The following is a 110,856-nucleotide window of genomic DNA, read 5'->3' as shown; positions in this document are numbered from 1 at the left end:
CCACACCTGGAAGAGTCGTACCGAGTCGCCGAACTGCTGTTCCCGCACCTCGATGTCGAGCGTCCTGAACTGCCGAAAAGTGCGGGCTACGTGAGTCCGTTCGGCGAGATGGTCGCCAACGACATTCTGCCCAAAGCCGCGTCCCAGAGCTGAGGCGCGGTCATGAAGAAAATCATCCACAGTCTCGCGCCCTGGGCGTTGCCGGTGTTGTTGCTGGCGGTGTGGCAGTTGAGTGTGTCGGCGGGCTGGTTGTCGACACGGATTCTGCCGGCGCCGGTTGCCGTGATCGAAGCTGGCGTGAGCCTGGTGCGTAGCGGCGAAATCTGGACGCACCTGGCGATCAGTGGCTGGCGTGCCGCGCTGGGCTTCACTATCGGCGGCGGCATCGGCCTGACGCTCGGCTTCATCACCGGCCTGTCGAAGTGGGGCGAACGCCTGCTCGACAGTTCGGTGCAGATGATCCGCAACGTGCCGCATCTGGCGCTGATTCCGCTGGTGATCCTGTGGTTCGGCATCGACGAGTCGGCGAAAATTTTCCTGGTGGCGCTGGGCACGTTGTTCCCGATTTACCTCAACACCTATCACGGCATCCGCAACGTCGACCCGGCATTGGTGGAGATGGCGCGCAGCTATGGCCTGACGGGTTTCAGCCTGTTCTGGCAGGTGATCCTGCCGGGGGCGCTGCCTTCGATTCTGGTTGGCGTGCGCTTCGCCCTGGGCTTCATGTGGTTGACGTTGATCGTCGCGGAAACCATCTCCGCCAGTTCCGGTATCGGTTATCTGGCGATGAATGCCCGGGAGTTCTTGCAGACCGACGTGGTGGTGCTGGCGATTTTGCTCTACGCGGTGCTCGGCAAACTGGCCGATCTCGCGGCCCGTGGACTTGAGCGTGTGTGGCTGCGCTGGCACCCGGCGTATCAGGTTGCCAAGGGAGGTGCGGCATGATCGCGGAACAACCTCCACGCCTGCTGCGCGGCATTCCGCTGGCGGTGCGCAAGCTGCAAAAAACCTTTGGCTCGCGGCAGGTGCTGCGCGAAATCGACCTGCACATTCCGGCGGGCCAGTTTGTCGCCGTGGTCGGTCGTAGTGGCTGCGGCAAAAGTACCTTGCTGCGTTTGCTCGCCGGCCTCGATCAACCAACCGGCGGCGAGTTACTCGCCGGTGCCGCAGCCTTGAGCGACGCTCGGGAGGACACACGGCTGATGTTCCAGGAAGCGCGTTTGCTGCCCTGGAAAAAGATCATCGACAACGTCGGTCTGGGCCTCAAGGGCAACTGGCGGCCGAAAGCGCTGGAAGCACTGGACGCACTGGACGCGGTGGGCCTGGCCGACCGCGCCAACGAATGGCCGGCAGCGTTGTCCGGTGGACAGAAGCAACGCGTGGCGTTGGCCCGTGCGTTGATTCATCAGCCGCGCCTGCTGTTGCTCGACGAACCCTTGGGTGCGCTGGATGCCCTGACCCGAATTGAAATGCAGCAACTGATCGAACGGCTCTGGCAGCAGCACGGCTTCACGGTGTTGCTGGTGACCCATGACGTCAGTGAAGCGGTGGCGATTGCCGATCGGGTGATCCTGATCGAAGACGGTGAAGTCGGCCTCGACCTGCACGTGGAACTGCCACGCCCTCGAGTGCGCGGCTCCCACCGGCTGGCGGCGCTGGAAACCGAAGTCCTCAATCGCGTGCTGGCGCTGCCCGGCCAACCACCGGAGCCGGAACCTGTTTCACCCTTGCCTACGCAATTGCGCTGGGCTCAATAACTCAAGTCTTACCCAACGACAGGAATCAACATCATGACTATCAAGGCCATCAACGTTCGCAACCAGTTCAAAGGCTCCATCAAGGAAATCGTCCTCGGCGACGTGCTGTCGGAAATCGACGTGCAGACCGCCTCAGGCATCGTCACTTCGGTGATCACCACGCGCTCGGTGAAAGAGCTGGAACTGGCGGTGGGCAGTGAAGTGATCGCGTTTGTGAAATCCACTGAGGTGTCGATCGCCAAGTTGTAAGTCACATGTGTAAACAACAACCCCGAAGGGATTGAGCCCTTCGGGGTTTTTGTGCATGTGTATCAGCGGTATTCGCGGCGCGGCCTTCGCGAGCAAGCCCGCTCCCACATCTGGAATGCATTCCCCTGTGGGAGCGGGCTTGCTCGCGAAGAGGCCGGCGTGACCAAGAAATATCTCAGGCTGGAATGCCGCGCTTGGGCAAATACGGCGGCAGATAAAGCCCCACATAAGCATCAAACACCCGCATCCCTTCCTCGGCCATGCGCGGCGTAATCTGCCCGTGCTGCTGCACCGAGCGTGCATACACCCGGTCGCCAAGCTCCATGGCCAGGGCGAACACATCGACATCATCCGGTAGCGTCGGCAGCTCGAAGTGGTGATCGAACAGCTTGTGCATCAGCTCGCCCAGTTCGAGGTCGTGCTGGCGGTCAGCTTGAGTGACTTCGGTCAGGCCGTGCTGGGCGAGGATCAGTTGGCGCGCGGCGGCGTCCTCTGCGTAGATGTCCAGCATGCGTTGTTCCACCAGGCGCGACAGGTCGCGCCAGCTGCCGAGGGCGTGATGATTGATGGGTGCTTGCAGGCACGCGCGGAAGGCCGCATGGACGTCGGCGGTCAAGGCTTCGAGCAACGCCGGGACGCTGGCGAAAAAGTGGTAGACCGAGGAAGGCGGGATCTCCGCACGCTCGGCGACGCTGTAGATCGACAGACTGGCCACGCCCTCGGCCGCCAGCAATGTGCGGGCCGCATCGAGTATCGAATCGATCCGCGCCTGGCTGCGTGCGCGGGGTTTGCGGGGGGTGGCTACGCGTGTCATTGAAGTCTCCTGCGGGGCAGCGGGCATTGTACGAGGCGGGTGGCACCTTGTCTGTATGGGCACCGCTGCCCAAATCCGGCGATCAGGATCGCTTAACCACCGACGTGCACACTCCGGCCGTTCAAGGGTTGAACCGGGCGTGCATTCATTGGATACAGCGCCTGGAACGCCTCCAGTTGCGCTCGGGATAATTGCACTGGCGTGGTCAGTACATTCCAGCGCACGCCTTCGGTACAAGGAGGTGTTGTCAGAGACCCCATGTAGAAATAGGCATTGAGGCTCGCAGGTAGTAGCTGTGCAACGTTTACCGTGTCCAGATGCGCAATACCGCCCGTGTGCTATGGCATGGCTGCCAGGATGGGTTCCAGGGCCGGGTTGTGTGCGCCTTCTTCAAACAGCAGGGCCACCACGGCCAGTTCGCCTGCGGCGTTGCGGTGAACCAGATGCGCGTCCAGTGGAAAGGCACGGCCCTGGATCATTTCTTCGCTTGGCGTATGGAAGTGCATTTGTACGAACGAGTAGCGGCCGGAGTCCAGGGTGATCCCTCCAGCGTCGACCGGTGTTACCTGAATCGTATGACCGTTATTCGACACCGTGGCTTTGCTTGGCTGATAAGCAACGTTCAGAGGTTCAATGTCAGTCTTGATCGCGTCACGGATATCGATAGGCGATTGTGTTTTGCCAGATGAGCAGAGGCTGTACTCGCTTTTCAGTTCGCCCCAGTTTTGCGGACCGTTGGGGGCCGAATAGCTCCATGCGGCCGTATCGTCGGCACCCGCCCAGGCGGTTGTGCACAAACCGGCGGCGATCAGAGTGATGGTTGCGCCCAATAGCTGTTTTTTCATGGTCGTTCTCACACGTAGGCAGGAAAACGGGAAGGCTCCCGGTGGCCGGAGTGTGAGGTTGTGGTGAGGATGTGGCTGTAGTCAGTATCTGGTTGGTGCGTAGGAATTTTCATTGGTTCCGACAGTGAGCGTTCCACAACAAATCGCGAGTAAAAAAAACGCCGCAGGCTGTGGGGCCGGCGGCGTTGTGTTTACTGCAGTCGCTTACACGGTATGCAGGTACCAGTTGTACTCGAGGTCGGAGATGGAGTGTTCGAACTCCTCCAGCTCGCTCTCTTTACAGGCCACGAAGATATCGATGTATTTCGGATCGATGTACTTGGCCATGACTTCGCTGTCGTCCAGCTCGCGCAGCGCATCACGCAGGTTGTTCGGCAGGCTTTGCTCGTTTTGCTCGTAGCTGTTGCCTTCGACCGGAGCGCCAGGCTCGATCTTGTTGACCAGACCATGGTGCACGCCTGCCAGGACCGAAGCCATCAGCAGGTACGGGTTGGCATCGGCGCCGGCCACACGGTGTTCGATGCGCACGGCATCGGCAGAACCGGTCGGCACGCGAATCGCTACGGTACGGTTGTCCAGGCCCCAGCACGGCGAGTTCGGCACGTAGAACTGTGCGCCGAAACGACGGTAGGAGTTGACGTTCGGGCAGAGGAAAGCCATCTGCGCCGGTAGGGTCTCGAGCACACCGCCGATCGCGTGACGCAGTGCGGCGTTCTGCTCGGGATCCTCACTGGCAAAAATGTTCTTGCCGTCTTTGTCGAGAATCGAGATGTGGACGTGCAGACCATTACCCGCCTGGCCTGGGTAAGGCTTGGCCATGAAGGTGGTGTCCATTTCATGGTCGTAGGCGATGTTCTTGATCAGGCGCTTGAGCAGGACCGCGTAGTCGCAGGCCTTGATCGGATCGGCCACGTGGTGCAGGTTCACTTCGAACTGCGCCGGGGCACTTTCCTTGACGATGGCGTCGGCTGGAATGCCTTGCTCTTTGGCACCTTCCAGAATGTCCTGGAGGCAGTCGACGTATTCGTCGAGGTCGTCGATCAGGTAGACCTGGGTCGAGTGCGGACGTTTGCCGGAAACCGGCGAACGAGGTGGTTGCGGACGACCGTTCACGTTCTCCTGGTCGATCAGGTAAAACTCCAGTTCGAACGCGGCGCAGATAGTCAGGCCCATTTCGTCGAACTTGCGCACCACATTGGCCAGCACTTCACGCGGGTCGGCGAAGAAGGGCTCGCCTTCGAGTTCGTGCATGGTCATCAGCAGTTGCGCGGTCGGGCGCTTCTGCCATGGCTCGTTGCACAGGGTATCGGGGATTGGATAGCAGATTCGGTCAGCATCACCGATGTCCAGGCCCAGGCCGGTGCTTTCCACCGTCGAGCCGTTGATATCCAGAGCAAATAGAGAGGCCGGCAGGTTGATGCCTTTCTCGTAAACCTTGTGGAGGCTGGTGCGTTCGATGCGCTTGCCGCGCACCACACCATTCATATCCGCAATCAGAAGGTCAACGTACAGAACCTCAGGATGTTCCTTAAGGAACGCGTTCGCTTCGTTAAGCTGAACGGCACGCGGGGGTACCGACATGATGCAACACCTTTGTTGTTAAAAATATCAATCATTGATCTTTTCTGGTTTCAGTCAACCCGAACGGCATGCCGAAGTCAAGCGAGGCCTTTTTTGCCCTAAAAAAGCGCTCGTGTGGCTTTTTTGAGGCACTTTGGGGCGATTTTACTCCGCAGGACGTAGCGGCGGCCGCGAGCTTGAGCGGGCCGTGTTGTATTTTTTACGGGGGTGTTGTGTAAAAAAATGAACAAGGCTAAGCTCGAATCAAACCCATAACAGCAATAATACCGGGGTGCTTCATGTCTCGCCTGCCGATAATCGGCGTCACCGACTGCTCAAGACAGCTCGGTCGGCATGTTTATCACATCAGTGATGACACGACCGTCCGTTCCGTGGTCTCGGCGCTTGCGGTGATCCTCCCATCCGCGACGGTTCAACCGTCCCCGTCCGATATTCTGGACGGTCGCGATGGCACCCCCATTACGGTTACTCCATTCAATATAGAACCGATTCACAATAGCGGCCTGACCATCGTTCGGGGCATCGCTCGTGATTCTGCACGCCCGGCCTCTGCGGCAGTGTTGGCAAACACCATAATCTGCCGCAGAAACGCTCTACAACGCGACGCCGATGCGTCAAACAACGCCTGACCTTGAAAGGGTCAGACAACTCAAGCCTAGAGGCATTTATGAGTAACAACCTCGACCAGCTCACCGATTGGTTGAAAAACCACAAGATCACAGAAGTCGAATGCATGATCGCCGACTTGACCGGGATTACCCGGGGCAAGATTTCGCCGACCAACAAATTCATCGCCGAAAAAGGCATGCGCCTGCCAGAAAGCGTTCTTCTGCAGACCGTGACCGGCGATTACGTCGAAGACGACATCTATTACGAACTGCTCGATCCGGCTGACATCGACATGGTCTGCAAGCCGGACGCCGACGCCGTCTACGTGGTGCCGTGGGCCATCGAGCCGACCGCCATCGTTATCCACGATACCTACGACAAGCAAGGCAACCCGATCGAGCTGTCGCCGCGCAACGTACTCAAGAAAGTCCTGAAGCTCTATTCCGACAAAGGCTGGCAGCCCATCGTGGCGCCGGAAATGGAGTTTTACCTGACCAAGCGCAGTGACGACCCGGATTACCCGCTGCAGCCGCCGATCGGCCGCTCCGGTCGCCCGGAAACCGGTCGCCAGTCGTTCTCCATTGAAGCTGCGAACGAATTCGATCCGCTGTTCGAAGACGTCTACGACTGGTGCGAACTGCAGGACCTGGACCTCGACACGCTGATCCACGAGGACGGCACGGCGCAGATGGAAATCAACTTCCGTCACGGCGATGCCCTGTCCCTGGCCGACCAGATCCTGGTGTTCAAGCGCACCATGCGCGAAGCCGCGCTCAAGCACGACGTGGCCGCGACCTTCATGGCCAAGCCGATGACCGGCGAGCCGGGCAGTGCCATGCACTTGCACCAGAGCATCATCGACATCGAGACCGGCAAGAACATCTTCTCCAATGAAGACGGGACCATGAGCCAGTTGTTCCTGCACCACATCGGTGGCTTGCAGAAACTCATTCCCGAACTGTTGCCGCTGTTCGCTCCGAACGTCAACTCGTTCCGCCGCTTCCTGCCCGATACCTCGGCGCCGGTGAACGTGGAGTGGGGCGAAGAGAACCGCACCGTGGGCCTGCGGGTTCCGGATGCGGGGCCGCAGAACCGTCGGGTGGAAAACCGCCTGCCGGGCGCCGATGCCAACCCGTACCTGGCGATTGCCGCGAGCCTGCTCTGCGGGTACATCGGCATGGTCGAAGGCCTGAATCCGAGTGCGCCGGTGGTAGGGCGTGGCTATGAACGCCGCAACCTGCGCCTGCCCCTGACCATCGAAGACGCGCTGGAACGCATGGAAAACAGCGCGACCATCGAGCGTTACCTTGGTAAAAATTTCATCACTGGCTACGTCGCGGTCAAGCGGGCCGAGCATGAAAACTTCAAGCGCGTGATCAGTTCGTGGGAAAGGGAATTCCTGCTCTTTGCCGTCTGATGCGCCGGGCGCCGCCGCAGTCGAGCGGCGCCTTCACCTGATTTTTTTTAGGAGATTCACATGACCAGCAACAACCCGCAAACCCGTGAATGGCAAACCCTGAGCAACGATCACCACCTGGCTCCGTTCAGCGACTTCAAGCAGCTGAAAGAGAAAGGCCCGCGGATCATCACCAACGCCAAGGGCGTTTACCTCTGGGACAGCGAAGGCAACAAGATCCTCGACGGCATGGCCGGCCTGTGGTGTGTCGCGATTGGTTATGGTCGCGATGAACTGGCCGATGCCGCCAGCAAACAGATGCGCGAGCTGCCTTACTACAACCTGTTCTTCCAGACGGCGCACCCGCCGGTACTGGAGCTGGCCAAGGCCATCGCCGACATCGCGCCGCAAGGCATGAACCATGTTTTCTTCACCGGTTCCGGCTCTGAAGGCAACGACACCATGCTGCGCATGGTTCGTCACTATTGGGCGATCAAGGGCCAGCCGAACAAGAAAGTCATCATCAGCCGCAAGAACGGCTATCACGGTTCCACCGTGGCCGGCGCGAGCCTGGGTGGCATGACGTACATGCATGAACAGGGCGACTTGCCGATCCCGGGCATCGTCCACATTGCCCAGCCGTACTGGTTCGCCGAAGGCGGCGACATGACCCCGGAAGAATTCGGTGTGTGGGCGGCCAATCAGCTGGAAGAAAAGATTCTGGAAGTCGGCGTCGACAACGTCGGTGCCTTTATTGCCGAGCCGATCCAGGGCGCCGGTGGCGTGATCATTCCGCCAGACACCTACTGGCCGCGCATCAAGGAAATCCTCGCCAAGTACGACATCCTGTTCGTGGCTGATGAAGTGATTTGCGGTTTCGGTCGTACCGGCGAGTGGTTCGGCAGCGATTTCTACGGCCTCAAGCCGGACATGATGACCATCGCCAAGGGCCTGACCTCGGGCTACATCCCGATGGGCGGCCTGATCGTGCGTGACGAAGTGGTGGAAGTCCTGAACGAAGGCGGTGATTTCAACCACGGCTTCACTTACTCCGGTCACCCGGTGGCGGCTGCGGTGGCGCTGGAAAACATCCGCATCATGCGCGACGAGAAAATTATCGAGCGCGTCCATGCAGAAACGGCACCGTATTTGCAAAAGCGTCTGCGGGAACTGAACGATCACCCGCTGGTGGGTGAAGTTCGCGGGGTCGGTTTGTTGGGGGCCATCGAACTGGTCCAGGACAAGGCCACGCGCAAGCGTTATGAGGGCAAGGGCGTCGGCATGATCTGCCGCCAGTTCTGCTTCGACAACGGCCTGATCATGCGCGCCGTCGGCGACACCATGATCATCGCTCCGCCACTGGTGATTACACCGGCGGAAATCGATGAACTGGTGACCAAGGCTCGCAAGTGTCTTGACCTGACCCTGAGTGCATTGCAGGGCTAAGTGCTAGGCTCTGAGCGGAAGTCCGAAGTTCTGCATATGAAGTTGGAACTTTCGCTCAGAACTGTCAGAAAGCGTGACCGTTTCCTTGAAAGACCGATGTGGATCTTGCCAGACTAGCCGCGGTTCCAGTTGCCCGGGTTCGGCCGCTGAACAAGTGGTTCAAAAAAGAAAAATTTGGAGCATTACGCATGAAGGCACTAGGTAAAAAGCTCGCTGGCAAGACTCTGCTTGCCATGTCCGTGATGGGTTTGATGGCGGGCGCGGTTCAGGCCGATGACAAAGTACTGCACGTGTACAACTGGTCCGACTACATCGCACCGGACACCGTCAAGAAGTTTGAAGACGAGTCGGGGATCAAGGTTGTCTATGACGTCTTCGACAGCAACGAAACCCTGGAAGCCAAGTTGCTGGCAGGCAAGTCCGGTTACGACATCGTTGTACCGTCGAACAACTTCCTGGCCAAGCAGATCAAGGCTGGCGTCTACCAGAAGCTGGACAAGTCCAAGCTGCCTAACTGGAAGAACCTGAACACCGACCTGCTCAAGGCCGTTTCCGTGAGCGACCCGGGCAACGAGCACGCCTTCCCGTACATGTGGGGTTCGATCGGTATCGGCTTCAACGCCGAGAAGGTCAAGGCAGCACTGGGTGCCGACGCACCGACCAACTCCTGGGACCTGCTGTTCAAACCTGAAAACGCCGCGAAGTTGAAAGCCTGCGGTATCAGTTTCCTCGATTCGCCAACCGAGATGATCCCGGTGGCGTTGCACTATCTGGGCTATCCAACCGACAGCCAGGACAAGAAACAACTGGCCGAAGCCGAAGCGCTGTTCCTGAAAATCCGTCCTTCGGTAGGTTACTTCCACTCGTCCAAGTACATCTCGGACCTGGCCAACGGCAACATCTGTGTGGCCGTGGGTTACTCGGGTGACATCTACCAGGCCAAGGCACGCGCTGCCGAAGCCGGTGACAAGGTGAAAGTCAGCTACAACATTCCGAAAGAAGGTGCCGGCAGCTTCTACGACATGGTCGCCATCCCTAAAGATGCCGAAAACGTCGAAGGCGCCTACAAGTTCATGACCTTCCTGCAGAAGCCGGAAATCATGGCTGAAATCACCAACGCCGTACGCTTCCCGAACGGTAACGCGGCCGCCACGCCGTTGGTCGATAAAGAAATCACTGCCGACCCAGGCATCTACCCGCCGGCGGACGTGCTGGCCAAGCTGTACGCGATTGCCGACTTGCCGGCCGCGACCCAGCGGATCATGACCCGCAGCTGGACCAAGATCAAATCGGGCAAGTGAGTAAAACCCTGTAGGAGCGAGCCCGCTCGCGATGGTCGTCAACGATGACACTGGGTGCCTGACACCCCGCGGTGCTCACAGCTTCATCGCGAGCAAGCTCGCTCCTACAGGTATCTGCATAAAAGTTTTGCTGGAACGGTTTTTCGAGGGTAAGTTGCGCGCCGGTTTTGTTGCCGGGCAACCACGGTTGTCATGTAACGCGGGGCAACTTGGGCCCAACTAATTTCAGAGGACCTCCACGTGCCTGTTTTTTCTTTGTTGCGCAATGCCATGCTGGTGGGCGCCGGGCTGACGATGGCCGTCAGTGTCCAGGCCGCCGGTACCGTGCATATTTATAACTGGTCGGACTACATCGGCGAGACCACCCTGGCCGACTTCCAGAAAGAGACCGGGATCAAACCGGTTTATGACGTTTTCGATTCCAACGAAACCCTGGAAGGCAAGTTGCTGGCCGGGCGTACCGGCTACGACGTGGTCGTGCCGTCGAACCACTTCCTCGGCAAACAGATCAAGGCCGGGGCATTCCAGAAGCTCGACAAGTCGCAGCTGCCGAATTATTCGAACCTCGACCCGGTGCTGCTCAAGCGCCTGGAGCAGAACGATCCGGGCAACCTGTACGCCGTGCCGTACCTGTGGGGCACCAACGGCATCGGTTACAACGTCGACAAGGTCAAGGCTGTGCTGGGCGTCGATACGATTGATTCGTGGGGCGTGCTGTTCGAGCCGGAGAACATCAAGAAGCTGCAAAGCTGTGGCGTCGCGTTCCTCGATTCCGCCGATGAAATGATGCCGACAGTGCTCAACTACATGGGCCTGAACGCTAACAGCACTGATCCCAAGGATTACGAAAAGGCCACCGCCAAGTTGCTTGCCGTGCGCCCTTACGTGACCTACTTCCACTCCTCCAAGTACATCGCGGACCTGGCCAACGGCGATATCTGCGTGGCGATCGGTTTCTCCGGCGACATCTTCCAGGCCAAGAACCGCGCCGAAGAAGCCAAGAAAGGCGTGAACATCGCCTACTCGATCCCGAAAGAAGGCGGCGCGCTCTGGTTCGACATGCTGGCGATTCCGAAGGACTCGGCCAACGTCAAGCAGGCTCACGCCTTCATCAACTATTTGCTCAAGCCTGAGGTCATCGCTCAGGTCAGTGATTACGTCGGCTACGCCAACCCGAACCCCGGGTCGGACAAACTGATGGAACAGTCCATTCGCACCGATGAAGCGGTTTATCCACCGCAAGCGGTACTCGACAAGACCTACGTGTCGGTCGAGTTACCGCCGAACATTCAACGTTTGATGACCCGCAGCTGGACCAAGGTCAAGTCGGGTAAATAGCTTCAAGGCTCAAACTATCCAAGGTTGGCTCACCTTGAGCGAACTGCACTCTTTTTTTTGGGAGTTTCGTAAATGGCAGTTGCCTCCGGCGCCTATAAGAAAGCCCTCGAGGGCGACCAGCAACCTAAACAGGTGCTGGTCAAAATCGACCGGGTCACGAAGAAGTTCGACGAGACGATTGCCGTGGACGACGTGTCCCTGGAAATCAAGAAGGGTGAGATCTTCGCCCTGCTCGGCGGCTCGGGATCGGGCAAGTCCACGTTGCTGCGCATGCTCGCAGGTTTCGAACGGCCCACGGAGGGGCGCATTTTCCTCGATGGCGTAGACATCACTGACATGCCGCCCTACGAGCGGCCGATCAACATGATGTTCCAGTCCTACGCGCTGTTCCCGCACATGACCGTGGCGCAGAACATCGCGTTCGGCCTCAAGCAGGACAAACTGCCTGCCGCCGAAGTCGATGCGCGGGTGGCCGACATGCTCAAGCTGGTACAGATGAGCCAGTACGCCAAGCGCAAGCCGCATCAGTTGTCCGGTGGTCAGCGTCAGCGTGTGGCCCTGGCCCGTTCCCTGGCCAAGCGACCGAAGCTGCTGCTGCTCGACGAACCGATGGGCGCACTGGACAAGAAACTGCGCTCGCAAATGCAGCTGGAGCTGGTGGAGATCATCGAGCGTGTCGGCGTAACCTGCGTCATGGTGACCCACGACCAGGAAGAGGCCATGACCATGGCCGAGCGTATCGCAATCATGCACCTGGGCTGGATCGCCCAGATCGGCAGCCCGATCGACATCTACGAAACCCCGACCAGCCGCCTGGTCTGTGAATTCATCGGTAACGTGAACATCTTCGAAGGCGAAGTGATCGACGATGCCGAAGGCCACGCGATCATTACCTGCAAAGACCTGGATCGTCAGATCTACGTCGGCCACGGCATCAGCACTTCGGTGCAGGACAAGTCGGTCACCTACGCGATCCGCCCGGAAAAACTGCTGGTCACCGCCGACATGCCGACCTGCCAGTACAACTGGTCCAGCGGCAAGGTGCACGACATCGCCTACCTGGGCGGGCACTCGGTGTTCTACGTCGAACTGCCAAGCGGCAAGCTGGTGCAGTCGTTCGTGGCCAACGCCGAACGTCGCGGGCAGCGTCCGACCTGGGGTGATCAGGTCTACGTGTACTGGGAAGACGACAGCGGCGTGGTGCTCCGCTCATGAACATGCGCAAATTCAAGCGTCGACTCAATCGAATAATTCCCGGTGGCCGTCAGATGGTCATCGGGGTTCCCTTCATCTGGCTGTTCCTGTTCTTCATGCTGCCGTTCTTCATCGTTTTGAAGATCAGCTTCGCCGAAGCGGACGTGGCCATTCCGCCCTACACCGAAATCTACAGCTACGCCGAGCAGAAGCTGCAGTTGCTGCTTAACCTGGGCAACTACGCCATGCTGGCCGGTGACGAACTGTACATCGCCGCTTATCTGGGCTCGTTGAAGATGGCGCTGTTCAGCACCATCCTCTGCCTGCTGATCGGCTACCCGATGGCCTACGGCATCTCCATTGCCCGCAAGGAAGTGCAGACGGTGCTGGTGCTGCTGATCATGATGCCGACCTGGACCGCGATCCTGATCCGCGTGTATGCGTGGATGGGCATCCTCAGCAACAACGGCCTGCTCAACGGTTTCCTGATGAGCATGGGCTGGATCAGCGAGCCACTGCAGATCCTCAACACCAACCTGGCGGTCTACATCGGTGTGGTTTATTCCTACCTGCCGTTCATGATCCTGCCGCTGTACGCCAACCTGGTGAAGCATGACCAGAGCCTGCTGGAAGCTGCGTCCGACCTGGGCTCGAGCACCTTCAACAGCTTCTGGAAAATCACCGTGCCGCTGTCGAAAAACGGCATCATCGCCGGCTGCATGCTGGTGTTCATCCCGGTGGTGGGTGAGTTCGTGATTCCGGAACTGCTTGGCGGCCCGGAAACCCTGATGATCGGTAAAGTGCTCTGGCAAGAGTTCTTCAACAACCGTGACTGGCCGGTGGCGTCTGCCCTGGCGGTGGTGATGCTGGCGATCCTGATTGTGCCGATCATCCTGTTCAACCGCAGTCAGGCCAAGGAAATGGAGGGTAAAGAATGAAGCGCTTCCGTTTCTCCAGCCTGATGCTGGTAGTGGGTCTGTTGTTCATCTACCTGCCGATGCTGATCCTGGTGATCTACTCGTTCAACGCCTCGAAACTGGTGACGGTGTGGGGTGGTTGGTCGATCAAGTGGTACGTCGGCCTGCTCGACAACTCGCAACTGATGGGCTCGGTGGTGCGCTCGCTGGAAATCGCCTGCTACACGGCGGTGGCGGCGGTGGCGCTGGGTACCCTGGCGGCGTTCGTCCTGACGCGTATTACGCGCTTCAAGGGCCGCACCCTGTTCGGTGGCCTGGTGACCGCGCCGCTGGTGATGCCTGAGGTGATCACCGGTCTGTCGCTGTTGCTGCTGTTCGTGGCCATGGCGCAGATGATCGGCTGGCCGCAGGAACGCGGCATCGTCACCATCTGGATCGCCCACACCACCTTCTGTGCGGCCTATGTGGCGGTGGTGGTCTCGGCACGCTTGCGCGAGCTGGACCTGTCCATCGAAGAAGCGGCCATGGACCTGGGCGCGAAGCCGTGGAAGGTGTTCTTCCTGATCACCATCCCGATGATCGCGCCGTCGCTGGCAGCGGGCGGCATGATGTCGTTCGCCCTGTCGCTGGATGACCTGGTGCTGGCGAGCTTCGTGTCGGGCCCGGGGTCCACGACCCTGCCGATGGAAGTGTTCTCGGCGGTACGTCTGGGCGTGAAGCCCGAGATCAACGCCGTGGCCAGCCTGATCCTGCTGGCGGTGTCCATTGTGACCTTCCTGGTCTGGTTCTTCAGCCGTCGCGCCGAAGAAAGCCGCAAGCGTGCGATCCAGCAAGCGATCGAAGAAGCGGCAGCCGATTCGTGGAAGCAACCGGACGTGCGTCGCGCGCAGGCACCGGAAGCGGCCTGAGCCTGATGCCGGGTTGACCACAACCTTGTGGCCAACCCGGTCCATATGTGGGAGCGGGCTTGCTCGCGAAGAGGGAGTGTCAGCCGACATCATAGTCGCCTGACACACTGCATTCGCGAGCAAGCCCGCTCCCACATTTGTTTATGCGATCCATGGGGATTGGCGAATGACCTCGACGAAGTTCATCGGCTTGAATCCCGGTTCCTGATCCACCAGCACATCCGTCTTCACATTCCCGAACGTAGTCTGCGGACGATGACGCAAGCCATCGGCAAACGCGCAGATGATGCACTCCTTGAACCCCTCGCCCCGTGGATGCGCATGCACCACCGCTTCACGCTGCACGGTGGAGAACGCCGCGTAGTCCATGCCCAGCACGTCCATCTCGACTCCAGCCGTTACCAGCGCCACGGTGGGCCGCAAATGCTGAGGAACGCCCGGTGTGGTGTGCAGGGCAATCGATAGCCAGACCTGCTCGATATCGTCGTCGCTCAGCCCGTAAGGCTTGAGAAATGCGGCTGCCGCATTGGCGCCATCGACTTCGAAGCGCTCGTTGTCGCTGCGGTGACCCACCACCAGGCCCAGGTCATGGAACATCGCGCCGACGTACAGCAATTCCGGGTTGTAGGCCAATTGCTTGCGCTCACCGCTCAGGGCGCCGAACAGGAATACCCGACGCGAGTGGTGGTAGAGCAGGTCCGATTCGATGTCACGGATGTATTCGGTGGTGGCCTTGGCCAGCGCGCTGTCGGGGATCCTGATGCCGGCGATGGTGGTGCTCATGGAGTTTTCCTCGTCGTGAACGCCTGGGTGGCGCTGAGGGTTTCAGTCTGTTCCGGCCCCCGAAACCGGACAATCGCGCCATGGCTGCGATCCCGGCCAATGAGCATGCATATCGCGCCAACCTCGCTTGTTGCGCCTGGTTTGGCTAGGGTGCATGCAAACCCTGTAGGAGCGAGCTTGCTCGCGATGGTCGTCAACGATAACGCGGGGAGCCTGATACCCCGCGGCGTCTTTGATTTCATCGCGAGCAGGCTCGCTCCTACAAAGGGAAGGTGCAATCAGATCCAAAGGAGGCGATTCACGTCATGAGTAAAACCATCGCCATCGTGGTCTTCGCCGGCGTCCAGTCGCTGGATGTCACCGGCCCCATGGATGTGTTTTCCGAGGCCAATCGATTCCTTGCTCCGCAGGATCACTATCGGCTGGAGGTAATCGGTGTCGAGCACGGGATGATGGCGTGCTCCAACGGTTTGGCACTCAATGCCCATCGGCATTTCAGCGAAGCACTCGAGGCGTACGACTTGTTATTGGTGGCTGGCGGGCCGCAATTGCCGTTCATGAGTTTCGGCGTGGCGTTCGACACCTGGCTGCGCGGGGCCTGCGGGCGGGCGCAACGGTTCGGCTCGATCTGCAACGGCGCCTTCATGCTCGCCCGCGCCGGGTTGCTGGAGGGGCGCACGATCACCACGCATTGGCAGGACGCATCGGATCTGGCGGCGCTGTGTCCCTCGTCCCGGGTGGAAGCGGATCGACTGTACGTTGAGGACGGCGACCTGTTCACCTCGGCCGGGGTCACAGCGGGGATCGATCTGTCGTTGTATCTATTGGGCCGGGATCACGGACCGGAAGTGGCACTGAATGTCGCCAAGCGGCTGGTGGTGTTCACCCAGCGTTCAGGAGGGCAGTCGCAGTTCAGCCCGTTCCTCACGCCCCACGCCGAACCGGACTCGGCGGTGGCGATGGTCCAGCATTACGTGCTGGCCAACCTGACGGGCGATTTAGCCATCGCCGACCTGGCCAATGCCGCCAACATGAGTGCGCGTAATTTTTCCCGGGTGTTTGCCAGGGAGGCGAAAATCACCCCGGCCGAGTTCGTCGAACGCGCGCGGGTCGATGCGGCGCGGGTGATGCTCGAAAGCACGCGTGCGCCGCTCAAGACCGTGGCCTATCAATGTGGATTTCGCGATGCCCAGCACATGCGCAGTGTGTTCAATCGCAGACTGGGGGTGACGCCGCAGCAGTTCAGGTTGAATTTTGCGGCGATGGTTTGAGCTGACATCTTTGTTGCCTGTGAGGGCCTCTTCGCGAGCAAGCCCGCTCCCACAGGGGGAACGCATTTCAACTGTGGGAGCGGGCTTGCTCGCGAAGGGGCCAGTCCAGTCAGCAAAAGTCTATGGCGTCGCCCGCGCCGGCAACAGCTTCAACGTACTGCGCGTATTGGCCGTGACTTCTTCATCATTCAGATGCGCCTGGAAATACATCCCTTCGATGTAGGCCTCGGCTTGATCATCATAGTGACTGTCGAACACTACACCGCTCTGGCCAACCGGGTTGACGGTCAGGCTGTGGGCCGGGTCGGCGAAGTCGATCAGGCGGCGGGTCGAGGGGCCGTAGGTGACAGGCCAGGGTGCCGGGCCGATTTTCGCCGAGAGATTGTTCGGCACTTCATGGCTGCCGGGGGCGGCGAAGGGGCCGACGTTGAAGACCAGGTCCAGCGGCTTTTGTTGCCCCAGCGGATGACCATGGGTCAAGGTGTGCGCGCGACCCCACTGCCATTGCGAGGCGTCTGCGCCGAGGGTGCTCCTGAGATGTGCGAGGCTGGCTTGCCAGGCGGCCTTCACCGTGTCGGCACGGGTTTCCTTGCCGAGGGTGCTGCGGTTGTCCCACCACGGTGAATCGGCGCTGGCAGCCAGGCGGGGGAGCGCGGCGTCGATCACCCGGGTCGAGAGCAGTGTTTCGAAAAAGTCGTTACCCAGTTCGTCATGCATCGTCGCGTCAGCCAGGTTGAACAGCAACTGGTTGAACAGCGTGGCGCTGGTGGAATCGAGCGGGTAGTCGCCTTTCCACTGGGCCAGTTGCTCCACCAGTTTGAGTTCGGCGGGGTCGCTCAGCACTTCGCGCAACACCGGCAGCAGCGGCGCCAACAAGCGCGGGCCGTAGGCGGTGGTAGTGCCCAACTGCAGTTTCTGGCTGTTTTCCAGGTCCCATTTCACGGCTTTGTCGCTGAGCTGGCGATTGAGCTGCTGGCCGCGATCGGCAAGGTTGTAATAGCCGGGAATCTCCATGCCGGTCGGTGACACTGGCTGGAAGTTGGCCGAGACGATGTAGCCCCGCGCCGGGTTTTCTTCCTGAGGGTTGGCGCTGAACGGGTAGAAGCCATCCTTGTCGGCCTCGGCGGTGCTGCCGTCGAGGATGAACCATGGGCGTACACCCGCCGGACGTTTCGGCAGTTGCGCCGCCGCCCACCAGCCGATGTCACCCTTGGCATTGGCCCATACGACGTTCAGGCCCGGTGCCTGGATTTTTGCTGCGGCACTGCGGGCCTTGGCCAGGGTGTCGGCGCGGTTGAGCTGGTAGAAACCGTCCAGGATCGGGTTCTGACTTTCGAGAAATGCCCACCACATGGCAATCGGTGTCTTGCCGACGCCGCTGCCCAAGGCATCGTTGACGATTGGGCCGTGGGGCGATTGACGCAGTAGCAGCGTCACCGGTTCCTGGCCCTTGACCGCAATCTTCTGTTCGCTGGTGACCATGTCCACCCACGTGCCGCGATACCAGACCTGATTGGGATTGTCCGGGTTGACCTTCTCGGCGATCAGGTCGAGGTCGTCGTTCTGGAACATGGTGATGCTCCAGCCGAAGTCGTTGTTCATGCCCAGGGAGGCGAATGGCATCAAGGCCTGGTAATGCCCGTAGAGTTCAAAGCCCGGCGCGGAGAGTTGGGCTTCGTACCACACCGACGGCGCGGAGAAACGGATATGCGGATCACCCGCCAGCAGAGGCTTGCCGCTTTGGGTCCGGCTGCCCGCGACGACCCAGGCGTTACTGCCCTCGAACTGGGGCAGGCCGTTGTCAGCCAAGGCCTGTTCGCTCAGGCGGGCGAGGGCGTTGAGGTCTTTCCAGTCGGCGCTGGCCAGGGAGGGTGCGGTCCCGTCGAGCACGCCTTTGGACTGCCAGTCGAGATCGAAAACGCTCAGGTAGTCAGGGCCCAGTTGATCGCGCACGAATGTCAGCAAGGGTTCTGTACGAAATGCTGCCGCAAAACTGTAGGCCATGTAACCGGCGATGCTGATGGTGTCCTGGGCGGTGAACGGGCGTTTTGGAATGCCCAGCACATCGAACTCCACGGGTTTGGCGTGGCTGTCCTGATACTGGTTGATGCCGTCCAGATAGGCCTGCATGGCGATGAAAGAGGGTGACTGTTTGTCGAGATTGGCGAAGTAGGTTTCGGCGCGTTCGCGAATGCGCAGGCTGCGCATCAGTTTGTCGGTGTCGAGCAGCTTCGGTCCGAGCACCTCGGCCAGTTCGCCACGGGCCAGACGACGCAGGACTTCCATCTGGAACAAGCGGTCCTGGGCATGTACGTAGCCGAGTGCGCGATACAGGTCGGTTTCGTTGTCGGCGCGGATGTGCGGAACGCCGCGCTCGTCGTAGCGCACGGTGACTGAGCCTTGCAGGTGTTGCAGTTCCACCATGCCCTGGCGTGACGGCTGCTTACTGTAGAGGTACCAGCCGGCTCCGGCGGCCAGCACGACGATCAACAGCGCGAGAGCGGTCAAGCTGCGTTTCATGGGGACTCCTTGTTGTTATTGTGATTCCAGGTGGCACTGTTTAACACGACGCGCCGGTTTGGCGCATCGCCCGTAGGAGGGATTCGTATTGGTGTGTCTTTGCCTACTTCGCCGGATCGGCAGGCCACGGGCAGTAACACCCCACGGCCAGTGTGTGCGTGGCACTCACCGCACGGCCCTCATCCAGCGCCTGCAGGATTGGTTCGATAAAACTGTTGCTCGAGTTGCAGGTCAGGCCTTCGCTGTAGGGGCCGAAGTAGGCCAGTTTGCCGCTGCGGTCCCAGATCGCCACGGCCGGGCTGGCGGGGATCTGTTCGGAACCGGGCAGGACGTCGATGGTTTTCAGGCGGCTCAAGGTGCCCGGTAACTGGCCATGGCTACCGGGTTTTTGCACGGCATAGAATTCCACGCCATGGGGGACATAGCGCTCGACCAGTTCGGTCAGGTGTTGTTGATTGCCGACGTTGCACGGGCAGGCCGGGTCCCAGAAATGCACCAGGCGGATGGCGCCTGGGCCTGCGAGGTCATCGGGAAGGCGCAGCGGATCCCCCGAAAACATCGCCGTGTGCTCGCTGAACGCCCGCAGGTAACGCCCCTGGAACCAGTCGTAGGCCGCCCACAATACGCCGGCACACACCACGGCGAGCAGGCTGGCAAACAGGGTGGCGCGAAAGGGCGGGCGCATCGGTTCAGTCCTCGAAGGTCGGCTAGCTTGCCATGCTTGCCGCGACAGATGAATATCGCAGGCCTATAAAGTCCGTTTCACGCTCTGGAATCGTCCATGCCGGCCACTTTCGACCCCGATCTTCTACGTGCAAGCTTGCTGCCACTGGCGGCCGGACAGCCGTTGTCGGCGCAGGCGAAGGCCTACCAGCAGTTCTACGGGCTGGATTTTGCGCCGCGTCAGTTGCGCAGCGGTCTTGGGCGCTTCGAGGTCGATGGATATGAGCTGGTCAGCCAGTTCTGGTGGCCCGAGCGGGCGAAGGGGACGCTGTTTGTCATCCATGGTTTCTACGACCACACCGGGCTCTACCGGCATGTGATCGAATGGGCGTTGGACCAAGGCTTTGCGGTGATTGCCTGCGACTTGCCGGGCCATGGCTTGTCCAGTGGCGAGCGGGCGAGCATCAAGGATTTCGCCGAATACCAGGACACGCTGCAAGGGTTGTTCAGCGAGGCGCAATCCCTCGAATTGCCGCAACCGTGGCACCTGTGCGGGCAAAGTACCGGTGGGGCGATCGTGATCGACCATGTACTGAATGCGGGGGCGAGCAGCCCGGCCCAGGGTCAGGTGATCCTGTTGGCACCGTTGGTGCGGCCGCGAGCGTGGGGTTGGTCGCATCTGAGCTATTACTTGCTCAGGCCGTTCGTCAAAGCCATCGCCCGGCGCTTCAGCGAGAACTCCAACGACCCGGCCTTTCTGCCGTTCCTGCAGGCCGATCCATTGCAGCCGCTGCGTCTGCCGACAGCCTGGGTGGGTGCGCTGGCACGCTGGATCAAACGCGTTGAAGCGGCGCCGGTCAGCACCAGGCGGCCGCTGATCGTGCAGGGGCAGGCGGACATGACCGTGGATTGGGAACATAACCTTGAAGTGTTGCGGGGCAAGTTTGATCGGCCGCAGGTGCTGATGTTGCCTGAGGCGCGGCATCATCTGGCGAATGAGACGTTGGTGATGCGGCAGGAGTATTTAGGGTTTTTGACCAAGCGGATCAAGGGTCGGAATCCTTAGCGACAGTGATGGCCCCATCGCGGGCAAGCCCGCTCCCACAGGTTTCGCAGTGATCACAAAATAGTGGATTGACTCAAAACACTGTGGGAGCGGGCTTGCCCGCGATAGCGATCTGTCAGGCCCCGAAAATCACTGGCTCAGGTTCGAATTGCTCTGCCCCACCGCCAACCCCGCGCGAATCGCCGCCAGTGCCGCCCGATAGTAAGCCTGGCCTTGCGTCGATTCGGCAAAGGTCGCGAACTCTTCCAGCTCGTCGTCCGACAGGTCGCGATAGACATACAGCAGCGTGTTGTTCAGGTCGCTGCCAATTTGGTCCATCAGGCGCTGGCGCTGGCCGTTGAGCATGCCCTGGGCCTGACCGGCACCGAGCAATCCCGGGATCATCGAACTCAGGCTGTCGGCGGCCACACCGGCAATCGCCAGGCTGACTTCCGCGCCGGCCTCGCGAGCAGGCAGCGCTTGTGCCAGATGGCCGATGATCAGCAGGCGGCTGTCGCTGACCTGCATCTTTGGCAAGCCCTTGGCATTTTTTGCCAGTTGGTCGCGCCGGGTCGCCAGCAACTCGGCAGCGACGATCTTCTTGCCCAGAGGCGACTGGAAAAACGTCAGTGCAGGTTTTGGATCGGCGAGGTTCTTGCGCAATTGCGCTTCGGCGCGCTGGTCCACGGCCTGGGCGGAAAATCGCTGATTGCTGTTATTGACCAGAGCCTGATACACCGCCGGAGGCAGGCTGCCCTGGTAGCGTTGCTGGGCAGTCGAGAGGGCGTCGTTGAAATGCGCGCGTTGTTCCGGCCAGCCGGCGACCTTGTACAACTGGTCGTGGCCGTCTGCCCAGGCGGGCAAAACGCAGAACATCAGCAGTGATAAAAGCAAACGGCGCATAGGGACTCCAGTCAGCAGGCGACTATTCTCCGTGTGGCATCCGTACTTGTCGAGAATTCGTATCAACCCGCTGCGCGGCTCTGTCGGATTTTCGGGCACAGGAATACTATGCGCGGCATGCAAATATCCTCTGATCACCCGCTGCTGTTACGAATCGTCGACGACCTGGCCGAGCACGGCTGGTCGCAGCAGAATATTTTCCTGCCTCAGGACCTGACCCGAGCGCTGGCGGCCGAGTGTCGCAAACGTGCTGCCGAGGGTGAACTGGCTCCGGCCGCCGTGGGCCGTGGACCGTTTTCGGAAATCCGCGAAGGGATTCGTGGTGACCATATTCAGTGGATCGACCCCGGCCAGGCCGAGGCTTGCGACAACTATCTGAGTTTGATGGATAGCCTGCGCGAGGCGATCAATCGTGGTTTGTTTCTCGGCCTTGAGGATTTCGAAAGCCATTTTGCGATGTACCCACCCGGGGCGTTCTACCTCAAGCATGTCGATCGCTTTCGCGATGACGACCGGCGCATGGTTTCAGCGGTGGTTTACCTCAATGATGGCTGGCTTCCCGAGCACGGCGGCTCGTTGCGCATGTACCTCGACAACGATCGCGTCCACGACGTGCAGCCTACCGGCGGTTGCCTGGTGGTGTTTCTTTCCGGAGAGGTTCCCCACGAAGTCCTGCCCGCGACCCGCGATCGCCTGTCGCTGACGGGCTGGTTCCGGCGGCGCGGCAACGAGCCGTTCTGATCATGCAGAAAATTCTCGTCAGCCGCTGCCTGTTGGGCCACCGCGTTCGTTACGACGGCGGGGCCAGCGGGCCGTTCGATCAGCTTCAGCAATGGCTCGACGAAGGTCGGATCGTACCGTTGTGCCCGGAGGTCGCCGGTGGCTTGCCAACGCCTCGGGCGGCAGCGGAAATTCCAGGCGGGCAAGGCGCGCAAGTCCTCGATCGCCAGGCTGCGGTGATCACCACCGAGGGCGAGGATGTCAGTGCGCAGTTTTTGTCGGGGGCGTATCAGGCACTGGAACTGGTGCAAAATCACGGCATCCGCATTGCCGTCCTCAAGGCCAACAGCCCGTCCTGCGGCAATCTGCTGACCTATGACGGGACGTTCAGCGGGGTGAAGGTCGATGGTGAGGGTGTAACGGCGGCGCTGCTCAAGCGTCACGGCGTGCAGGTGTTCAGTGAGTTGGAGCTGGCTGAAGCGGCTCAGGCATTGGCTGCGCAGGACTGACCAACACAAACCTCCGGTGGGAGCGGGCTTGCTCGCGAATGCGCCGGGTCAGTCGATATTAATCTTGTCTGACACACCGCCTTCGCGAGCAAGCCCGCTCCCACAAAGGATCTCACCCCTCATCAAGGTTTCGGCACTTCGCCCGCATCCGCCCCCAACCACTTCTGCTCCAGCGCTCGCAGTCGCCCATCATCCTTGATTCGCTGCAGGGCGCTTTCCAGGCTGGCATGGAACGCCGGATTTCCCTTCTGAAAAGGAATCGCCAGGCTCACGACCGGGTCGGTTTTGGGCTTCTCTTCGGTCAACGACTGCACCAGCAGAATGGAACGCGGTTCTTCTTTTTGCGCGATCAATTGCGCACGGGCTTGAACGTAAGGTTCGCTGAAATCGAAACGATCCCTGAGATCCGGGGTCACTGCTATGTGGTTGATAGCGATGTCGTATTTGCCGCTTTCGACGCCGGTCAGCAGATCGCTGCCGTCGGTGACGACAAAGTCGGCCCGGACATCGAGTTCACTTGCCAGCAGTTGGCCCAGTTCGACTTCGAATCCGGCGAGCTTGTCGCCATCCTTGAAGTTGAATGGGGGAGTGTTGGCTTCAACGGCTATGCGCAACTCGCCCCGGTCGTTGACGTCATCAATCAGTTCGGCATGAGCCAAAGGGCTCAGAAGGGGTAGCAGGCAGATCAGGCCAGGCAGAAAGCGCATGGTCACTCCTTTGAATTTTTTATCGCGACCCTCTGATTCAGGCTCGCTTTGCTATGGTTGTCGAGTGCCTTCGACAACAAATGGCCATGAAGTTGTCATGGCCACGCGGATTTTACGAAAAAACTGGAGAAGAGAATGAAAACCTTTATGTCACGTGCTGCTTTGGCGGGCCTGTTGATGGGTGTTTCGGTGCTGGCCAGTGCTGCAACGCCGGCTCCGAAAGGCGCCAAAGTGTCCATCGTGTCTCCCAAGGATGGCGCGAATGTTCCACAGACGGTCGTCGTCAAGTTCGCTGTCGAGAATATTGCCTTGGCACCGGCGGGCGATCTCACCAAGAACACCGGACATCACCATTTGCTGATCGATGTCGATGAGTTGCCAGCCGCCGGAGTACCGATCCCCAAAGACGCCAATCACCAGCATTTCGGCGCCGCGCAGACCCAGGCTGAAGTCACGCTCACGCCGGGCAAACACACCCTGCAGTTGGAGCTGGGCGATAGCAACCACATGCCGTTCGATCCGCCGATCGTTTCCGAGAAGATCACGGTCAATGTGAAATAAAAAAGGGAGCCCGCTTCGCTGGGGCTCCCTTTTTTACAGTTGCAAGCTTCAAGCTGTAAGCCTCAAGTCAAAGCAAAAGCGAACTCAACTTGCCGCTTGAAGCTTGAAGCTTGCCGCTTGTAGCTGCTTTTAGAACAACACCCGACTACGGATGGTGCCTTTGACGTGTTGCAGCTTCTCTTGCGCCAGGTCCGAGTACTCGGCGTCGACGTCGATCACTACGTAGCCGACCTTCTCGTTGGTCTGCAGGAACTGACCGGAGATGTTGATGCCGTTTTCGGCGAAGACTTTGTTGATCTCGCTGAGTACACCCGGAATGTTTTCGTGGATGTGCAGCAGGCGGTGCTTGCCAGGGTGAGCCGGCAGGGCCACTTCCGGGAAGTTCACGGACGATACCGAAGTACCGTTGTCGCTGTACTTGACCAGTTTTTCCGCGACTTCCAGACCGATGTTGGCCTGGGCTTCAGCGGTAGAGCCACCGATGTGCGGGGTCAGGATCACGTTGTCCAGGCCACGCAGCGGGCTTTCGAACTCTTCGTCGTTGGAGCGTGGCTCCACCGGGAATACGTCGATGGCCGCGCCGATCAGGTGCTTGTCCTTGATGGCAGCCGCCAGGTGGTCCAGTTCGACCACGGTGCCGCGGGCGGCGTTGATCAGGATGCCGCCTTTCTTGATGGCGCGGATTTCTTTCTCGCCCATCATCCACTGGGTGGCGGCGGTTTCCGGTACGTGCAGCGAAACGATGTCGGACATCGCCAGCAGCTCGTGCAGGTTGCCTACCTGAGTAGCGTTACCCAATGGCAGCTTGGTGATGGTGTCGTAGAAGTACACCTGCATGCCCAGGCCTTCCGCCAGGACCGACAGTTGAGTACCGATCGAGCCGTAACCGACGATGCCCAGCTTCTTGCCACGGATCTCGAAGGAGTTGGCCGCGCTCTTGATCCAGCCGCCACGGTGGCAGGAAGCGTTCTTCTCAGGGATACCGCGCAGCAGCAGGATCGCTTCGGCCAGCACCAGCTCCGCTACGGAGCGGGTGTTGGAGTAGGGCGCGTTGAACACCGCGATACCGCGTTCGCGGGCAGCGTCCAGGTCAACCTGGTTGGTGCCGATGCAGAAACAGCCGACCGCAACCAGCTTCTTCGCGTGATCGAAGATCTCTTCGGTCAGTTGAGTGCGCGAGCGAATGCCGATGAAGTGAGCGTCAGCGATCTTTTCCTTGAGCTGGGCTTCCGGCAGAGAACCTGTGAGGTACTCGATGCTGGTGTAGCCCGCCGCCTTGAGGACGTCGACAGCCGATTGGTGGACGCCTTCGAGAAGAAGGAACTTGATCTTGCTCTTATCGAGAGAAGTCTTGCTCATCTGCGTAAACCTGTATCCCGGAGAAAAATGGCAGGGAAGGGAGCAGCCCGGAGCTGACCCGAACGGCAGGAATGCCGTCACCGCAGAACAGCCTTTGGGCACTACCCTGCGGGGTCGGTATGCTAGCATATGCACCCCGCTAAACACTCATTCCTGCGACGTGAAGCGTTCTCAGGATGACCATGAATTGTTCGAGAGTTCTGTCGATGACCAATCCTGCCCTGATTGAAGAGCTGAAGACCCTGGTTGAGCCTGGCAAGGTGCTGACCGATGCCGACTCCCTGAATGCTTACGGTAAGGATTGGACCAAGCATTTCGCCCCCGCTCCGACCGCCATCGTGTTCCCCAAGACCACCGAGCAAGTCCAGGCCATTGTCCTGTGGGCCAATAAACACAAGGTCGCGCTGGTGCCTTCCGGCGGTCGCACCGGCCTTTCCGCCGCTGCGGTAGCGGCCAATGGCGAAGTGGTCGTGTCGTTCGACTACATGAACCAGATCCTCGACGTGAACCTCACTGACCGCACTGCCGTGTGTCAGCCGGGCGTGGTCACCGAGCACCTGCAGAACGTGGCCGAAGAAAACGGTCTGTACTACCCGGTGGACTTCGCTTCGGCAGGATCGAGCCAGATTGGCGGCAATATCGGCACCAATGCCGGCGGGATCAAGGTGATTCGCTACGGCATGACCCGTAACTGGGTCGCTGGCATGAAAGTCGTGACCGGCAAGGGCGACGTGCTGGAGCTGAACCGCGACCTGATCAAGAACGCCACCGGCTACGACATGCGCCAGCTGTTCATCGGGGCTGAAGGCACACTCGGGTTCGTGGTCGAAGCGACCATGCGCCTCGATCGCGCGCCGAAAAACCTGACCGCGATGGTCCTCGGCACCGCCGATTTCGACTCGATCATGCCAGTGCTGCACGCGTTCCAGAGCAAGCTCGACCTGACCGCCTTCGAATTCTTCTCCGACAAGGCCCTGGCCAAAGTCATGGCCCGTGGCGACGTGCCGGCGCCGTTCGAGTCCGACTGCCCGTTCTACGCGCTGCTGGAATTCGAAGCGACCACCGAAGAAGTGGCCAACCACGCCCTGGAAACCTTCGAGCACTGCGTCGAGCAGGGCTGGGTGCTGGACGGCGTGATGAGCCAGAGCGAAACCCAGCTGCAGAATCTGTGGAAGCTGCGCGAATACATTTCCGAGACTATCTCCCACTGGACGCCGTACAAGAACGACATCTCGGTCACTGTATCGAAAGTCCCGGCGTTCCTGAAGGAAATCGACGCGATCGTCGGCGAACACTACCCAGATTTCGAAATCGTCTGGTTCGGCCACATCGGCGACGGCAACCTGCACTTGAACATCCTCAAGCCGGATAACCTGAGCAAGGACGAGTTTTTCGCCAAGTGCGCAACCGTGAACAAGTGGGTGTTCGAAACCGTCGAGAAGTACAACGGTTCGATCTCCGCCGAGCACGGCGTGGGCATGACCAAGCGGGATTACCTGACCTACAGCCGTTCGCCGGTCGAGATCGAGTACATGAAAGCGGTCAAGGCAGTGTTTGACCCGAACGGCATCATGAACCCGGGCAAAATCTTCGCGGTTTGAACTGCAAACCTTAAGCACCCTTGAAGGCAGGAGACGGTAAATGAGCTATCAGCACCAGTATGTCGACGGTACGCGCATTCATTTCCCGTTGGGGAAAGTGGTGTGCATTGGCCGCAACTACGCCGAACACGCCAAGGAACTGGATAACCCGGTGCCAACCGAGCCACTGCTGTTCATCAAGCCGGGCAGTTGCGTGGTGCCGCTGGAAGGTGGTTTCAGCATTCCCACCGAGCGCGGCTCGGTGCACTACGAAGCGGAAATCGCGGTGTTGATCGGCAAGCCGTTGTCGACCAGACCGAGCCGTGAAGAAGTGCTCGACGCCATCTCCGGCTTCGCCCCGGCCCTGGACCTGACCCTGCGCGACAAGCAGGCCGAGCTGAAATCCAAGGGCCTGCCGTGGGAAATCGCCAAGTCCTTCGACGGTGCGGCGGTGATTGCTCCGTTCGTGTCCGGCAGCACCTTTGCCGACCTGACCGACATTGGCATCCGCCTGACCATCAACGGCGAAGTGCGCCAGGACGGCAACAGCAGCGCAATGCTCAACCCGATCGTGCCGATGATCCAGCACATGGCCGGTTGCTTCTCGTTGCAGGCCGGGGATGTGATCCTCACCGGCACACCTGTGGGCGTCGGTCCGCTGAATGTCGGTGACGAGATCGTCCTGGAACTGCCGGGCGCCAGTCGCTTCACCAGCAGCGTTCGTTAGTTCGCCGCTGTACCCTGTTGTGGGAGCGGGCTTGCTCGCGAAAGCGGTGTGTCAGACAACACTTTTGTCGACTGTCACGCCCTCTTCGCGAGCAAGCCCGCTCCCACATTGGTTTTGTTGTGGTCTGTAGATGGCTCACCCTGTCATTTCCCGTTTTTTTCACATCCTGTCTGGATAATTTCAGGGCTTTCGGCCTCTGAGCCGGCCCCAAACTGTGCTATTACCCCTAGCCTGAATTTCTGGAACGCATTCCCCAATGGCCACTTCTCCGCTATCCACGCTTAATCCTGCCCGCCGCTCACGCTTCGCCCTGCGTTGGCACACCTGGCTCTTGTTGGTGGCCGTTGTCGCCTACGGCGTTGCATTTGCCATGCACTGGGATTCGCGGGGCGTGCTCTGGGTGAAAGAGCAATTCAAAAGCCCGGCCGAGCGTCAGGCCAGCATCTGGCTGCCGGACTATCGCGCGGTGATCGATGCCAAGCCGTTGCCGGGCATGGAGAAGGACGAAGCATCGGACGTGGCCTATGACCCTCAGACCAAGACCCTGTTTTCGGTCATGGGCAAGAACCCCTTCCTGGTCGAGTTGAACCTGCAGGGTGATGTGCTGCGCAAAATGCCATTGGTTGGCTGGAGCAACCCTGAGGGCGTCACCGTGCTGGGCGACGGCCGATTGGCCATTGTCGATGAGCGCGAGCATCTGATCGCTATCGTCAAGGTCGATGCCGACACCCGCGAACTGAACATCGCCGACTTCCCGAAATACGACCTCGGCCCTTCCAAAGACCAGAACAAAGCCTTTGAGGCTGTTATCTGGGATCCGCGCAATCAGCAACTGGTGCTGGGTGAAGAGCGTCCGCCGGCATTATTTGCCTGGAAGGGTGACGGTAAGGTCCTGACCGGCGACAAGCTGAAGCTGGCCAGCCATGCACTGGACATGCGCAACCTGTCGGCGCTGGCCATCGATCCGCGGACCGGCCACATGCTGGCGCTGTCCGCCGACTCGCACCTGTTGCTGGAGCTGGACAAGAAGGGCGAGCAGGTCAGTTTCATCACCCTGTTGCGTGGCTTCAACGGCCTGAAAAACACCATTGCGCGCGCCGAAGGCGTAACCATGGATGAAGCGGGCACGCTGTACATGGTGAGTGAGCCGAACCTGTTTTATCGCTTCGAAAAACAGAGGTAATGCCTCTGTGTGTGCGTAAAAGGCCCGCGGCCATTAAGCTTCAGTTCAGACGGGCGTGATATTTCATCCGCCTGTTTTGACCCAGAGCCCACCCGAATGCGTCGATTTGCCCGCCCCAAATCCCTGATTCTGATCCTGTCGGTGATCTTGCTGATCACCGTGGTTGCGCTCGGCCAATACCTGCGTCTGTTCGAGCGTGCCTGGTTCAATCTGCATACGCTGTGGCAGCCGGTGAGTTCCCAGACCATGGGCCTTGATCAATACCGGGTCGTGACCGAAGCGCAGGTGATCGATGGCCTGGCGGACAACGTTTCAGCGTTGACCTACGACCCGGTGCGCAAAAGCCTGTTCACCGTCACCAACAAACACAGCGAGCTGATCGAGTTGTCCCTCGACGGCAGGATTTTGCGCCGTGTGGCGCTGGTCGGTTTCGGTGATCCGGAGGCGGTGGAGTTCATCAGTGAGGACATCTATGTGGTCACTGATGAAAGCCAGCAGCGGCTGATCAAGATCCGTCTGGAGCAGGACACCACTTTTGTCGATGCGGCAGACGCCGAGCAGATGACCATTGGCGTCCACATGGGCGGCAACAAGGGTTTCGAGGGCCTGGCTTACGATTCTGTGGGCAAGCGCCTGTTTGTCGCCAAGGAGCGCAACCCGATGTTGATCTACGAGGTGCACGGATTCCCGCGTTTCAATCCTGAAGAATCTTACTCGATACACGTGATCAACGACCCCAAGCGTGATGCCGGGATGTTCGTGCGGGATCTGTCGAGCCTGCAATACGACGAGCGCAGCGGGCATTTGCTGGCGCTGTCGGATGAGTCGCGGTTGATTCTGGAGCTGGATGTGAGCGGGCGTCCGCTGAGCACAATGTCATTGGGCAAGGGGCGCCAGGGCCTGCAGAAAACCGTGCCGCAAGCGGAGGGGATCGCCGTGGACGATGACGGTACGCTGTACCTCGTCAGCGAGCCGAACCTGTTCTACGTGTTCAAGAAGCCACAGCCCTGACAAACAACGCATAACCCTGTGGGAGCGGGCTTGCTCGCGAAGGCAATCTGTCAGTTGACATCTCTATTGACTGACACGGCCCCTTCGCGAGCAAGCCCGCTCCCACAGGTCATTCATCTGCCCAGAGAATTTGGGCAGTCTGGCTTATTCCGCGCGCAGGGTCTTCACACCTTCGCTGGTACCCAGCAACAACAGATCCGCCGGACGTGCCGCGAACAAACCATTGGTGACCACGCCGACGATCGCGTTGATCTGTGTCTCCAGTTCCACCGGGTTGGTGATCTGCATGTTGAACACATCGAGGATGATGTTGCCGTTGTCGGTCAGCACGCCTTCGCGGTAGACCGGGTCGCCACCGAGCTTCACCAGTTCGCGGGCCACATGGCTGCGGGCCATCGGGATGACTTCCACCGGCAGCGGGAAAGTACCGAGGACCGGCACCAGTTTGCTGGCATCGGCGATGCAGATGAACGTCTTGGCCACGGCCGCCACGATCTTCTCGCGGGTCAGGGCGGCGCCGCCACCCTTGATCAGGTTCAGGTGCTCGTCGCTTTCATCGGCGCCGTCGACATAGAACTCCAGGTCGCTGACGGTATTCAGCTCGTACACCGGAATCCCGTGGCCCTTGAGGCGCGCGGCGGTGGCTTCGGAACTGGCGACGGCGCCATCGAATGCGCCCTTGTGCTGGGCCAGGGCATCGATGAAGCAGTTGGCGGTGGAGCCGGTGCCGACCCCGACGATGCTCTTGTCGTCGAGTTTCGGGAGGATGAAGTCGACGGCGGCCTGGGCCACTGCCTGTTTGAGTTGATCCTGGTTCATGCGGGCTCCGGAGTGCCGAGGAGGGAACGAAAGGCCGGCATTATAGGCTTCGGGGCGGGGAAGGTCATTGCCCGATTGGCAGGTCAATCGTTCCTTGTAGGAGCGAGCTTGTTCGCGATGGTCGTGAACGATAACGCGTGAAAATAGATGTGCAGCGGTGCCATTGCGTTTTTCGCGAGCAAGCTCGCTCCTACAACAGGTGGTCGTGTAACTGAAAGCCGGGTTAGACTCCTTGGTCCCGCCCAACCCGCTCAGTGATGCTTTCCGATGCTTGAACAGTACGTCAAAAAGATCCTCACCTCGCGCGTTTATGACGTTGCCGTAGAAACCCCGCTGCAGTCTGCCCGCCAGCTTTCCGAGCGGCTGGGCAACAGCATTTGGCTCAAGCGCGAAGACTTGCAGCCGGTGTTCTCCTTCAAGATTCGCGGCGCCTACAACAAGTTGACCCAGTTGAGCGACGAGGAGCGCGCCCGCGGCGTAGTGACGGCTTCGGCGGGCAACCATGCGCAAGGCCTGGCCCTGGCGGCGAAGGTGCTGGGTGTGAAAGCGACCATCGTCATGCCAAAGACCACCCCGGAGATCAAGGTCGAAGGCGTGCGCTCGCGCGGCGGTAAAGTGGTGCTGCACGGCGATTCGTTCCCGGAAGCCCTGGCTTATTCGCTGAAACTGGTCGATGAAAAAGGCTACGTCTACATTCACCCGTACGACGATCCCCACACCATCGCCGGGCAGGGCACCGTGGCGATGGAGATTCTGCGCCAGCACCCGCAGCCACTGGATGCGATTTTCGTCCCGGTGGGCGGTGGCGGCCTGATTGCCGGCATTGCGGCGTACGTGAAGTACCTGCGCCCGGACATCAAGATCATCGGCGTCGAGCCGGATGACTCCAATTGCCTGCAAGCCGCCATGGCGGCGGGCGAGCGTGTGGTGTTGCCGACCGTGGGCATCTTCGCCGACGGGGTTGCGGTGGCTCAGATCGGTCAGCACACCTTTGACATCTGCAAGGACCATGTCGATGAAGTGATTACCGTGAGCACCGACGAAATCTGTGCCGCCATCAAGGATATCTACGACGATACCCGCTCGATCACCGAACCTGCCGGCGCTTTGGGCGTGGCCGGGATCAAGAAGTATGTCGAGCAGCGCGGTGTCAGCGGCCAGACTTTCGTCGCCATCGACTCCGGGGCCAACGTCAACTTCGACCGCCTGCGCCACGTCGCCGAGCGTGCGGAACTGGGCGAGGGCCGCGAAGCGATCATCGCCGTGACCATTCCCGAGAAGCCGGGCAGCTTCAAGGCGTTCTGCGAAGCCATCGGCAAGCGCCAGATCACCGAATTCAACTACCGCTACAACACTGGCAGTGAAGCGCACATCTTTGTCGGCGTGCAGACCCACCCGGAAAACGACCCGCGCAGCGCCCTGATCGCCAGCCTGAGCGAGCAAGGTTTCCCGGTGCTGGACTTGACCGACAATGAACTGGCCAAGTTGCACATCCGCCACATGGTCGGCGGGCGTGCGGCGCATGTGGTCGACGAAGTGATCCTGCGTTTCGAATTCCCGGAGCGTCCGGGGGCGCTTTTCAACTTCCTCAACAAGCTCGGTGGGCGCTGGAACATCTCGATGTTCCATTACCGCAACCATGGCGCGGCGGATGGCCGTGTCGTCGCGGGCCTGCAAGTGCCGCACGACGAGCGCCACCTGGTGCCGGCGGCGCTGGAAGAAATCGGTTACCCGTACTGGGACGAAAGCGACAACCCGGCCTATCAGCTGTTTCTTGGCTGAGGGACTACGCTGATGGGCAGGTCATAAGGAAATCGAACAATGGAAACGTTAACTGCCCTGAAAGCGGCGCACATGGTGGCAACCGTTGTACTGCTGGCCTGTGCGCTGGGTCTGGGCGTCTGGGTTTTGCTTGCGCGGCGCAAGGGTGATGCAACGGCGGGAAGCCGCACCCTGCAACGGCCACGTGTATTTGTCTGGCTGTTGATGGGGCTGGCGCTGCTGAGCATGCCGTTTACCGGCTGGTGGATGGTGCACCTGGTGGGCTGGCCGTTGGGACATACCTGGTTGCTAGTCTCCAGTGTGCTGTACACCGTGGCGGCACTGGCGTGGTTCTGGCTGCTGGTGCGGCTGAACAAGCTGCGCAAGGCGCCGGGTGGCGTGGGGAAGTTCACCTTTGCCCTGGCGTTGTTCAGTTTTGTCTGTTTTGTCGCCATTGCCGGGTTGATGGGTGCCAAGCCCGTGTAGGAGCGAGCCTGCTCGCGATGGGCGTTAACGAAAACGCGGGGCGCCTGAAGCCCCGCAGCGACCTTGAGTTTTTCGCGAGCAAGCTCGCTCCTACAGTAAAGCGATATCAGTCGCGCAACGAAATCACCGGCCAGCCACGCTTCTCGGCCTCGGCCCGCAGGTTCGAATCAGGATCGACAGCGACAGGATTCGTCACCTGCTCCAGCAGCGGCAGATCATTCATCGAGTCGCTATAGAAGTAGCTGTCTTGCAGCGTAAACCCGGTTTCTTCCAGCCAGCGATTCAGCCGCGTCACCTTGCCTTCGCGGAAGCATGGAACATCGGTGCTGCGCCCGGTGTAGCGGCCGTCGAGCATTTCGCATTCGGTGGCGATCAGGGTTTCGACCCCCAGGCGCTCGGCAATCGGCCCGGTGACGAAGCGGTTGGTGGCGGTAATGATCACCAGTTTGTCGCCGGCGTCGCGGTGCTTGGCCAGCAGCTCAATGGCCTTGGGCAGTACGATCGGTTCGATGCAGTCGCGCATGTAGTCGCTGTGCCACTGATCCAGCGTAGCCATTTCGGTGCGCCCGAGGACTTCCAGGCAGAAGTTCAGGTAAGCAGCGTTATCCAGTTTGCCGGCCAGGTAATCCTGGTAGAACTCATCGTTGCGTGCCTTGTAGGCGACGGCGTCGAGAAAGCCGCGCTCGCACAGGTAATCGCCCCAAGCGTGATCGCTGTCACCGCCCAGGAGGGTGTTGTCCAAATCGAATAAAGCCAGGCGCATTGCAGTTACCCGCTGAAAAGTCAGTAAAAAGGCGACAAGAATACGGTCTTTTCACAAGAGTGCACATAAGGTAGGAACCTTCGTTGCCGCCTTAACAACCTTTGTGGAACAATGCGGCGACATGCGTTTGCGAGGTTGTTGCCGTGATCGACCCCGATGGTTTTCGCCCCAATGTCGGGATCATTCTGACGAATGACGCCGGCCAGGTGCTATGGGCTCGCCGAATCAATCAAGATGCCTGGCAGTTTCCGCAGGGGGGGATCAACCCCGAAGAGACGCCGGAAGACGCCTTGTACCGCGAGCTGAACGAAGAAGTAGGCCTGGAGCGCGAAGATGTTGAAATTCTCGCCTGCACCCGGGGCTGGTTGCGCTATCGTTTGCCGCAACGTCTGGTACGTACCCACAGCCAACCGCTGTGCATCGGCCAGAAACAGAAATGGTTTCTCCTGCGCCTGATCTCCAACGAGCAACGGGTGCGGATGGATTTGACCGGTAAACCGGAATTCGATGGTTGGCGCTGGGTCAGCTATTGGTATCCGTTGGGCCAGGTGGTGACATTCAAGCGCGAGGTGTATCGACGCGCTCTCAAAGAGCTTGCCCCGCGCCTTTTAGCGCGCGACTGACGACGGAGTTCGACCCCGAGCCATGCTCAATACGCTGCGCAAGATCGTCCAGGAAGTTAACTCCGCCAAGGATCTCAAGGCGGCGTTGGGGATTATTGTGTTGCGCGTCAAAGAGGCCATGGGCAGCCAGGTCTGCTCGGTCTACCTGCTTGACCCCGAGACCAACCGCTTCGTGCTGATGGCCACCGAGGGCTTGAACAAGCGCTCGATCGGCAAAGTCAGCATGGCACCCAACGAAGGTCTGGTTGGCCTGGTCGGTACGCGCGAAGAACCCCTGAACCTCGAAAACGCTGCGGACCACCCGCGCTACCGCTACTTCGCCGAGACCGGTGAAGAGCGCTTCGCCTCATTCCTCGGGGCGCCGATCATTCACCACCGCCGCGTCGTCGGCGTGTTGGTCATTCAGCAAAAAGAACGTCGCCAGTTCGATGAAGGTGAAGAAGCCTTCCTCGTGACCATGAGCGCACAGCTCGCCGGCGTTATCGCCCACGCCGAAGCCACCGGCTCGATCCGTGGCCTCGGTCGTCAGGGTAAAGGCATCCAGGAGGCCAAGTTCGTCGGCGTACCGGGTTCGCCGGGTGCGGCTGTGGGTACGGCGGTGGTCATGCTGCCACCGGCCGACCTGGACGTGGTGCCGGACAAGACCATCACCGACATCGACGCCGAACTCGGGCTGTTCAAGACCGCCATCGAAGGCGTGCGCGCCGACATGCGCGCGTTGTCGGCCAAGCTCGCCACGCAGTTGCGCCCGGAAGAACGGGCCCTGTTCGACGTCTACCTGATGATGCTCGACGATGCCGCGCTGGGCAGCGAAGTCACCACCGTGATCAAGACCGGTCAGTGGGCCCAGGGCGCGTTGCGCCAGGTGGTCACCGATCACGTCAACCGTTTCGAATTGATGGACGACGCCTACCTGCGTGAGCGCGCCTCGGACGTCAAGGACCTCGGCCGGCGCCTGCTGGCTTATTTGCAGGAAGAGCGCCAGCAAACCCTGGTCTACCCCGACAACACCATTCTGGTCAGCGAAGAGCTGACGCCGGCAATGCTCGGCGAGGTGCCGGAAGGCAAGCTGGCCGGCCTGGTGTCGGTGCTCGGTTCCGGTAACTCCCACGTCGCGATTCTCGCCCGCGCCATGGGCATCCCGACCGTGATGGGCCTGGTCGACCTGCCGTACTCCAAGGTCGACGGCATCCAGATGATTGTCGACGGCTACCACGGCGAGGTCTACACCAACCCGAGTGACGTGCTGCGCAAGCAGTTCGCCGAAGTGGTCGAGGAAGAGAAGCAACTGGCCCTCGGGCTGGATGCACTGCGTGATCTGCCGTGTATCACGGTCGATGGCCACCGCATGCCGCTGTGGGTCAACACCGGCCTGCTGGCGGACGTGGCGCGGGCGCAGAAGCGCGGTGCCGAAGGCGTGGGCCTGTACCGCACCGAAGTGCCGTTCATGATCAACCAGCGTTTCCCGAGCGAAAAGGAACAACTGGCGATCTACCGCGAACAACTGGCCGCGTTCCACCCGCAACCGGTGACCATGCGCACCCTGGACATCGGTGGCGACAAGTCGCTGTCGTACTTCCCGATCAAGGAAGACAACCCGTTCCTCGGCTGGCGCGGCATTCGCGTTACCCTCGACCACCCGGAAATCTTCCTGGTGCAGACCCGTGCCATGCTCAAGGCCAGCGAAGGCTTGAACAACCTGCGCATTCTGCTGCCGATGATCTCCGGCATTCATGAATTGGAAGAAGCGCTGCACCTGATCCACCGCGCCTGGGGCGAAGTGCGCGACGAAGGCTGTGACGTGCCGATGCCGCCGATTGGCGTGATGATCGAGATCCCCGCGGCGGTGTACCAGACCAAGGAGCTGGCGCGGCAGGTGGACTTCCTGTCGGTCGGCTCCAACGACCTGACCCAATACCTGTTGGCCGTGGACCGCAACAACCCGCGGGTTGCCGATCTTTACGACTACCTGCACCCGGCGGTGCTTCAGGCATTGCAGAACGTCGTGCGTGACGCCCATGCCGAAGGCAAACCGGTGAGCATCTGCGGTGAAATGGCCGGTGACCCGGCGGCGGCCGTGCTGTTGATGGCGATGGGTTTCGACAGCCTGTCGATGAACGCCACCAACTTGCCGAAGGTGAAGTGGATGCTGCGCCAGATCAACCTGAGCAAGGCCAGGGAATTACTGGCCGAGCTGATGACCATCGACAACCCGCAGGTTATCCACAGCTCGCTGCAACTGGCGCTGAAGAACCTCGGGTTGGCGCGGATGATCAATCCGGCGGCGATCAAGCCCCTCTGAGCTTGTAGCGGCCTCTTCGCGAGCAAGCCCGCTCCCACACTGGATTTGTGAACGACGCAAATCCCCTGTGGGAGCGGGCTTGCTCGCGAAAGGGCCCGAACGAACAGCGCAAAACTAAATTCTGATCTCCACTTCCCCAAGATGCCCGCCATACGGCCCGAAACTGCGTTCCACGATATGCCGCGTGCCATCCGCCTGCACAATCAACGCCGTACTCGCCCGCGTCCCATAACTCTGGCTGGCAATGAACACACTCGACAGCAACGTCTCGGTCGCCAACCCCACTCCCGTGTCCGGCAACTCGGCAAATGGCGCGGTCTGCGCATCGCTCAATAGCGCCAGCAGTGCCTGAGGCTGCGGATCATTCAGCACCTCGCTCAACGCCGCTTTGGCCTTGAGCAGTTTCGGCCAGGGTGTATCCAGCCCGGCATTGGATAGCCCGTAGACCCCCGGGGCCAGCATGACGGCTTCCGATTCCCGTTGATTGAAGTGCCAGAGCTCATGGGGATTGCCGACCAGCAGGTTAAAGCCACCATATTCCAGCGAACGGTCGACAACGTCGGCTAAATAGTCGTCAATTGGCATTTCCCCGGTGAGAAATCGCGCGACCAGCTCCCCACGAGACTTGCGCCCTGGCGGTCGATGGGGGTCGCGAATGTTGGTCAGCGCGGCAAAGCGTCCGTTGGCACCGACACCGAGCCAGGTACCTCCGGCCTCCAGGTCGCGTCCGGCGTACACCTGGGGTGCTTCGGGCCATGGCGCCAGTGGGAGGCTGGGGCGGGCGTAGAATTCATCGCGATTGGCCGCCACGACCAGCGGCTGGGCATGGCCCGGGCGCCAGGCAAAAACAATCAGGCACATAAGGGAGTCCTTGTGTGTTTTTTGCCCACTCTACGCAGACATCGCTCATCGATCCATCGCCTTGCATAGTGGAGCTTGAGGCTATGCATCCGTTACCATGCCGCTCCGGTTTTGGGGATGCGGGCGGGACAACCATGGAATTTCTGCTCTATCTGGCGCTCGGCGCCTGTGCAGGTGTGCTCGCCGGGCTGTTTGGCGTGGGTGGCGGGATCATCATCGTCCCGGTGCTGGTGTTCAGCTTCAAGGCCCAAGGCTTCGATCCATCGATCCTCACGCACCTGGCGGTGGGGACGTCCCTGGCGACGATCATCTTTACCTCGGTCAACGCGGTACGCGAGCATCACCGCCGTGGCGCCGTACTTTGGCCGATCTTCATGTGGATGACCGTCGGCATACTGATCGGTGCCGGGTTCGGCGCCCTGACGGCGGAAGCGATTTCCGGCCCCAACCTGCAGAAACTCATTGGTGTATTTGCCCTGGTGATCGCCGCTCAATTGGCACTGGAGGTCAAACCCAAGGCCAGCCGAACCGTGCCGGGCAAACTCGGTCTGACCGTGGCCGGCAGCGTGATTGGCTGGGCCTCGGCGATTTTCGGCATTGGCGGCGGTTCGTTGACCGTGCCATTCCTGACCTGGCGCAGCGTACCGATGCAGCAAGCCGTGGCCACTTCATCGGCCTGCGGGCTGCCGATTGCCCTGGCCAGTGCATTAAGTTTCATGATTCTGGGCTGGCACGATCCGTTGCTTCCGGCCCATAGTCTCGGTTTTGTTTATTTGCCGGCGCTGCTGGGCATTGCCCTGACCAGCATGGTGTTCGCCCGTTTGGGCGCGCGACTGGCCCACAGGTTGTCGCCGAGGTTGCTGAAAAGGCTGTTTGCCGCTTTGCTGTTCTGCGTCGGTCTGAACTTTCTAGTCTGAAGCATCTGCTCTGACGCACAGCGCAATCCTGGCTTAATCCTGAGGTGGCAGCGTCGCCCGGGAATTTTTAAGATTTGAACTCTAACGAGGAGTCGCAATGCTGCCTTACCCGCAGATCGACCCGGTGGCCCTGGCCATCGGTCCGCTGAAAATCCACTGGTACGGCCTGATGTACCTGATCGGCATCGGCGGCGCGTGGCTGCTGGCCTCCCGCCGGTTGAACCGCTTCGACCCGACCTGGACCAAGGAGAAGCTCTCCGACATGGTGTTCTGGATGTCGATGGGGGTGATCGTCGGCGGACGCCTGGGTTATGTGCTGTTCTACGACCTGAGCGCTTATCTGGCCAACCCGACGCTGATTTTCGAAGTGTGGAAGGGTGGCATGTCGTTCCATGGCGGTTTCATCGGCGTGATGCTGGCGGCGTTGTGGTTCGGCAAAAAGAACAACAAGTCGTTCTTCCAGCTGATGGACTTCGTTGCGCCGATGGTGCCGATTGGCCTGGGGGCCGGGCGTATCGGCAACTTCATCAACGCCGAGTTGTGGGGCAAGGCAACCGATGTGCCGTGGGCGATGGTCTTTCCGACCGATCCGGCGCAACTGGCGCGTCACCCCTCGCAGCTGTACCAGTTCGCCCTCGAAGGCGTGGCGCTGTTCCTGATCCTCTGGCTGTTCTCGCGCAAGCCGCGGCCGACCATGGCGGTATCGGGCATGTTCGCGCTGTTCTATGGCATCTTCCGTTTCATCGTCGAGTTCGTCCGCGTACCGGACGCGCAACTGGGCTATCTGGCCTGGAACTGGCTGACCATGGGCCAGGTGCTGTGCCTGCCAATGATCGTCGGCGGCCTGGTCCTGATCTGGCTGGCGTATCACCGCGCCCCGGCAACGCCAGCGGCAGCCGTATAAAATTCGAACCCCGCAGCGATGGCTGCGGGTTCAAGGACACAGGTAACTCATGAAGCAATATCTCGAACTGGTCGCCCACGTCATCAAGAACGGCACCAAACAGGCCAACCGTACCGGCGTGAACACCATCAGTTTTCCCGGCGCGATGCTGCGTTACGACCTGCTGGAAGGTTTTCCGGCGATCACCACGCGTAAGATGGCCTTCAAATCGGCCATCGGCGAAATGTGCGGATTCCTCCGTGGCGTGAACAACGCTGCCGAATTCCGCGCCCTGGGCTGCAAGGTCTGGGACCAGAACGCCAACGAAAACGCCCAGTGGCTGGCCAACCCGTTCCGCCAGGGCGAAGACGACCTTGGCGAAATCTACGGCGTGCAATGGCGCAAATGGCCGGCATACAAGCAGATTCCGCTCAGCAACCCGGCCGCCATCGAGCAGACCCTCAAGCAAGGCTACCGCCAGATTGCCGAAGGCGAAGAAAACGGCCAGGCCTATGTGGTGCTGTACAAGGCCATCGACCAGGTTCGCCAGTGCGTCGACACCATCATCAAGGACCCGGGCAGCCGTCGCATCCTGTTCCACGGCTGGAACTGCGCCCAGCTTGATGAAATGGCCTTGCCGCCGTGCCACCTGCTGTACCAGTTCCACCCGAATGTCGAGACCAGGGAGATCTCCTTGACCCTCTACATCCGCTCCAACGACCTGGGCCTGGGCACGCCGTTCAACCTCACCGAAGGCGCCGCGCTGCTGAGCCTGATCGGTCGCCTGACCGGCTACACGCCACGCTGGTTCACCTATTTCATCGGTGATGCGCACGTCTACGAAAATCACCTGGACATGCTCAACGAACAGCTCAAGCGTGAACCGTTCCCGATGCCGAAACTGGTAATTTCCGACCGTGTGCCGGAGTTTGCCAAGACAGGCGTTTACCAGCCGGAGTGGCTGGAACTGGTCGAACCGGGCGACTTCTCACTGGAAGGCTACGAGCACCACGCGCCAATGACCGCACCGATGGCGGTCTAAAGCTTACGCATCCCTCTGTAGGAGCGAGCTTGCTCGCGATGTACGTGAACGATGACGCGTTTTATCTGAAAACATGCGTCGTCCTTGAGTTCATCGCGAGCAAGCTCGCTCCTACAGGGGATCGTGTTAGTGGCCGTGACTGCGGCCGACATGTGAATGCTCAGCCTCTGTCGCCACAACCCCGCCGCTCACTTCCAGCCGCTGCAAAATCCCGCATTGATCGACACCCGGCCTCTCGCTGCAGCGTTGGCGCAGGTCGAGCAGTTGTGCCTGCAAGGCCAGCAGGCCGTCGATCCGCGCCTTGACGTGGTGGATGTGCTCATCGATCAGTGCGTTGACGCTTTCGCACTGGTCCTGGGGACTGTCGCGAAATGCCAGCAAGCTGCGGATTTCCTCGAGGGTCATGTCGAGGGTGCGACAGTTGCGGATGAAGGTCAGGCGCTCGGCGTGGGCCTGGGTGTAGACGCGATAGTTGCCGTCACTGCGGGCCGGTTCCGGCAGAAGGTTCTCGCGCTCGTAGTAACGGATCGTCTCTACGGCGCAGTCCGTGAGTTTCGCCAATTCTCCAATCTTCATGACGACAATCTCCATAACTCCAAAATGGGTGCTTGACCCTATAGTGGCTACAGGGTCTTTACTGGGCAACAGGCACTCTTATGGACGCAACCAATGAGCGATTCTCAGCATACCCACAAACCTGTGGCCGAACATGAAATCGGCGTTAAGCTTCGACCCTTGCCCAAGCATGACCATGGCGGTCACGGCGACGCTTGCTGTTCATCAAAAACGGCAGCGCCTGCTCGGGTCACGCTGAGCGAATCGCCGACGGCGGGTGCCCGTCTGAGCAGCTTTCGCATCGAGGCGATGGACTGCCCGACCGAGCAGACGCTGATCCAGAATAAGCTAAGCAAGCTGACAGGCGTGCAGCAGCTGGAGTTCAATCTGATCAACCGGGTGCTCGGCGTGACCCACGATTTGCCAGGCACCGAGCCAATCATCGAGGCGATCAAGTCCCTGGGCATGCACGCCGAACCGCTGGAGCAGGGGGGGACTGAAACACCGGCAGCGAAACCCGACAGGAAACACTGGTGGCCATTGGCGTTGTCCGGTGTGGGCGCATTACTGGCGGAAGTCATCCACTTCACCGCGACCGCGCCTGATTGGGTGGTCGCGGTCATTGCGCTGGTGTCCATCCTCAGCGGCGGTCTCGGCACCTATAAAAAGGGCTGGATCGCGCTCAAGAACCTCAATCTGAACATCAACGCACTGATGAGCATTGCCGTTACCGGCGCGGTCCTGATCGGTCAGTGGCCGGAAGCGGCGATGGTGATGTTCCTGTTCACCGTGGCCGAGCTGATCGAGGCTCGCTCCCTGGATCGTGCGCGCAATGCCATCGGCGGGCTGATGCAAATGGCGCCGGAGCAGGCGACGGTGTTGCAGGCCGACGGCAGTTGGGTCGAGCAGGATGTCAAAATCATCGAAATCGGCGCTCGGGTGCGTGTGCGTCCCGGCGAACGCATCGGTCTGGACGGCGAAGTACTGTCCGGGCGTTCGACCATCGATCAGGCGCCCATTACCGGGGAAAGCCTGCCGGTGGAGAAAACCGTCGGCGACAAAGTGTTCGCCGGTACCATCAATCAGGCCGGTTCCCTTGAGTACGCGGTCACTGCCGCCGCGGGTAATTCGACCCTGGCACGTATCATCCACGCCGTTGAACAGGCCCAGGGCGCGCGGGCGCCGACCCAGCGATTCGTCGATCAATTTTCGAAGATCTACACCCCGGCAGTGTTTGTCCTTGCGCTGGCAGTGGCGGTCATCCCACCGCTGTTCATGGGCGAATTGTGGTTCGACTGGATCTATCGGGCACTGGTGCTGCTGGTGGTGGCGTGCCCGTGTGCACTGGTGATTTCCACGCCGGTGACCATCGTCAGCGGTCTCGCGGCGGCGGCGCGCAAAGGGATCCTGGTCAAGGGCGGCGTCTATCTGGAAGGTGGTTACAAGCTCGACTACCTGGCCCTGGACAAGACCGGCACCATCACCCACGGCAAGCCGGTGCAGACCGATTACCTGTCGCTGGACCCGACCGCCGATGCTTCGGCGCCAGCCATTGCCGCCGCGCTGGCCGGGCGTTCGGATCATCCGGTTTCCCTGGCCATCGCCAAAGCGGCTGTGGATAACCAAAGCGCGACGCTGACTGTGGATAACTTCGAAGCCCTGGGCGGGCGCGGTGTGCGCGGCGAGATCAACGGCCAGCTCTACCATTTGGGCAACCATCGTCTGGTGGAGGATCTGGGCCTGTGCTCGCCGGCGCTGGAAGAAAAACTGTTTGCCCTGGAAAAGCAGGGCAAGTCGGTGGTGCTGCTGCTTGATTCGTCCGGTCCTTTGGCACTGTTCGCTGTCGCCGATACGGTAAAGGCCTCCAGTCGCGAAGCCATCGAGCAACTGCATGACCTGGGCATCAAAACCCTGATGCTCACCGGCGACAACGTCCACACCGCGCAAGCCATTGCCGCGCAGGTCGGCATCGATGAAGCCAGGGGCGACCTGTTGCCGGGGGACAAATTGCAGTCTATCGAGGCCCTTTATGCCCTGGGGCACCGGGTCGGCATGGTTGGCGACGGCATCAACGACGCGCCTGCGCTGGCGCGTTCCGAGATCGGTTTCGCCATGGCCGCCGCAGGCACCGATACCGCGATTGAAACCGCCGATGTCGCCCTGATGGACGACGATCTGCGCAAGATCCCGGCATTCATTCGCCTGTCGCGGCAGACGTCGAGCATCCTCAAACAGAACATCGCCCTGGCGTTGGTCATCAAGGCGATCTTTCTTGGGGTAACCTTCGCCGGGATCGCTACCATGTGGATGGCAGTGTTCGCCGACATGGGCGTGAGTTTGCTGGTGGTGTTCAACGGTTTGCGCCTGCTGCGCAAGTAAAGAATGAGGGGCGGTTGTGCTGAGTGCCGAGCTGAAGGCGTTTTACATGGTGGCCCGCCTGGGCAGCATTACCCAGGCTGCCAAAAAGCTTGGCCTGAGCCAGCCGACGGTGACGACGCAGATCCGCAACCTGGAGAGTCAGTATGCGGTCGAGCTGTTCTACCGTGGCGGTCGGCGTCTCAGCGTCAGCGAGGAGGGGGCGCGGCTGCTGCCGATGGTCAAGGTGCTGATGCAGCAGGAAGCCGACATCGAGTTTTTCCTGCGTAACTGCGGCCAGGTCCAGGGCACATTGCGCATTGCCGCCACGGCGCCGTATTACATCCTCGACCTGGTGAAAACCTTTCGCGAGCGTTTGCCGCAGGTGGAGGTGTCGGTGGAAATCGGCAATTCCCAGCAAGTGCTTGAAGCGCTGGAAGAGTACCGGGTCGATGTTGCGGCGTCGTCGCAGTTGCTCGATGACGCGCGGCTGATTCGCCGGGTGCTCGGTAGCGATCCGCTGGTGCTGGCGGTGCATCGCAATCATCCACTGGCGGTTCATGATCACGTGCCACTTGGCGCCCTGGCCGGGCATACCCTGCTGATGCGCGAACCGGGCTCGACCACTCGACGCCTGACCGAAGCGTTGCTGGCCAGCGCCGGAGTGAGTTTCGGGCCGCTGCTGGAGATCGGCAGCCGCGAATCGATCCGCGAAGCAGTGCTGCGCAACATCGGCATCAGCATCATCGCCCGCCAGGAAGTCCCCCATGATCCGCAACTGCGGGTGCTGACCATCGAAAATGCACCGCAGATCCCCGAATACCTGTATTGCCTCAAGGAACGCAAAAGCGCGCGGTTGCCGGCGGCGTTTCTCGGGTTGGCGCAGGAAATGGCGCCGGCTTGATTTTTGTGCTGCCAGTGATGACCTCTTCGCGAGCAAGCCCGCTCCCACAGTTGACTGCAATCCCAGTGGGAGCGGGCTTGCTCGCGAAGGCGTCAGTCCAGTCAGCGCCTGCTGTGAAGGCATAACCAAAAATCCCGAATACCACTATCGGCAGTTTTTGCCTTACTGCCACATGACGGACTCATTACAACCCTAGGATGGCCTTCATCTGCCAGATGAGGTCCGTCCATGAACAACTCGATCGCAACTGCCCTGACCAACCCCGGCGCCCCGATGAAGGTGCGTGGCATACAGAAACGTTTTGGCGCTTTCACCGCGCTGGATAACGTTTCACTCGACGTGGCGGCCGGTGAGCTGGTGTGTCTGCTGGGGCCGTCGGGCTGTGGCAAGACCACCTTGCTGCGCTGCATCGCCGGCCTGGAAAAACAGGACAGCGGCGAGTTGTACCTGGGTGATCGCGACGTTTCCCACCTGGCTCCCCAGGCGCGGGACTACGGCATTCTGTTCCAGTCCTACGCGTTGTTCCCCAATCTCACCGTCGAAGCGAACATTGCCTACGGCCTCGCCGGCAATGGTCGCGACCAGATTCGCCAGCGTGTCGGTCAGATGCTGGAACTGGTCGGCCTGGGCGGCAGCGAGAAAAAGTATCCCGGTCAGTTGTCCGGTGGCCAGCAGCAACGGGTTGCACTGGCCCGCGCGCTGGCCCCGGCACCTTCGCTGCTGCTGCTCGACGAGCCGATGTCGGCCCTCGATGCCCGGGTGCGTGAGCATCTGTGTACCGAACTGCGCCAGCTGCAACGCAACCTCGGCATCACCACCTTGATGGTGACCCACAATCAGGACGAGGCCATGCTGATGGCCGACCGTATCGCCGTGATGAACAACGGCAAGGTCGAGCAGTACGCCACGCCGCAGGAAATCTACAACCGCCCGGCCACGCCGTTCGTGGCGGAGTTCGTCGGCCAGGGCAACTGGTTGCCGTTCCAGCGCAGCAGCGACAGCCACGCCCAGGTCGGCGGGATGAACATGCGCCTGGCCGAAGGCAGCGCCAAGACCGCCTCGGGCCGCTTGTTCTGCCGCCCCGAAGCGATCAACGTCAATCCGCTGGTGCACGAGGAAAACCTGTTCCCGGCCAAGGTTCGCGAGATCACCTTCCTCGGCAACCGCTGCCGCATGAGCTTCGAGCTCGATCATTTGCCGGGCCATGCGCTATTGGCGGAACTGGCACCGGAAGCCATGCCGCGCCTTGGCGCCCGGCAGATCATGGTCGCCTTGCCGCCGCGCAGCCTGCAGGTGTTTGCCTGATGAGCGCGAACATTGCGCTGCCGCTGCCACGACAGCAGGTTCGGCAGACTTCCCGTGCCGAGATCGGTGACCGGCTGTTCGTGGTCGGCGGCAAAGTGCTTCTGCTGGTGCTGTTGGGCGTTGCCGTATTGATGCCGTTGCTGGCGATCTTCTGGCGTGGTTTCAGTGCTGAAGCCGGGCAGGGTGGTGGTTGGGTTGCAGCGAAAGAACTGGTGACCAGCGAGAACTTCCACTGGTTGCTCGGCAACAGTCTGAAGGTTTCCCTCAGCGTCGCGGCGATTGTCGTACCCCTGGCTTATCTGTTTGCCTACGCGCTGCAACGCACCCTGATTGCAGGTAAAGGTATCTGGCGTGGCATTTCCCTGCTGCCATTGATGGCACCGTCGATGCTGCCCGGGATTGCGCTGGTTTACCTGTTCGGCAACCAGGGCATGCTGCGTGGCCTGCTCTCGGACAACATCTACGGCTTCTGGGGCATTGTTCTGGGTGAGGTGATCTACACCTTCCCGCACGCCTTGATGATTCTTCTGTCGGCCTTGTCCCTGGCGGATGCGCGACTGTTCGATGCGGCTTCAAGCATGGGCGCCAGTCCGGCGAAAGCGTTCCGCAGCATCACCTGGCCGGCGACCCGTCAGGCGGTTTTCGCAGCGTTCTGCCTGGTGTTCACCCTGACCATCACTGATTTCGGGGTTCCGGTGGTGGTCGGCGGCGACTATCAGGTGCTGGCACTGGAAGCCTATAAAGCCGTGGTCGGCCAACAGCAATTCGGCCGCGGTGCCTTGATCGGCATGGTGTTGTTGCTGCCGGCGCTGTTCAGCTTTGGCGTCGATGCCTGGTTGCGTCGGCGTCACGGCGACTCCATGAGCGGTCGTGCCCAGGTGTTCAAGCCTGCGCCATCGAAACTGCGCGACGCTTGCTACCTGGCCATCGTCCTGTTGATCAGCGCTACGTTGTTGCTGGTGTTCGGCATGGCGGTGTTCTCGTCCCTGGTGAAATTCTGGCCGTACAACCTGTCGCTGTCGCTCAACCACTACCAGTTCAATGAAACCGCCGGCGGTGGCTGGCTGGCCTACGGCAACAGCTTGAAGATGGCTTTGGGCACGGCGCTGATCGGCAGCCTGCTGATTTTCACCGGCGCCTACCTGATGGAAAAAACCAGGGGGCAGCGCGGCCTGAACCTGACCTTGCGCATGCTCAGCTTCGTACCGATGGCGGTGCCGGGCCTGGTGTTGGGGTTGGGTTACGTCTTCTTCTTCAACCTCACCGGCAACCCGCTGCACGTGCTGTACGGGACCATGACCCTGCTGATCGTCTGCACCATTGCGCACTATTTGACCACCGCGCAAATGACCGCCACCACCGCGTTGCGTCAACTCGATGCCGAGTTCGAAGCCGCCGCGTTGTCGCTCAAGGCGCCGCTGTACCGCCATTACCTGCGCGTCACCGTTCCGATCTGCCTGCCGGCGTTGCTGGACATCGTGCGCTACCTGTTCGTCTCGGCCATGACCACCGTCTCGGCGGCGATCTTCCTCTACAGCCCCGACACCATCCTCGCGGCGGTGGCGGTGCTGAACATGGACGACGCCGGCAACGTCGGCGGCGCGGCGGCGATGTCGACCCTGATTCTGTTCACCTCGGCGGGCGTGTCCCTGCTGCTGGCCGGGGCCTCGCGCGGTTTGCTGCGCCGCTCCCAGGCCTGGCGGCAGACCGCGCCCGGTCATTGATTCACACCCTCAACTCAAATACAGGAAAAGATCATGTTCAAGCCTATGGCCCTGGCCGCCGCTGTCCTCACCGCTTTCAGCCTGAACGCCTTTGCGGCGAAAACCGAGTTGACGGTGTACACCGCCCTCGAAGCCGAACAGCTGAAAACCTATAAAGAAGCCTTCGAAAAGGCCAACCCGGACGTCGAAATCAAATGGGTGCGTGATTCCACCGGCATCATCACGGCCAAGTTGCTCGCCGAAAAAGCCCGCCCGCAGGCTGACGCCGTGTGGGGCCTGGCGGCTTCCAGCCTGGCGATCCTCGACCAGCAGGGCATGCTGCAAAGCTATGCACCCAAGGACCTTGGCAAGATCGGCGCCAACTACCGTGACGCCGCCAACCCGCCAGCCTGGGTCGGCATGGATGTCTGGGCCGCGACCATTTGCTTCAACACCGTCGAAGCCGAAAAGCAGGGCCTGACCAAGCCCGTGAGCTGGCAAGACCTGACCAAGCCTGAGTACAAAGGCAAGATCGTCATGCCGAACCCGGCATCGTCCGGCACCGGCTTCCTCGACGTCAGCGCCTGGCTGCAAACCTTCGGCGAGAAGCAGGGCTGGGCCTACATGGACGGCCTGCACCAGAACATCGGCCAGTACGTTCACTCCGGTTCCAAGCCTTGCAAACTGGCGGCTGCGGGTGAATTCCCGATCGGTATTTCCTTCGAATACCCGGCCGTTCAACTGAAACGCCAGGGTGCACCGCTGGACATCATCCTGCCGAAGGAAGGTCTGGGCTGGGAAATCGAAGCGACTGCCGTGATAAAGGGCACTGCCCACGAAGAGGCCGCGAAGAAACTGGCTGACTTCTCCGCCAGCTCTGAGGCGATGGAGTTGTACAAAGAAAACTTCGCAGTGCTTGCCCAGCCTGGTATCGCCAAGCCGCAGACCGAACTGCCAGCCGACTACGAACAGCGCCTGATCAAGAACGACTTTGCCTGGGCCTCGAAGAACCGCGACGAGATCCTGACCGAATGGCGCAAGCGTTATGATGGCAAGTCCGAGAAAGTGGCGGCCAAGTAAGATCTTTATCGGCTGAAGGGGCCTCTTCGCGGGCAAGCCCGCTCCCACAGGGAAATGCGTTCCAATGTGGGAGCGGGCTTGCTCGCGAAAGCGGTCTACCATTCACCACAAATCTCACTGATCGGGAGACTTCTGATGCACAGCCATGAACAAACCGTCGCCAAGGTCTTCGCCCTCTATGAACGCTTTGGCGACAGCGACTACATCGGCGAGCCGGTGTCGCAGATCGAGCACATGTCCCAAGCCGCCCAATGCGCGATGGCCGAAGGCTTCGACGACGAAGTCGTGCTGGCGGCGTTCTTCCACGATATCGGGCACATCTGCGCCGAGGGTGCCGAGAACATGGGCGGCTACGGCGTGGTCAGCCACGAACGGCTGGGCGCCGATTATTTGCGCAAGGCCGGCTTCAGCGAACGCATGGCCCGGTTGGTGGAGTACCACGTCCAGGCCAAGCGTTATCTGACACTCAGGGAGCCTGGGTACTACGAACGCCTGAGCGAAGCCAGTCGCCGGACCCTGGAATATCAGGGGGGTGTGATGACCGAAGCCGAAGCCGATGCCTTCGAGCAGGACCCGTTGTGCAAAGTCAGTTTGCGCATGCGCCAGTGGGATGAACAGGCCAAGGAGATGCATGTGCCGGTGACGGATCTGGAGGTGTTGAAGCGCAAAGCCATCGGAGTCTTGTCTCTCGAAGCCTGCTGAAATGCCCTACAAGTAAATGAAACTGTTCGCGCAGAGAGTTCCGACGAGACGGGCTAGCTTGATCGGCCCTTATTCAATGAGAAACTCCACCATGCGTTATTTGAAAGTGACTGCCCAGGACCGCAGCGCGAACGGCAAGGCCGACACCGTCCTCCTGCATTTTTTCGAGGAGAGTAGCGGGGCAGAGGACAGGCTCATCCATAAGGCCTATGCGCTGGATATCACGGCTGATGGCAAGGTTGATTTCCAGGTCGGTGATGTGAACAACGATGGTAAGGAAAACACCAAGGACGAGCGGTTGCTCAGGTCGTTTGCCAACGCCTACTTGCAGCTCAAATGGTTCAACCGCGGCGATACCTGGGATCGCTATCTGAAGATATTCACCGAAGATTTCGCCAACGACGGTTCGCCAGACACCGTGCGCCTGCACTTTCATGAAGGCGTCGGCAAACCGTCGGATCAAACTATCGTTTACACCGCGTCCGCCTATGACACCAACAACGACGGGAAGATGGATTGGCTGATCCACTTCGATATGGATAACGACGGTGACCAGGATGCGGTGGATCAGCAGCGCGTCTCACAGCTCAGCACTGCGTATCTGCAGTTCAACTGGAGCTGACGATCAGCAAGTTCACAACTGCTGCGCCAACACCTCAACCTGCTCCTGCCGCTCCGCCTGATTCAACTTCGGATGCGGATTCAACGACGACCACTGCGGATGTGCCCGAGCCTTGTTCAAAGCCTCGGGCAGTTTGCCTTCGCGCCAACTCTTTTCCTGAGGCGTGGCCACCCGGATGCTGTCCATCGCTGCGTGCCCACGGGTGTTCAGCGCCTGCAGCAATTGCCGCTGGCGCAGCGCTAACAGGCGCAGCACGTTGTCATCCACCGTGAGTTCGCGCTGGCCCTTGATCTTGCCCAGCAAGCGGCTGCCATAACTGCGTGCGGTTTGCAGGGCGCCACCGGCGATGGCGCCGGCCAGTGCAGCGGCGCCGAGCGTAATCCCGCCCACCAGCAAATCGACCCCGGCCCCGGCAGCGGCGCCTGCGGCAATTCCACCGCCGACGCGCACACCCAGTTGCTTGAGGGTTTCCGGATTGAACAGGTCGTCGCCCCAGCGGCCATCGAGCAGCGGCAAATCACTGGCTGCGGCATCCTGTGGGCGGAAGGCGTAGAGCTTGAGCAGGGCCTCGACGCAACGCTGCTCGCGCTGGCGTACGGCTTTGCGCAATTCGCTGATCGCCTGTTGTTCCTGCTCGGCTTCACTGACCACGCTGCGCCGGCAAGCCGCGCAATCGATCAGCAATTCGGCAATCAACCGCTCCGCGCTTTGCTGGCGAGCGAGACGCTGGGCCTGCTGATCGGCGATCAGGCGTTCGAGTTGCGGCCGGGCCGTTTCCAGCAGCAGGGCGAGACTTTCATAGAGTCGACGCTCGCCGTCTTCCGGCGGCGCGACACTGTCGAAACGCACCAGGGCATGCAAGCCCAGCCGCGCCAACGCTTCACGCCAGGCCGGTTCACGGTGGTTGGCGCTGCTGACGAAATTCAGCACCGGCAGCAAGGGTTTGCCGCAACTGGCCAACACTTCCAGCTCGTCGCGATACTTGGCCAGCACCGGCTCACGGGCGTCGATCACATAAAGACCGGCATCCGACGCCAGCAACTGGCGCAGCACCTTGGCTTCCTGTTCGAAGCGTTGCCGGGCTTCGCTGCCCTCCAGGAAACGCGCCAGGCGTGCCGGACCGTCGAGGCGTTCACCGGGGCGTTCCAGGCGCTCGAGGTAATCGAGCAGGGCGATGGCGTCTTCCAGGCCAGGGGTGTCGTAGAGATCGAGCAGTGGCTCGCCGTCCACCGAAAGGCGGGCGCCTTCGACGTGCCGCGTGGTACTGGGACGATGGGACACTTCACCGAAACCGACGTCGCGGGTCAGGGTGCGCAACAACGAGGTTTTACCGACGTTGGTGTGACCGACCACGGCGAGTTTCAGAGGCTGCTTCCTGGTGTCAGTCATGACCCGTCTCCAGCCAGTTCATCGGTGCACAATCGGCAAACGGCAACTCAAGCTGTTGCAGCGCCACGTGCCAGTCGCCCAGGCGCTCGGCGTCCAGCGCTTCACCGGGCGGCGCCTGCAACAACCACACGCGGGTGGCGCTGGCGCTGCGGGCCAGTTCGGCAATCAAGGCCAGGCTGCCGCGATCCGGCGAACGCCTTGGATCGCAGGCGATGGCCAGGCGTGCAGGGGGAAAGCGGCTCAGTTGTTCGAGGAGTTTGTGCCGCGATTCGCGACTGTCGAGGATGCCGGCGTTGCTCACGCTTTTCGGCAATGGCGGTGGCCACGGGCGTTGGTCGTCCAGTTCGATGGCGACCAACAGCGCGCCGTCGCTTTGCTGCTCGGTGACACCGTTTTCCACGCGGTGCAGTTGCGCCGGTGCCGCATCGCTGACACCGAGGCGCTCGCTGGTGGGCATCAAGCGTTCGCGCAACTGCGCGTAACCGGGCAGGTTCAAATCCAGGCGCAGCGCCGTTTGCCCTGTCTTCCAGCGCCACAGGCAAAACAGCGTGAGCAGCAGGCGCGGCAAAACGCCGTAGACCAGTAGCACGCCCACCAGCCAGGCGGCCCAGGCCTGGCGGGCGCTTTCGATGTTCAGTGCGGCATCGCCACTGGCGCGGATCATCTCCACGGTCGGCACACTGAAGCCAAGCAGGGCCGGCAACGCACCCAGCGCCTGAGTGACGGCGATAAAGGTGTCGGCACCGAGGATCGTGGTTTCCCAGACGAAGCCGTAGCGCCGGGTCGCCATCAACATCAGCAGGATCACCAGCGCGCTGAGCATCGCCAGCAACCACAGGCTGTTGACCAGCACACCGATGGCCCAGCGATTGAGTTTCTGCCGTTGCAGTAACAGGAGCAGGGCGGGGGCCAACTGCGCGGCTTTGGCGTCCCGAGCGAGTTTTTCGCTGAGCCATAGCCACAGGCGTCCGAGGCTGGCGCCGTGTTCGCCGGCAAACACCAGCCCCAGGGCCCAACTCAGCAGCAGGACCAGATTGAGCCCGAGCAGGCTGCCCAAGGCCCAGAACACATTGACCGGGTGCAGGCCATCACCCATTGCGGCCAATGCCAGGCCGGCGCCGCTGATCACCGCCAGCACGGCCATTACGATCAGCGCCAGTCGTGCGCCTTGCAGCCAGTGTTTGAGTGCTGTAGTCAGGCCATCGCGTTCAGCCAGCCACAGGGCGCGGCGTTGAATGCGCGCCGGCAAATCGCCGCCGGCGCTGCGGGCCAGTCGGTTGGCTTCAAGGTCTTCCAGAGGGCCTGCATGTTCTTCGCGCAGGCGGATGGTCTCTGTCAGCCAGAGGGTATTGAGTTCAGTCACGCGGCATCCCGTCGCTTAAATGAGCTGTGAGCATAACCGCTGTGGCGCTTATCGGCGAAAGCGAGGCTCTGGTATCCTCGCCGGCATGACTAAATCACTCCCCCTCAGCCTGATTGCAGCCCTCGGTGAAAACCGTGTGATCGGCGTCGACAACAGCATGCCCTGGCACTTGCCGGGGGACTTCAAATATTTCAAGGCCACCACCCTCGGCAAGCCGATCATCATGGGGCGCAAGACCTGGGATTCCCTCGGTCGTCCGTTGCCGGGCCGCCTGAACATCGTGGTCAGCCGCCAGGCGGATCTGCAACTCGAAGGCGCGGAGGTTTATCCGTCGCTGGAAGCCGCCATCGTTCGCGCCGAAGCATGGGCGAAGGAACAGGGCGTCGATGAGTTGATGCTGATTGGTGGCGCGCAGTTGTATGCGCAAGGGCTGGCGCAGGCTGACCGGTTGTACCTGACCCGCGTGGCGCTGAGCCCGGAAGGGGATGCCTGGTTTCCGGAGTTTGATTTGAACCAGTGGAAACTGGTGTCGGATGTGCCGAATCCGGCGGAAGGCGACAAGCCGGCGTACAACTTCGAAGTGTGGGAAAAAGCTTAAGAGCTTCGCGAGCAAGCCCGCTCCCACAGGGGATGTGTGTCGTTCACAGATCCAATGTGGGAGCGGGCTTGCTCGCGAAGGGGCCCCCTCAGTCGCTTGAGGATTTAAGCCTGCGCCAACGCCGAATGCTCATCCGCATCCAGCAGCGCCTTATCGGTCTGCTGCATCACCTGACTGGTGATCGCTCCGGCCGTCATCGAACCACTCACGTTCAGCGCCGTACGCCCCATATCAATCAGCGGCTCGACCGAAATCAGCAACGCCACCAGTGACACCGGCAAGCCCATCGCCGGCAGCACGATCAACGCGGCAAAGGTCGCGCCACCACCCACTCCGGCCACACCGGCCGAGCTCAGCGTCACAATCGCCACCAGCGTCGCGATCCACAGCGGGTCCAGCGGGTTGATGCCCACGGTCGGCGCCACCATCACCGCCAACATCGCCGGGTACAGACCGGCACAGCCGTTCTGGCCAATGGTCGCGCCGAACGAAGCGGCGAAACTGGCGATGGACTGCGGGATGCCCAGGCGGCTGGTCTGCGCTTCGATGCTCAACGGAATCGTCGCTGCGCTGGAACGGCTGGTGAACGCAAACGTCAGCACCGGCCAGATCTTGCGGAAGAACCGCAGTGGGTTGATCCCGGCGGCCGACACCAGCACGCCATGCACCACGAACATCAGGCCCAGGCCGATGTAGGACACCACCACGAAACTGCCGAGCTTGATGATGTCTTGCAGGTTGGAACCGGCGACCACTTTGGTCATCAGCGCCAACACGCCGTACGGGGTCAGCTTCATCACCAGGCGCACCAGGCGCATCACCCAGGCTTGCAGGGTGTCGATGGCGTTGATCACTTTCTGACCTTTCTCGGCATCATCCTTGAGCAGTTGCAGCGCCGCGACCCCCAGGAACGCAGCGAAAATCACCACGCTGATGATCGACGTCGGCTTGGCCCGCGCCAGATCGGCGAAGGGGTTTTGAGGGATGAACGACAGCAGCAGCTGCGGCACATTCAGGTCGGCAACCTTGCCGGCGTAATCGGTCTGGATGGTCTGCAGGCGCGCCATTTCCTGGGTGCCGGCCACCAGGCCTTCGGCAGTCAGGCCGAACAGGTTGGTCAGGCCGATGCCGATCAGCGCCGCAATGGCCGTGGTGAACAGTAGCGTGCCGATGGTCAGGAAGCTGATCTTGCCCAACGACGACGCGTTGTGCAGACGGGCCACGGCGCTGAGGATCGAGGCGAACACCAGCGGGATCACGATCATTTGCAGCAATTGCACATAACCATTGCCCACTAGATCGAACCAGCCGATCGAGGCTTTCAGTACCGGGTTGCCGGCACCGTAGACCGTGTGCAACGCCACACCGAACGCCACGCCCAGCACCAGCGCGAGCAGGACTTTTTTCGCCAGGCTCCAGGTGGTGTGGCGGGTTTGCGCCAGGCCGAAGAGCAGGGCGAGGAACACCAGCAGATTGAGGATCAGCGGCAGATTCATGAAGACTCCGATAAGACTTGTGCCGGTTGCACCCTTGGGCAACCGCGAACCGGCAAGCCTAACAGCTTGAAAACTAATGAATTAATATCAAAAACGTATGATATCCGTCGCTTTTGGAATAAGCGGATGTCGCTGTCAGAAATGCAACTGGCGCGAAAGGGACGCGGACGGTCGCTGACAGACGAGGACTGTCACACTTATTTGTTAGCGTCGATCTCTTTCACATTCAGGGAGAAACGCCAATGAAGTTCGCACCGAAATTACTGGCTGCAGCACTTTGCCTGGGCCTTGCCGGCCAGGTTTTCGCAACGGATCTGAAACACTGGCCAGCCGATCAGGCCAAGGCGCTGGACGCGATGATCGCCGCCAACGCCAACAAGGGTAACTACGCGGTGTTCGACATGGACAACACCAGTTACCGCTACGACCTCGAAGAGTCGTTGCTGCCGTTCATGGAGAACAAGGGCCTGATCACCCGCGACAAGCTCGATCCCTCCCTGAAACTGATGCCGTTCAAGGACACCGCCGACCACAAGGAAAGCCTGTTCAGCTACTACTACCGCCTCTGCGAACTCGACGACATGGTTTGCTATCCATGGGTCGCCCAAGTCTTCTCCGGCTTTACCCTCAAGGAACTCAAGGGCTATGTCGACGAGATGATGGCGTCCGGCAAGCCGGTGCCGGCGACTTATTACGAAGGCGACGTGGTCAAGAAACTCGACGTCAACCCGCCGAAAATCTTCACCGGCCAGCAAGAGCTGTACAACAAGTTGATGGAGAACGGCATCGAGGTCTACGTGATGACCGCCGCCTCCGAAGAGCTGGTGCGCATGGTCGCGGCCGATCCGAAGTACGGCTACAACGTCAAACCGCAGAACGTGATTGGCGTGTCGCTGCTGCTCAAGGACCCGAAGACGGGCGAACTGACCACCGCGCGCAAGCAGATCACTGACGGCAAATATGACGAAAAGGCCAACCTCGGCCTCGAACTGACCCCGTACCTGTGGACCCCGGCGACCTGGATGGCGGGCAAACAGGCGGCGATCCTGACCTACATCGATCAGTGGAAAAAACCGGTGCTGGTGGGCGGCGATACCCCGAGCAGCGACGGCTACATGCTGTTCCACAGTGTTGACGTGGCCAAGGGCGGCATCCACCTGTGGGTCAACCGCAAGGACAAGTACATGACCCAGATCCAGGGCATGATGGCCAAGAACGCCGCGGCCCAGGCCAAGGAAGGCTTGACGGTGACTGCCGACAAGAACTGGGTGGTCGTGAAGCCTGAAGAGATTCAATAAGACCGAGTCGCCTCCATCGCGAGCAAGCTCGCTCCCACAAAGATCTCGGGTGAAACACAGACTGTGTGAACACCGTAGATCCCCTGTGGGAGCGAGCTTGCTCGCGATGAGGCCAGTCGGTGCAATGAAAGACTCCGCTTGAACGACATCTCCAGACAGTCGCAACCTACGCATTCTTGCGTAAGGGACTACGACTACGCCAGAATCCGCCGGCTTGTGCGCCTGGGGGGCGGCTTCTATCGTTTCCGCGTCACTGAACATCAGTGATCGGGTTTGGTAGCCCGTGTTCACCTCGGCGCATTGCGCCACCCTTTGCAGGGTTCGTTTCTGTCTCTGCTCATATGGTGGCCATGCGCAGGGCATCTTCGGACGCGCCGGGTTCCTGGTGACCGGTCTACCAACCTGCGTATGGCCGCCACCCTCGTTTGGTAGCGAGGGTGATGGCTCCATTTTTCTCACCCGGAGTTCCATCAAATGTTGAAAGTTACCCCCGATCCTCCCGATTGCGACAACCTCTCTGCCCACATCAACGCCACCCCGCGTAAACCCAGCCGAACATTCGTCATCGCACCGGGCCTCGACACCGAAACCCTGTTGGCCCACGCCTGCGAATCCCTCGCCTCGGCCAATGTCATGGCCAGCGATTTCGCCGGATTGCTGGAAGGCTCTCAACGCAGCACGATGCTGGGGATCGCGCAGGTCATCATGCTGGGCGAGTTGGCGGTGAACCAGGCGCTGGATAACCTCGACCCGCAGGAATAATGGAAACGCTGTTAACTGTAGGAGCGAGCTTGCTCGCGATGGTCGTTAACGATGACGCGTTCTTTCTGGTTTAACGTGTCGTCCTTGCTTCCATCGCGAGCAAGCTCGCTCCTACAGTGGATCTGTGCAAACAAAAATGCCCCGCACTTGGCGGGGCATTTTTATGTTCGATGCTTGAGGCTTACAGCCCGTCAAGCATCGCCTTGTTACGCACAGCACCCTTGTCGGCACTGGTGGCCAGCAGGGCGTAGGCTTTCAGTGCGGTGGTCACTTTACGTGGACGCACTTCCACCGGCTTCCAGCCTTTCTTGTCCTGCTCGACCCGGCGTGCCGCCAGTTCTTCATCGCTGACCAACAGGTTGATCGAGCGGTTCGGGATGTCGATCAGCACTTTGTCGCCGTCCTGCACCAGGCCGATTGCGCCGCCGGCAGCCGCTTCAGGCGAAGCATGGCCGATGGACAGGCCCGAGGTGCCGCCGGAGAAACGGCCGTCGGTGAGCAGGGCGCAGGCTTTGCCCAGGCCTTTGGATTTCAGGTACGAGGTCGGGTAGAGCATTTCCTGCATGCCCGGGCCGCCTTTCGGACCTTCGTAGCGAATGATGACGATGTCGCCTTCCTTCACTTCGTCGGCGAGGATGCCGCGTACGGCGCTGTCCTGGCTTTCGAAGATCTTGGCGTTGCCTTCGAAGACGTGGATCGACTCGTCGACGCCAGCGGTTTTCACCACGCAGCCGTCCAGGGCGATGTTGCCGTAAAGAACAGCCAGGCCGCCCTCTTTCGAGTAAGCGTGCTCGACACTGCGGATGCAGCCGTTTTCACGGTCGTCGTCCAGGGTTTCCCAACGGGTCGACTGGCTGAACGCGGTTTGCGTCGGAATGCCCGCCGGACCGGCCTTGAAGAAGTGGTGAACCGCTTCGTCGTTGGTCTGGGTGATGTCCCACTTGGCGATGGCTTCTTCCATGCTGCGGCTGTGCACGGTCGGCAGCTGGGTGTGCAGCAGGCCGCCACGGGCCAGCGAACCGAGGATGCTGAAGATCCCGCCGGCACGGTGCACGTCTTCCATGTGGTACTTCTGGATGTTCGGCGCGACCTTGCACAGTTGCGGCACGTGACGGGACAGACGGTCGATGTCGCGCAGGTCGAAATCGATCTCGGCTTCCTGGGCAGCGGCCAGCAAGTGCAGGATGGTGTTGGTGGAACCGCCCATGGCGATGTCCAGGGTCATGGCGTTTTCGAAGGCCTGGAAGTTGGCGATGTTGCGCGGCAACACCGACTCGTCGTTCTCGCCGTAGTAACGCTTGCACAGCTCGACGATGGTACGGCCGGCCTGCAGGAACAGCTGCTCGCGGTCGCTGTGGGTGGCCAGGGTCGAACCGTTGCCCGGCAAGGCCAGGCCCAGCGCTTCAACCAGGCAGTTCATCGAGTTGGCGGTGAACATGCCGGAGCACGAACCGCAGGTCGGGCAGGCGCTGCGCTCGTACTCGGCGACTTTCTCGTCAGAAGCGCTGGAGTCGGCGGCGATCACCATGGCGTCGACCAGGTCGAGGCCGTGGGAAGCGAGTTTGGTCTTGCCGGCTTCCATCGGGCCGCCGGAGACGAAGATCACCGGGATGTTCAGGCGCAGGGACGCCATCAGCATGCCAGGGGTGATCTTGTCGCAGTTGGAAATGCACACGATCGCGTCGGCGCAGTGGGCGTTGACCATGTACTCGACGGAGTCGGCGATGATCTCGCGGCTCGGCAGCGAATAGAGCATGCCGTCGTGGCCCATGGCGATGCCGTCATCGACGGCGATGGTATTGAATTCCTTGGCCACGCCGCCAGCGCGTTCGATCTCGCGGGCGACCAGTTGCCCCAGGTCCTTGAGGTGCACGTGGCCCGGTACGAACTGGGTGAACGAGTTGGCAATGGCGATGATCGGCTTCTTGAAGTCGTCATCTTTCATCCCCGTGGCGCGCCACAGTGCGCGGGCGCCGGCCATGTTGCGGCCGTGGGTGGATGTTTTCGAGCGGTAATCAGGCATGAAGCACTCCGGGCGGCTAATCAGGTATCAAAAGGGAAGTGAGCTTCTATTGACGTCTGGAACACTCAGAAATGGCCGCGTGTCCGGAAGTTGCCGATAACTTTGCGGGATCGCCGCGCGCTTCAGCTTGAGCTCATAAACCCGCCGGGGATGACTGGCGATGAATGTTCGCGATTCTACACGGCTGGCGGCTGGAGGGAATGCCTGCAAGCATTCACGAGACGTGTGGAAAGACGCAATCCTGTAGGAGCGAGCTTGCTCGCGATGAACCCGAGAACGCCGTGGGTACCAGGTTTCCCGCGTTATCGTTGACGACCATCGCGAGCAGGCTCGCTCCTACAGTGATTTGTGCATCAGAGCCAGATGGCGTCCCAGAGTGGGTAGCCGCCGATATGGTCGACGAGGCCTGCGCGTAGGGGGGTTGTGATGATGTATCGGGCAATGGCTTTCAGATCTTCCTCGCGACGCAGGGCTCGGTCGAAGTAGCCCTTTTGCCATACAGGAGCATGCAGATCCCGTTGCTGATTGATGAGGCGTGTGCAGCGAGATTTGGTGGCTTGCACCAGTTTCGGTAAATCACCGTTGTGCAATTCAATCAGCCAGTGGAAGTGATCCGGCATGACTACCCAGGCTATAGACGTGGCATGGCCGGCTTCCTGAGCCCTTCTGAACTCATGCACCAAAAAGCGTCCAGTGCGCCAATCCTGGAAGAATGGTTGTCGTTCATGGGTGACAGCGGTCAGGTGATAGATGCGACCGGATTGCGAGTGCCGACCTGTGCGTAATAGATGGGCTTTTGGCGTGTTGGACATTCCGTTGTCCTCTTCGGTGATGGGAAGAGAAAACGGTAGGCGTGGTGTGGGAGGTTGTCGCTTCGGCAGTGGATCAGGATGTGTCCTGCACCTGTAGGAGCGAGCCTGCTCGCGATGAAGTCAAAGACGCCGCGGGGTATCAGGTTCCCCGCGTTATCGTTGACGTCCATCGCGAGCAAGCTCGCTCCTACATTGGTTTGCGTTTTAGCTGTTAGGCAACAACCGGCAGGTAATGCTCTTGATGTAACGGGTTTCCGCAATCGCCGGATGCACCGGATGATCCGGTCCCTGGCCGCCGCGTTCCAACATCTGGATGTTGCGGTCCAGGTGACGGGCGCTGGTCAGCAGGATGTTCTGCAGGTCGTCTTCCGGCAGGTGCATCGAGCACGATGCGCTGACCAGGATGCCGTCCTTGGTGAGCAGGCGCATGGCTTGCTCGTTCAGGCGGCGGTAGGCACCTTCGCCGTTTTTCATGTCTTTCTTGCGTTTGATGAACGCCGGCGGGTCGGCCACGATCACGTCGAAGCGTTCTTCGCTGGCTTTCAGCTCTTTGAGGGCTTCGAACACGTCGCCTTCGATGCAGGTCATCTTGTCGGCGAAGCCGTTCAGCGCGGCGTTGCGCTCGACGCCGTCAAGGGCGAAGGCCGAGGCATCGACGCAGAACACTTCACTGGCGCCGAACGCGGCAGCCTGCACGCCCCAGCCACCGATGTAGCTGTACAGGTCCAGCACGCGTTTGCCTTTGGCGTACGGCGCCAGGCGGGCGCGGTTCATGCGGTGGTCGTAGAACCAGCCGGTTTTCTGGCCCTGGATGACCGGCGCTTCGAATTTCACGCCGTTCTCTTCCAGTGCGACCCACTCCGGCACCAGGCCGAATACGGTTTCGACGTAGCGGGTGAGGCCTTCGGCGTCACGGGCGGCGGAGTCGTTCTTGAACAGGATGCCGCTTGGCTTGAGCACTTGGGTCAGCGCCGCGATCACGTCGTCTTTATGGGCTTCCATGGTCGCCGAAGCGATCTGCACCACCAGGATGTCGCCGAAGCGGTCGACCACCAGGCCTGGCAGCAGGTCGGAGTCGCCGTAGACCAGGCGATAGAAGGGTTTGTCGAACAGGCGCTCGCGCAGGGACAGGGCCACGTTCAGGCGGTGCACCAGCAGCGACTTGTCCAGCGGCAGCTTGATGTCGCGCGACAGCACTCGGGCGCAGATCAGGTTGTTCGGGCTCATGGCAACGATGCCCAGCGGCTTGCCGCCGGCGGCTTCGAGGATCGCCTGGTCGCCGGCCTTGAAACCATGCAAAGGCGTAGAGGCTACATCGATTTCGTTGCTGTAGACCCACAAGTGACCGTTGCGCAGACGACGGTCGGCGTTGGCTTTGAGGCGCAGGCTAGGCAGGGACATGTCGTCGCTCCGGAAAAAAGAGCGGGAGTATAGCGTGTTGAGCCCCTGGATTGGCCTGCAAGTGGACATGTGGCGAGGGTTGTCTTGCGATTTGGTATGTCGGATCCAACTTCATAAAGGTTAGAATCGCCGTCTGACCCAGAGTGTGTGCACATGTCCCAAGAGCTGACTTCCGAACAGATCCAACAAGCCCTGCAGGGCATCAGCGTACCGGCCCAGCCGCAAATCATGGTGGATTTGCAGATGGAGCAGTACATGCCCGACCCGGATCTGGAAGTCATTGCCAAGCTGATATCCCAGGATCCGGGCCTTTCCGGTTCCCTGCTGAAGATCGTCAATTCGCCGTATTACGGGCTGAGCAACAAGATTGCCTCGATCCAGCGCGCGGTGAATCTGCTGGGCAGCCGCTCGGTCATCAACCTGATCAATGCGATGTCGATCAAGGGCGAGATGAATGACGACACCATTGTCACCCTGAACCGTTTCTGGGACACCGCTCAGGACGTGGCCATGACCTGCCTGACCCTGGCCAAGCGCATCGGCGTTGAAAATGGCGATGAAGCCTATGCCCTGGGCCTGTTCCACGACTGCGGCGTGCCCTTGATGCTCCAGCGTTTCCCCGACTATATGCGGGTTCTGGAGCAGGCCTATGCCAATGCCAGCGCCGAATGCCGGGTGGTGGACACGGAGAATCAGGTGTTCAATACCAATCACTCGGTGGTCGGCTATTACACGGCCAAGTCCTGGCGTCTGCCGGAGCACGTGAGCGCGGCGATCGCCAATCACCACAATGCGTTGGCGGTATTCAGCGATGAGACTTCGCGCAACAGTTCGTTGAAGAACCTGTTGGCGATCCTGAAAATGGCCGAGCACATTTGCGCGTCGCATCGGGTGCTGGGCAATCAGGCCGAAGATCACGAGTGGAACAGCATCGCGCCGCTGGTGCTCGATTATGTCGGCCTCTCGGACTACGACTTCGAGACCCTCAAGCAGACGATCCGCGACCTCAGCACTCATCGCTGAGTGTCGGACCTTTCCAGGCCATGCGCCTGATCCGAGAGCACCATGCCTGAATTGCCAGAAGTCGAAACCACCCGTCGCGGCATCGCGCCGTACCTGGAAGGCCAGCGCGTCAGCCGGGTGATCGTGCGTGATCGCCGTCTGCGCTGGCCGATCCCCGAGGACCTCGATGTGCGCCTGTCCGGCCAGCGCATCGTATTGGTGGAGCGGCGCGCCAAGTACCTGCTGATCAACGCCGAAGTCGGCACCTTGATCAGCCATTTGGGCATGTCAGGCAACTTGCGTCTGGTGGAGGCCGGGTTGCCGGCGGCCAAGCATGAGCATGTGGACATCGAGCTGGAATCGGGCCTGGCCCTGCGTTACACCGATCCGCGGCGCTTTGGCGCCATGCTCTGGAGCCTCGATCCGCTCAATCACGAATTGCTGATCCGCCTGGGACCTGAGCCGCTGACCGACCTGTTCGACGGCGAGCGCCTGTTCCAGCAGTCCCGTGGCCGTTCGATGGCGGTCAAGCCGTTCATCATGGATAACGCGGTGGTGGTGGGCGTCGGCAATATCTATGCGACCGAAGCGTTGTTCGCCGCTGGAATCGACCCGCGCCGCGAAGCCAAGAGCATTTCCCGCGCGCGGTATTTGAAACTGGCCATCGAGATCAAGCGCATCCTGGCGGCCGCCATCGAGCGCGGCGGTACCACGTTGCGGGACTTTATCGGCGGTGACGGTCAGCCTGGTTATTTCCAGCAGGAACTGTTCGTGTACGGCCGTGGCGGCGAACACTGCAAGGTCTGTGGCACGGGGCTGCGGGAAGTGAAGCTGGGGCAGCGCGCCAGTGTTTTTTGCCCGCGTTGTCAGAGCTGATCGTGAGTTATAGCTTCAGTGAGGCTGATGACGCTTTCGCGAGCAAGCCCGCTCTCACAGGGGATTTGTGTACGGCGCAGATCCCCTGTGGGAGCGGGCTTGCTCGCGAATAGGCCCGAAAGAGCGCTGAAAGCCTGAAAATCAAGCCTTACCGGTAATCTTCCGGTATTTCTCCATCAACTGTTCCTCAGTCTCCGGATGGGCTTCGTCCAGTGGAATGCAATCCACCGGGCAGACCTGCTGGCACTGCGGTTCGTCGTAGTGGCCGACACACTGGGTGCACAGGTTCGGGTCGATCACGTAGATCTCTTCGCCTTGGGAAATGGCGGCGTTCGGGCACTCGGGTTCGCAGACGTCGCAGTTGATGCAATCGTCGGTGATGATCAGGGACATGCTAACTCCAGCCGGGGCGGCAGGCCCGGGCGCAATAAACCAATGCGTACAATTGTGCCGCATTGGCGCCCGTGTTGCACGCAGGTGCGACGCACTGTAGGAGCCAGCTTGCTGGCGATGAAGCCGAGAACGCCGCGGGGTGTCAGGTTTCCCGCGTTATCGTTAACGTCCATCGCGAGCAAGCTCGCTCCCACAGTTGCTAGATTTACTTCTTGAAGCGCTCGGTCAGGGCGTCCGCCACCGCTGGGTGTACGAACTTGGTGATATCGCCACCCAGGGCCGCAATTTCACGGACCAGCGTCGAGGAAATGAACGAATAACGCTCGGACGGGGTCAGGAACAGGCTTTCCACATCCGGCGCCAGTTGGCGGTTCATGTTGGCCAGCTGGAATTCGTATTCGAAGTCCGACACCGCGCGCAAACCACGCAGGAACACGTTGGCATTCTGCTCTTTGGCGAAATGCGCCAGCAGCGTCGAGAAACCGACGACTTCAACGTTCGGCAGATGTTTAGTGACCTCGCGCGCCAGTTCCACCCGTTGTTCCAGAGGAAACAGCGGGTTTTTCTTCGGGCTGGCGGCGACGGCGATGATCACGTGATCGAACAGGCGCGAGGCGCGTTCGACCAGATCGCCATGGCCCTTGGTAATAGGGTCGAAGGTACCTGGGTACAACACTCGGTTCATCGCGTCGTCCTGGCGGGAATCCGTTGGGGAGTCGGATGGTATCGCAGCCTTCCCGGTCGGCCAAGTCGCCTGTTGGGTAAGAAAGCACTATAGACGATGGGAATAATCGTCATTTTCATGGGTTTTTTAAACGCTCGGCCAGGGAAGTTGCCAGTTGTGCGGTCAGTCCGTAGACCGACAATTGCGGATTGGCGCCAATGCTGGTGGGGAACAGCGAGCCGTCGTGGATCGACAGATTCCCCAACTGATGATGCCGGCCGAGGCTGTCGGTCACTGCGTTTGCCGGGTCTTCACCCATGGCGCAGCCGCCCATCACATGGGCACTGCCCAGGCGCGTGCGATACAACTCCAGGCTCAGGCCGTCGATCAGCGTGCGGGCTTCAGCGAGGGTCTTCACGTAACGGGCGTCGGCGTGCATCGGCATGACGGCCTTGGCGCCACCGGCAAACTGGATCTCGGCCATGCTGTGGAATGCCCGGCGCAAGCCATCCCAGGCGTAAGGCGAGAGCTGGTAATCCAGCACCGGCGTGTCGTCGCTGCGCAATTCGACGTTGCCACCGGGGCTGTCCGGGTGAAAACCGTCCCGCAGCAACGCCAGCATGGCGTGGGTATGGGGCAGATTGGCCATGTGTTGCGAATTCTCCTGCCCGAAACCGCCGAGCAAGGTGGCGGCCAGCGCCGGATGCAATGGCGGGACCTCCAGCTTGAAGGACATCTTGCCGGTGGTGCCGTCCTGCCACTGGAAATGGTCGGAATAGATCGACTGCGGCGCGCCGTAGAAGGGGTTGACCACTTCGTCGAACAATGCGGCGGACATGTTCACCGGGTGCAGGAACGTACGTTTGCCCAGGCGCTTGTGCGGGTCGGGTGCCCCGGAACGCATCAGCAAGGCCGGGCTGTTGATGCCGCCACCGGCCAGCACGAAATGCCGCGCCTTGACCGTGATGGTGCGCCCGGTCGGTGCGACGCAGCGCTCATCCATCGCCGAACAGTGCAGGCCGGTGACCTTGTCACCGCTGATCATGAGTTTTTCGGCGCGGGCCAGGTAAAGCAGCTCGCCGCCTTTTTCCAGGGTCGCTGGAATGGTGGTGACCATCATCGATTGCTTGGCGTTGGTCGGGCAGCCCATGCCGCAGTAGCCGAGGTTCCAGCAGCCGCGAACGTTGCGCGGGATGACGTGCCAGCTGTAACCCAGTTCCTGGCAGCCCTTGCGGATCACATCGTTGTTGGCGTTGGGCGGCACCATCCACGGCGCGACGCCCAGGCGCTGCTCCATTTTCTCGAACCACGGCGCCATGTCCGCCGGGCTGTGACCCTTGACGTTGTGCTCTTTGGCCCAGTGTTCCAGGGTGGGTTCCGGGGTGCGGAAACTGGAGGTCCAGTTGATCAGCGTGGTGCCGCCCACCGCCCGGCCCTGGAGGATGGTGATTGCGCCATCCTTGCTCATGCGGCCGATGCCTTCCTGATAGAGGCTGCTGTAGGCCTGGTCTTCAAGCAGCTTGAAGTCGCTGCTGGTCTTGAGCGGGCCTTCCTCGATCAGCAGCACTTTGTAACCGGCCGTGCTGAGGATTTCGGCGGTGGTGCCGCCGCCGGCACCGCTGCCGATGATCGCCACGTCTGCTTCGAGTGTCAGGTCCTGGGTAAGTTGTGAGCCGTTGTAGGTTTTCCAGCCTCGGGCCATGCCTTCGCGAAACGGATCGGGTACGGGCATCTTCGGGTTCTCTTTTTATTGTTGGGAATGTGGTGTGGCGGCTGGCGCCTTCGCGGGCAAGCCCGCTCCCACAGGGGCACGCGGTCAATGTGGGAGCGGGCTTGCCCGCGAAGAGGGCGACTCGGTATCAGATAGTGGGCGGCCCGGGATACCCGCAATGCGCCCATGATTCCTTGCGGCCGTACCAGGCCATCATCACCAGTTGCAGCAAAGAGCTGTGGCCCATGCGCAACAGGCTCAACGAGCTGTTTTCCCAACGATCGAGGAATTGTCGGATATCGTCGGCGCTGGCGTTTTCCCAGCTGCCCCAGATCCCGGTCAACGGTCCGCGGGTGACGGCCATGCCCAGCACATCGAACAGTTGGCGGGTCAGTTTGAGCATTTCCGGCGACAGACGCGCGAGGTTGTAATCCAGGCTTTCAAGTGTGCCTTCGACAGCCTCGGGCATCCGTTCGGAGGTCACGGCGCCATCGAGCATGACTGGAATCAACGCTCGCAAGAACAGCAGGTCGCCGCTGCGCAGCGTGACGAAGCCACTGGCCGGGACGCTCCCAGAACAGCCGCTGAGGCTGGCGCCCAACCCGGCAGTGGCGAGAAAGGCGCTGGCGCCTAGGCTGAATTTGAGCAACCCGCGCCGTGACAGCGCGGGTGTATCGGACAGACTGGGATTCATTCTTGTTATTTCCCGGCGGTGATGATCGTTAGCGGATGAACAGCTTCTGGATCAGCTTCTGGATCGATTTGCCATACGGCGGGTAAATCAGTTTCGCCGCGTTGAACCGCTGCTTGATCAAGACCCCCTTGGCCTTGCTGAAGGTCAGGAAGCCTTCATGGCCATGGTAGTGACCCATGCCCGAGGCACCGATGCCGCCGAACGGCATGTCGTCCTGGGCAACGTGCAGCAGCGTGTCGTTCAGGCACACGCCGCCGGAGTGGGTTTCGTGCAGCACGCGCTGTTGTTCGCGCTTGTCGTAGCCGAAGTAGTACAGCGCCAGTGGGCGCGGGCGTTGATTGATGTAGGCAAAGGCCTGGTCCAGATCCTTGTACGGCACGATCGGCAGCAGCGGCCCGAAGATTTCGTCCTGCATCACCGTCATCTCGTCAGTGACATTGAGCAGCAGGCTATGGCTCATGCGGCGGCCCTGACCCTGGTCGAACAGCGGCATCAGCAACGCACCCTTGCTGGTGGCGTCGCTGATGTAGCCGTTGAGGCGCGCCAGTTGTCGGTCATTGATGATCGCGGTGTAGTCCGGGTTGTCGGCCAGCGTTGGATAAAACCCACGGACGGCGGAGCGATAAGCTTCGACGAAACCTCCCACGCGATCTTCCGGCACCAGCACATAGTCCGGGGCTACGCAGGTCTGGCCGGCGTTCAGGGTCTTGCCGAAGGCGATGCGCTCGGCGGCGTCCTTGAGCGGTACATCGCGGGAAACGATGGCCGGGGACTTGCCGCCCAGCTCAAGGGTCACCGGGGTCAGGTTTTCCGCAGCGGCGCGCATCACGTGTTTGCCAATGCTGGTGGCGCCGGTGAACAGCAGGTGATCGAACGGCAGACGTGAAAACGCCACGCCAATGTCTGCCTCGCCAAGGACCACGCACACCAGGTCTTCGGGGAAGATGCGCGCCAGCAGTTGCTTCATCAGCAGGCCGGTCGCGGGGGTCGACTCACTGAGCTTGAGCATCACCCGGTTGCCCGCCGACAGCGCGCCGACCAACGGACCGACGGCCAGGTACAGCGGGTAGTTCCACGGCACGATGACCCCGACCACGCCCAGCGGTTGGTAAACGACTTTGGCAGAGGCGGGCTGGAAAGCGACACCGACCTTGCGCCGCGAAGCTCGCATCCAGCCCTTGAGGTGTTTGCTGGCGTAATGGATGCCGTGCAGGCTGGGCATCAGTTCGGCGACCAGGGTTTCATCGGCGCTGCGATGGCTGAAGTCCTGGCTGATCGCATCGATCAAGGCCTGGCGTTCGCTGTTCAACAAATCCTTCAGGGCCTTGAGCCATTGCTGGCGCTGCGCGGCGGGCGGCATAGGGTTGGCGGCGTAGGCGGCACGTTGAGCGTCGAACAGGGCATGAAGCTCTTCCAGCGGCTGCTGTAGGTTTTGCAGGTAGGAAATATCAGCAGTCATGGTCGGCTCCGGATTTATTGTAATGAAGCACTTTTTAGAGTGTATGCTCTAAAAAGTCAAATGACATCCTGTAACCGCTTTGTTTTATCCGCTCGCGGATAGATCTAAGATGCCCGTCAACGCACTCTGAATTAAAGCTCAAGCCATGGCCCCACGGATCAAAACCAGCGAGCGCATCGTGCAGAACAGCCTGGAGCTGTTCAACCAGCAGGGCGAGCGCAGCATCAGTACCAACCACATTGCTGCCCATATGGAAATTTCCCCGGGCAATCTGTACTACCACTTCCCTAACAAGCAGGCGATCATCGCCGTGCTGTTCAGCGAGTACGAAAGCCTGGTGGACAGCTTCCTGCGCCCGCCCCAAGGGCGTGCCGCCACGGTGGAAGACAAGCGCTTCTACCTCAAGGAGCTGCTGTCGGCGATGTGGCGCTACCGGTTTTTGCATCGCGATCTCGAACATTTGCTCGACAGCGACCCCGAGCTGGCCGACCGCTATCGACGCTTTTCCCAGCGCTGCCTGATCCAGGGTGGGGCGATCTATGAAGGTTTTGTCGCCGCCGGCATTTTGCAGATGGACAAGGTGCAGATCGAATCCCTGACCCTCAATGCCTGGATCATCCTCACGTCCTGGGTGCGCTTCCTGTGCACCACGCGGGAGAACTCCAGCCACTTGAGCGAACAGGCCATTAAACGCGGGGTTTATCAGGTGCTGGTACTGGAAGCCGGGTTCGTCACGGATCAGTCCCGCGATGCGGTCAAAGCCTTGTTCGAAGAGTTTTACGTGCCTCTGGCCCAGGCGCTCGAGGAAGTGTCGTAGGATCGACGTCTGATAAAAATCACAGGAGCCCGTTATGCCCATTGCGCAATTGATCAGCCCGCAAGCACTGGACCTGAAAAAGGATCAGCCGGGGCTGGTGATTCTCGATTGTCGTTTTGCCCTTGAAGACCCGGATTACGGTCAGCGCAGCTATGCCGAAGGGCACATCGCCGGTTCGAGCTATGCCGACCTCGAGCGTGATTTGAGTGGCGCGGTGGTCAAGGGCGTGACCGGGCGCCATCCGCTGCCCGAGCCGGCGCAACTGATCGAGCGCCTGCAGGCCTGGGGCATCAACGCCGATAGCGAAGTGGTTCTGTACGACGACGGCCCGGGTGCCTATGCGGCGCGGGCCTGGTGGTTGCTGGCCTGGTTGGGTAAGCGCGACGGTGTATTTATCCTCGATGGCGGCCTCAAGGCCTGGCACGCGGCCGGTTTGCCACTGAGCCTGGATGCGCCGGCGATCACTCGTGGTTCCTTCACCGGCAGTCCTGACACGGCGTTGCTGATCAGTGCCGAACGGCTGCAGAAGCGCCTCTCCCGGCCGGAACTGACCCTGCTCGATGCCCGCGCACTGCCGCGTTTCAAGGGGGAAGTGGAACCGATCGATCCGATTGCCGGGCACATTCCTGGCGCTCAATGTGCGGCGTTTACCGACAACCTGGGCAGTGACGGGCGTTTTCTGCCGGCCGATCAGCTCAAACAGCGTTTTGCCGCAAAACTGGGCGATCGTTCGCCGAAGGATCTGGTGGCGTACTGCGGTTCCGGCGTGACGGCGTGCCACAACCTGTTTGCGTTGTGTCTGGCCGGTTATCCGTTGGGTTCGTTGTATGCCGGTTCGTGGAGTGAGTGGATCAACGAGCCTGCGCGGGGCATTGCCACAGGCGAATAAACACCACACAACTCTGTGGGAGCGGGCTTGCTCGCGAAAGCGGTGGATCATTCAATATTGATGTTGACTGACACGACGCGTTCGCGAGCAAGCCCGCTCCCACATTGGTTTTTTGTCGCTATCAGGATTTGGGCAGTTGCCGGGCACTGCGATACGCCCCCGGTCCAACCCCGTACACCTGCTTGAACTGCCGACTCAGGTGGCTCTGGTCGGCAAACCCCAGTTGCATGGCGACTTCCAGCGGCAGACAACCATTCTGCAGCAACGCCCGCGCCCGGGCGATGCGCTGTTGCATCAGCCAGGTGTGCGGCGGCATGCCGGTGGCCCGGCGGAATACACGGGCGAAATGGAAGGGCGAGAGGTTGACCGTCGCCGCCAGCGTCTCCAGTGAGGGCGGCGCTGCCAGTTGCGCGTGCAGCAATTCCTTGGCCAGGCTCACGGCCCGGTGTTCCTTGCCGGGTTTACCGGCATCGGGCACCGCCGCATGACGCTGCAACAGCGACAGCACCAGTTCGCGCCAGACCGTTTGTTGCTGCAACGCGGTGGCGGGGCTTTCCAGCAGGCGATGAAGTTGGCAGAAGCCGTTCACCAGGTCCTGGTCGCGATACAGGGTGGCGCCGAAGGCCGGCAGGTGGTGGGTCGGCAATTCGAGTTCGGCCAGCAGCGAGGTTATCTGCCCGCTGTCCGGATAAAACGCCCGGTAAAGCCAGCCATCCTCGGTGCCTTTGTGGCCGGTGTGCAATTCATCGGGGTTGATCAGTACCAGCGTGCCGCTGCCCGCGAGGTGTTCGGCGCCGCGATAGCGGTAACGCTGGGCGCCGGCCATGATCATGCCGATCACATAACCGTCATGCACGTGCGGGGCAAAACGATGATCGATGTAGCGGGCGGACAACAACTCGACCCCGGCCAGGGGCGGGGTTTGCCAGAAGTGGATTGACTCGCCCTGGTCGGCGTCCATGATTCAAACGCGCCCTGTGAGGGCCAGCCACTCGGGGATGCGCCGTTCAAGGTAGTAACCCGGTTGCCTGAGCGTGCCGTCGACGAAGCCGACATGCCCGCCCTTGGCTTGCAGTTCGAATTGCGTGGATGCGGACAACTCATCGGCGTGCGGCAGGCTGTGGGGAAACACGAAGGGATCGTCGGCGGCCTGTATCATCAAGGTCGGCGTACGAATCTCGCCAAGGAAATAGCGACTTGATGCGCGGCGATAGTAATCCTCGGCATCGGCGAAACCGTGCAGTGGCGCGGTGACGCGGCCATCGAAATCCCAGAACGTGCGCATGTTTTTCAGCGACCCAAGCGCAGCCAATGCGGCCAGTCCATCCTCCCGTCCGTCGTGCTGGAACTGTCGCTGTTTGTTCTTGATGTAGGCGACCATCTCGCGCATGAAATGTGCCTGGTAAACCTTGGAGAAACCCTGGCCGATGCGGTCAGCGCACTGGTCCAGGCGGAATGGCACCGATACCGCCACGGCTGCCGTCACGCCGCTGTCGCTGCCGGTTTCACCCAGATGCTTGAGCAGGACATTACCCCCGAGGGAGTAACCCACCGCATACAGTGGCGCGAGGGGTCGTTTGGCCCGCAGGTGTTTAATCGCTTCAGCCAGGTCTTCACTGGCGCCGGAGTGGTAACTGCGTGGCAGCAGATTGGGTTCGCCCGAGCAACCACGCCAGTTCAGCGCGACACTGGCCCAACCCCGGTCACCCAGGGTTTTTTGCAAGCCAGCGACATAAGGTGAATTCGAGGACCCGGTGAGCCCGTGCAGCACCAGCACCAAAGGCGCGTCGACGCTGTGCGGACCGTGCCAATCCAGATCGAGAAAGTCGCCATCTTCAAGCCACAGGCGTTCGCGTTCGCGGCCGATGTGCACGGTTTTACGCCACAGCGGCCCCCACAAGGTTTGCAAGTGCGGATTGCCGAGGCCGAAGGCGGGGGTGAAGCGTTCTGGCGGATGGGGCACGTTCTTTCTCGATGCAGCGGTGCGTAGCGGGTACGCACCTTTTTCAGGCCGGTCGATTAACCGGCGATCTCTGCCATACGTTGCCACAACGAGTAGTAGACGCGCCCGGATTTCTGCTCGCGGTGCAGGCGCCAGTTCTCCGGCAGGCCCAGGGTCGACGGCGCGGATTCGCTTTCGGTGTACACCCAGGCATCTTCGGCCAGCCATTGACGCTCTTCGAGCAACTTGCAAACAACGGGCAGCAGGTTCTGGTTGAACGGCGGGTCGAGGAACACCAGGTCATAGGCCGTTGCGGTCTGGGTTTCCAGGTAGCGCAGGGCATCGGCGGTCTGGACCTGGCCGTTGGTGCACCGCAGGGTGCCCAGGTGCTCCTTCAGGCTGGACGCCGCGATGCTGCTGGCGTCCAGCGCCTGGCCCATGGACGCGCCACGGGACAGGGCTTCGAGGAACAGCGCGCCGCTGCCGGTGAACGGGTCGAGCACCTTGGCGCCCGGCACGTAAGGCGCGAGCCAGTTGAACAGGGTTTCACGCACGCGGTCCGGCGTCGGGCGCAGGCCCGGGGCGTCGGGGAAACTCAGTTTGCGGCTGCGCCATTCGCCACCGATGATGCGCAGCTGGTTCACGCCGTTATGGACGTTTTTGGCGGGTTTCTTGGGACTGGCCATTAATGCTCCGGAACCCCGAGCGGCTGCTCGGAAGGTTTATCAGTAGGGGCCGGTAACGGCTTTTGCGGCACGGTCGGGCCAGCGCTGACGATGACCATTTTGTCCGTGCCCAGGTGTTTGTTCATGGCGGCTTTGACCTGTTCGACGGTCAAGGCCTGGGACTGTTGCATGAATTCTTCCAGGTGGCTCAACGGCAGGTTGTAGAAACCGATGGCGCCCAGTTGGCCGACGATATCGGCGTTGCTGGCGGTAGACAGCGGGAAACTGCCGGCCAGTTCGCGCTTGGCGTCTTCGAGCTCCTTTTCGGTCGGGCCGGTTTCAAGGTAGTCGGCCAGGACGTCCTGCACCAGTTTCAGGGTGCCTTCGCTCATCTCGGCGCGGGTCTGCAGGTTGATCATGAACGGGCCGCGCACCTGCATCGGGGTGAAGCCCGAATACACGCCGTAGGTCAGGCCACGCTTCTCGCGCACTTCGCTCATCAACCGGGTGCCGAAACCGCCGCCACCGAGAATCTGGTTGCCCATGGACAGCGCCGCGTAGTCCGGATCGTCGCGATCGATGCCCAATTGCGCGAGCATCAGGTTGGTCTGCTTGGACGGGAACTCTATGTGGCCGATGCTCGCCTTCGGCTCAGTCGGCTGCGCGACTTTTGGCAGTGCCGGGCCTTTGGGCAGGGCGGCGGAAACCTGTGCGGCAATCGTTTCGGCTTCGGCGCGGGACAGGTCGCCGACCAGTGCGATCACCACGTTACCCGCTGCGTAGGCTTTCTCGTGGAAAGCACGCAGTTGTGCCTGGGTGATCGCCGGTACGCTTTTCGCCGTGCCGTCGCTGGAATGCGCGTACGGGTGATCACCGTACAAGCGGCTCATCAGTTCCAGGCTCGCCAGTTTGCCGGGGTTCTGTTTCTGGTATTCGAAACCGGCGAGCATCTGGTTCTTGATGCGCAGCAGTGAGTCGGCCGGGAAGGTCGGCTTGCCGATGACTTCGGCAAACAGCTTCAGGGCCGGCTCGCGCTTGTCCTTGGTACTCAGGCTGCGCAGTGAAGCGATTGCCATGTCTTTGTAAGCACCGTTGCCGAAATCGGCGCCCAGGCCTTCGAAGCCCTGGGCAATGGCGCCGACGTCCTTGCCGGCCACGCCTTCGTTGAGCATGGCGTTGGTCAACAGCGCCAGGCCCGGTGCATCGCCGTCCTGGCTGCTGCCGGCGGCGAAGATCAGGCGCATGTCGAACATCGGCAGCTCATGGGCTTCGACGAACAGCACCTTGGTGCCTTCGGCCGTGTTCCAGGTCTGCACGTCCAGCTTGCGGTGGTCCGGCGCCTTGCCGTTGAGTTCGGTCAGCGATTGCAGTTTCTGGCTGGCCTTGGCTTTGTCCAGGGCTTCACTGGCACTGGTTTCGCCGGAGCGCGACAGATAGAACGCGGCAGAGCCGATAACGGCGGCAGCGATCAGCCCGATCAGGGCCAGGCGGGAGGGTTTACGCTCACTCATGAGTCGTCTCCAGAGGCAGTACATGGGCGACGCTGAGACGTTCGCGGGTGAAATACAGCTTGGCGGCTTTCTGGATATCTTCCGGAGTCACGCTTTCCAGGTCGGCCAGTTCGGTGTCCATCAGTTGCCATGACAGGCCGACGGTTTCCAGTTGGCCGATGGCGGTGGCCTGGCTGGTGATCGAGTCGCGCTCGTAGACCAGGCCGGCGATGACTTGTGCACGAACCCGTTCGAGTTCTTCGGCCGTCGGCGCAGTGGTTTTCAACTGATCGAGCAGCTTCCACAATCCAGCTTCTGCCTGGGCGATGGTCTTGTGTTTCTGCGAGTTTGGCGATGCCGACAGGGTAAACAGGCTGTCGCCACGGGTGTAGGCGTCGTAACTCGACGAGCCGCCGGACACCAGTTCTTCTCCGCGCTCCAGTTGCGTCGGGATGCGCCCGCTGTAGCCGCCATCGAGCAGCGCCGAGATCAGGCGCAGGGCGTTGACCAGGCGCTTGTCTTCGGCGGTGGCAATGCTCGGCACGTTGAAGGCCAGCATCAGGCTGGGCAGTTGGGTTTGCACATGCAGGGTGATCTGGCGCTCGCCCGGTTCGGCCAGCTCCAGCGGCTTTTTCGCGGCCGGCACATCACGCTTGGCGATCGGGCCGAAATAGCGTTGGGCCAGAGCCTTGACTTCGTCCGGCGTCACGTCGCCGACCACCACCAGCGTGGCGTTGTTCGGCACGTACCAGGTCTGGTACCAGTGGCGCAGTTCTTCGACCTTCATCCGCTCAAGATCGGCCATCCAGCCGATGGTCGGCGTGTGATAGCCGCTGGCCGGGTAAGCCATGGCCTTGAAGCGCTCATAGGCCTTGGACATCGGCTTGTCGTCGGTGCGCAGGCGACGTTCTTCCTTGATGACCTCGATTTCCTTGGCGAACTCGTCGGCCGGCAGGCGCAGGCTGGCCATGCGGTCGGCTTCCAGTTCGAAGGCTACGCCCAGGCGATCCCGCGCCAGCACCTGGTAGTACGCGGTGAAGTCGTCGCTGGTGAAAGCGTTCTCTTCGGCGCCGAGGTCGCGCAGGATCAGCGAGGCTTCACCGGGGCCGACCTTCTCGCTGCCCTTGAACATCATGTGTTCCAGAGCGTGGGACAGGCCGGTATTGCCCGGCGTCTCGTAGCTGGAGCCGACCTTGTACCAGACCTGGGAAACCACAACAGGTGCACGATGGTCTTCGCGCACGACCACCTTCAAGCCATTGTCGAGCGTGAATTCGTGGGTGGGTTGCGGGTCGGCAGCCAGGGCCGAAAGGGGCAGGCAAACTGTGCTGAGCAGCAGGCCTGCGGCGCGGCGGGCAAGAGCATTCATTCGTTTTCAAACCTTTGGGGCTGCCCGCTTGTTCTTAGCGTCAGCGGGCGAGAGGGTGCTAGGATACTGATCCGTTTTACTGGCGGCCACGCCTATCAGGCCTTTGATTGGCCTGCGGGTTGTATGGGTTACCGGCAGAAACTTTGAGTTTGTCAGCTAAACTCTGCGTTTTCGCCGACGATGCCGTTTCAGTCCTTCGTATTAGTCGACCTTTGAGGCGCCGTTGGCACCTCGACAAAATGTTGCGCGTGAACAAGCTGGGTCAATCACAGTCTGTTCTGCATCGATTATTTATTTGCCGGGGCGCCATTGGCGCGTCGCTACCGTGAGATAGCCGTCCTCCATGTTTGGTTCCAACGACGACAAGAAGACCCCAGCTGCGGCTGGCGAGAAGAAAAGCCTGTTCGGATGGCTGCGCAAAAAGCCGCAGGAACCCGTCGTCGAACAGCCACAAGCCATTCCTGAGCCAGCACCGACGCCGGTTCCGGTAATAGAAGAAGCGCCCGCGCCGGTTGTTCTGCCGGTTGCCGAGCCGTTGCTGCAGCCCAAGGTTGAAGCCGCTCCCGAACCTGTCAGCGAAATCGTCATCGAACAGCCGCTGGCCCCGACGGCTGAACCGTGGTTGACCCTGCCGGTAGCCGAAGAGCCCGTGGCGTTGGTCGAAAATGACCTGGCCCCCCATGTGACCCCGCCGATTCCGGCCCCGGCAGCGTTTGCGCCTGCACCGGTTCATGCGCCTGTGGTCGAAGCGATTGTTGAACCCGTCGTCGTGGCCGAGCCTGTTTCCGTTGTCAGCCAGCCAGAGGTTCCGGTATTCGATGCTCCGGTTGCTCCGGTTGCTCCGGTTGCTCCGGTTGCTCCGGTTGCTCAAGCACCGGCACCCGCTCCGATTCCTGCGCCGATCGCGACGCCCGTCGAAACCCCGGTAGAACCCGTACGCACCGAAGAAACCAAAGCCGGTTTCTTCGCCCGCCTCAAGCAGGGCCTGTCCAAGACTAGCGCCAGTATCGGCGAAGGCATGGCCAGCCTGTTCCTGGGCAAAAAGGTTATTGATGACGAACTGCTCGAGGACCTCGAGACCCGTCTGCTGACTGCCGACGTCGGTGTCGAAGCCACCTCGGTGATCATTCAGCGTTTGACGCAGAAGGTTGCGCGCAAGGAACTGGCTGACGCCGATGCCCTGTACAAATCCCTGCAAGCCGAGCTGGCGGCCATGCTCAAACCCGTCGAGCAGCCACTGAAAATCACCTCGCAGAACAAGCCGTTCGTGATTCTGGTCGTCGGCGTCAACGGTGCCGGCAAGACCACCACCATCGGCAAGCTGGCGAAGAAACTGCAGCTGGAAGGCAAGAAAGTCATGCTCGCCGCCGGCGACACCTTCCGTGCGGCGGCGGTAGAGCAGTTGCAGGTCTGGGGCGAGCGCAACAAGATCCCGGTGATCGCCCAGCATACTGGCGCCGACTCGGCCTCGGTGATATTCGACGCTGTGCAGGCCGCCAAGGCCCGTGGCATCGATGTACTGATCGCCGACACCGCCGGCCGCCTGCACACCAAAGACAACCTGATGGAAGAGCTGAAAAAGGTTCGCCGGGTGATCGGCAAGCTCGACGCCGACGCACCTCACGAGGTGCTCCTGGTGCTTGACGCCGGTACAGGCCAGAACGCCATCAACCAGGCCAAGCAATTCAACCAGACCGTCGAACTGACCGGCCTGGCGCTGACCAAGCTCGACGGCACCGCCAAAGGCGGGGTGATTTTTGCCCTGGCCAAGCAATTCGGCTTGCCGATCCGCTACATTGGCGTCGGCGAAGGCATCGACGATTTGCGTACCTTTGAAGCAGAACCCTTTGTCCAGGCATTGTTTGCCGAGCGGGAGCGTTCATGATTCGTTTCGAACAGGTCGGTAAGCGCTACCCGAACGGTCACGTCGGCTTGCATGAGCTGAGCTTTCGAGTCCGTCGTGGCGAGTTCTTGTTTGTCACCGGCCATTCCGGCGCCGGTAAATCCACGCTGTTGCGCCTGTTGCTGGCGATGGAGCGCCCGACCAGCGGCAAGCTGCTGCTCGCCGGGCAAGACCTGAGCACCATCAGCAATGCGCAGATTCCTTTCCTGCGTCGGCAGATCGGCGTGGTGTTTCAGAATCACCAATTGCTGTTCGATCGCACGGTGTTCAATAACGTCGCGTTGCCTTTGCAGATCCTGGGCCTGTCCAAGGCCGAGATCGCCAAGCGCGTGGACTCGGCACTGGAGCGCGTGGCGCTGTCGGATAAAACCGATCTGTACCCGGGTGACCTGTCCACCGGTCAGCAGCAGCGCGTCGGCATCGCCCGCGCCATCGTCCACCGTCCGGCCTTGCTGCTGGCGGATGAACCGACCGGTAACCTCGACCCGCGTCTGGCCGCCGAGATCATGGGTGTGTTCGAAGACATCAATCGCCTGGGTACCAGCGTGCTGATCGCCAGTCACGACCTGGCCCTGATCGCCCGCATGCGCCACCGCATGCTGACGTTGCAGCGCGGTCGATTGATCGGTGACGGGGAGGCCGCGGTATGAGTGCAACACGTAGCCCCAAGGTTTCCGAGCGCGTGGCCCCGAAAGCCGCCGATCCGCAGCCGCAAAAGAAAAAGCACGACGATGACGACGGGCCGGACTTCGCCACGTTGTTCCGTGCCTGGATCGAAAGCCATCGCGCCAGCATGGTCGACAGCCTGCGTCGCCTGGGCAAGCAGCCCATCGGCAGCTTTTTCACCTGCATGGTAATGGCGGTGGCCCTGAGCTTGCCCATGGGGCTGTCACTTTTGCTAAGTAACGTCGAGCGCCTGGGTGGTTCCTGGCAGCGCGCGGCGCAGATTTCCCTGTATCTGGACCTTGAGGCCAAGCCGGCCGAAGGCGAATCGCTGCGCGATCAGATCAAGGGCATGCCGGGCGTGGCCGACGCCGAATACGTTGGCCGGGATCAGGCGCTGGAAGAGTTCCAGCAACAGTCGGGGCTGGGCGAGGCGCTCAAGGAACTGCCGGAGAACCCGTTGCCAGGCGTGGTGTTGGTAACGCCGACCGAAGTCGACAAGCCGGCCCTTGAAGCATTAAGACAAAAACTATCCGAGCTGCCGAAGGTACAGCAGGCGCAACTTGATTTAGTCTGGGTCGAGCGTCTGGCAGCCATCCTCAAGCTGGGTGACCGTTTTGTCTTCGGTCTGACCGTGCTTCTGGTTTCTGCATTACTTTTGGTGATAGGCAATACCATTCGTCTTCATATTGAAAACCGCCGCACAGAGATAGAAGTGATTAAACTGGTCGGCGGCACTGACAGCTATGTCCGCAGGCCCTTCCTGTACATGGGGGCGCTGTATGGCTTCGGTGCGGGGATTCTGTCCTGGGGCGTGCTTGCGTTCGGCCTTGATTGGCTGAACGACGCGGTGGTAGGGCTGGCCGGTTTGTACGGCAGTGATTTTGCGCTGGCTGGAGTGCCAGTTGCCGACGGTCTGTCTCTCTTGCTTGGCGCGGTGCTGTTGGGGTATATCGGTGCATGGATTGCAGTCGCACGCCACCTGAGGGAGCTTGCGCCTAAGTAGTATCATTTTGCTCGTATTGACCTTTCAGTGTTTATGGGTTTTAGGGAACTTGTCTTTCGGTTTCCGGTCAATTTTCGCAGTGCTGAACTGCACGAGTTTGTAAGTCGGAGGTTTTTTCGTATGACCAATTCTTTGCAACCTGCATATGCTCTGGTCCCGGGTGCGAACCTGGAGGCCTATGTGCACACCGTCAACAGCATTCCATTGCTGTCGCCGGAGCAGGAGCGTGAACTGGCCGAGAGTCTCTATTATGAGCAGGATTTGGGGGCGGCTCGGCAGATGGTGCTCGCCCACCTGCGTTTTGTCGTACATATCGCCCGTAGCTATTCCGGCTACGGCCTGGCTCAGGCTGACCTGATCCAGGAAGGCAACGTCGGCCTGATGAAGGCCGTGAAGCGCTTCAACCCGGAAATGGGCGTGCGCCTGGTGTCCTTTGCCGTGCACTGGATCAAGGCGGAAATCCACGAGTTCATCCTGCGCAACTGGCGCATCGTGAAAGTCGCGACCACCAAGGCCCAGCGCAAGCTGTTCTTCAACCTGCGCAGCCAGAAGAAACGCCTGGCCTGGTTGAATAACGAGGAAGTTCATCGCGTCGCTGAAAGCCTGGGCGTAGAGCCTCGGGAAGTGCGCGAGATGGAAAGCCGCCTGACCGGCCATGACATGGCCTTCGACCCGGCTGCCGAAGCGGACGACGACAGTGCTTTCCAGTCGCCGGCCAACTATCTCGAAGACCACCGGTACGACCCGGCGCGTCAACTGGAAGACGCCGACTGGAGCGACAACTCCAACCACAACCTGCACGAAGCGCTGGAAGTGCTGGACGACCGTAGCCGTGACATTCTCTACCAGCGCTGGCTGGCGGAAGAAAAAGCCACGCTGCACGACCTGGCGCAGAAGTACAACGTGTCGGCCGAGCGTATTCGCCAGCTCGAGAAGAGCGCGATGAACAAGCTCAAGTTGTCGATCGCTGCGTAACTGGCGATCAAAAAAACGCCCCGATCATTGATCGGGGCGTTTTTGTTTGTGCTGATGATCCCTGATACACCCCAGAGCAAATGTGGGAGCGGCGGTGCGACGATTCGACTTGCTCGCGAAGGCGTCCTGTCAGTCGACATTAAAAGTTGTCTGATACACCGCTTTCGCGAGCAAGCCCGCTCCCACAGGGGGTCTTCAGTGTTATTCGGCCCAGGGCGCCCGACGCGAATCGTTCAGGCCCACCAGGTAACTGTCCCCACCCAACTGGCTCATCTGCTGCCTGATCCAGCCAGCCCGGCGTGAAACGTAGGAAGTCGGATGGCTTGCGCTCCAGACCCGAGGGTTTGGCAGTACGGCGGCCAACAAGCTCGATTGCTGTCGGCTGAGGTTTTTCGCGCTGGTCCCAAAATGATGCCGTGCCGCAGCCTCTGCGCCAAACACACCGTCATCCCACTCGACACTGTTGAGGTACACTTCAAGAATCCGCTGCTTGGGCCAGAACACTTCGATCAGCCCGGTGAACCAGGCTTCCAGGCCTTTGCGCAGCCAGCTTCGGCCAGACCACAGGAACAGGTTTTTCGAGACTTGCTGGCTCAGGGTGCTGGCGCCACGGATCGAACCACCGCGCTCGTTGTGGGCAAACGCCGCCTGAATCGCGCCGATATCGAAGCCCCAGTGCTCCGGGAATTTCTGGTCTTCGCCGGCAATCACCGCCACCTTGAGGTCGTCGGAGATCTCGTCCCAGGGTTTCCAGTCGCGTTGCAGGTCGATGGGCTCGCCATCGAACCAGGATTCGATCTTGCGCTCGACCATCAGCGTCGTCCCCGGAGGCGGCACCACGCGAAAGATCAGCACCAGCAATACGCTGCCACCCATGAACCAGAGCACGGCCTTTGAGAAATGACGGAAATAGATACGCAGCATAGAGATGGCTTGGCCGAACCCGTTGAGCGGGCCATTATACAGACCCTTTGGATCGAAACTGACTGGAGTTCTGCATGCTGCGTGGCTTTCTGATGTTGGCCGCTTTTTTCGGCTTCACCGGTGTCGGTCTCGGGGCCTTTGCCGCCCACGGACTGAAAAGCCGCTTGAGCGCCGAGTACCTGGCGATCTTCCATACCGGCGTCACCTATCAACTGGTGCATGCCCTGGCGCTGCTCGGTGTCGCTGCGCTGGCCACGCAAATTCCCGGTCGACTCGCCACTTGGGCCTGCGCATCGTTTGCCATCGGTATCCTGCTGTTCTCCGGCAGCCTGTATGTATTGACGCTGACGGGCATCAGCAAGCTCGGCATCATCACCCCGTTCGGTGGCCTGGCCTTCCTGGTGGGCTGGTTTTGCCTGGGCCTGGCCGCCTGGCGTTTGTAACCTACCGCTTGACGCTTGTTGCTGACCTTTAGGTCATGATCAAGCTAGAATGCCAGCCCCTAAAAATGATGGCGGCATCCGGCATGCGCATTCAGTTGAACGGCGAATCCTTTGAACTGCCCGACGGTGAAACCGTTGCGGCCCTGCTGACCCGTCTGGACCTGACCGGACGCCGGGTGGCGGTCGAACTCAATCTGGATATCGTCCCGCGCAGCCAGCATGCAGACACCACGTTGAACGACGGCGACAACGTCGAAGTGGTGCACGCCATCGGCGGCGGCTAGTAGTCTCGGCCGAGTGGCCACAGAATTCTGCAAGTACCTCACCCCTACAGAGGATTTCCCATGAGCATCGTTCGTAGCGACAAGCCTTTCGTCCTGGCCGGTCGTACTTACCAGTCGCGTTTGCTGGTCGGTACCGGCAAGTACCGTGACATGGAAGAAACCCGCCTGGCCATCGAAGCCTCGGGTGCCGAGATCGTGACTTTCGCCGTGCGCCGTACCAACCTCGGCCAGATCGAGGGCGAGCCGAACCTGCTCGAAGTGCTGTCGCCGGATCGCTACACCTTCCTGCCGAACACTGCCGGTTGCTACGACGCCATCGAAGCCGTGCGCACCTGCCGCCTGGCCCGTGAGCTGCTCGATGGCCACAACCTGGTGAAGCTGGAAGTGCTGGCCGACCAGAAAACCCTGTTTCCCAACGTGATCGAAACCCTCAAGGCCGCCGAAACGCTGGTCAAGGAAGGCTTCGACGTGATGGTCTACACCAGTGATGACCCGATCATCGCCCGGCAACTGGCGGAAATCGGCTGCATCGCCGTCATGCCGCTCGCGGGTTTGATTGGTTCGGGTCTGGGGATCTGCAATCCATACAACCTGCAGATCATCCTCGAAGAAGCCAAAATCCCGGTACTGGTGGATGCCGGTGTCGGTACCGCTTCCGACGCCACCATCGCCATGGAACTGGGTTGTGATGCGGTGCTGATGAACTCGGCCATTGCCCACGCCCAGCAGCCGGTCATGATGGCTGAAGCCATGAAACATGCGATCGTCGCAGGCCGCCTGGCTTACCTCGCCGGCCGTATGCCGAAAAAACTCTATGCCAGCGCCTCTTCGCCGCTGGATGGTCTGATCAAGTAAGAGCCATTGATGACTGAATCGAACGACACGCCAATCCAGACGGAAGAAGGCGACGAGCGCCAACACCGCCGCATCAAGAGTTTCGTGATGCGCGCCGGGCGCATGACCGAAGGCCAGCAACGCGGCCTGGAGCAGGGCGCGCCGCTGTTCGTACTGCCGCTGGCTGACGCGCCGGTGGATTTCGACCAGGTGTTCGGTCGCTCGGCACCGCGCTCGCTGGAAATCGGTTTCGGCATGGGCCATTCGTTGCTGGAAATGGCAGCGGCTGCGCCGGACCAGGACTTCATCGGCGTCGAGGTTCACCGTCCGGGTGTCGGGGCGCTGCTCAATGGCGTGCTGACGCAAGGCCTGACCAACCTGCGGGTCTATGATTGCGATGCGATCGAAGTGCTCAACCGCTGCGTGGCCGATAACAGCCTTGATCGCCTGATGCTGTTTTTCCCGGATCCGTGGCACAAGAGCCGTCACCACAAGCGCCGTATCGTCCAGGCGTCCTTCGCCGAGCTGGTACGCAGCAAGTTGAAGGTCGGCGGCATTCTGCACATGGCCACCGACTGGGAGCCGTACGCCGAATACATGCTGGAAGTGATGAACGTTGCCCCGGGTTATCGCAACCTGGCCGAAGACGGCAAGTGCGTACCGCGCCCGGCCGAGCGCCCGATCACCAAGTTCGAACGCCGTGGTGAGCGTCTTGGGCATGGTGTGTGGGATTTGAAGTTCGAAAAACTGGCGTAAAAACCTGTGGGAGCGGGCTTGCTCGCGAAGGCGTCGTGTCAGTCGACATTAATGTTGTCTGATACACCGCTTTCGCGAGCAAGCCCGCTCCCACAGTTGTTTTGTATTCGGCAAAAGAGTCAGCGGCGGTCTGCTACGACGCCGATGAGCACCAACACCACCAACAACACCGGCGCCAGGCTGTAGTTGTTGAACTGGCTCAAGCCGCGCACGACCCAGGGCGTGGCATAGATCAGCGCCGCACCGCTGCCGATCATGCACAGTAGAGCCATCAGTGGCACGCGCAAGGCGCCGGCGATGCTGCCCAGGCGCTGCTCGACCCAGCCTTTGAAATCCGCACCAAACAGCACCAGCAGGCAGCCCACCAGGGCCAGGGCGATTTCCGAGAGGTTGCTGCGGCTCCAGCGAGACACGGTGGCAAGCAGGTCGAGTACCAAGTCCATTCGATTTCCTTATGTCAGAAATTTCTGCAGCAAGTCGTTGAGGAAGAGTTGTCCGCGCATCGTGGCTACCAGGCGTGACGGTTCGACCTGCAACAGGCCGCTTTGTTCGGCTTCACGTCGGCCTTCAGCAAGGCTTTCCAGGGGCATGCCGGTACGTTCAGGGTACAGCCGCGATTCGACGCCTTCAGTCAGGCGCAGCGCGTTCATCAGGAATTCGAACGGCATTTCGTCGTTGGTCAGCGCTTTCTCGCCAGCCTTGAAGCTTTTCGCCGGATTCAGGTAATCCTTCGGCAGGCGGGTTTTCCAGGTGCGGACAATGCGCCCGTCCGGGTGACTGAGCTTGCCGTGGGCACCGGCACCGATGCCGATGAAGTCGCCAAAACTCCAGTAGTTGAGGTTGTGTCGCGCCGGGCGACCGGGCAGGGCATAGGCCGAGACTTCGTACTGTGCGTAACCGTGTTCGGCCAGCAGCGCTTGCCCGGCCTCCTGGATGTCCCACAGCGTGTCGTCTTCCGGCAATGTCGGCGGCTGGTTCCAGAACACCGTGTTCGGTTCCAGGGTCAGTTGATACCACGACAGGTGTGTCGGTTTCAGGGCGATGGCTGTGCGCAGGTCGGCCAAGGCATCGTCCAGGGACTGATTCGGCAAGCCATGCATCAAGTCCAGGTTGAAGTTATCGAAGCCGGCCTGCCGCGCCATGCCGGCGGCACGTACGGCTTCGTCGCCGTTGTGAATCCGGCCCAGGGCCTGGAGTTTTTCCTGTTGGAAGCTCTGGATGCCGATAGACAGGCGGTTGATCCCCAGTTTCCGGTACGCCACGAACTTGTCTTGCTCGAACGTACCCGGATTGGCTTCCAGCGTGATTTCGATGTCGCTGGCAAAGGGGATGCGCTGTTCGACGCCTTTGAGCAAGCGACCCAGGGAATCGGCACTGAACAGGCTCGGCGTGCCACCACCAAAGAAGATCGAGCTCAGTTCACGGCCATGGACGGCGTGCAGGTCCTGGTCGAGATCGGCCAGCAACGCGTCGACATACTCCTCTTCCGGCAGCACAGGGCTGGCGGTGTGGGAGTTGAAGTCGCAATAAGGGCATTTGCGCACACACCACGGGATGTGGATGTACAGCGCCAGGGGCGGCAACACAGGCAGTGCCGCCCGGGGCGATGAAGCATCGCCGCCGAAGATCAGCGGCGACGCGGATGATTCACGGGTCATTTCAAGCCCAGACGCTGGCGCAGCAGATCCATTGCACGGGCGCGGTGGCTGATCTGGTTCTTGTCGGCAGGGCTCAGTTCGGCGCTGGAGCAATTGCGCTCCGGCACCCAGAACAGCGGGTCGTAGCCAAAACCGTGTTCGCCGCTGGCCTGGTTCAGGATTCGCCCGTGCCACAAACCTTCGCACAGGATCGGCAACGGATCGTCGGCGTGACGTACCAGTGCCAGCACGCAGACGAACTGCGCCCCACGCTCGGCTTCAGGTACGTCTTTCAGCACGTCGAGGAGCTTGGCGTTGTTCGCTGCATCGCCCTTGCCGTCGGCATAACGCGCCGAATAAATGCCAGGCGCACCACCGAGGAAATCCACCGCCAGCCCGGAATCGTCGGCCAGCGCCGGCAAACCGGAAATGCGCGCGGCATTACGGGCCTTGAGGATGGCGTTCTCGACGAACGACAGACCGGTTTCTTCAGGCTCGACGCTGCTGAACTCGCCGATCGAGCGCAGATGCACCGCCTCCCCGAGCATGGCCTGGAGTTCCTTGAGTTTGCCGGCGTTATGGCTGGCCAATACGAGTTGCGTGAAGTTGATCATTGGCCAGGGAAGAGCTCTTGGTTGAAATTGATGGTGTTGATTTTGTCACCGGTCTGCACCTTGATCTCGAAGGTGCGGACTTCCTGCTGATCCACCGGATATTGCGCGATGTAGTAGATCGCGCCTTGTTCGGTGATCTGTTTGAACTTCAGTGGCACGGTCTGGCTGGTCAGGTCTTTGACCGAACCGCTCACTTGGGCCATCAGTGGCTTGCCTTCCTTGAGCACCGAGATATTGATCACGCCCTGGTTCTTGCTGCGGACCAGTTCGGCGGACTTGGCAATGTCCGGGGTCAGGTAGGTGGAGTTGAAGGTGTTGTAGTGCACCGTCACGTCACCGAAGGTTTCCTGGCGTTCGCCCTTGATGGCTTCGGCGCCCATGGCGGTGACGCTCAGGCAGGCAGTGAGTAGAAACAAAGCAAGACGACCCATGATCGTTCTCCTTGAAGTAGGGTGGATCAGACCGCGACCTTGTGGTCGGAAAGTCCCGGACTGCTGACGCGGTAGATTCCGATCTCACCTAACAGATTAGGCCATAGCTTACTGGCCCACCCGTGCCGATGCTGTTGATCCACGGCAAGCCGATCAATGACCTTCGCTTCACGTTCGCGACACAAGGCTTCAAAGTCCGCGAATGTGCAGAAGTGGATGTTCGGCGTGTTGTACCAGGTGTACGGCAGGAACTCGGAAACCGGCATCCGGCCCTTGCTCGCCAGGTACCAGCGGCAGCGCCAGTGACCGAAATTCGGGAAGGTGATGATGCACTGGCGGCCCACGCGCAGCATTTCTTCGAGGATCTTGTCCGGGTAATGCACGGCTTGCAGTGCCTGGGTCATGACCACGATGTCGAAACTGTTGCTGGCGAAGTTGCCCAGGCCCTTGTCCAGGTCCTGTTCGATGACGTTGATGCCCTTGGCCACGCACTCGGCGATGTTGTCGGCGTCGTTTTCCAGGCCATAACCGGTGACTTGCTTGTTATCGCGCAGCCAGGTCAGCAGTTCGCCATCGCCGCACCCGAGGTCGAGCACGCGGCTGCCGGCGGGGATCCATTCCTGGATGATTTCCAGATCAGCTCTCATGGCTTTCTCACAACGTAATGCGGTTCATGTAATTGCCGAACGCCTGCAGGTAGCGCGGGATCGGAATCAGGAAGGCGTCGTGGCCTTGCGGTGCGTCGATCTCGAGGTAGCAGACGTCCTTGCGCGCGGCCATCAGCGCGTCCACCAGCTCTCGCGAGCGGGCAGGGGAGAAGCGCCAGTCGGTGGTGAACGACATCACGCAGAACTTGGCTTTGGCACCTTCAAAGGTTTTCGCCAGGTTATCGTCGAAGTTCGCCGCCGGATCGAAGTAATCGAGCGCCTTGGTCATCAACAGGTACGTGTTGGCGTCGAAGCGCCCGGAGAACTCTTCGCCCTGATAGCGCAGGTAGCTTTCGACCTGGAATTCGACGCTGTGGAAGTCGTAGTTGAGCTTCTCGCTCTTCAGCCCGCGGCCGAATTTTTCGCCCATGGAGTCGTCGGACAGGTAAGTGATGTGCCCGACCATGCGTGCCAGCATCAGGCCGCGCTTGGGGATCACGCCTTGTTCCTGGAACGAACCGCCGTGGAATTCAGGGTCGGTGAGGATCGCCTGGCGTGCCACTTCGTTGAACGCGATGTTCTGTGCCGACAGCTTGGGGGCCGAGGCAATGGCCAGGCAGTGACGGATGCGGTCGGGGTAGGTGATGCTCCATTGCATCGCTTGCATGCCGCCGAGGCTGCCGCCGATCACGGCCGCGAACTGGGCGATGCCGAGACGATCGGCCAGGCGCGCCTGACTGTGCACCCAATCTTCGACGGTCAATACCGGAAAATCAGCGCCGAACGGCTTGCCGGTGTCCGGGTTGATGCTGCTCGGGCCGGTGGAGCCGTTGCAGCCGCCGAGGTTGTTCAGGCTGACCACGAAGAACTTGTTGGTGTCGATCGGTTTGCCGGGGCCGATGCAGCTGTCCCACCAACCGGGTTTGCGGTCGTCGGCGCTGTGATAGCCGGCAGCGTGGTGGTGCCCGGACAAGGCGTGGCAGATCAGCACGGCGTTGCTCGCCCTGGCGTTGAGCGTGCCGTAGGTTTCGTAGATCAGGTCATAGGCCGGGAGCGAACGCCCACAGGCCAAGGCCAGCGGCTCGCTGAAGTGCGCCACTTGCGGCGTCACCAGACCAACAGAATCGGGGGGAAAGGCAGCTGGCATCGACCCTGCTCTCATTGAAATGAGGCGTAAGTCTAAAGACCGCTGGGGTTAGCGGCAAGCAAAGGCCGGGCCTGATTTCTTTCAGTAAGACCGAGGTGCGCCATTCGCGAGCAAGCCCGCTCCCACAGAGGAACGCATTCCCCTGTGGGGGCGGGCTTGCTCGCGAATGAGGCGACTCGGTGGATCAGGCTGGACGCACCAGATCAGGTAGGGCCGGCAACTTCTTCGGCGAACAGATCCGCACCCGTTTCTGCCGGTTCAACTCGCCACTGATCAAACTGACCTGGCTCTTGGACACGCCAAACGCCTTGGCCAGAAACGCCATCAGATACGCGTTGGCCTTGCCCTCGACTGGCGGCGCGGTCAGGCGGATCTTAAGGCGATCACCGTGCAGCCCGGCGAAGTCATCGCTACGGGCTGCCGGTTGCAGGTGACACTCCAGAATCAGGTCGTCACCGTCCCAGCGAAACCAGCTCACCGGGTCAGATCAACACGCGGAGGATTTCCGGCATCATGGTCAAGGCGGCGAGGTTGTTGATCACCAGCATGTCGACCAGTTTGATTGCCAGGAACGCAAAGATCGGCGACAGATCAAGCCCGCCCAGGTTCGGCAGGAACTTGCGGAACGGCGCCAGGGCCGGCTCGCAGATGTCGTTCACCAGTTCGGCACCCGGGTTATGGCTGCCCGGTGCGACCCAGGACAGGATCACGCTGATGATCAGGGCAAAGAAGAAGATGTTCAGGAATAGCGCGGTCACACCGATGAGCGACCAGATCAGCAGTTGCAGCGGATTGCCGGTGGTGCCGTAGGTCAGCAACAGGGTCAGGGCCATCAGGGCCAGTTGCACCAGGATCGCCAGCACCAGCGAGGACATGTCCAGGCCGAACACGCTCGGGATGATCCGGCGCAGCGGCTTGAGCAGCGGCTGGGTGGCCTTGACGATGAACTGGCAGATCGGGTTGTAGAAGTTCGCCCGCACCAGTTGCAGCACGAAGCGCATCAGCACGATCAGCAGGTACAGGCTGCCGAGGGTTTGCAGCACGTAGACCGCTGCGGTGTTCAATCCAATCATGAAAAGCTCCTTATTGACCCAGTTGTTCGGCCATCTCGGCCGAGCGATGCGCGGCAGCGCCGAGTGCTTTTTCGACCAGGGCTTCAAAGCCATTGGCCTGGAACGACTTGATTGCAGCTTCCGTGGTGCCCGCAGGGGAGGTGACACGGCGGCGCAGCTCGGCCGCGTCGACGTCACTGGAGACCGCCATGTGCGCGGCGCCCAGTGCGGTTTGCAAGGTCAGTTGCGCGGCGATGTCCGCCGGCAGGCCCAGTTTCACGCCGGCAGCGGTCATGGCCTCGATCAGCAGGAAGAAATACGCCGGGCCCGAGCCGGAAACGGCGGTGACGGCATCCAGTTGCTGCTCTTCATTGAGCCATAAGGCGATGCCGACTGCGGACAGCAGCTCCTGGGCTTGCTGACGCTGTTCGGCGGTCACTTCAGCGGTAGCGAACAGGCCGCTCGCGCCCTGACGCACCAGCGCCGGGGTGTTGGGCATGCAGCGTACGATCGGTTGGGCGCCAAGCCAGTTGTTCATGCTGGCGCAGGTGATGCCTGCGGCGATCGACACCACCAGTTGATGGGGCTTGAGGCTTGGGCGAATCGCTTCGCACACGGCTTTCATCGCCTGCGGCTTGACCGCAAGGACGACGACGTCGGCGCCGTCGATGGCCTGGGCGTTGTCGGCGAAGGTTTCGATGCCGTGTTCAGCGCTCATGCGGGCGCGGGTTTCTTCGCCCGGATCGCTGGCGCGGATCTGCGCGGCTTCCAGACCCTTGGCCCGCAGGCCGCCGATCAGGCTGGCGGCCATGTTGCCGGCACCGATAAAGGCAATACGCGTCTTGCTCATGTCAGGTCCTTATAAAGAAGAGAGTCGGTCATGGGTTATGGCCGATCGTAATCGCGGGCGCCAAACAGGGCCGTACCGATACGGACCCAGGTGGCGCCCTGGGCAATGGCCGACTCAAGGTCGTGGCTCATGCCCATGGAAAGTGTGTCGAGTGGCAGATTCAGGCTGGCTTGCAGGCTTTGCACGGCCGCAAACGCGGCGTCCTGGGCGGCGCGATCTTCAGTCGGCTCAGGGATGGCCATCAGCCCGCGCAACGTCAGGCGCGGCAGGGCGCTGATGGCACTGGCCAGGGCCGGCAGGTCGGCCGGGGTGCAGCCGGACTTGCTGGCTTCACCGCTGACGTTGACCTGAATGCAGATATTCAGGGGCGGCAAATCGGCAGGACGTTGTTCGGACAGGCGTTGCGCGATTTTCAGACGATCCACGGAATGCACCCAGTCGAAGTGCTCGGCGATAGCACGAGTCTTGTTCGATTGAATGGGGCCGATGAAGTGCCAGATCAAGGGCAGGTCGGCCAGTTCAAGCTGTTTGCCCAGCGCTTCCTGCAGGTAATTCTCGCCAAAGTCGCGCAGGCCGGCGGCGTAGGCTTCACGCAGGTCCTGTGCAGGTTTGGTCTTGCTCACGGCCAGCAGATGGACACTGTTTTCGGCGCGATTGGCGGCAAGTGTTGCGGCATGGATGCGCGAACTAACTTCGAGAATGTTGTCTGCTATGGTGGACATCAAGAGGCGCCAGCGGTCTGAAGGTTCGCGGCATTCTACTGGAATTGAGAGGCGCTATGGATATCACTGAGCTGCTTGCGTTCAGCGCCAAACAGGGGGCATCGGATCTGCATTTGTCTGCTGGCCTGCCACCGATGATTCGGGTGGATGGCGATGTGCGGCGCATCAACCTGCCGGCCCTGGACCACCAACAGGTGCGGGCGCTGATCGATGCCATCATGAATGACACCCAGCGGGCGGACTTTGAGAAGCATCTGGAAATCGATTTTTCCTTTGAAGTCCCCGGTGTGGCGCGTTTTCGGGCCAATGCGTTCAATCAGAGCCGTGGCGCGGGTGCGGTGTTTCGCACCATTGCGGCGAAAGTGCAGAGTATGGACGAACTGGGCATGGGAGAAGTGTTTCGCAAAATGACCGACGCTCCCCGCGGCCTGGTGCTGGTGACCGGCCCGACCGGTTCCGGCAAATCCACCACGCTGGCGGCGATGATCGACTACCTCAATAACCATCGCCATCACCACATCCTCACCATTGAAGACCCTATCGAGTTTGTCCACGAGCCACGCAAGTGCCTGATCAACCAGCGTGAGGTCCACCGCGATACCCGCAGCTTCGCCACGGCCTTGCGCTCGGCGTTGCGGGAGGATCCGGACGTGATTCTGGTGGGGGAGATGCGCGATCTGGAAACCATACGCCTGGCGTTGACCGCCGCCGAAACCGGCCATCTGGTGTTCGGCACGCTGCACACCACGTCGGCGGCCAAGACCATTGACCGGGTGGTGGACGTGTTTCCGGGGGACGAGAAGTCAATGGTGCGCTCGATGCTCTCCGAGTCGCTGCTGGCGGTGGTGTCCCAGACGCTGGTGAAGAAGGTCGGCGGCGGACGCATCGCGGCCCACGAAATCATGCTGGGGACGTCGGCGATCCGCAACCTGATCCGCGAGGACAAGGTGGCGCAGATGTACTCGGCGATTCAATCGGGAGGGGCGTTGGGAATGCAGACGCTGGATATGAGCTTGAAGGACCTGGTGAACAGGGGGTTGATCAGTCGTGATCATGCGCGGGAGAAGGCGCGGTCGCCGGAGGGGTTTTGATAGCCCTGAAAAGCAAAAGATCGCAGCCTTCGGCAGCTCCTACAGGACACATCCTGTGCAGGAGCTGCCGAAGGCTGCGATCCTTTGACCTTGCTTCAATCAGCGCTGAACAACCCGCATCTGATTCGGCTCTTTCGGCAGAACCCGCTTGGCAACCACGTAGTGGTTTTCCCAGTACGGTTTCTTCAGGGTGTCGATGCTCACCGACTTGCCGCGACGTGGCGCGTGGATGAAGCGGTCGTTGCCCAGGTAAATGGCGACGTGATTGACCCGGCGGCTCTTGATGTTGAAGAAAATCAGGTCGCCCGGCTTCAGGTCGTTGCGATCGACTTTCTCCCCATGACCGCTGGCCATGGCGTTGGAGGTGCGTGGCAGGTCGAACGTGGCGTCATTGAACGCGTATTTCACCAGGCCGCTGCAATCGAAGCCTTTGCTTGGGCTGCTGCCGCCCCAACGATAGGGGGTGCCAAGGACGTTCACGGCGCGGCTCAGCACGTCGCTGCTTTCCTTGGTGCCCATCGGTGGAACCAGGCCGCTTTTGCTGTTGGCCAGGCTTGGAGCATATTTAGTGGTTTTTTTGTCTTTGCTCGAAGGAGCAGAGACATGGGATTTAGGGGTGTAACCATTAACGTTAGGAAGACGTTGCTCACGATTGGTGGCGTGGGCGGCCAGTGGCATCAAAAGGCAAATGGTTAGCCATGTCTTGAAAAATGAACGCATTAGGCAAGGCTCTTAATAAGTTAGCGCGCAACTTTATAACAGCTTTTTTGCCGCTTCCGAGGCCGTTGGTCGATTCAACCTGGGGGACAATGGTGGCAAAAAAGCGGCAGAATGGCGCAATTGTCGGACAGAAGTCCGGTGTTACAAGGCTTTGACGGGAGTGAAGGTAGCATTTGCCATACGTCGGGTGCCTGTAAAAAAGTCACAAAGAAATGAAGAATATTTATCTATCGCGTGAATCGAGGTCATTCATGAACCCCTATCAACAGACTTATCCGCAGCAAGACACCCACAGCAAAGTGATCGGTTATCTGCTGTGGATTTTCGGATTTACCGGCGCTCACCGCTTCTATTACGGCAAGCCGGTGACCGGGACGATCTGGTTCTTCACCTTTGGTTTGCTGGGCATCGGCTGGCTGATCGACCTGTTCCTGATCCCGTCCATGGATCGCGAGGCTGACCTGCGGTTTACCGCAGGGCCCATCGAATACAACGTGGCGTGGATTCTGCTGACGTTTCTCGGGGTGTTCGGTGTGCACCGGATGTATCAGGGGAAATGGATCAGCGGGCTGCTGTACCTGCTCACCGGCGGGTTGTTCTTTCTCGGGGTGCTGTATGACTTCTGGACGTTGAATGACCAGGTGTCGGTGCGTAACGCGCAGCGTCGTTGATTTCTGCGGTGAGGGGGGCAAACCCTCTCGCCGCAGGGTTTCAAGTCTGGTGACTGATCCAGCTATCCGTCGGTTTGAGTTTCGGTCTATGAATGGTTACTGAAATATTTTCAGCAATTGAAGTTGAAGTATTGCAAACGCAATTGTACTGATGCTGTAGAAGATGGAAATGATGAGGTGATTTGGAGTGGCCCAGTAATTTATGCTGTCGGCGAGAATCACAAACGATGCAATTGCAATTATTAATGCTGCTGTTTTTGTGGGGATGTCATTGGTGTGGTGCGTGCGGGCTTTTCTGTATAAAAATATTTGCATCAGGTGAAATATAAATAACATTAAGCCCGCAATCAGGATTGCACCTATTGGTATTCCGATTGAGTCTCGATCAGTGTTGTAAATGCCTGCACTCAAATTTTTAAGTATTGTAAATATCGCTACGCTGGATGTGATCACCAAAAGCACTGGATAGATGTGGTTCAGGTGTTTGTAGAGGGGCTTCATGTTGGCTCTTCCTGAGTGCAGTCTATAGTCGAAAACTCTAAAGGATTTTTTAGTTCGGGCCCGACTGAAAGCCAACTCCAGTCAGTCTTATTTTTTGTTCTCCAGTTATGTCGATTTCATAACTCGTTCCTGAGAACACCCTGCCTGCTGTGGTTAGAATTTCGAGTAGTGTTGATCTGTTGCTTTTGTCGAAGTCGTATATGTCTGTATAAGCTTTCGCAGTTCCATCAAAAACCCAGGACCCGTTTTCTTCTCTAGTGAAGTCACCTTCGATTTTCAATGTTATCCGTCCCAGATAGGCTCCTGTGACATTACTGTCGTCAATAGTGGCATAAGGTACTTTGGGGTCAGATAAATAATACCTTCCCGATTCTCTGGTGCTGGCTATGGTGTTGGCTAGTAGCGGAATTTCATCCGCCTTTACGTTAAGGCCTATATTGTTTATGTCGATTCGCAGCTTCTCTCCATTGCCCCATAGGTAGTGAGCAAATGCTTTGACAGGGCTAAATGTTCCCCCTGATAGCTCGGTTGTTTGTGTTTCATATTTGATGTTGTACAGACTTGTCGATGCTACTTTGATCAGGGCGTCCAGGGTGCTTAGTTTTTGTTGCGCAGCGAAGGTGTCGGCAAGACTGAAGTTTACGAGTTTGTTTTTGAAGTAGGCATGAGTAACGATCGAGGAGTTATTTAGTAGGTAGTTGTCGCTCTCCGTTATTTTCCAAAGGTTTTGAATGGCGCCAAAGGCGTCGTTGTTAACTGCTCTACCCACCATTTGCAGTTCATAGGTAAAGGCTTTTATACCACTTTTCATTTCTAGCCAGGTATGGAACATATCCATTTCGGCTGAGGAAATGACGGGGCCATCGCACAGTGGTAAAGAGTAAGTTTGCCCGTCGTTGGTGATGATGGCTTCACCGGCTCCCTGCCAATCTGCCGTCGCATAGACTCCCCAGCTGAATCCGGGATTAACTGTAAAGCCGCCTGAGTTTCCCGTTGTTCCTTTCGTTACGATAGGAGGTAGGCTAAGTCCATTTTTCATGTATTGCTCCTTGTTTGTACAGTCATTGTATTCGGGGGATAGTGGTTTTTCCTTGTTCTGTTTTTATGCTAAATGATGGGGGTTGAATCTGCATTCAATAACTTTGTAGGCTGATTCTGTATGTTGCGAAGTTTCTTTCGCACAGATGATGAGAAGTCAGAAGTTTCTGTTCGTTGGGTAGTTTTATTCGCCATCGTTTGTAGAAATGTTCTTGATGCGGCTGTGCTGTTTGGGGAAAGGCAGTGGAGGGCAGGGCAGGAGGGCGATATGACTTCTGGACGTTGAATGATCAGGTTTCGCTGGGTAACGGACAGAACAGAGGCGCCTTCCAGTAAGCCTTCGCGAGCAAGCCCGCTCCCACATTTGATCTTTGGTGTTCACAAATGCTGTGTTCATTACAGAACTAATGTGGGAGCGGGCTTGCTCGCGAAGGCAGGCGACGCGGTCTTACGCCTGGTGGCTGATCCGCCCATCCACCAGGGTGTAACGCACCACACCCGGCAGGCTGTGGCCAATGAACGGGCAGTTCTCGCCCTTCGACAACCAGGTTTCACCTGCGACGGTCGAGGCCGCCGGGTCGAACAGCACGATGTCCGCAGCACCACCCACTGCCAGTTTGCCTGCCGGCAGGCGCAAGGCCTCGGCAGGGCCGGTGCTCAGGCGTTTCAGCAACGTCGGCAGGTCCAGCAAGCCGTCTTCGACCAGGGTCATTGCCAGTGGCAGCAGCAGTTCGACGCTGCTGATGCCTGGCTCGGTGGCGCCGAACGGTGCCAGCTTGGCGTCACGTTCATGGGGTTGGTGATGGCTGGAGATGGCCGAGATCACGCCGGATTTCACCGCTGCGCGCAGGCCATCGCGGTCGGCGCGGGTGCGTAGCGGCGGCTGGACGTGATAGAGGCTGCTGAAGTCGATCAGGGCTTCGTCGGTCAGGATCAACTGGTACAGGGCGACATCCGCGGTCACCTTCAGGCCCCGGGCCTGTGCCTGGGCGATCAGTTCCACGCCGCGGGCACTGGTGAGCTGGCTGAAGTGCGCGCGCACGCCGGTCTGTTCAACCAACAACAGATCCCGGGCCAGGGCGACGGTTTCGGCGCTTTCCGGGATGCCTGGCAGGCCAAGGAAACTGGCGGTCGGGCCTTCGTGAGCCAGGCCGCCTTCGGCCAGGTCGTGATCCTGGGAGTTGAAAATCACCGTCAGGTCGAACGTTGCCGCGTAGTCCAGTGCCCGGCACAGGGTGCGGGTGTTGCGGAAACTCTCCAGGCCGTTGCCGAAGGCCACACAACCGGCGTCGCGCAAGGCAACCAGCTCGGCCAGCTGTTCACCGTCCAGGCCTTTGCTCAGGGCGCCAATCGGGAAGACTTTGGTGTTGCCGGCCTCACGGGCGCGGTCGAGGATCAGTTCGGCCACCGCCGAGGTGTCCAGCACCGGTTTGGTCTTCGGCGGGCAGCACAGGCTGGTCACACCGCCAGCCGCCGCCGCGCGGGTTTCACTGACAATCGAGCCTTTGCGGCTGTAACCCGGCTCGCGCAGGGCAACGTTGAGGTCAACCAGGCCGGGAGCGGCCACCAGGCCTTTGGCGTCGATCGTGTCGACGGCGACAAAACCGGCGGGCGCCGCGCCAAGGGCGACGACTTTGCAGGCTTCAATATGGATATCGGTCACTTGATCCAGGCCGCTGGCCGGATCGATCACGCGGGCGCCGAGAATGCTGAGCTTCACTGTGCGCTCTCCTGTTCGAATTGGCCCTGCTCGAATTGACGCTGCGCAGTCTGCCCGCTCATGGCCATGGACAGCACGGCCATACGAATGGCGATCCCGTAGGTCACCTGGTTGAGGATCACCGAGTGCGGGCCGTCGGCCACTGCCGACTCGATTTCCACGCCGCGGTTGATCGGCCCCGGGTGCATCACGATGGCATCGGGTTTGGCGCCGGCCAGGCGCGCGGTGGTCAGGCCGAACAGGCGGTAGAACTCACCTTCGCTCGGCAGCAGGCCGCCGGTCATGCGTTCACGCTGCAGACGCAACATGATCACCACGTCGACGTCCTTCAGGCCTTCGGTCATGTCGGTGTAGACCTTCACGCCGTATTGCTCGATGCCGATCGGCAGCAGGGTCTTCGGTGCGATCACGCGAATGTCCGGGCAGCCGAGGGTTTTCAGGGCCAGCATGTTCGAACGCGCCACCCGCGAGTGCAGGATGTCGCCGACGATGGCCACCGAAAGGTTTTCGAAACCGCCCTTGTGCCGGCGAATGGTCAGCATGTCGAGCATGCCCTGGGTCGGGTGCGCGTGCCGGCCGTCACCACCGTTGATGATCGCCACTTGCGGGCAGACATGCTCGGCGATGAAGTGCGCGGCGCCGGAGTCACCGTGGCGCACGACGAACATGTCGGCGGCCATGGCTTCCAGGTTGCGCAGGGTGTCGAGCAGGGTCTCGCCCTTGCTCGCCGACGACGTGGACACGTTGAGGGTGATCACGTCCGCCGAGAGCCGCTGGGCCGCCAGTTCGAAGGTGGTGCGGGTACGGGTCGAGTTCTCGAAGAACACGTTGCACACGGTCTTGCCGCGCAGCAACGGGACTTTTTTCACGGCCCGGGCGCCGACTTCGAGGAAGGAGTCGGCGGTGTCGAGGATTTCCGTCAACAGCTCGCGGCGCAAACCGTCGAGCGAGAGGAAGTGGCGCAGCTGGCCCTGATCATTGAGCTGCAGCGGGCGCTTGGTTTCTAGAGGCGTCATCGCAAGGGGGACTCTCAATAGGGCGAATTAAAGGGCGAGGTCTTGCAGTTCGAGCGCGAGCTCCGGACCGGACAGCTTCACCCGTTCGTGGGCGGCCAGCGACAGGGTCGCGCCCACCACGTTCGGGCGGATCGGCAGTTCGCCGGCGTCCAGGTCCAGCATGCACACCAGCGTCACGCTGGCCGGGCGGCCGTAGTCGAACAGTTCGTTCATGGCGGCGCGGATGGTCCGGCCGCTCATCAGCACGTCGTCGATCAGCACCAGGTGCTGGCCTTCGATCTCGAACGGCAGCGCCGAAGGGCGAACCTGCGGGTGCAGGCCGTTCTGGCTGAAATCGTCGCGGTAGAAGGACACGTCGAGAGTGCCGAGGGGCTCATTGCTGCCCAGCTCCTTGAGCAGGGCCTGGGCCACCCAGACGCCGCCGGTACGAATGCCGATGAAGCGCGGGTCGCTGATGCCACGGTGTTCCAGGTGGGCCTTCAGGCGCGTGGCCATCTGGCTGATCAGTTCGGCGGGATTGGGCAGGCTCATGGTTGCTCCTTCTTGGGCCCGAGCCGGGTTTCACGCAAGGTGGCTCGGGTTGTAGCTAAGAGAGACGCATCGCGGCTCTTCAGGATTCGAACAGTGCGCCATTTTCGTCGAGCCAGCCTTGCAGCAGCAGGGCGGCGGCGATGGCGTCGACCGGGTTGTCGCGGTAACTGCCTTTCTGACCGCCACGAGCCAGACGTTCGCCCTTGGCCTCGAAGGTGGTCAGGCGTTCATCGTGGGTATAGAAGGGCAGGTTGAATCGGCCGTTCAGGCGCCGGGCGAATTTTTCCGCGCGGGCGCACATGTCGCTGGGCGTGCCGTCCATGTTCAGCGGCAGGCCGACCACAACGGCATCGGGTTTCCACTCTTTGATGAGGGCTTCGACCTGGTTCCAGTCAGGAATGCCGTTCTGCGCTTTCAGGGTGCACAGCTCACGAGCCTGGCCGGTAATCACCTGGCCGACCGCAACGCCGATCTGTTTAGTGCCGTAGTCAAAACCCAGAATCAGCTTCAGGGCCATCAGGCGTGCCCCGCCTGGCTGGTCAGCAGGCTGAGGTTGACACCCAGGTGTCTGGCGGCCGCTTCCAGGCGAAGTTCGCTGCTGGTGTTGAACAGGATGTCGGCGTCAAACGGGCAGTTCAGCCAGGCGTTCTGGGCCAGCTCAGCCTCCAGTTGCCCGGCTTCCCAGCCGGCATAACCGAGGGCGATCAGGCTTTTTGCCGGGCCGACGCCGTCAGCGATGGCGAACAGGACGTCCTGGGACGTCGACAGGGACAACTCATCTTCCAGATCAACGGTCGCCTGGAAACTCTGCCCCTTGGGGTGAAGGACGAAGCCGCGATCGGTTTGCACCGGGCCGCCGATGAAGATCGGCACATGCTGGCAGAGCGCTGGCGGTTCGATTTCCGGGCGTAATTGCTCAAGGATATCGGCCAGGTTCAGCTCTTGCGGACGGTTGACCACCAGCCCCATGGCACCATTGGCCGTGTGCTCGACGATGTAGGTCAAGGTGTGCGCAAAGTTCGGGTCGGCCATGTGCGGCATGGCGATCAGGAATTGATGCTTGAGGTAGCTGGGGCTGACGTTTTTCATGTGCGCTAGTGTGGCGTTCGAGGGGCGAACTGACAAGTCGGGGATGCGCAGGAAATGCCGTAATTCTGTAGGAGCGAGCTTGCTCGCGATGAACCTGAGAACACTGCGGGGTGTCAGGCTTGCAGCGTTATCGTTGGCGACCATCGCGAGCAAGCTCGCTCCTACAGGGGGATTTGTGCGGGTCAGTTGCTTGAGAGGCGATCGCCGCGGGCAAACTTCCAGGTCCGGATGATCTCCAGCCGGTCAACATCCGACAGATCCCCGGTAAAGGGTGCGAACGGCGCCGCCAGCCGGACGATCCGTTGCGCCGCCTGGTCCAGCAGCGGCTGGCCTGAAGATTCCAGCACCAGCACCTCATACAGCGAGCCGTCACGGTTGATCGACACCATCAGGCGCAAATTGCCGTAGATCTGTTTGCGCCGTGCTTCGTCGGGGTAATTGAGGTTGCCGATGCGCTCGACTTTCTTGCGCCATTCGTCCTTGTACCAGGCGCCCTTGTCGCGCATGGTCGAGGCGGCGCTCAAGCGGTGGATGCGCGGGCGCTTGGCGTACAGTTGTTGTTCGGCGGCCAGTTCCGCTTCGAGGCTGGCGATGTCGCTGGACAGTTGCTCGCTGTCGAACGTCGGCGCCTGGACCTGGGGTTTGACCTCGGTCTTGGGCTCCTCGGTCTTGGCGGGGGCCTTTTTCGGCTTCGGCGCCACGGTGGTCACGGCAGCCTTCGGCGGGGCTTCCTGCACTTCAGGCTTGGCGGCCGGCGGTGGCGAGACTTTCTGTACCTTGTTGTCCTGGAAGGGCGCGACCTCGGTGGTCTTGGGAATCGCCTTTTTATCCAGGGTGCCGCTGCCTTGCTGGTTCTCTTGCGCCAGGAAATCGGCCTTTTCAGGCTTCTTTTCGCTTTTGAAGGTGGCGAGGGTGATTTCCAGGGTTTTGCTGATCTGCTTGGGCTCGACCACGGCAAACCCGACACCCAGCAGCAAGGCCAGGTGGATCAGCGCTGCCAGGAACAGGGTAAAACCGAGGCGATCGGCCGGGCGCACACCACGGTGGGCGAGTTCGGCAGGCAGATCGGACGGGAGGGTCATGACAAAAAAACCAACATCGCGTTTTTACGGGCCCGGCATGATAACGCAATGTTGGTTTTTAGCTTCAAGCTTCAAGCTGCAAGCGACAAGCTGTTAGAGGATCAGCTTCAAGCTTCAAGCTTCAAGCTTCAAGCGAAAAGCAAGTGCGCGTGCTTCAAGCTTGCCGCTTGAGGCTTGCAGCTTGTAGCTGCTTTTCTATGGCATCCATCAGCAGGCCGCCGATATCGGTGCCAAAGGCATTGTCGATTTCGCGGATGCAAGTCGGGCTGGTGACGTTGATCTCGGTCAGGTGCTCGCCGATCACGTCCAGGCCAACGAACAACAGGCCTTTTTCACGCAGGGTCGGGCCGACTTGTGCGGCGATCCAGCGATCCTTTTCGGTCAGCGGACGGGCTTCGCCACGACCGCCGGCGGCGAGGTTGCCACGGGTTTCGCCCTGGGCCGGAATCCGGGCCAGGCAATAATCCACAGGCTCACCGTCGATCATCAGGATGCGCTTGTCGCCGTCCTTGATGGCCGGCAGGTAGGCCTGGCCCATGATCTGCTGGGCACCGAGGCCCGTGAGGGTTTCGAGGATCACCGACAGGTTAGGGTCACCCGCGCGGTGACGGAAGATCGACGTGCCGCCCATGCCGTCCAGCGGCTTGAGGATCACATCGCCGTGTTTGGCGGCGAACTCACGCAACACGTCGGCGCGGCGGCTGACCACGGTCGGCGGTGTGCACTGCGGGAACAGCGTGGCGAACAGCTTTTCGTTGCAGTCGCGCAGGCTCTGCGGCTTGTTCACCACCAGCACACCGGCGCGCTCGGCCTGTTCCAGCAAGTAGGTGGAATAGACGAACTCCATGTCGAACGGCGGATCCTTGCGCATCAGGATCACGTCCAGATCGCTCAGCAGTGCGTCGCTTTCGGCACCCAGTTCGAACCATTTTTCCGGGTTGGCGAACACCTGCAGCGGACGCATCCGCGCCCGGGCCTCACCTTCGCCCTGATACAGGTCGCGCTGTTCCATGTAGAACAGCTCCCAGCCACGCTTCTGCGCGGCCAGCAGCATGGCCAGCGAGCTATCCTTTTTATAGGAAATGCTGGCGATAGGGTCCATGACAATCCCGACGCGAACGCTCATTGGGTTTTCCTCGAAAATGGGGGGCAATGTTGATCTCTGTAGGAGCGAGCTCGCTCGCGATAAACCTGAGGAGCCCACGGAGTGTCAGGCTTTGCGCGTCATCGTTGACGATCATCGCGAGCAAGCTCGCTCCTACAAATGACCCGTATAAAAGTGGCGTCAGAGTGGCGCTGAGTGTGTTTGCGGTCAAGGAAAAACCATCGCCCCGGTCGGCCGATAGATTGGTTCTGGAGACTGTGCTAAAAAGGCTGCCATGCCGTGCTGGCCCTTGAGTATCAAGGGTTTCGAGCCGCCAATTACCCGCAAACGGACAATTTGATTCGTAAAGGCGACGCAGAGCATCTTATGGAACAGCCCCCCAGCGCCTTGAAGGTCATGGTGATCGACGATTCGAAGACAATCCGTCGCACCGCCGAAACGCTGCTCAAGAACGTGGGTTGTGAGGTCATTACGGCCATCGACGGCTTCGATGCCCTGGCCAAGATTGCCGACAACCACCCCGGCATCATCTTTGTCGACATCATGATGCCGCGCCTGGATGGCTATCAGACCTGCGCCCTGATCAAGAACAACAGTGCGTTCAAGTCCACCCCGGTGATTATGCTGTCATCCAAGGATGGCCTGTTCGACAAGGCCAAGGGGCGCATCGTCGGCTCCGACCAGTTTTTGACCAAGCCTTTCAGCAAGGAAGAATTGCTGGATGCGATCCAGGCCCATGTGCCTGGATTCGCCGCCGTTTTGCCGCAGTAGGACACGCACAGTGACGCTAGGCCATCGGGCCCCGCGTCGACAAGAATGGGGAAGACCATGGCACGTATTCTGATCGTCGATGATTCGCCGACCGAAATGTACAAACTGACCGGCATGCTGGAAAAGCATGGTCATGAAGTGTTGAAAGCCGAAAACGGCGCCGACGGCGTGGCCCTGGCCCGCCAGGAAAAGCCCGACGCCGTCCTGATGGACATCGTCATGCCCGGCCTCAATGGCTTCCAGGCAACACGCCAGTTGACCAAGGACCCGGAAACCGGACACATCCCGGTGATCATCATCACCACCAAGGACCAGGACACCGACAAGGTCTGGGGCACGCGCCAGGGCGCCAAGGACTACCTGACCAAACCGGTCGATGAAGAGACCCTGATCAAGACCCTGAACAACGTGCTGGCCGGTTGATCGTCAGGCTATGAACGAGTCGCTGACGGCTTTCGAACTGCTGCTGCAGATCGACCAGCGCTGTCGTTTGCTGGCGGCGGACTTGCCGTCCCAGCCGACCCGTCGGGACAGCTGGAGCGGTATCGGTTTTCGCTTGGGCGAGCACTGGTACGTCGCGCCCATGAGTGAAGTCAGCGAAGTCTTGCATGAGCCGCGACTCACTCAGCTGCCGGGGGTCAAATCCTGGGTCAAGGGTGTCGCCAACCTGCGCGGGCGATTGCTGCCGGTCATGGATCTGAGCGGTTTCTTCGGGCACGAACTTTCGGCGGTGCGCCGCCAGCGCCGGGTGTTGGTGGTGGACCACGATGAGGTGTTTGCCGGGTTGCTGGTCGATGAAGTCTTCGGCCTCCAGCACTTTGCCCGGGACAGCCTGGAGCCGGTGCCGACAGACGAGTTGAAGGGGCCGGTGGCGGCATTCGTCCAGGGCCGGTTTCAGCGCGAGCAGTGCTGGCAGGTGTTCAGCCCGTTTGCGTTGACGCGGTCTCAGGGGTTCATGAACGTCGCGGTGTAAACGGAACAACAGCGATCCAATGTGGGAGCGGGCTTGCTCGCGAAGGCGGCAGTCCATTCAACATTGATTTTGGCTGATCTACCGCTTTCGCGAGCAAGCCCGCTCCCACAGGGTCCCGGGCAGGACAGGAAGTGGGTTAACAGGCGAGGACCGATGACAAAAACAAAAGCAGGCAAGCCAATGGAGGGGTCGCGCAGCCGGTCGCAGATCATCGTGCTGTTTATCGCGCTGATCGTCTTCATCATGCTGCTGTTCGCCAACTTCGCGTACCTCAACACCCAGGCGACCTACGACAAACAGTACATCGGCCACGCCGGCGAACTGCGCGTGTTGTCCCAGCGCATCGCCAAGAACGCCACAGAGGCTGCCGCCGGCAAGGCTGCCGCGTTCAAGTTGCTCAGCGATGCGCGCAATGACTTTGCCCGGCGCTGGGGCTATCTGAAGAAGGGCGACCCGGTCACCAGCCTGCCACCGGCCCCGGCCACTGTGCGTCCAGAGATGCGCGCGGTGCAACAGGACTGGGAACGCCTGCTGAAAAATACCGACGCGATTCTCTCCAGCGAGCAAACCGTACTGTCCCTGCATCAGGTCGCCGCGACGCTGGCCGAAACCGTGCCGCAGTTGCAGGTCGAGTACGAAAAAGTCGTCGAGATCCTCCTGCAACGGGGCGCCCCGGCGGCCCAGGTGGCCATGGCCCAGCGCCAATCGCTGCTGGCCGAGCGGATCCTCGGTGCGGTCAATACGGTATTGGCCGGCGACGAAAACTCACAGCAGGCCGCCGATGCGTTCGGGCGTGACGCGACGCAGTTCGGCAAGGTGCTCAACGGCATGCTCCAGGGCGACCCGGCGCTCAAGGTCAGTCAGGTCGAAGACCGCGACGCCCGTGCGCGACTGGCGGAAATTGCCGAGCTGTTCGAGTTCGTCTCGGGCTCGGTGGACGAGATCCTCGAAACCTCGCCCGAGCTGTTCAAGGTCCGTGAATCGGCCTCGAACATTTTCAGTCTGTCGCAAACCCTGCTCGACGAAGCCTCACACCTGGCCAGCGGTTTTGAAAACATGGTCGGCGGGCGCACCACCGACACCATAGGCGGTTATGTGCTGGGCTTGCTGGCGCTGACTTCGATCATCCTGATCGGCCTGGTGATGGTGCGCGAAACCAATCGCCAGCTGCGCGAAACCGCCGAGAAAAACGAGCGTAACCAGAACGCGATCATGCGTTTGCTCGACGAGATCGAAGACCTGGCCGACGGCGACCTCACGGTGACGGCCTCGGTGACGGAAGACTTTACCGGCACCATCGCCGACTCGATCAATTACTCCGTCGACCAGTTGCGCGATCTGGTCGCGACCATCAACCTCACCGCCGGCCAGGTCGCCGCCGCCGTGCAGGAAACCCAGGCCACCGCCATGCACCTGGCTCAGGCTTCGGAACATCAGGCCCAGCAGATTTCCGAGGCCTCGATGGCGATCAACGACATGGCCGAGTCCATCGACCAGGTGTCGGCCAATGCCGCTGAATCTTCGGCGGTTGCCGAGCGCTCGGTGGAAATTGCCAACAAGGGCAACGAGGTGGTGCACAACACCATCCACGGCATGGACAACATTCGCGAGCAGATCCAGGACACCGCCAAGCGCATCAAACGCCTTGGCGAGTCGTCCCAGGAAATCGGCGACATTGTCAGCCTGATCGATGACATTGCCGACCAGACCAACATCCTCGCCCTCAACGCGGCCATCCAGGCGTCCATGGCTGGCGACGCCGGTCGCGGTTTCGCCGTGGTGGCCGATGAGGTGCAGCGGCTGGCCGAGCGCTCCTCCGCCGCCACCCGGCAGATCGAGACTCTGGTGCGGGCGATCCAGACCGACACCAACGAAGCGGTCATCTCCATGGAGCAGACGACGACCGAAGTGGTGCGCGGCGCCCGTCTGGCGCAGGATGCCGGTGTGGCCCTGGAAGAAATCGAGGGTGTGTCGAAGACGCTCGCGGCGCTGATCCAGAGCATCTCCAATGCCGCGCAACAGCAGACGTCGTCGGCCGGCCAGATTTCCCTGACGATGAACGTGATCCAGCAGATCACCTCGCAGACGTCGTCGGGTTCCACCGCCACGGCCGACAGCATCGGCAACCTGGCTAAAATGGCCAGTCAGTTGCGCCGTTCGGTGTCCGGTTTCACCTTGCCGGATGCCAAGGCGCAGGTTGTGGACAAAGCTTGAACCGCCCATGGGTATCTGAATTGTGATTGGAGTGGTTATGGGTGATCGGCACGACTATGTGGCCCTCGAGTGGGTCAAGGGCGAGATTGCCGAAACGCTGAAACAGGCTCATCACGCGATTGAAAACCTGCTCGATGACCCGCAGGCGACGCACGCGCTGGATGAATGCCTTGCGTGCATCCATCAGGTCCACGGCAGTTTGCAGATGGTCGAATTCTACGGTGCGGCGTTGCTCGCCGAAGAGATGGAACAACTGGCCATGGCCTTGCAGGGCAACCGTGTCAGCCATCGCGACGAGGCGTTGCACCTGTTGATGCAGGCCCTCGGGCAGTTGCCGATCTACCTGGACCGGGTGCAAGGTGCGCGCCGCGACTTGCCACTGGTGGTGTTGCCCCTGATCAACGACCTGCGCAGCGCCCGGGGCGAAAGCCTGCTGTCGGAAACCAGCCTGTTCAGCCCGCAATTACCCGAGTTGCCTGCACTGGACGCAGAAACGCTGGCGCAGCTTGAGCCGGCCGAATTGCCCAATGTGCTGCGCAAGCTGCGGCAGATGCTGCAAATGGCGTTGGTCGGGTTCCTGCGTGAGCAGGACAACGAAACCAACCTCGATTACCTGGCCAAGGTATTCGTCCGCCTCGAAGCACTGTGCGCCAATGCCCCCCTGAGCCCGCTATGGCAGGTGGCCTCGGCGCTGGTCGAAGGCATGCAGGGCGGTGCGATCGCCAACAGCCCGGCCTTGCGCAGCCTGTTCAAGGATGCCGACAAGGAGCTCAAGCGCCTGCTTGAAGAAGGCATGCGCGGCATCAATCAACCGGCGCCACCGGAGCTGCTCAAGAGTTTGCTGTTCTACATAGCCAAGGCCGAACATCCCACTGGGCAGATGCTGACCATGAAAGAACGCTACTCACTGGACGACGCGCTGCCCGACAGCGCGATGGTCGATGAAGAACGCGCGCGGCTGGCCGGCCCCGACCGTGACGCCATGCGCTCGGTGCTGGCAGCGCTGTGCGAAGAGCTGGTGCGGGTCAAGGAGCGCCTGGATCTGTTCGTGCGCAGTGACCGCCAGCACACCGCTGATCTCGACAGCCTGCTGGCACCGCTGCGGCAAATCGCCGACACCCTGGCGGTCCTGGGCTTCGGCCAGCCGCGCAAGGTGATCATCGATCAATTGGCAGTGGTGCTCAGCCTCGCCCAGGGCCAGCGCGAACCCAATGATGCGATCCTCATGGACGTTGCCGGGGCCCTGTTGTACGTCGAGGCGACGCTGGCCGGCATGGTCGGAACCGTGGAGCCGGAGAGCCAGGATGACAACCGCCTGCCGACCACCGACCTGACACAGATCCATCAGATCGTGATCAAGGAGGCCCGCATCTGTTTGCAGCAGGCCAAGGACATGATCGTCGACTACATCGACGCCGATTGGGACCGCCAGCATTTGCAGGCGCTGCCGGCCTTGCTGACCCAGGTACGCGGCGCGCTGGCGATGATTCCGTTGAGCCGGGCGGCGAGCCTGGTCGACACCTGCAATCACTTTATTCGCGAGCACCTGTTGCTCGAGCCGGGTCAGCCGGGCTGGCAGGAACTGGACAGTCTGGCCGACGTGATCACCAGCATCGAGTACTACCTCGAACGCCTCGGCGATGACCCGCAGGCGCAGGGTGAAAACCTGCTCGATGTCGCGGAAAAGAGCCTGGCGAACCTCGGGTTTTTCCCCAGTGAGCAGCAGGTGCCCGTGCTGGACGAAGTGCTCAACCCGAGCGAAGCGCAGGTCATGCAGAGGATGCAGGAGCTGGATGACCCGCAGATCGTCCAGACCCTGGCCGATGTGCTCGCCAGCCCGGTTTCGAGCCTGAACCCGCCCGCCCTGGACACCCCGGGCAGCCTGCTGCCGCCACCCCCGGGCGAAGAACCGGTGGACGAGGAACTGCGCGAGGTGTTCCTTGAAGAGACCGACGAAGTCCTGGAAATCCTGCGCGAGTATTTGCCGCGCTGGTCAGCCAATCCTGACAGCCGCTCGGCCCTGAGCGAACTGCGCCGCGCCTTTCATACCCTCAAGGGCAGTGGTCGCATGGTGCGTGCCCTGGTGCTGGGCGAGCTGGCCTGGGCCGTGGAGAACCTGCTTAACCGCGTACTGGAAAACAGTGTGGAACCGGGGGCTACGGTGCAGCAACTGATCGGCGATGTGCTGCATCTGCTGCCGGAGCTGGTGGCTGAATACGCCGCCAATGCCCAGCGTCAGCGCAACGATGTCGACCAGTTGGCCGCCCGCGCCCATGCCCTGGCCAAGGGCGACGAACCGGTGTCCGATGAGGATACACAGGATGTCGCGGCCCTCGACCCGCTGTTGCTGGAGATCTTCCGCAAAGAGGCGCAAACCCACTTGGGCAGCCTCAATCGCTTCCTTGATCAGGCCGCCGAGCACGTGCCGTTGCAGGCCAGCGACGAATTGCAGCGCGCCTTGCACACCCTCAAGGGCAGTGCCTATATGGCCGGTGTCTTGCCGATTGCCGAGCTGGCCGCGCCACTGGATCAACTGGCCCGGGAATACAAGGCGCACCTGATCGCGCTGGACCTGGACGAAGTGGAATTGCTGCTGGAGGCAGAAGGGCTGTTCCGCCTCGGTTTGCGCCAGCTCAAGTCCGATCCGCTGGCGGAAATTCCCGGCGCCCGGGGTTTGACCGAGCGAGCCAGAGCGCTGCTGGCCGAGCGCCTGGAAAACCTCCTGAACACTCCGAACACCGGGCTACGGATCAAGCGCGATCCGCAACTGATCAACAACTTCCTCGCCCAGGGCATGGACATCCTGCTGGACGCCGAGAGCCTGCTACAACGTTGGCAGCAACATCCCGGCGAACGCCAGGAGCTCAGCGCGCTGCTGGATGAATTGACCACCCTCGGCGAAGGCGCCCACCTGGCCGACCTGCACCCGGTGGATGAGCTGTGCGAGGCGTTGCTCGACCTCTACGGTGCCGTGGAAGAAAGCAGCCTGGCGGTCAGCGAGCGGTTTTTCCATGAGGCTCAGGGTGCCCACGAAGCGCTGATCAACATGCTCGACGAACTGGCCGCCGGTCAGGAAGTCAGCCCGCAGCCGCAACGGATCAGGGCCTTGCGCGAGCTGCTCGACGAGAGCCTCGACCCGTCGGCCATGGGCCTGATCCGCAGTGATGGCAGCCGCACCCTGAGCATCCGCGAATTGGGCGCAGCCACCGCCGATCTAGAGCACACGCTACCCCCTGCCCCTGTGGGAGCGAGCTCGCTCGCGATGGACTCAAATGCGCCGCGCTTATCCAATGACAACGCGTCATCGTTAACGCCCATCGCGAGCGAGCTCGCTCCTACAGGAGAGGGGCGCGAACTGGACGATGAAATCGTTGCGATCTTCCTTGAAGAAGCGGTGGATATCCTCGAAAGCGCCGGTCAGGCCCTGCAACGCTGGTTGCGTGACTCGGACAACGCCGCGCCGCTGTCGTCCCTGCAACGGGACTTGCACACCCTCAAAGGCGGCGCGCGCATGGCCGAGGTCGGGCCGGTTGGCGATCTGGCCCATGAACTGGAAAGCCTTTACGAAGGCCTGGTGGATCGTCGCTACGCCTACAGCGACTCATTGGCGGTGCTGTTGCAGCAGAGCCATGACCGCTTGGCGCAATACCTTGAACAGTTACAGCACAACCAGCCCCTGGGCGATTGCGCTGAGCTGATCGAGGCCATTCGCGTCTACCGGCAGGGCCACTCGGGTGCCGCCGAGGTCAGCGAACTGGCGGCCACCAATGACTCGGCCGCCCATGATCCGGAGTTGCTGGAGATCTTCCTCGAGGAAGGCTTCGACATCATCGAAAGCTCCGGTGCGGCGCTTGAGCGTTGGCAGGCCCAGCCTTCAAGTCGCCAGGAAGTGGAAACCCTGCTGCGCGACCTGCACACCCTCAAGGGCGGCGCGCGCATGGTGGAAATCGCCGCGATTGGCGACCTGGCCCATGAGCTGGAATTCCTCTACGAAGGCTTGTCCACCGGCGTGCTGCAACCGACGGCGCCGTTGTTCGCGCTGTTGCAACGCAGCCATGACCGCCTGGCGCAGATGCTCGACGCGGCCCGCGCCGGTGAGCCGATGCCGCCCGCCGACCGCTTGATCGATGCGATCAAGAACTTCAGCCACCCGGCCGTGCCCGAAGCGCCCGCGCCGGTTGTGTCGCCGGCCACGCCCAAGGCCGAGCCACTGACGCCGCCGTCCGATGTCGGCGCCGACATGGTCAAGGTCTCGGCGGAGCTGCTCGACGATCTGGTCAACCTGGCCGGTGAAACATCGATCTTCCGTGGTCGGATCGAACAGCAGGTCAACGATGCGCACATCGCCCTGAGCGAGATGGAAACCACCATCGAGCGCATGCGCGACCAGTTGCGCCGCCTCGATACCGAAACCCAGGGGCGGATCCTCAGCCGCCAGCAAGTCGACGCCGAACGCCTGGGCTATGAAGAGTTCGACCCGCTGGAAATGGACCGCCACTCTCAATTGCAGCAACTGTCCCGCGCGCTGTTCGAATCGGCCTCTGACTTGCTCGACCTCAAGGAAACCCTCGAACGACGCAATCACGACACGGAAAACCTGCTGCAACAGCAGGGCCGAATCAACACCGAGTTGCAGGAAGGGCTGATGCGCACGCGCATGGTGCCGTTCGAACGGATGCTCCCGCGTTTGCAGCGCATCGTCCGGCAGGTGTCCAGCGAACTGGGCAAGGACGTGGATTTCATCGTCGATAACGCCGAAGGCGAGATGGATCGCAACGTCCTCGAACGCATGGCCGCGCCGCTGGAACACATGCTGCGCAACGCCGTCGACCACGGCCTGGAGTCTGTCGAAGCGCGGCTGGCGGCGGGGAAACCGGCCAAGGGTAAAATCACCCTCGATCTGCTGCGTGAAGGCGGCGACATCATTTTCGACATTCGCGACGACGGCGCCGGTGTGCCGCTGGACGCGGTGCGACGCAAGGCGATCAAGCGCGGCCTGCTCGCCCCGGACAGCGTCATCAGTGATCACGACGTGTTGCAGTTCATCCTGCAACCGGGGTTTTCCACGGCCGAGAAAATCACCCAGATCTCCGGGCGCGGCGTCGGCATGGACGTGGTGCACGAAGAGGTGCGGCAACTGGGCGGCACCATGAGCATCGACTCGGTGCCCGGGCAGGGCGTGCATTTCCGCATTCGCCTGCCGTTCACCGTATCGGTCAACCGGGCGCTGATGGTGCAGTGCGGTGAGGACCAATACGCGATCCCGCTCAATACCATCGACGGCATCGTTCGCGTCCTGCCCAATGAGCTTGAAGGCTATTTCCGTTTCGATTCGCCCACCTACGAATACGCCGGGCAGCGTTACGAGCTGTGCTATCTGGGTGAGCTGCTGAAAACCATCCCGCGCCCGAAACTGTTGGGCCAGAGCCTGCCATTGCCGGTGCTGCTGGTGCAGTGCAACGAACGACACATCGCGGTGCTGGTGGACGCCATGGCCGGCACTCGCGAGATCGTGGTCAAGAGCCTGGGGCCGCAGTTTGCGGCGGTGCAAGGGGTGTCCGGGGCGACGATTCTCGGCGATGGCCGGGTGGTGCTGATTCTGGATCTGCTGGCGCCGATTCGCGCCATGCAGGCCCGCGTACCCCAGCGTCCCGCGGGGCAGGAGGTCGAGGTCGAACCGCATCGGCCGTTGCTGGTGATGGTGGTCGACGACTCGGTCACCGTGCGCAAGGTCACCAGCCGCTTGCTCGAACGCCACGGCATGAACGTGCTGACCGCCAAGGACGGGGTCGATGCCATGCTGCTGCTGGAAGAGCACATGCCCGACCTGATGCTGCTGGACATCGAGATGCCGCGCATGGACGGCTTCGAGGTCGCGACCCAGGTGCGCAACGACGAACGCCTGCAGCACCTGCCGATCATCATGATCACCTCCCGCACCGGGCAGAAGCACCGCGACCGCGCCATGGCTATCGGCGTCAACGACTACCTGGGCAAGCCGTACCAGGAATCGGTGCTGCTCGAAAGCATCGCCTTTTGGAGCAAGACCCATGCTTGAACACCGCACCAGCAACCTCACCGGCCTGCTGCTGCCGTTGGCCGACCGCAACCTGATCCTGCCCAACGTCGCCGTGGCCGAGCTGATCGACTATCAGCAACCGGGGACCTTCGATCTCGACACACCGCCGTGGTACCTGGGCCTGGTGACATGGCGCGAACGGCAGATACCGCTGCTGAGTTTCGAGTCGGCCTGCGGGCAGAAAACTGTCATTGGCGAGCGTGCGCGGATCGTCATTCTCAACGCTCTCGGCGGGCGACCGGAGCTGAAGTTCATCGCGCTGCTGGTGCAAGGGATTCCGCGCTCGTGCAAGCTCGACAGCCAGTTGAGTTATGTGGATGTGCCGTTGTGTGCGCTGGAGCAGGCGGCGGTGCAGGTGGCGGAACAGGTGGCGAAGGTGCCGGATTTGCTGGCGCTGGAGGCGCTGCTTGTGAATGCCGGGTTGGTCGACTGATTGCGGTTTTTGTATAGATTTTGCTGGCCTCTTCGCGAGCAAGCCCGCTCACACACTGGATTTGTGTTCGCCGCCGACCCAGTGTGGGAGCGGGCTTGCTCGCGAAGGCGTCAGTCCAGACAACCATTACCCTGAGCGTAACGATCAGCCACTCTGCTTGATTGATGCCCCCACCCAACACTCCTAATGTGACCCCCACGACAGCGAACCCGTGGAGTGGTCATGACAACAACAATATCCC

Annotated in this window: 108 protein-coding genes and 1 pseudogene (2 of these 109 cut by a window edge); 59 read left to right on the top strand and 50 right to left on the bottom strand. The window is 60.8% G+C overall.

All coding sequences use genetic code 11. The features are described 5' to 3' along the window. The 4 genes in view from ssuD to BSF40_RS04740 are tightly spaced (at most 33 nt apart) and all read left to right on the top strand, a layout consistent with a single transcriptional unit that may run on beyond the window. On the top strand, positions 1 to 153 hold the 3' end of the coding sequence (ssuD, locus tag BSF40_RS04755) for an FMNH2-dependent alkanesulfonate monooxygenase (RefSeq protein WP_015097281.1). It extends 996 nt beyond the left edge of the window; 153 of the gene's 1,149 nt are visible here — the last part of the coding sequence; its start codon lies beyond the left edge, outside the window; its stop codon occupies positions 151 to 153. A 9-nt stretch (positions 154 to 162) separates the two neighbouring features. Next, entirely contained in the window at positions 163 to 945 is a 783-nt protein-coding gene (gene ssuC / locus BSF40_RS04750; protein ID WP_007976348.1) for an aliphatic sulfonate ABC transporter permease SsuC, read from the top strand. Then, positions 942 to 1,757: an aliphatic sulfonates ABC transporter ATP-binding protein gene (gene ssuB / locus BSF40_RS04745; protein ID WP_095964268.1), complete on the top strand. Its 816-nt coding sequence runs from the start codon at positions 942 to 944 to the stop codon at positions 1,755 to 1,757. The genes ssuC and ssuB overlap by 4 nt, the downstream gene beginning before the upstream one ends. A gap of 33 nt (positions 1,758 to 1,790) precedes the next feature. Further along, the gene (locus tag BSF40_RS04740; RefSeq protein WP_007967989.1) at positions 1,791 to 2,006 is read left to right on the top strand and encodes a molybdopterin-binding protein; all 216 of its coding nucleotides are present in this window, start codon (positions 1,791 to 1,793) and stop codon (positions 2,004 to 2,006) included. 175 nt (positions 2,007 to 2,181) lie between these two features. On the opposite strand, the gene BSF40_RS04735 is transcribed toward BSF40_RS04740, so the two are convergent. The 3 genes and pseudogenes from BSF40_RS04735 to BSF40_RS04725 all read right to left on the bottom strand — a co-directional run bounded on the left by BSF40_RS04735 (position 2,182) and on the right by BSF40_RS04725 (position 5,246). Next, the gene (locus BSF40_RS04735; protein WP_095964267.1) at positions 2,182 to 2,820 is read right to left on the bottom strand and encodes a TetR/AcrR family transcriptional regulator; all 639 of its coding nucleotides are present in this window, start codon (positions 2,818 to 2,820) and stop codon (positions 2,182 to 2,184) included. A gap of 92 nt (positions 2,821 to 2,912) precedes the next feature. Next, positions 2,913 to 3,665 (bottom strand): annotated as a pseudogene (locus tag BSF40_RS04730) (carbonic anhydrase). 204 nt (positions 3,666 to 3,869) lie between these two features. Further along, positions 3,870 to 5,246: a glutamine synthetase family protein gene (locus BSF40_RS04725; RefSeq protein ID WP_015097275.1), complete on the bottom strand. Its 1,377-nt coding sequence runs from the start codon at positions 5,244 to 5,246 to the stop codon at positions 3,870 to 3,872. Positions 5,247 to 5,524: 278 nt separating this feature from the next. On the opposite strand from BSF40_RS04725, the gene BSF40_RS04720 reads away from it, so the two are divergent. From BSF40_RS04720 to BSF40_RS04680, 8 genes are all read left to right on the top strand, one after another. Beyond that, the gene (locus tag BSF40_RS04720; RefSeq protein ID WP_095964266.1) at positions 5,525 to 5,875 is read left to right on the top strand and encodes a hypothetical protein; all 351 of its coding nucleotides are present in this window, start codon (positions 5,525 to 5,527) and stop codon (positions 5,873 to 5,875) included. Positions 5,876 to 5,913: 38 nt separating this feature from the next. After that, a complete protein-coding gene (locus BSF40_RS04715) occupies positions 5,914 to 7,272 on the top strand; it encodes a glutamine synthetase family protein (RefSeq protein WP_015097274.1) in 1,359 nt (452 codons plus the stop codon). Between the two features lie 60 nt (positions 7,273 to 7,332). After that, on the top strand, positions 7,333 to 8,697 hold the full coding sequence (locus BSF40_RS04710; protein WP_015097273.1) for an aspartate aminotransferase family protein: 1,365 nt from the start codon (positions 7,333 to 7,335) through the stop codon (positions 8,695 to 8,697). 188 nt (positions 8,698 to 8,885) lie between these two features. Next, positions 8,886 to 9,998, top strand: coding sequence for a polyamine ABC transporter substrate-binding protein (locus tag BSF40_RS04705; RefSeq protein ID WP_095964265.1), 1,113 nt, complete (start codon positions 8,886 to 8,888; stop codon positions 9,996 to 9,998). A 240-nt stretch (positions 9,999 to 10,238) separates the two neighbouring features. Further along, on the top strand, positions 10,239 to 11,336 hold the full coding sequence (locus BSF40_RS04695) for a polyamine ABC transporter substrate-binding protein (protein WP_095964264.1): 1,098 nt from the start codon (positions 10,239 to 10,241) through the stop codon (positions 11,334 to 11,336). A 72-nt stretch (positions 11,337 to 11,408) separates the two neighbouring features. Then, positions 11,409 to 12,551 carry an ABC transporter ATP-binding protein gene (locus BSF40_RS04690; RefSeq protein WP_095964263.1) on the top strand — a complete coding sequence of 381 codons (1,143 nt, stop codon included), beginning with the start codon at positions 11,409 to 11,411 and terminating at the stop codon, positions 12,549 to 12,551. Between the two features lie 35 nt (positions 12,552 to 12,586). After that, positions 12,587 to 13,468 (top strand): ABC transporter permease subunit, encoded by an 882-nt coding sequence (locus BSF40_RS04685; RefSeq protein WP_172435671.1) that lies wholly within the window; start codon positions 12,587 to 12,589, stop codon positions 13,466 to 13,468. Next, positions 13,465 to 14,355, top strand: a complete 891-nt coding sequence (locus BSF40_RS04680; RefSeq protein ID WP_015097268.1) for an ABC transporter permease subunit — start codon at positions 13,465 to 13,467, stop codon at positions 14,353 to 14,355. The genes BSF40_RS04685 and BSF40_RS04680 overlap by 4 nt, the downstream gene beginning before the upstream one ends. Positions 14,356 to 14,496: 141 nt before the next feature. Here the strand turns inward: BSF40_RS04680 and BSF40_RS04675 are convergent, their stop codons facing one another. Beyond that, a complete protein-coding gene (locus tag BSF40_RS04675) occupies positions 14,497 to 15,138 on the bottom strand; it encodes an HD domain-containing protein (RefSeq protein WP_095964261.1) in 642 nt (213 codons plus the stop codon). A gap of 305 nt (positions 15,139 to 15,443) precedes the next feature. On the opposite strand from BSF40_RS04675, the gene BSF40_RS04665 reads away from it, so the two are divergent. After that, complete coding sequence (locus BSF40_RS04665; protein ID WP_095964259.1) at positions 15,444 to 16,409, top strand: GlxA family transcriptional regulator; 966 nt, start codon at positions 15,444 to 15,446, stop codon at positions 16,407 to 16,409. Between the two features lie 120 nt (positions 16,410 to 16,529). Here BSF40_RS04665 and BSF40_RS04660 read toward each other — a convergent pair whose 3' ends face one another. Continuing rightward, positions 16,530 to 18,929 (bottom strand): penicillin acylase family protein, encoded by a 2,400-nt coding sequence (locus BSF40_RS04660; RefSeq protein WP_095964258.1) that lies wholly within the window; start codon positions 18,927 to 18,929, stop codon positions 16,530 to 16,532. 103 nt (positions 18,930 to 19,032) lie between these two features. Then, positions 19,033 to 19,614 (bottom strand): DUF6436 domain-containing protein, encoded by a 582-nt coding sequence (locus BSF40_RS04655; protein ID WP_095964257.1) that lies wholly within the window; start codon positions 19,612 to 19,614, stop codon positions 19,033 to 19,035. A gap of 96 nt (positions 19,615 to 19,710) precedes the next feature. Between BSF40_RS04655 and BSF40_RS04650 the strand changes: the two genes are divergently transcribed. Continuing rightward, positions 19,711 to 20,658 carry an alpha/beta hydrolase gene (locus BSF40_RS04650; protein WP_095964256.1) on the top strand — a complete coding sequence of 316 codons (948 nt, stop codon included), beginning with the start codon at positions 19,711 to 19,713 and terminating at the stop codon, positions 20,656 to 20,658. Positions 20,659 to 20,787: 129 nt separating this feature from the next. On the opposite strand, the gene BSF40_RS04645 is transcribed toward BSF40_RS04650, so the two are convergent. Beyond that, the gene (locus BSF40_RS04645; RefSeq protein ID WP_095964255.1) at positions 20,788 to 21,540 is read right to left on the bottom strand and encodes a DUF2059 domain-containing protein; all 753 of its coding nucleotides are present in this window, start codon (positions 21,538 to 21,540) and stop codon (positions 20,788 to 20,790) included. 108 nt (positions 21,541 to 21,648) lie between these two features. Here BSF40_RS04645 and BSF40_RS04640 point away from each other — a divergent pair, with 108 nt between their 5' ends. After that, on the top strand, positions 21,649 to 22,281 hold the full coding sequence (locus BSF40_RS04640) for a 2OG-Fe(II) oxygenase (protein WP_095964254.1): 633 nt from the start codon (positions 21,649 to 21,651) through the stop codon (positions 22,279 to 22,281). Positions 22,282 to 22,283: 2 nt separating this feature from the next. Then, positions 22,284 to 22,769, top strand: coding sequence for a DUF523 domain-containing protein (locus BSF40_RS04635; protein ID WP_095964253.1), 486 nt, complete (start codon positions 22,284 to 22,286; stop codon positions 22,767 to 22,769). A gap of 122 nt (positions 22,770 to 22,891) precedes the next feature. Here the strand turns inward: BSF40_RS04635 and BSF40_RS04630 are convergent, their stop codons facing one another. Then, a complete protein-coding gene (locus tag BSF40_RS04630) occupies positions 22,892 to 23,476 on the bottom strand; it encodes a transporter substrate-binding domain-containing protein (RefSeq protein ID WP_095964252.1) in 585 nt (194 codons plus the stop codon). Between the two features lie 135 nt (positions 23,477 to 23,611). Between BSF40_RS04630 and BSF40_RS04625 the strand changes: the two genes are divergently transcribed. Then, positions 23,612 to 24,037, top strand: a complete 426-nt coding sequence (locus tag BSF40_RS04625) for a DUF4399 domain-containing protein (protein ID WP_095964251.1) — start codon at positions 23,612 to 23,614, stop codon at positions 24,035 to 24,037. 129 nt (positions 24,038 to 24,166) lie between these two features. Here the strand turns inward: BSF40_RS04625 and serA are convergent, their stop codons facing one another. Continuing rightward, complete coding sequence (serA, locus tag BSF40_RS04620) at positions 24,167 to 25,396, bottom strand: phosphoglycerate dehydrogenase (RefSeq protein ID WP_007976393.1); 1,230 nt, start codon at positions 25,394 to 25,396, stop codon at positions 24,167 to 24,169. Between the two features lie 206 nt (positions 25,397 to 25,602). Here serA and BSF40_RS04610 point away from each other — a divergent pair, with 206 nt between their 5' ends. The 4 genes from BSF40_RS04610 to BSF40_RS04595 all read left to right on the top strand — a co-directional run bounded on the left by BSF40_RS04610 (position 25,603) and on the right by BSF40_RS04595 (position 29,897). Then, positions 25,603 to 26,997 carry an FAD-binding oxidoreductase gene (locus tag BSF40_RS04610; protein WP_032829505.1) on the top strand — a complete coding sequence of 465 codons (1,395 nt, stop codon included), beginning with the start codon at positions 25,603 to 25,605 and terminating at the stop codon, positions 26,995 to 26,997. A 40-nt stretch (positions 26,998 to 27,037) separates the two neighbouring features. Then, positions 27,038 to 27,703, top strand: a complete 666-nt coding sequence (locus BSF40_RS04605) for a fumarylacetoacetate hydrolase family protein (RefSeq protein ID WP_015097256.1) — start codon at positions 27,038 to 27,040, stop codon at positions 27,701 to 27,703. A 256-nt stretch (positions 27,704 to 27,959) separates the two neighbouring features. Further along, positions 27,960 to 28,886, top strand: a complete 927-nt coding sequence (locus BSF40_RS04600) for an SdiA-regulated domain-containing protein (protein WP_095964250.1) — start codon at positions 27,960 to 27,962, stop codon at positions 28,884 to 28,886. A 96-nt stretch (positions 28,887 to 28,982) separates the two neighbouring features. Then, positions 28,983 to 29,897, top strand: coding sequence for an SdiA-regulated domain-containing protein (locus BSF40_RS04595; protein WP_095964249.1), 915 nt, complete (start codon positions 28,983 to 28,985; stop codon positions 29,895 to 29,897). 144 nt (positions 29,898 to 30,041) lie between these two features. On the opposite strand, the gene rpiA is transcribed toward BSF40_RS04595, so the two are convergent. Continuing rightward, on the bottom strand, positions 30,042 to 30,716 hold the full coding sequence (gene rpiA, locus BSF40_RS04590) for a ribose-5-phosphate isomerase RpiA (protein ID WP_015097253.1): 675 nt from the start codon (positions 30,714 to 30,716) through the stop codon (positions 30,042 to 30,044). A 267-nt stretch (positions 30,717 to 30,983) separates the two neighbouring features. On the opposite strand from rpiA, the gene ilvA reads away from it, so the two are divergent. Beyond that, on the top strand, positions 30,984 to 32,498 hold the full coding sequence (gene ilvA / locus BSF40_RS04585) for a threonine ammonia-lyase, biosynthetic (RefSeq protein WP_007976404.1): 1,515 nt from the start codon (positions 30,984 to 30,986) through the stop codon (positions 32,496 to 32,498). A 39-nt stretch (positions 32,499 to 32,537) separates the two neighbouring features. Beyond that, positions 32,538 to 32,963: a DUF2269 domain-containing protein gene (locus BSF40_RS04580; protein WP_095964248.1), complete on the top strand. Its 426-nt coding sequence runs from the start codon at positions 32,538 to 32,540 to the stop codon at positions 32,961 to 32,963. Positions 32,964 to 33,069: 106 nt separating this feature from the next. Here BSF40_RS04580 and BSF40_RS04570 read toward each other — a convergent pair whose 3' ends face one another. Continuing rightward, positions 33,070 to 33,726 (bottom strand): HAD family phosphatase, encoded by a 657-nt coding sequence (locus BSF40_RS04570; RefSeq protein ID WP_095964247.1) that lies wholly within the window; start codon positions 33,724 to 33,726, stop codon positions 33,070 to 33,072. Positions 33,727 to 33,869: 143 nt separating this feature from the next. On the opposite strand from BSF40_RS04570, the gene BSF40_RS04565 reads away from it, so the two are divergent. Continuing rightward, a complete protein-coding gene (locus BSF40_RS04565; RefSeq protein ID WP_003229203.1) occupies positions 33,870 to 34,349 on the top strand; it encodes an RNA pyrophosphohydrolase in 480 nt (159 codons plus the stop codon). Between the two features lie 22 nt (positions 34,350 to 34,371). Further along, positions 34,372 to 36,651: a phosphoenolpyruvate--protein phosphotransferase gene (gene ptsP / locus BSF40_RS04560; protein ID WP_007976410.1), complete on the top strand. Its 2,280-nt coding sequence runs from the start codon at positions 34,372 to 34,374 to the stop codon at positions 36,649 to 36,651. Positions 36,652 to 36,765: 114 nt separating this feature from the next. Here ptsP and BSF40_RS04555 read toward each other — a convergent pair whose 3' ends face one another. Next, positions 36,766 to 37,512, bottom strand: a complete 747-nt coding sequence (locus BSF40_RS04555; RefSeq protein ID WP_095964246.1) for an NRDE family protein — start codon at positions 37,510 to 37,512, stop codon at positions 36,766 to 36,768. A gap of 134 nt (positions 37,513 to 37,646) precedes the next feature. Between BSF40_RS04555 and BSF40_RS04550 the strand changes: the two genes are divergently transcribed. The 3 genes from BSF40_RS04550 to BSF40_RS04540 all read left to right on the top strand — a co-directional run bounded on the left by BSF40_RS04550 (position 37,647) and on the right by BSF40_RS04540 (position 40,354). Continuing rightward, positions 37,647 to 38,429, top strand: coding sequence for a sulfite exporter TauE/SafE family protein (locus BSF40_RS04550; protein ID WP_095964245.1), 783 nt, complete (start codon positions 37,647 to 37,649; stop codon positions 38,427 to 38,429). A 97-nt stretch (positions 38,430 to 38,526) separates the two neighbouring features. Beyond that, on the top strand, positions 38,527 to 39,333 hold the full coding sequence (gene lgt / locus BSF40_RS04545) for a prolipoprotein diacylglyceryl transferase (protein WP_015097247.1): 807 nt from the start codon (positions 38,527 to 38,529) through the stop codon (positions 39,331 to 39,333). Between the two features lie 49 nt (positions 39,334 to 39,382). Next, positions 39,383 to 40,354 carry a thymidylate synthase gene (locus BSF40_RS04540; RefSeq protein ID WP_095964244.1) on the top strand — a complete coding sequence of 324 codons (972 nt, stop codon included), beginning with the start codon at positions 39,383 to 39,385 and terminating at the stop codon, positions 40,352 to 40,354. 126 nt (positions 40,355 to 40,480) lie between these two features. Here the strand turns inward: BSF40_RS04540 and cadR are convergent, their stop codons facing one another. Then, positions 40,481 to 40,930 carry a Cd(II)/Pb(II)-responsive transcriptional regulator gene (gene cadR / locus BSF40_RS04535; protein ID WP_095964243.1) on the bottom strand — a complete coding sequence of 150 codons (450 nt, stop codon included), beginning with the start codon at positions 40,928 to 40,930 and terminating at the stop codon, positions 40,481 to 40,483. Between the two features lie 93 nt (positions 40,931 to 41,023). On the opposite strand from cadR, the gene BSF40_RS04530 reads away from it, so the two are divergent. The 7 genes from BSF40_RS04530 (at position 41,024) to BSF40_RS04500 (ending at position 49,580) form a co-directional block, all read left to right on the top strand. Continuing rightward, a complete protein-coding gene (locus tag BSF40_RS04530; protein ID WP_095964242.1) occupies positions 41,024 to 43,288 on the top strand; it encodes a heavy metal translocating P-type ATPase in 2,265 nt (754 codons plus the stop codon). Positions 43,289 to 43,304: 16 nt separating this feature from the next. Then, positions 43,305 to 44,168 (top strand): LysR family transcriptional regulator, encoded by an 864-nt coding sequence (locus BSF40_RS04525; RefSeq protein WP_095964241.1) that lies wholly within the window; start codon positions 43,305 to 43,307, stop codon positions 44,166 to 44,168. A gap of 228 nt (positions 44,169 to 44,396) precedes the next feature. Beyond that, complete coding sequence (locus tag BSF40_RS04520; protein WP_095964240.1) at positions 44,397 to 45,473, top strand: putative 2-aminoethylphosphonate ABC transporter ATP-binding protein; 1,077 nt, start codon at positions 44,397 to 44,399, stop codon at positions 45,471 to 45,473. Continuing rightward, positions 45,473 to 47,197, top strand: a complete 1,725-nt coding sequence (locus BSF40_RS04515) for a putative 2-aminoethylphosphonate ABC transporter permease subunit (RefSeq protein ID WP_095964239.1) — start codon at positions 45,473 to 45,475, stop codon at positions 47,195 to 47,197. The genes BSF40_RS04520 and BSF40_RS04515 overlap by 1 nt, the downstream gene beginning before the upstream one ends. 33 nt (positions 47,198 to 47,230) lie before the next feature. Next, positions 47,231 to 48,256: a putative 2-aminoethylphosphonate ABC transporter substrate-binding protein gene (locus tag BSF40_RS04510; protein WP_095964238.1), complete on the top strand. Its 1,026-nt coding sequence runs from the start codon at positions 47,231 to 47,233 to the stop codon at positions 48,254 to 48,256. Between the two features lie 135 nt (positions 48,257 to 48,391). Next, complete coding sequence (locus tag BSF40_RS04505; protein WP_095964237.1) at positions 48,392 to 48,958, top strand: phosphonate degradation HD-domain oxygenase; 567 nt, start codon at positions 48,392 to 48,394, stop codon at positions 48,956 to 48,958. Between the two features lie 91 nt (positions 48,959 to 49,049). Then, positions 49,050 to 49,580: a hypothetical protein gene (locus tag BSF40_RS04500; RefSeq protein WP_095964236.1), complete on the top strand. Its 531-nt coding sequence runs from the start codon at positions 49,050 to 49,052 to the stop codon at positions 49,578 to 49,580. A 12-nt stretch (positions 49,581 to 49,592) separates the two neighbouring features. Here the strand turns inward: BSF40_RS04500 and BSF40_RS04495 are convergent, their stop codons facing one another. Both BSF40_RS04495 and BSF40_RS04490 read right to left on the bottom strand, forming a co-directional pair. Continuing rightward, complete coding sequence (locus BSF40_RS04495) at positions 49,593 to 50,969, bottom strand: GTPase/DUF3482 domain-containing protein (protein ID WP_095964235.1); 1,377 nt, start codon at positions 50,967 to 50,969, stop codon at positions 49,593 to 49,595. Then, the gene (locus BSF40_RS04490; RefSeq protein ID WP_095964234.1) at positions 50,962 to 52,332 is read right to left on the bottom strand and encodes a DUF2868 domain-containing protein; all 1,371 of its coding nucleotides are present in this window, start codon (positions 52,330 to 52,332) and stop codon (positions 50,962 to 50,964) included. The genes BSF40_RS04495 and BSF40_RS04490 overlap by 8 nt, the downstream gene beginning before the upstream one ends. Before the next feature lie 85 nt (positions 52,333 to 52,417). Here BSF40_RS04490 and BSF40_RS04485 point away from each other — a divergent pair, with 85 nt between their 5' ends. Next, the gene (locus BSF40_RS04485) at positions 52,418 to 52,930 is read left to right on the top strand and encodes a dihydrofolate reductase (protein ID WP_095964233.1); all 513 of its coding nucleotides are present in this window, start codon (positions 52,418 to 52,420) and stop codon (positions 52,928 to 52,930) included. 104 nt (positions 52,931 to 53,034) lie between these two features. On the opposite strand, the gene BSF40_RS04480 is transcribed toward BSF40_RS04485, so the two are convergent. Next, positions 53,035 to 54,426 (bottom strand): L-cystine transporter, encoded by a 1,392-nt coding sequence (locus BSF40_RS04480; RefSeq protein WP_095964232.1) that lies wholly within the window; start codon positions 54,424 to 54,426, stop codon positions 53,035 to 53,037. 242 nt (positions 54,427 to 54,668) lie between these two features. On the opposite strand from BSF40_RS04480, the gene BSF40_RS04475 reads away from it, so the two are divergent. Beyond that, positions 54,669 to 55,724 carry a haloacid dehalogenase-like hydrolase gene (locus tag BSF40_RS04475; RefSeq protein ID WP_015097233.1) on the top strand — a complete coding sequence of 352 codons (1,056 nt, stop codon included), beginning with the start codon at positions 54,669 to 54,671 and terminating at the stop codon, positions 55,722 to 55,724. 474 nt (positions 55,725 to 56,198) lie between these two features. After that, positions 56,199 to 56,486, top strand: a complete 288-nt coding sequence (locus BSF40_RS04470) for a DUF6124 family protein (protein ID WP_095964231.1) — start codon at positions 56,199 to 56,201, stop codon at positions 56,484 to 56,486. Positions 56,487 to 56,667: 181 nt separating this feature from the next. Here BSF40_RS04470 and ilvD read toward each other — a convergent pair whose 3' ends face one another. The 3 genes from ilvD to BSF40_RS04450 all read right to left on the bottom strand — a co-directional run bounded on the left by ilvD (position 56,668) and on the right by BSF40_RS04450 (position 60,722). Beyond that, a complete protein-coding gene (ilvD, locus tag BSF40_RS04465) occupies positions 56,668 to 58,509 on the bottom strand; it encodes a dihydroxy-acid dehydratase (protein ID WP_007976450.1) in 1,842 nt (613 codons plus the stop codon). Positions 58,510 to 58,862: 353 nt separating this feature from the next. Continuing rightward, complete coding sequence (locus BSF40_RS04460; protein ID WP_095964230.1) at positions 58,863 to 59,321, bottom strand: transposase; 459 nt, start codon at positions 59,319 to 59,321, stop codon at positions 58,863 to 58,865. Positions 59,322 to 59,525: 204 nt separating this feature from the next. Continuing rightward, positions 59,526 to 60,722, bottom strand: coding sequence for a class I SAM-dependent rRNA methyltransferase (locus tag BSF40_RS04450; RefSeq protein WP_095964228.1), 1,197 nt, complete (start codon positions 60,720 to 60,722; stop codon positions 59,526 to 59,528). Positions 60,723 to 60,875: 153 nt separating this feature from the next. Between BSF40_RS04450 and BSF40_RS04445 the strand changes: the two genes are divergently transcribed. Further along, positions 60,876 to 61,745 carry an HDOD domain-containing protein gene (locus BSF40_RS04445; protein WP_095964227.1) on the top strand — a complete coding sequence of 290 codons (870 nt, stop codon included), beginning with the start codon at positions 60,876 to 60,878 and terminating at the stop codon, positions 61,743 to 61,745. 42 nt (positions 61,746 to 61,787) lie between these two features. Then, the gene (gene mutM / locus BSF40_RS04440; RefSeq protein ID WP_015097228.1) at positions 61,788 to 62,600 is read left to right on the top strand and encodes a bifunctional DNA-formamidopyrimidine glycosylase/DNA-(apurinic or apyrimidinic site) lyase; all 813 of its coding nucleotides are present in this window, start codon (positions 61,788 to 61,790) and stop codon (positions 62,598 to 62,600) included. Positions 62,601 to 62,741: 141 nt separating this feature from the next. On the opposite strand, the gene BSF40_RS04435 is transcribed toward mutM, so the two are convergent. The 5 genes from BSF40_RS04435 to BSF40_RS04410 all read right to left on the bottom strand — a co-directional run bounded on the left by BSF40_RS04435 (position 62,742) and on the right by BSF40_RS04410 (position 67,521). Next, on the bottom strand, positions 62,742 to 62,993 hold the full coding sequence (locus BSF40_RS04435; RefSeq protein ID WP_003195146.1) for a YfhL family 4Fe-4S dicluster ferredoxin: 252 nt from the start codon (positions 62,991 to 62,993) through the stop codon (positions 62,742 to 62,744). Positions 62,994 to 63,198: 205 nt separating this feature from the next. Beyond that, positions 63,199 to 63,678, bottom strand: a complete 480-nt coding sequence (coaD, locus tag BSF40_RS04425; RefSeq protein ID WP_007975368.1) for a pantetheine-phosphate adenylyltransferase — start codon at positions 63,676 to 63,678, stop codon at positions 63,199 to 63,201. A gap of 115 nt (positions 63,679 to 63,793) precedes the next feature. Then, positions 63,794 to 65,389, bottom strand: a complete 1,596-nt coding sequence (locus tag BSF40_RS04420) for a GMC family oxidoreductase (protein WP_095964225.1) — start codon at positions 65,387 to 65,389, stop codon at positions 63,794 to 63,796. Between the two features lie 127 nt (positions 65,390 to 65,516). Continuing rightward, a complete protein-coding gene (locus BSF40_RS04415) occupies positions 65,517 to 66,062 on the bottom strand; it encodes a twin-arginine translocation pathway signal protein (RefSeq protein ID WP_095964224.1) in 546 nt (181 codons plus the stop codon). A 28-nt stretch (positions 66,063 to 66,090) separates the two neighbouring features. Then, complete coding sequence (locus tag BSF40_RS04410) at positions 66,091 to 67,521, bottom strand: coniferyl aldehyde dehydrogenase (protein WP_095964223.1); 1,431 nt, start codon at positions 67,519 to 67,521, stop codon at positions 66,091 to 66,093. A gap of 145 nt (positions 67,522 to 67,666) precedes the next feature. On the opposite strand from BSF40_RS04410, the gene BSF40_RS04405 reads away from it, so the two are divergent. Both BSF40_RS04405 and BSF40_RS04400 read left to right on the top strand, forming a co-directional pair. Next, entirely contained in the window at positions 67,667 to 68,338 is a 672-nt protein-coding gene (locus tag BSF40_RS04405) for a TetR/AcrR family transcriptional regulator (RefSeq protein WP_095964222.1), read from the top strand. A 34-nt stretch (positions 68,339 to 68,372) separates the two neighbouring features. Beyond that, complete coding sequence (locus BSF40_RS04400; RefSeq protein ID WP_095964221.1) at positions 68,373 to 69,227, top strand: sulfurtransferase; 855 nt, start codon at positions 68,373 to 68,375, stop codon at positions 69,225 to 69,227. 121 nt (positions 69,228 to 69,348) lie between these two features. On the opposite strand, the gene BSF40_RS04395 is transcribed toward BSF40_RS04400, so the two are convergent. The 5 genes from BSF40_RS04395 to BSF40_RS04375 are packed head-to-tail and all read right to left on the bottom strand — an operon-like array spanning position 69,349 to position 74,693. Next, on the bottom strand, positions 69,349 to 70,188 hold the full coding sequence (locus BSF40_RS04395) for an AraC family transcriptional regulator (RefSeq protein WP_095964220.1): 840 nt from the start codon (positions 70,186 to 70,188) through the stop codon (positions 69,349 to 69,351). A 3-nt stretch (positions 70,189 to 70,191) separates the two neighbouring features. Continuing rightward, positions 70,192 to 71,190, bottom strand: a complete 999-nt coding sequence (locus BSF40_RS04390; protein WP_095964219.1) for a hydrolase — start codon at positions 71,188 to 71,190, stop codon at positions 70,192 to 70,194. A gap of 56 nt (positions 71,191 to 71,246) precedes the next feature. Next, positions 71,247 to 71,855 (bottom strand): 16S rRNA (guanine(966)-N(2))-methyltransferase RsmD, encoded by a 609-nt coding sequence (gene rsmD / locus BSF40_RS04385; RefSeq protein WP_095964218.1) that lies wholly within the window; start codon positions 71,853 to 71,855, stop codon positions 71,247 to 71,249. Beyond that, positions 71,855 to 73,345, bottom strand: a complete 1,491-nt coding sequence (locus tag BSF40_RS04380) for a pitrilysin family protein (protein WP_095964217.1) — start codon at positions 73,343 to 73,345, stop codon at positions 71,855 to 71,857. Before BSF40_RS04380 ends, rsmD begins: the two co-directional genes overlap by 1 nt. Beyond that, the gene (locus tag BSF40_RS04375) at positions 73,338 to 74,693 is read right to left on the bottom strand and encodes a pitrilysin family protein (protein WP_095964216.1); all 1,356 of its coding nucleotides are present in this window, start codon (positions 74,691 to 74,693) and stop codon (positions 73,338 to 73,340) included. The genes BSF40_RS04380 and BSF40_RS04375 overlap by 8 nt, the downstream gene beginning before the upstream one ends. A gap of 343 nt (positions 74,694 to 75,036) precedes the next feature. Here BSF40_RS04375 and ftsY point away from each other — a divergent pair, with 343 nt between their 5' ends. The 4 genes from ftsY (at position 75,037) to rpoH (ending at position 79,240) form a co-directional block, all read left to right on the top strand. Further along, positions 75,037 to 76,578 (top strand): signal recognition particle-docking protein FtsY, encoded by a 1,542-nt coding sequence (gene ftsY, locus BSF40_RS04370; protein WP_095964215.1) that lies wholly within the window; start codon positions 75,037 to 75,039, stop codon positions 76,576 to 76,578. Then, positions 76,575 to 77,246, top strand: a complete 672-nt coding sequence (ftsE, locus tag BSF40_RS04365) for a cell division ATP-binding protein FtsE (protein ID WP_007975383.1) — start codon at positions 76,575 to 76,577, stop codon at positions 77,244 to 77,246. The genes ftsY and ftsE overlap by 4 nt, the downstream gene beginning before the upstream one ends. Then, complete coding sequence (gene ftsX / locus BSF40_RS04360; RefSeq protein ID WP_095964214.1) at positions 77,243 to 78,265, top strand: permease-like cell division protein FtsX; 1,023 nt, start codon at positions 77,243 to 77,245, stop codon at positions 78,263 to 78,265. Before ftsE ends, ftsX begins: the two co-directional genes overlap by 4 nt. A 120-nt stretch (positions 78,266 to 78,385) precedes the next feature. Beyond that, positions 78,386 to 79,240 carry an RNA polymerase sigma factor RpoH gene (rpoH, locus tag BSF40_RS04355; protein ID WP_007975386.1) on the top strand — a complete coding sequence of 285 codons (855 nt, stop codon included), beginning with the start codon at positions 78,386 to 78,388 and terminating at the stop codon, positions 79,238 to 79,240. A gap of 201 nt (positions 79,241 to 79,441) precedes the next feature. Here rpoH and mtgA read toward each other — a convergent pair whose 3' ends face one another. Further along, positions 79,442 to 80,164 (bottom strand): monofunctional biosynthetic peptidoglycan transglycosylase, encoded by a 723-nt coding sequence (mtgA, locus tag BSF40_RS04350; RefSeq protein WP_095964213.1) that lies wholly within the window; start codon positions 80,162 to 80,164, stop codon positions 79,442 to 79,444. A 74-nt stretch (positions 80,165 to 80,238) separates the two neighbouring features. Here mtgA and BSF40_RS04345 point away from each other — a divergent pair, with 74 nt between their 5' ends. The 4 genes from BSF40_RS04345 (at position 80,239) to trmB (ending at position 82,481) form a co-directional block, all read left to right on the top strand. Beyond that, positions 80,239 to 80,607 (top strand): DUF423 domain-containing protein, encoded by a 369-nt coding sequence (locus BSF40_RS04345; RefSeq protein ID WP_007995465.1) that lies wholly within the window; start codon positions 80,239 to 80,241, stop codon positions 80,605 to 80,607. A gap of 83 nt (positions 80,608 to 80,690) precedes the next feature. Then, complete coding sequence (thiS, locus tag BSF40_RS04340) at positions 80,691 to 80,891, top strand: sulfur carrier protein ThiS (protein WP_007953386.1); 201 nt, start codon at positions 80,691 to 80,693, stop codon at positions 80,889 to 80,891. A gap of 60 nt (positions 80,892 to 80,951) precedes the next feature. Next, entirely contained in the window at positions 80,952 to 81,746 is a 795-nt protein-coding gene (locus BSF40_RS04335; protein WP_007975390.1) for a thiazole synthase, read from the top strand. Positions 81,747 to 81,755: 9 nt separating this feature from the next. Further along, complete coding sequence (trmB, locus tag BSF40_RS04330) at positions 81,756 to 82,481, top strand: tRNA (guanosine(46)-N7)-methyltransferase TrmB (RefSeq protein WP_057398140.1); 726 nt, start codon at positions 81,756 to 81,758, stop codon at positions 82,479 to 82,481. A 119-nt stretch (positions 82,482 to 82,600) separates the two neighbouring features. Here the strand turns inward: trmB and BSF40_RS04325 are convergent, their stop codons facing one another. The 10 genes from BSF40_RS04325 to BSF40_RS04280 all read right to left on the bottom strand — a co-directional run bounded on the left by BSF40_RS04325 (position 82,601) and on the right by BSF40_RS04280 (position 89,581). Then, on the bottom strand, positions 82,601 to 82,924 hold the full coding sequence (locus tag BSF40_RS04325) for a DUF3392 domain-containing protein (RefSeq protein ID WP_007975393.1): 324 nt from the start codon (positions 82,922 to 82,924) through the stop codon (positions 82,601 to 82,603). A gap of 9 nt (positions 82,925 to 82,933) precedes the next feature. Then, a complete protein-coding gene (gene hemW / locus BSF40_RS04320) occupies positions 82,934 to 84,139 on the bottom strand; it encodes a radical SAM family heme chaperone HemW (protein ID WP_095964212.1) in 1,206 nt (401 codons plus the stop codon). After that, positions 84,136 to 84,732, bottom strand: coding sequence for an RdgB/HAM1 family non-canonical purine NTP pyrophosphatase (gene rdgB, locus BSF40_RS04315; protein ID WP_095964211.1), 597 nt, complete (start codon positions 84,730 to 84,732; stop codon positions 84,136 to 84,138). Before rdgB ends, hemW begins: the two co-directional genes overlap by 4 nt. Further along, positions 84,729 to 85,163, bottom strand: coding sequence for a DUF4426 domain-containing protein (locus BSF40_RS04310; RefSeq protein WP_095964210.1), 435 nt, complete (start codon positions 85,161 to 85,163; stop codon positions 84,729 to 84,731). The genes rdgB and BSF40_RS04310 overlap by 4 nt, the downstream gene beginning before the upstream one ends. Positions 85,164 to 85,189: 26 nt before the next feature. Beyond that, positions 85,190 to 85,810, bottom strand: coding sequence for a methionine biosynthesis protein MetW (metW, locus tag BSF40_RS04305; RefSeq protein ID WP_007975398.1), 621 nt, complete (start codon positions 85,808 to 85,810; stop codon positions 85,190 to 85,192). 7 nt (positions 85,811 to 85,817) lie between these two features. After that, complete coding sequence (locus tag BSF40_RS04300) at positions 85,818 to 86,957, bottom strand: homoserine O-acetyltransferase (RefSeq protein ID WP_095964209.1); 1,140 nt, start codon at positions 86,955 to 86,957, stop codon at positions 85,818 to 85,820. 184 nt (positions 86,958 to 87,141) lie between these two features. Further along, positions 87,142 to 87,435 (bottom strand): DUF167 domain-containing protein, encoded by a 294-nt coding sequence (locus tag BSF40_RS04295; RefSeq protein WP_095964208.1) that lies wholly within the window; start codon positions 87,433 to 87,435, stop codon positions 87,142 to 87,144. Between the two features lie 4 nt (positions 87,436 to 87,439). Next, positions 87,440 to 88,030 carry a YggT family protein gene (locus BSF40_RS04290; protein ID WP_095964207.1) on the bottom strand — a complete coding sequence of 197 codons (591 nt, stop codon included), beginning with the start codon at positions 88,028 to 88,030 and terminating at the stop codon, positions 87,440 to 87,442. A gap of 10 nt (positions 88,031 to 88,040) precedes the next feature. Next, on the bottom strand, positions 88,041 to 88,859 hold the full coding sequence (gene proC, locus BSF40_RS04285; RefSeq protein ID WP_095964206.1) for a pyrroline-5-carboxylate reductase: 819 nt from the start codon (positions 88,857 to 88,859) through the stop codon (positions 88,041 to 88,043). 35 nt (positions 88,860 to 88,894) lie between these two features. Further along, positions 88,895 to 89,581: a YggS family pyridoxal phosphate-dependent enzyme gene (locus BSF40_RS04280; protein ID WP_015097206.1), complete on the bottom strand. Its 687-nt coding sequence runs from the start codon at positions 89,579 to 89,581 to the stop codon at positions 88,895 to 88,897. Between the two features lie 56 nt (positions 89,582 to 89,637). Here BSF40_RS04280 and BSF40_RS04275 point away from each other — a divergent pair, with 56 nt between their 5' ends. Next, a complete protein-coding gene (locus BSF40_RS04275; RefSeq protein WP_095964205.1) occupies positions 89,638 to 90,672 on the top strand; it encodes a type IV pilus twitching motility protein PilT in 1,035 nt (344 codons plus the stop codon). Between the two features lie 99 nt (positions 90,673 to 90,771). On the opposite strand, the gene BSF40_RS04270 is transcribed toward BSF40_RS04275, so the two are convergent. Further along, on the bottom strand, positions 90,772 to 91,392 hold the full coding sequence (locus tag BSF40_RS04270) for a C40 family peptidase (protein WP_095964204.1): 621 nt from the start codon (positions 91,390 to 91,392) through the stop codon (positions 90,772 to 90,774). 251 nt (positions 91,393 to 91,643) lie between these two features. On the opposite strand from BSF40_RS04270, the gene BSF40_RS04265 reads away from it, so the two are divergent. Next, positions 91,644 to 92,063 carry an NINE protein gene (locus BSF40_RS04265; protein ID WP_015097203.1) on the top strand — a complete coding sequence of 140 codons (420 nt, stop codon included), beginning with the start codon at positions 91,644 to 91,646 and terminating at the stop codon, positions 92,061 to 92,063. Positions 92,064 to 92,159: 96 nt separating this feature from the next. On the opposite strand, the gene BSF40_RS04260 is transcribed toward BSF40_RS04265, so the two are convergent. The 9 genes from BSF40_RS04260 to gshB form a co-directional block, all read right to left on the bottom strand. Beyond that, the gene (locus BSF40_RS04260; RefSeq protein ID WP_095964203.1) at positions 92,160 to 92,564 is read right to left on the bottom strand and encodes a hypothetical protein; all 405 of its coding nucleotides are present in this window, start codon (positions 92,562 to 92,564) and stop codon (positions 92,160 to 92,162) included. 49 nt (positions 92,565 to 92,613) lie between these two features. Next, positions 92,614 to 93,603, bottom strand: a complete 990-nt coding sequence (locus tag BSF40_RS04255; RefSeq protein WP_141249703.1) for a lipid II-degrading bacteriocin — start codon at positions 93,601 to 93,603, stop codon at positions 92,614 to 92,616. 447 nt (positions 93,604 to 94,050) lie between these two features. Next, entirely contained in the window at positions 94,051 to 95,322 is a 1,272-nt protein-coding gene (locus tag BSF40_RS04245) for a dihydroorotase (protein ID WP_095964201.1), read from the bottom strand. After that, complete coding sequence (locus BSF40_RS04240) at positions 95,319 to 96,338, bottom strand: aspartate carbamoyltransferase catalytic subunit (RefSeq protein ID WP_095964200.1); 1,020 nt, start codon at positions 96,336 to 96,338, stop codon at positions 95,319 to 95,321. The genes BSF40_RS04245 and BSF40_RS04240 overlap by 4 nt, the downstream gene beginning before the upstream one ends. 27 nt (positions 96,339 to 96,365) lie before the next feature. After that, complete coding sequence (pyrR, locus tag BSF40_RS04235; protein ID WP_007975411.1) at positions 96,366 to 96,869, bottom strand: bifunctional pyr operon transcriptional regulator/uracil phosphoribosyltransferase PyrR; 504 nt, start codon at positions 96,867 to 96,869, stop codon at positions 96,366 to 96,368. Between the two features lie 79 nt (positions 96,870 to 96,948). Next, the gene (ruvX, locus tag BSF40_RS04230; RefSeq protein ID WP_007975412.1) at positions 96,949 to 97,386 is read right to left on the bottom strand and encodes a Holliday junction resolvase RuvX; all 438 of its coding nucleotides are present in this window, start codon (positions 97,384 to 97,386) and stop codon (positions 96,949 to 96,951) included. After that, positions 97,386 to 97,958: a YqgE/AlgH family protein gene (locus BSF40_RS04225; protein ID WP_015097200.1), complete on the bottom strand. Its 573-nt coding sequence runs from the start codon at positions 97,956 to 97,958 to the stop codon at positions 97,386 to 97,388. Before BSF40_RS04225 ends, ruvX begins: the two co-directional genes overlap by 1 nt. Before the next feature lie 182 nt (positions 97,959 to 98,140). Next, positions 98,141 to 99,040, bottom strand: coding sequence for an energy transducer TonB (locus tag BSF40_RS04220; RefSeq protein ID WP_095964199.1), 900 nt, complete (start codon positions 99,038 to 99,040; stop codon positions 98,141 to 98,143). Between the two features lie 154 nt (positions 99,041 to 99,194). Beyond that, positions 99,195 to 100,166 carry a glutathione synthase gene (gene gshB, locus BSF40_RS04215; protein WP_095964198.1) on the bottom strand — a complete coding sequence of 324 codons (972 nt, stop codon included), beginning with the start codon at positions 100,164 to 100,166 and terminating at the stop codon, positions 99,195 to 99,197. Between the two features lie 345 nt (positions 100,167 to 100,511). On the opposite strand from gshB, the gene pilG reads away from it, so the two are divergent. The 7 genes from pilG to mdcA all read left to right on the top strand — a co-directional run. Beyond that, complete coding sequence (pilG, locus tag BSF40_RS04210) at positions 100,512 to 100,916, top strand: twitching motility response regulator PilG (RefSeq protein WP_015097198.1); 405 nt, start codon at positions 100,512 to 100,514, stop codon at positions 100,914 to 100,916. A gap of 57 nt (positions 100,917 to 100,973) precedes the next feature. Continuing rightward, a complete protein-coding gene (gene pilH, locus BSF40_RS04205) occupies positions 100,974 to 101,339 on the top strand; it encodes a twitching motility response regulator PilH (protein WP_007975417.1) in 366 nt (121 codons plus the stop codon). Between the two features lie 10 nt (positions 101,340 to 101,349). Further along, positions 101,350 to 101,889: a chemotaxis protein CheW gene (locus BSF40_RS04200; protein ID WP_095964197.1), complete on the top strand. Its 540-nt coding sequence runs from the start codon at positions 101,350 to 101,352 to the stop codon at positions 101,887 to 101,889. Between the two features lie 153 nt (positions 101,890 to 102,042). After that, a complete protein-coding gene (locus tag BSF40_RS04195) occupies positions 102,043 to 104,103 on the top strand; it encodes a methyl-accepting chemotaxis protein (RefSeq protein ID WP_095964196.1) in 2,061 nt (686 codons plus the stop codon). A 37-nt stretch (positions 104,104 to 104,140) separates the two neighbouring features. Beyond that, positions 104,141 to 110,161: an Hpt domain-containing protein gene (locus BSF40_RS04190; RefSeq protein WP_095964195.1), complete on the top strand. Its 6,021-nt coding sequence runs from the start codon at positions 104,141 to 104,143 to the stop codon at positions 110,159 to 110,161. Continuing rightward, on the top strand, positions 110,154 to 110,615 hold the full coding sequence (locus tag BSF40_RS04185) for a chemotaxis protein CheW (protein WP_095964194.1): 462 nt from the start codon (positions 110,154 to 110,156) through the stop codon (positions 110,613 to 110,615). The genes BSF40_RS04190 and BSF40_RS04185 overlap by 8 nt, the downstream gene beginning before the upstream one ends. 222 nt (positions 110,616 to 110,837) lie before the next feature. Then, positions 110,838 to 110,856, top strand: the start of a protein-coding gene (gene mdcA, locus BSF40_RS04180; RefSeq protein ID WP_095964193.1) for a malonate decarboxylase subunit alpha. Its footprint extends 1,652 nt past the window's final position; only the first 19 of its 1,671 coding nucleotides appear in the window; its start codon is at positions 110,838 to 110,840; its stop codon lies off the right edge, out of view.

The organism is Pseudomonas sp. ACN5 (assembly GCF_002303975.1).
In the GTDB taxonomy this organism is placed as follows: domain Bacteria; phylum Pseudomonadota; class Gammaproteobacteria; order Pseudomonadales; family Pseudomonadaceae; genus Aquipseudomonas; species Aquipseudomonas laurylsulfatiphila.
This window is presented reverse-complemented; position numbering and strand designations above follow the sequence as displayed.

Excerpts from the sequence above, each read along its gene's own strand:
- serA (WP_007976393.1), bottom strand. The coding sequence starts at position 25,396 with ATGAGCAAGACTTCTCTCGATAAGAGCAAGATCAAGTTCCTTCTTCTC.
- BSF40_RS04400 (WP_095964221.1), top strand. The coding sequence starts at position 68,373 with ATGCCCATTGCGCAATTGATCAGCCCGCAAGCACTGGACCTGAAAAAG.
- BSF40_RS04265 (WP_015097203.1), top strand. The coding sequence starts at position 91,644 with ATGAACCCCTATCAACAGACTTATCCGCAGCAAGACACCCACAGCAAA.
- BSF40_RS04195 (WP_095964196.1), top strand. The coding sequence starts at position 102,043 with ATGACAAAAACAAAAGCAGGCAAGCCAATGGAGGGGTCGCGCAGCCGG.
- BSF40_RS04255 (WP_141249703.1), bottom strand. The coding sequence starts at position 93,603 with ATGAAAAATGGACTTAGCCTACCTCCTATCGTAACGAAAGGAACAACG.
- BSF40_RS04240 (WP_095964200.1), bottom strand. The coding sequence starts at position 96,338 with ATGACGCCTCTAGAAACCAAGCGCCCGCTGCAGCTCAATGATCAGGGC.
- BSF40_RS04475 (WP_015097233.1), top strand. The coding sequence starts at position 54,669 with ATGAAGTTCGCACCGAAATTACTGGCTGCAGCACTTTGCCTGGGCCTT.
- BSF40_RS04485 (WP_095964233.1), top strand. The coding sequence starts at position 52,418 with ATGACTAAATCACTCCCCCTCAGCCTGATTGCAGCCCTCGGTGAAAAC.
- BSF40_RS04680 (WP_015097268.1), top strand. The coding sequence starts at position 13,465 with ATGAAGCGCTTCCGTTTCTCCAGCCTGATGCTGGTAGTGGGTCTGTTG.
- BSF40_RS04665 (WP_095964259.1), top strand. The coding sequence starts at position 15,444 with ATGAGTAAAACCATCGCCATCGTGGTCTTCGCCGGCGTCCAGTCGCTG.
- BSF40_RS04345 (WP_007995465.1), top strand. The coding sequence starts at position 80,239 with ATGCTGCGTGGCTTTCTGATGTTGGCCGCTTTTTTCGGCTTCACCGGT.
- gshB (WP_095964198.1), bottom strand. The coding sequence starts at position 100,166 with ATGAGCGTTCGCGTCGGGATTGTCATGGACCCTATCGCCAGCATTTCC.
- BSF40_RS04635 (WP_095964253.1), top strand. The coding sequence starts at position 22,284 with ATGCAGAAAATTCTCGTCAGCCGCTGCCTGTTGGGCCACCGCGTTCGT.
- BSF40_RS04725 (WP_015097275.1), bottom strand. The coding sequence starts at position 5,246 with ATGTCGGTACCCCCGCGTGCCGTTCAGCTTAACGAAGCGAACGCGTTC.
- BSF40_RS04655 (WP_095964257.1), bottom strand. The coding sequence starts at position 19,614 with ATGCGCCCGCCCTTTCGCGCCACCCTGTTTGCCAGCCTGCTCGCCGTG.
- BSF40_RS04280 (WP_015097206.1), bottom strand. The coding sequence starts at position 89,581 with ATGTCCACCATAGCAGACAACATTCTCGAAGTTAGTTCGCGCATCCAT.
- BSF40_RS04540 (WP_095964244.1), top strand. The coding sequence starts at position 39,383 with ATGAAGCAATATCTCGAACTGGTCGCCCACGTCATCAAGAACGGCACC.
- pyrR (WP_007975411.1), bottom strand. The coding sequence starts at position 96,869 with ATGAGCCTGCCCAATCCCGCCGAACTGATCAGCCAGATGGCCACGCGC.
- BSF40_RS04410 (WP_095964223.1), bottom strand. The coding sequence starts at position 67,521 with ATGACTGCTGATATTTCCTACCTGCAAAACCTACAGCAGCCGCTGGAA.
- BSF40_RS04605 (WP_015097256.1), top strand. The coding sequence starts at position 27,038 with ATGAGCTATCAGCACCAGTATGTCGACGGTACGCGCATTCATTTCCCG.
- ssuC (WP_007976348.1), top strand. The coding sequence starts at position 163 with ATGAAGAAAATCATCCACAGTCTCGCGCCCTGGGCGTTGCCGGTGTTG.
- BSF40_RS04375 (WP_095964216.1), bottom strand. The coding sequence starts at position 74,693 with ATGAATGCTCTTGCCCGCCGCGCCGCAGGCCTGCTGCTCAGCACAGTT.
- rpiA (WP_015097253.1), bottom strand. The coding sequence starts at position 30,716 with ATGAACCAGGATCAACTCAAACAGGCAGTGGCCCAGGCCGCCGTCGAC.
- BSF40_RS04480 (WP_095964232.1), bottom strand. The coding sequence starts at position 54,426 with ATGAATCTGCCGCTGATCCTCAATCTGCTGGTGTTCCTCGCCCTGCTC.
- lgt (WP_015097247.1), top strand. The coding sequence starts at position 38,527 with ATGCTGCCTTACCCGCAGATCGACCCGGTGGCCCTGGCCATCGGTCCG.
- ptsP (WP_007976410.1), top strand. The coding sequence starts at position 34,372 with ATGCTCAATACGCTGCGCAAGATCGTCCAGGAAGTTAACTCCGCCAAG.
- BSF40_RS04415 (WP_095964224.1), bottom strand. The coding sequence starts at position 66,062 with ATGAATCCCAGTCTGTCCGATACACCCGCGCTGTCACGGCGCGGGTTG.
- BSF40_RS04710 (WP_015097273.1), top strand. The coding sequence starts at position 7,333 with ATGACCAGCAACAACCCGCAAACCCGTGAATGGCAAACCCTGAGCAAC.
- BSF40_RS04505 (WP_095964237.1), top strand. The coding sequence starts at position 48,392 with ATGCACAGCCATGAACAAACCGTCGCCAAGGTCTTCGCCCTCTATGAA.
- BSF40_RS04405 (WP_095964222.1), top strand. The coding sequence starts at position 67,667 with ATGGCCCCACGGATCAAAACCAGCGAGCGCATCGTGCAGAACAGCCTG.
- ftsX (WP_095964214.1), top strand. The coding sequence starts at position 77,243 with ATGAGTGCAACACGTAGCCCCAAGGTTTCCGAGCGCGTGGCCCCGAAA.
- BSF40_RS04660 (WP_095964258.1), bottom strand. The coding sequence starts at position 18,929 with ATGAAACGCAGCTTGACCGCTCTCGCGCTGTTGATCGTCGTGCTGGCC.
- BSF40_RS04275 (WP_095964205.1), top strand. The coding sequence starts at position 89,638 with ATGGATATCACTGAGCTGCTTGCGTTCAGCGCCAAACAGGGGGCATCG.
- BSF40_RS04520 (WP_095964240.1), top strand. The coding sequence starts at position 44,397 with ATGAACAACTCGATCGCAACTGCCCTGACCAACCCCGGCGCCCCGATG.
- thiS (WP_007953386.1), top strand. The coding sequence starts at position 80,691 with ATGCGCATTCAGTTGAACGGCGAATCCTTTGAACTGCCCGACGGTGAA.
- BSF40_RS04580 (WP_095964248.1), top strand. The coding sequence starts at position 32,538 with ATGGAAACGTTAACTGCCCTGAAAGCGGCGCACATGGTGGCAACCGTT.
- pilH (WP_007975417.1), top strand. The coding sequence starts at position 100,974 with ATGGCACGTATTCTGATCGTCGATGATTCGCCGACCGAAATGTACAAA.
- hemW (WP_095964212.1), bottom strand. The coding sequence starts at position 84,139 with ATGACCCGTGAATCATCCGCGTCGCCGCTGATCTTCGGCGGCGATGCT.
- mtgA (WP_095964213.1), bottom strand. The coding sequence starts at position 80,164 with ATGCTGCGTATCTATTTCCGTCATTTCTCAAAGGCCGTGCTCTGGTTC.
- rpoH (WP_007975386.1), top strand. The coding sequence starts at position 78,386 with ATGACCAATTCTTTGCAACCTGCATATGCTCTGGTCCCGGGTGCGAAC.
- BSF40_RS04270 (WP_095964204.1), bottom strand. The coding sequence starts at position 91,392 with ATGCGTTCATTTTTCAAGACATGGCTAACCATTTGCCTTTTGATGCCA.
- BSF40_RS04325 (WP_007975393.1), bottom strand. The coding sequence starts at position 82,924 with ATGGACTTGGTACTCGACCTGCTTGCCACCGTGTCTCGCTGGAGCCGC.
- BSF40_RS04190 (WP_095964195.1), top strand. The coding sequence starts at position 104,141 with ATGGGTGATCGGCACGACTATGTGGCCCTCGAGTGGGTCAAGGGCGAG.
- ilvD (WP_007976450.1), bottom strand. The coding sequence starts at position 58,509 with ATGCCTGATTACCGCTCGAAAACATCCACCCACGGCCGCAACATGGCC.
- BSF40_RS04185 (WP_095964194.1), top strand. The coding sequence starts at position 110,154 with ATGCTTGAACACCGCACCAGCAACCTCACCGGCCTGCTGCTGCCGTTG.
- BSF40_RS04595 (WP_095964249.1), top strand. The coding sequence starts at position 28,983 with ATGCGTCGATTTGCCCGCCCCAAATCCCTGATTCTGATCCTGTCGGTG.
- BSF40_RS04650 (WP_095964256.1), top strand. The coding sequence starts at position 19,711 with ATGCCGGCCACTTTCGACCCCGATCTTCTACGTGCAAGCTTGCTGCCA.
- BSF40_RS04500 (WP_095964236.1), top strand. The coding sequence starts at position 49,050 with ATGCGTTATTTGAAAGTGACTGCCCAGGACCGCAGCGCGAACGGCAAG.
- BSF40_RS04690 (WP_095964263.1), top strand. The coding sequence starts at position 11,409 with ATGGCAGTTGCCTCCGGCGCCTATAAGAAAGCCCTCGAGGGCGACCAG.
- BSF40_RS04510 (WP_095964238.1), top strand. The coding sequence starts at position 47,231 with ATGTTCAAGCCTATGGCCCTGGCCGCCGCTGTCCTCACCGCTTTCAGC.
- BSF40_RS04220 (WP_095964199.1), bottom strand. The coding sequence starts at position 99,040 with ATGACCCTCCCGTCCGATCTGCCTGCCGAACTCGCCCACCGTGGTGTG.
- cadR (WP_095964243.1), bottom strand. The coding sequence starts at position 40,930 with ATGAAGATTGGAGAATTGGCGAAACTCACGGACTGCGCCGTAGAGACG.
- coaD (WP_007975368.1), bottom strand. The coding sequence starts at position 63,678 with ATGAACCGAGTGTTGTACCCAGGTACCTTCGACCCTATTACCAAGGGC.
- BSF40_RS04515 (WP_095964239.1), top strand. The coding sequence starts at position 45,473 with ATGAGCGCGAACATTGCGCTGCCGCTGCCACGACAGCAGGTTCGGCAG.
- BSF40_RS04555 (WP_095964246.1), bottom strand. The coding sequence starts at position 37,512 with ATGTGCCTGATTGTTTTTGCCTGGCGCCCGGGCCATGCCCAGCCGCTG.
- BSF40_RS04290 (WP_095964207.1), bottom strand. The coding sequence starts at position 88,030 with ATGATTGGATTGAACACCGCAGCGGTCTACGTGCTGCAAACCCTCGGC.
- BSF40_RS04420 (WP_095964225.1), bottom strand. The coding sequence starts at position 65,389 with ATGCCCGTACCCGATCCGTTTCGCGAAGGCATGGCCCGAGGCTGGAAA.
- ssuB (WP_095964268.1), top strand. The coding sequence starts at position 942 with ATGATCGCGGAACAACCTCCACGCCTGCTGCGCGGCATTCCGCTGGCG.
- metW (WP_007975398.1), bottom strand. The coding sequence starts at position 85,810 with ATGAGAGCTGATCTGGAAATCATCCAGGAATGGATCCCCGCCGGCAGC.
- BSF40_RS04335 (WP_007975390.1), top strand. The coding sequence starts at position 80,952 with ATGAGCATCGTTCGTAGCGACAAGCCTTTCGTCCTGGCCGGTCGTACT.
- BSF40_RS04735 (WP_095964267.1), bottom strand. The coding sequence starts at position 2,820 with ATGACACGCGTAGCCACCCCCCGCAAACCCCGCGCACGCAGCCAGGCG.
- trmB (WP_057398140.1), top strand. The coding sequence starts at position 81,756 with ATGACTGAATCGAACGACACGCCAATCCAGACGGAAGAAGGCGACGAG.
- BSF40_RS04495 (WP_095964235.1), bottom strand. The coding sequence starts at position 50,969 with ATGACTGACACCAGGAAGCAGCCTCTGAAACTCGCCGTGGTCGGTCAC.
- pilG (WP_015097198.1), top strand. The coding sequence starts at position 100,512 with ATGGAACAGCCCCCCAGCGCCTTGAAGGTCATGGTGATCGACGATTCG.
- BSF40_RS04470 (WP_095964231.1), top strand. The coding sequence starts at position 56,199 with ATGTTGAAAGTTACCCCCGATCCTCCCGATTGCGACAACCTCTCTGCC.
- BSF40_RS04570 (WP_095964247.1), bottom strand. The coding sequence starts at position 33,726 with ATGCGCCTGGCTTTATTCGATTTGGACAACACCCTCCTGGGCGGTGAC.
- BSF40_RS04720 (WP_095964266.1), top strand. The coding sequence starts at position 5,525 with ATGTCTCGCCTGCCGATAATCGGCGTCACCGACTGCTCAAGACAGCTC.
- BSF40_RS04715 (WP_015097274.1), top strand. The coding sequence starts at position 5,914 with ATGAGTAACAACCTCGACCAGCTCACCGATTGGTTGAAAAACCACAAG.
- BSF40_RS04740 (WP_007967989.1), top strand. The coding sequence starts at position 1,791 with ATGACTATCAAGGCCATCAACGTTCGCAACCAGTTCAAAGGCTCCATC.
- proC (WP_095964206.1), bottom strand. The coding sequence starts at position 88,859 with ATGAGCAAGACGCGTATTGCCTTTATCGGTGCCGGCAACATGGCCGCC.
- BSF40_RS04310 (WP_095964210.1), bottom strand. The coding sequence starts at position 85,163 with ATGGGTCGTCTTGCTTTGTTTCTACTCACTGCCTGCCTGAGCGTCACC.
- BSF40_RS04460 (WP_095964230.1), bottom strand. The coding sequence starts at position 59,321 with ATGTCCAACACGCCAAAAGCCCATCTATTACGCACAGGTCGGCACTCG.
- BSF40_RS04260 (WP_095964203.1), bottom strand. The coding sequence starts at position 92,564 with ATGAAGCCCCTCTACAAACACCTGAACCACATCTATCCAGTGCTTTTG.
- BSF40_RS04645 (WP_095964255.1), bottom strand. The coding sequence starts at position 21,540 with ATGCGCCGTTTGCTTTTATCACTGCTGATGTTCTGCGTTTTGCCCGCC.
- BSF40_RS04530 (WP_095964242.1), top strand. The coding sequence starts at position 41,024 with ATGAGCGATTCTCAGCATACCCACAAACCTGTGGCCGAACATGAAATC.
- ruvX (WP_007975412.1), bottom strand. The coding sequence starts at position 97,386 with ATGGCCCTGAAGCTGATTCTGGGTTTTGACTACGGCACTAAACAGATC.
- BSF40_RS04300 (WP_095964209.1), bottom strand. The coding sequence starts at position 86,957 with ATGCCAGCTGCCTTTCCCCCCGATTCTGTTGGTCTGGTGACGCCGCAA.
- ftsE (WP_007975383.1), top strand. The coding sequence starts at position 76,575 with ATGATTCGTTTCGAACAGGTCGGTAAGCGCTACCCGAACGGTCACGTC.
- BSF40_RS04380 (WP_095964217.1), bottom strand. The coding sequence starts at position 73,345 with ATGAGTGAGCGTAAACCCTCCCGCCTGGCCCTGATCGGGCTGATCGCT.
- BSF40_RS04600 (WP_095964250.1), top strand. The coding sequence starts at position 27,960 with ATGGCCACTTCTCCGCTATCCACGCTTAATCCTGCCCGCCGCTCACGC.
- BSF40_RS04550 (WP_095964245.1), top strand. The coding sequence starts at position 37,647 with ATGGAATTTCTGCTCTATCTGGCGCTCGGCGCCTGTGCAGGTGTGCTC.
- BSF40_RS04630 (WP_095964252.1), bottom strand. The coding sequence starts at position 23,476 with ATGCGCTTTCTGCCTGGCCTGATCTGCCTGCTACCCCTTCTGAGCCCT.
- BSF40_RS04625 (WP_095964251.1), top strand. The coding sequence starts at position 23,612 with ATGAAAACCTTTATGTCACGTGCTGCTTTGGCGGGCCTGTTGATGGGT.
- BSF40_RS04675 (WP_095964261.1), bottom strand. The coding sequence starts at position 15,138 with ATGAGCACCACCATCGCCGGCATCAGGATCCCCGACAGCGCGCTGGCC.
- BSF40_RS04450 (WP_095964228.1), bottom strand. The coding sequence starts at position 60,722 with ATGTCCCTGCCTAGCCTGCGCCTCAAAGCCAACGCCGACCGTCGTCTG.
- BSF40_RS04705 (WP_095964265.1), top strand. The coding sequence starts at position 8,886 with ATGAAGGCACTAGGTAAAAAGCTCGCTGGCAAGACTCTGCTTGCCATG.
- BSF40_RS04445 (WP_095964227.1), top strand. The coding sequence starts at position 60,876 with ATGTCCCAAGAGCTGACTTCCGAACAGATCCAACAAGCCCTGCAGGGC.
- BSF40_RS04395 (WP_095964220.1), bottom strand. The coding sequence starts at position 70,188 with ATGGACGCCGACCAGGGCGAGTCAATCCACTTCTGGCAAACCCCGCCC.
- rdgB (WP_095964211.1), bottom strand. The coding sequence starts at position 84,732 with ATGATCAACTTCACGCAACTCGTATTGGCCAGCCATAACGCCGGCAAA.
- BSF40_RS04435 (WP_003195146.1), bottom strand. The coding sequence starts at position 62,993 with ATGTCCCTGATCATCACCGACGATTGCATCAACTGCGACGTCTGCGAA.
- BSF40_RS04640 (WP_095964254.1), top strand. The coding sequence starts at position 21,649 with ATGCGCGGCATGCAAATATCCTCTGATCACCCGCTGCTGTTACGAATC.
- BSF40_RS04225 (WP_015097200.1), bottom strand. The coding sequence starts at position 97,958 with ATGAAAAACGTCAGCCCCAGCTACCTCAAGCATCAATTCCTGATCGCC.
- BSF40_RS04200 (WP_095964197.1), top strand. The coding sequence starts at position 101,350 with ATGAACGAGTCGCTGACGGCTTTCGAACTGCTGCTGCAGATCGACCAG.
- BSF40_RS04610 (WP_032829505.1), top strand. The coding sequence starts at position 25,603 with ATGACCAATCCTGCCCTGATTGAAGAGCTGAAGACCCTGGTTGAGCCT.
- ilvA (WP_007976404.1), top strand. The coding sequence starts at position 30,984 with ATGCTTGAACAGTACGTCAAAAAGATCCTCACCTCGCGCGTTTATGAC.
- rsmD (WP_095964218.1), bottom strand. The coding sequence starts at position 71,855 with ATGGCCAGTCCCAAGAAACCCGCCAAAAACGTCCATAACGGCGTGAAC.
- ftsY (WP_095964215.1), top strand. The coding sequence starts at position 75,037 with ATGTTTGGTTCCAACGACGACAAGAAGACCCCAGCTGCGGCTGGCGAG.
- mutM (WP_015097228.1), top strand. The coding sequence starts at position 61,788 with ATGCCTGAATTGCCAGAAGTCGAAACCACCCGTCGCGGCATCGCGCCG.